The following is a 115,343-nucleotide window of genomic DNA, read 5'->3' as shown; positions in this document are numbered from 1 at the left end:
AAACACTGTGAAGAAACGAAAATACATATTCATGTATCCGGATATAGCCAGACCTACAATTGAAGAGATTTCAAAAGGTCGTGTGCCTAGAGAGCGACTAGCCGGCCTTTATCAATTGAAGGAGCAAGGTTGGGATGTTGATATTTCGGACTCTCGCTGGGAGGGAAAATTATCTCCTATGCGGCGCCGATTTAAGCGCTATTTCACAATACCCAGCGTAAGGATGTTTAAAGATTGGTGGCCCGCCGACGTGATTGTGATTAAGGATGACTTCTCTCTATTTTTAACTCTATCAGCAAGAATTCTCAGGAAGGAAATAGTATATCTGGATTCGATGTTTGCTCTTCCGAAAAGTAAAATTCGGAGGTTCTTGCTAAAAATCAATCTAATTTTTTCGAATAAAATTATTTGTTTCTCCGAAACACAAGCAAATTTATGGGCTAGGGAATTTGATGTTGCTCGTTCCAAGTTTTTAGTATCGCATTATTGTGTCGATGTAGAATTTTATATGAACAACCGATCGACTAAAAATATTAGAAAAGACCAAATTATCGCAATAGGCCGTGATATAGGTCGTGATTTTTATACCCTAATTTCCGCGGTAAATGAAAAAGACATTCCTTTAATTATAGTGACGTTACCCTACCTTTTATCTAAAATAGATGTGGTCCCAAAAAATGTTTCAATTAAGGAAAGATTATCGTATGACGAACTATTTGAAATTTATTCACAATCGTCAATATCTGTTGTTTCCCTTAAGGATTTTATGACCTATCCATCGGGCATCAGAGCGGTAATGGAAGCTATGCTGCAAGGCGTCCCAGTAATCGCAACTCGCACTCCTGTCCTTGAGGAATATTTTTCGCATGGAGAAGATATCTTGTTTGTCGAAGCCGGTTCGGCGAAAGATTTATCTGATAAAATTGACCTTTTGATTGAGAATAATAAATTTTCAATAATGTTATCAAAAAATGCGACAAAAAAAATTGAGAGTGATTTTTCATTGGAAAATTATGTTTTGGATCTGAGTAATTATTTGGCTAAAAAATAACGATGCAAAAATGAAGATTAGTGGTGTAAGTGGTGTTCTTTAGAATATTATCTATTTTATTGTAAATTTCTGGTCGTCTGTTGCTCCCTACTTAGTCGCGAATTCTAAAAAAGAGATAGTTTATTTAGGGGCAGTACATAAATTCTCAACGTGGGAAAAAATAATGTACAAGGATAATCAGTTGACGAATCTAAGGATTGGTGAACTTAAAAGTAATATCGATGAAATCTTGCTTCCGATATTAAAAGGTTATGATCGGGTCGCTATATTTGATTTTCCAAACTATGCGAATGTCGGTGATAGTGCGATTTGGTTAGGCCAAGAATCCTTCCTCGCTGAGCATGACATTTTTATCCTACATGTTGATGATTGCTATCATGGGGCTCGCGGGTATCCGAAGTTACCGTCAGATGTGGCAGTTTTAATCAATGGAGGCGGGAATTTTGGTGATATCTACCCGCGTCATCAGAAACTAAGAGAGTTGTTGATAAGCCAATATCCAAACCATAGAATAATTCAACTTCCCCAGTCAATTCACTTTCAACGTGAATCAGAAGAATTGCGTTGTGCTGACTCACTAAAATTACATTCTGATTTTCATTTAATTGTTAGGGATGAAGCTAGTTTTAATATAGCGAAGCGAATTCATAGTGGTCATTCCTATCTTTGTCCAGATATGGCGTTTTATTTAAAGAAAACGCCTCGCATGAGTCAACAAGATTTTCATATATTGGGCTTGCTCCGTACGGATTGTGAGCAGAAATATGAACATGATGAGGCAGATCAGGATTCGTTTTTTTGTGACTGGGTACAAGAAAATCGTAATATTTTTCGGGTAGTTAATTGGGCGTCTAGATTCGATCGAAGGCTCTTAGGTGGTACTAGCAGTAGGTTTAGAAAGCTTATATACAGTTGGGCGGCTAATCTTAGATTACGGCGTGGTTGCTTATTGTTGTCGTCTGGTCAGGTTGTGATTACTGACAGGCTCCATGCCCATGTGCTTTGTACCATTATGGGAATTCCCCACGTGGTACTAGATAACACATATGGAAAGATCGGAAACTTTCGAGCTGCTTGGAGTACGGGTAGTGATGGTTTTTGTATTGCGGCCCAATCGTTTTCTGAAGCGCGTGAGTTGGCTTTGAAATTTAAGTAAGCGGGAGCCTTGAAATTTATGTTTTTTAGACTTTGTGATCAATATATTTTTGCCACTAAGTCAATAAATTAAAATTTTACAAACGTAAAATTTCTACCACGGATAAATTTAATCTATAGGTTGTTTGGCTATGAAGATCTATGTGATCAATCTCCCTTGTTCAAGCAGGCGTCTCCGGAAAATGAAACAGCGCTTGAGTTCCTTTGATCTTAAATACGAGGTAATTCAGGCGATCTCTGCGGCCGATATAGAGCCGGGAATTGTAGAAAAAATTAATAATTCTGATCCGCGGGGGGGGGCTTTAAAGCCTGGCGAAGTTGCTTGTGCCCGTAGTCATTCAAAAGCGTTAAGAAAGATGTTAGACGACGAAGAAGAAGTTGGTATAATTATTGAAGATGATGTTGTTTTTGATAGTAAATTTTGTAAAATAGTAAAATCTATATCTGCGAGCAATTTAGAAAATGGTCCCTTACTTTTGTGTGCCCTCTTTTTCAGACCAACTAAAATAACAAAGAGTGATTATATATATGAGGGAAGCTACCATTACTTGGTAGATCAAATTGAAAACGTATGGGGGACGATGGCATACGCGATTAAAAGGATGGATGCGGAACGAATGTCTGTCGAAATGTTTAGCACTCGATGCCGTGCAGATGACTGGGAGCATTATATTAATGAAGGCATAATTGATAATATCACGCTATGTTTTCCGTTTCCTGTCCGTCATGAAGAGCTGAACAGCGACATTGCAAAATTTTCTAAATTTTCAAATATACTTTCGATTTCCGGATTCTCGAAGTTTATTCATAAGTACAGAATTTTTCCCTTTTTTCAAATATCGATTATTAAACGTCAGGCTAGAGCTGAAAAGCGCCACTCTAATAATCTGATCGTTAAAAATGGTGAGCAGAGGAAAATCTATCAGCTTAAGTAAAATTATATGATAAAAATTTACAAAGTGACATAAATAAAAATGACTGTTGAGTAATTTATTTCAGATTTTAGAGTAATTAAATTTACGTTTGATTATATATAGTTATAATTCTGAAAATCGATTTTTAATTGATTTGAATTCTATAAATTAGGTATTAATGATCGAGGTTTTCATGCTGCGATATATAGAGACTGCGAGGTAGGTCGAAAAAATCGTAAACGCCTATAAATCAGCACCTACACTTTAGCTCGCAGATAGCACATACTCGGCGGTTATCTTCTACTGACTAATATAGTATTCGCGGGTAAATACGTTCCATTTTGGGAGGAAGGTAAAAAGTTTGAACTCGACCTGGCGAATTATTTTGGTGACTTCAATTATGCCGACTGGGATATTATTTATAACTTGGGGACCCAAGGGTAATTGAAGACCACTGCGAGCTTCCGAATCCGAATTTAATTGAAACTCGTGAGTTTTTATTTTTATCAAAACGTGTAAGAGATGAATTATACAGGTTAGAGTTTTCCTAATGAAGTGAAAAAATATATTGACTTGTTATGCGAAATATCTTACAAAACTCAGAGTAATCCATAAATTTAGGGGTTTGTGCGAAGAAAGTGAATTTTCATTTTATCGATTATCATCATTGCGTATCGACTCCTTACATCTATATATTAAAGGATTGTTAGTCGCTTTATTTTAGGAGATTTCTGAATGTATTGGTTGTTACAGCAAGCCAAACGTTTCATTAAAAATTATTTGGGCAACGAAATATTTATTGCTAAGCATTTCAAAAAAACTTTTGGAAGACCGATCAATCTTCTTAGACCTCAAACGTTTAACGAGAAGATTCAGGTTCTGAAGCTCTATGACAAAAACCCTCTGATGACTGAGCTAGTTGATAAGTTTCGTGTGAGAGAGTACATAGAATGTATCGGTTATGGCGATATATTGAATGAACTATTCCAAGAATGTGAAAGCCCCGAGGATATTGATTTCGATGCATTGCCGGAAAAATTTGTAATTAAGTGTAACCATTCATGGAATACAAATATTATTTGTGAGGATAAGTTAGCGCTTGATCAGCATAGCGCTAAGAATAAACTCGGAAATTGGCTACGCTATAATCATTACTTAACGTTTCGAGAGTGGGCATATAGAGACATAAAGCCGAAGATTATAATAGAGCGTCATTTGGCCGGTGAGCTGCGAGATTTTAAGATTTTTTGTTTTAATGGCGCTCCGCAGTTTGTCCAGGTTGATTCTGAACGTTTCGGACACCACACATTGGATGTCTATGACATGGAGTGGAACAGGCTCGATATGGGGAAGGGCAATCAAAAGGTCAGCGCAACGTCAGTAAAACGTTCAGCTCATTTAGAGAAAATGGAGAAGATTGCCCGTGATATATCCGCGAACTTTATTTTTTGCCGTGTAGACTTTCTTGCGACAGCCGATAATTTTTATTTTGGTGAAGCGACATTCTATCCAGGTGGAGGTTTTTCTCCCTTTCAGCCAGAACGTTTTGACTATATTTTTGGTGAGCACTTGAATTTGACTAGTTTAAAAAAACCTGGTGATTTGGTTTTTAAACAGTTTTTTTTGACTATTCTCGGTCGAGCTGGCTTTATTTAATGATGAATTGCAAGTATGTTGTTAAGCGCTAAATTTAAGAGTCAAGAAGGTAGATTTAATAATCGTACAAGTTTGTTATCATTTCTTTCTCTTAGCCTAAAATATCAGATAAATTTTCATTGCCGTTTTTGTCAGAGCTAGCCCTGCTATACACTTCATTGATTAGCCTATTTGATGGCGGTTCGCGAATACACAAATAAAATATTGCTGCACACAGTTATATTGTGCTTACCGTCATGTTGTGCTCGATTTTTTATCTAATGTGCTAGTCATCATAGATAGAAATTTTTCGTTTTTGGCTAGCAAGTTAGTGTATGTATCAAGGTCTTTAATTTCTCCGCTCTCCATCAAAATTATTTTATCGGACATTTTGATAGCCGCAGGTCGGTGAGATATTATCAATATAATTAGATCGTTTTTCAGGGAGTTCAGGGTTTTCATTAATTTGAATTCAGATTCTATATCGAGGGCGCTGGTAGGTTCGTCTAGGACAAGCAGATCTGTTTGTTTATATAGCGCCCTCGCGATGCCAATTCGTTGCCGCTGTCCGCCGCTTAAGAGTTTTCCGTCTTGCCCGAGATTTGAATAGATGCCGTTTTGGAGACTGTTGACAAACTCATTAGCGTTGGCTAATGCAAGAGCGTGCTTGACTCGATCCAAATCAATTTCATCCGCTGGCACGCCGAAGGCGACGTTATTCAATACGTTGTCATCCAGAATAAAAATTGTCTGCGCTACGTATCCTACCTTCTTACGGAAAGACGCGAGATCCGCGTTGGTGATAACTTTACCGTTGACAATCAGCTGTCCGGAATGCAATTCAAGCAATCCCAGTATGACATCTGCCAACGTGGATTTCCCCGATCCTGAATGGCCGACAAGTGAATAGATTTGGCCTTTGTTTAAGATTAGGTTGGCGTTATGAACTGCGGGGGCGCTGTCTTTGGCATAAAAGAAATTGGCCTCATATAGTTGAACTTGGTTGATAACCATTGGCTTAGTTGGAGTGAGGACATCGGAGGGTTCAGTAGTTCTAGGTCCCAATCTGTTTTTGATTAGACTAGCAACAGAACCATGCCCGCTCAGGCTTGAAAGGGATTTGTAGATTTGTTGCATCGTGGGTAATAGTTTATAGCCTGCGAGTGCGTAAATACTCAGGATGGGAACAACTGAGCGAAAATCATTTTGTGTCATGAGTAGAACTAAAGCAAGAACCAGGATTGCCCCGAAAGAAAGTGATTCAATAACAAATTTGGGTAGATCGCCAGAAAGCGCAATAAACGCTTGGGACTTCAGGCCTCTGACATTTATAGTATTAAACCGATCAATATATCGGTTCTCGAGAGAGTCCAACTTTACGTCTTTAATACCAATAAAGGATTCTGACAAAATCCCCTGTACTTTATTGTTTCTCTCCGAGATGATCGCACCGTGGTGTGCTAGCTTCTTTCGTAATACAATATAGGTGATTAGATATGATCCTCCAATAATCCCACCGGCAATAAGAGCCAGTAGTGGATCGAGAACAAGTAATCCAATAAGAATAATAGCTACAATAAATAACTGACTTGTTAGAAGTAGAAATGGCTGAACAAGCATATAAACAAAACGAGGAACTTGCGTGGCAACTAGTGCAATTTTCTTATTGTAATTCTCGGTTTTGTGTAATAAGTAGTCTTTAAAAAGAGAATTTCTGTATACTCGTTGTTGAAGACTGCTGCCAAGTGACACAGAAAAGCGAAAGGTCAACCACAAAGTCATGGCTGCTACTGCATTTGACAAAAAAATTAATACCAGTGAGCCCAGTGCCGCTGCAATAACAAATTGGAGATCGGTGCCGAATCCAAATTTCAGATATACCCATGACAGCGCTGTATTGGTATGAATTATGTCTGGATTGGATAGAATAGATATAAATGGCCCGATGCTCGCTATGCCGATAACCTGAAAAAACGCAGAGAAGAGAAATGTAAATTGTAGAGCAATGTATTTCTTCCGAGCAGCGGAATCTAGAACAGAAAGAATGGTTTTTATAACGTCGAATATATACATGAATAAACTCTGATAAACCTGTTTTCGGCATCTCGACAAAATGATCAAGGAGTCGAGATGGTGCTTATATATTTTGGGTTAGGTGTTTCTTTTTCTGCGAGATAGTTTGGTAAAGTTCTTCATATGTTTGTACATTTTCACGTTTACCGAACGCTTTTATCACATGATTATGTCCGTTGGTAGCGAGCCTTTTTGCCATTTCTGGCTGACTTATGAGTTGTGTGAGCTTGTCGGTGTAGCCCTTTGAATCGTGGTTATCCACTAATAATCCGCAGTTTCCAAAGTCCAGCGCTTCCGGTATACCGCCTGCGTTGTGGGCAACCACGGGCACCTTTCGCAGTAACGCTTCCAGCAAGGTCATGGGTAAGCCTTCGTGATCAGAAGGCATTATCAAAGTGTCCATTGATGTCCATTCGGGTTCCATATTGTGAACAAAACCCTTGAAGTGAATGAATTGTGCCACGCCTTTGCTTTTAGCATATTGCTTCATGGTGTTAAGAAGCGGTCCATCCCCGCAGACGCTACCTTCAACGTCGAGATTGTGGTCGGTTCTGAGGCTAACTATAGTATCAACAAACAAGTCGACACGCTTTACCGGAACGCAACGGCCGACTAGAGCGATCCTGTAAAGGGCGTCAGGTTCGTTTCGCTCATCAGGTTGTTGGAGGGGAGTGGTGGGGATTCTATCGGTGTCTATGAAGTTCCGGATGACGACCGTTTTGTCCGGGTATCGGGGTTCCAACAGAGTTTTTAAGTGTTGTGACACAGCAACTACGGCGTCGTGACAAAACCGTGACAATGCACGATCCAGGACGTTAATTAGTTTTTTCTTCGGGGCTCGCCAGGTTGACTGCGACTCAGGGCTTCCATGTACCGTTAGAACAGAGTGTTTAACGCCGACCAGGTATTTCGATGCCGTGCCCAACATATTCTCTTTGAAGCCATGAGTATGAATAATGTCGGTGGGATGTTTCCGCAAGTGTTTGCAGATGGTTTTAATCTGGCCCAAAGGCGATAAAGCCGACTCATCCGCAAGGGTGACATCGATACCCAACGCGGTGAACTTGTCGAAAAGAACGCCAGTGTTGAAGACGACGACCGTCGGTTTGATCACGCCATTGGTTTGCAGCCCTGAAATAAGCTCAAATGCCTGTGCTTCGGCACCCGCCCAAATGTCCCCGGACACGATATGGGTCACCACAAGCTTTTTATCGGAATCGCTCGTTGCCACGTTATGGTTTCCCGAGCGTTGCTAAAAAGTTGAGAGGTGTGCTGCCATTGCCATCATGAAAGTTGAACCTGCGAAGGCCAAGCGGGTTTGAAAGGGCTTTGTTCCAGCCCCGCTCAGTGGTGCATGCGGCGGTGAAATGCTTCTGTACGAGCTGTTCACCGTTGCTGGTGATGTTGCCGTTCGGGTAACAAAAGATACTGACAGGCTTAAGCCCGAGCTCTTCCAGATCCTTGTGGCTGCCGGCAATTTCGTTTTCAAGATCTATCGGGTCCGCAAGGTGATTTAGCCGATAGTGGTGCCGAGTATGCGCTCCAAAAGTGACAAGCCCGCTTGTAAGCATGGTGTCCAGTTCGTGTTTATTCAGCAGGGGTCTGGCATTCGGGTTCGCTTGGATCAGGGCTGGAATAGAGTTGCGGCTTAGTTCCAGATGCACTTCGATAATGTGGTCGTCCAGTGCCTTTAGGCGGTTTATAACTGAGTCGGCCTGCAGGATTGTGTAGGGCGATGAAGAGCCCTTGTTTGCCGGCATATCGACGAGGTAAGGGCGTAGCCATTGCAGTGCCTCTTGATCAAGCTGATGGGCATGGTTGATCAGTAAATCCAGCACTTGTTCAGGCCAGAACTGCCAGGATGTGTTGATTCGCTTAGACACCAGGAATATTGTGGCGGGCACTCTGTGCTTTTTGAGCAACGGGAAAGCATATTCGTAATTGTCCTGCCAGCCATCGTCAAAAGTAACGGCGACCGCGAATCGGGGCAACATTTTGTTTTTGCGCTGGGAATCCAGCCACGTGTCCATTGAGACAAACTCGGCTCCTAGCCGTCGGAGCAGACCAAGATGCATGTCCAGAGATTCAGGAGTGGCTATCATGCCGGGTTGTTCAGTCTGCCGGAGGACGGATTGGCTAGGAAGGATGCGGTGGTAGGTCAGGATTACCAGTGCAGGTGAACGTTTAAGCTTTATTCTTAGTAAAGCGATTACAGCGAAAACGCCATTTCGAGCTCGTTTTAAAACCTGTTTCACCATCTGCACGATTACCAATCCTTCTTGATGCAAAAAATAATGATTTATGGGCCATTAGTGTCGGCGGTTTTCGACTCGGTTGTCCAATTAGCCCCATCTAAGCAGCTAATTTATTGAGCTAAAATTCTTGCCATTTTCAAGGTCCGAGCACCAAGTTGAACGGATTCTCTTGTTACAGTTATAAGGCTAATATATATAGAAAATTTTGATAGTTTTTTTAATTAATTTTTTAAAATAATATTTAAATTTGTATAGTATTTTAATTTTGTTTCTTATTCTACTTAAAATAGGCAACCTAAATCCAAGACCTTCCTTGATAACCGATTCGCAAGGGTTACATAAACCACATGGCTGATTTCTTATAGGGGTATGGCAGAACCACGTTTTTTCGATAGTATTTTCGAATCCTAATTTCTTATAAGCGCCCAACATATCAGTTTTGTACATGTCGAAAAGAGGGCTAGGATAATGAAATTTTCCGAAGACTCTATAAAGGTTTTGGTCTGAACCTTTTTTTTCTAATCTATAGTAAGATATTTCGCCATCAGTTTCCAAGTTCATTTTAGCATTGAATTTATCAAACAAATTGACTACTAAGCCTGAACCCGATATTGGCTTTTCAATGCTAAGTTCTAGATCCTCCATATTCTGTTCTTTGGCGAATCTTGATAGCCATTCATACTGCGAACCTATTGGTAATGATTTTTTTAGTTCTAAGTATGACTGTGTTATTTCATTATCAGGCTTTACTTCTGAAGTATTTTTTATGACAATCGGTAGTATCTTGCATTTAGTTTTCGGATTTTTTTCTATATCTGATGTTATCTCCTCTATAGCATTTAGTTCATTTTTTTCGCTATTTCGGTTGTCTGAAAGATAGTATGGCTGAATGATCACGTCTTTTTGGGATAGTTGAACCATTCGGAAACTAGAGTCATACCCGCCAGTCCACAATATGTTAACCATATGTTTCTTCTGCTCTAAGTCCATATGAATTCTCTAAATAACTTGTAGGTGCTGTTGAATGTGATGCAATTTCCGGTCGTTGCGAAAATAATGCGCTATTCGGATAATATATCGATTTGCTGTCAATGGCGCTCGGGTTTGTTTGCGCAATTGACCCTTTAACTGTTCTCACCGCTTTGAATTGTGGCGCGACGATGAGAACCCCTGAGTGTCAGTTATATCTTGGGCCAGACAGTGTCTGGGCCTTGCCACAAAGCGCCATCTGACGGGTTCAGGTAAAGACCACAAAATACAAAATTTTCTTAGCATGATTCGGATTATCGCGGATTTTAAGGTGTTCAGCCGATAACTTTTCATGCCCGTTGCGTTCCGGATCTGATACTCCTGCCATTATTTGCTAACGCTAATCGGGGCGATGCGTTGTTCTCGCGTTGAGCATCCAGCGAGGTATCCAGGGCAACAAATTCGGGTCCGAGCCGTTTGAGAAGGCTGATATGCATATCCAGCGCTTCCGGGGTGGCTATCATCCCGGGTTGTTCAGTGTGTCGGAGCGGTGACTGGCTTGGCAGTATGCGGTGGTAAGTCAGGATTACCAGAGATGGAGAGCTCTTGAACTTTATTCTGAGTAAAGCCAAGCACGCGAACAGGCTATTGCGAGCCTGTTTTAACATCTGTTTAACTAACTGCACGATTACCAATCCTCCCTGATGCAAATCACAGGCGGGCAAAGGGCCGCTGAGTTGCTCGCAGATTGTGCCATTTCAGGCATGCCCTGTCATTATACTTGGTTATAACGTTGGCCAAGTGCGAATGGCTAATCTATGGAATGTCTGTGTGTTATTATTTCGCCTCAAATTTGATCAGATGCAGGGATGATTCGGATGTTGGAAGCGGTGTTCTGGGTTGCGGTGTTCGGGTCTTTGTACAGCTATTTTATCTATCCGCTCATACTCATGGCGCTGCCAGCCAAAAGAGCGTTGCCAGCCCCCGGCGTCGGCCCGGTAGCGGCGGATATCGAAGCCGGTTCACCTTCGGTTTCGCTGATTATTACAGCGCACAATGAAGCTGGGCGCATCCGGCAAAAACTGGAAAACACCTTGGAGCTGGTTTATCCGAACCTGGAAATCATCGTGGCTTCTGACTGCTCGGCTGATGCAACCGATGATATTGTGCGGGAGTATCAGAACAAGGGCATTTTGTTGTCCCGAACCGACGAACGGCTGGGGAAGGAGAATGCCCAGAAGGATGCCATCGCTATGGCAACCGGAGACATCATTGTGTTCTCGGATGTGGCGACCAGTATTCCAGCGGACGCGATTGTTGCGTTGGTTAGATATTTTGAGAACCCCACGGTGGGTGCGATTTCCAGTGAGGATGTGTTTGTCAGCCGGGATGGTGGCGTAGTAGGCGAGGGCGCCTACGTGAAATATGAAATGTGGCTGCGCAAGCTGGAGTCGCTGCGGGGCGGCTTGGTAGGCCTTAGCGGGTCATTTTTTGCGGTGCGACACGAGTTGTGTGAGCGCTGGGATATTCACGCCCCCAGTGATTTCAATACCGCGCTGAATTGCGCGATGGAAGGTTATGTAGCCGTTTCCGCTCCAGACGTGCTGGGCCATTACCAGGACGTCGCAGACCCCGGCAAAGAGTACCAGCGCAAGCTGCGCACCGTTATTAGGGGCTGGACGGCGCTGGCCAGACACCCGGAAGTACTCAATCCTGCTAAATTCGGTTTGTTTGCCTGGCAAGTATTCAGCCATAAATTGATGCGCTGGGCCGTTCCCTGGTTTTTGCTCATCTTGTTCGTGGCTTCAATCATGCTGGCTGGCAGCGGCTGGGTATACAGCCTGGCGCTGTTGCTGCAGCTTGTTTTTTACGGGGTTGTTCTGGCGGCCCACTTTTCGCCCGATTTACGCGCCAAAGGCTATGTCAGGATTCCGTATTTTTTCGTGCAGGTGAACTACGCCATTGCCCATGCAACCTTGCAGTTTTTGGGAGGGCGCCGGATGACTGTCTGGTCGCCGTCCCAACGTTAGGGGTATAGGGTGAGCTTTTCCAAATTGCGGCCTGTGGGCAGCCGGGTGCCTTTGCCAACGGAAGGTTCCGCTGTTTTGCCTGCGCCCTGGGCCGAGCATTATGATTCGGTGTTTGTAAACAGCGGCACGGCTGCGCTTTCCCTGGCCGTAAAACTGTCCGTTAACCGCAAGCAAGCCCCGCACACTCCGGAAGTGATTCTTCCCGCTTACGGTTGCCCGGATCTTGTGGCCGCTGTGGTGGCTCAAGAGGCTCGGCCGGTGTTGGTTGATCTGGCAGAGGGCAGGCCCTGGATGAATTTGAAGGCCGTGGAAAACGCTGTAACTGAGAACACGGTAGGTATCATTGCAGCAGGGTTTTTGGGCATACCAGAACGCTTGTTTGCCCTTAGATGGATCGCAGATAAAAACGATGTGGCGTTGATCGAGGATTCGGCCCAGGTATTCCCGCCTTTTTCCTGCGGCAATGGGGTGGCCGACTATGTGATACTGAGTTTTGGTCGGGGCAAGCCAATAAACCTGATGGGTGGCGGTGCGCTTTTAATCCGTAAGGATCATGGGGAGCGGCTTGCTTTAGGGAGTGTGAGCGTTTTGGATGCGCCTCCTGAAGTTCGACTATCCGCGAGCGCAGCCTGGCGGGTCCGGCGTTGGCTGTTCAATTTACTGTTAACACCGCCTCTCTATGGGGCGATGGAGCGTATGCCGCTTCTTGGTATCGGGCAGACGGTGTTTCACCCGCTCGGCTCGATTGGACGCCAGTCACCTGTTGAGGGGCTGCTCGAGGCGGGTATTGAAGGGTTTAACAAGCGTCGGGACATTAGCGCAGCCTATTCGGAAGCCTTGGTGAACCTCACCGGGAAAGGTTGGGCCCCGTTGGCGGTGGAATGTTTCGCTGAGTCTGCTCGTGAAGGCCTGGTCGCCTCGTCACCGATATTGCTGCGTTATCCGCTGCTCGCGCCTTCTCGGCAGAGTCGAGACAAAGCGCTTCTTGAGCTTAATCGTGCCGGTATCGGCGCCAGCGCTTTCTACGGCCAGGCACTCCCAGCGATAGAGGGAGCTGGCGAATTTGTAACCGTTGCTGCTTCCTCATTTCCTTGCGCCTGTGATTTTGCGGATCGTCTTATCACCCTTCCAACTCACGAGGATGTTCGCAACGGAGACGTCGAGTCAGTTGCTGATATTTTGCTCGGGCGCTGCTATTGAAATCCACTGATTCACCCGGCAAATGGAATTACCTCACAAGCTGAGCGGATGTCATCGCCTGTTGAACCCGTTCTTTGGCCAGGTCGCAGCTTCTAAAATTGCACTTCATCTGGAACAGGATGAGCGCAAATTGTTTTTCTTGCGCCAGCAGCGCTGGAATTTGAAGCAATTTTGCTTCTTTGTAGCTCCAACTGCGCTGGGTTCCGGTCTGGAATCGTTGGCCAATGACTATTTCTTCACGGGTCATTATATTTCGATAGCGGCGAAGGCCAGGCTGAAATGTTTCCTGTAATTGCCACAGTGATGTGTCGAACATCAGAGGCAGGTAGGGCACCAGCTTTTCATCGGCCGTGATTTTCTGGCTTTGCGCCAGCAATACCCATAGATCGCCGGAGCGCCATGCTTGTTGGTTTAATGTATCCGGCAGCCCGAGTGCTATCGGCAGGTCGCCCGTGTTGGTTGGCTTGGCCCCGGATAATTCAAGTGCCCAGGGCGCGGCTGGGAGGCCAGGCCTTTGCATCATTGTGAGAGCGATCGGGCCGAGCGCAATTGCGATGACAACCGCGATGACACCGGTTTTGTTGAAGACAGACATCTTCGAAGGACGATTTTCGCCTGGCTTTCTTTTGTGAACCGGCGAGAAGTACAGTGCCGGTAAAATGAACACTGCGAACACGATCCATCCCATCATGTCGTGGTCGGAGATCATGTCGCTTTGCATATCGGTTTGATAGGCGACGGCCACCAGAATGGTTATGCGTACCCAGTTCGCAATAAGCCCAAGAACGGCCGCCACCAGCAAAGTAATCAGCCAGCCGCGCCAGCGATAGTCGTTAAGGATGGATGTCATCATCGCCAACATAATGGACATGGCCAAATAGCGATAGCCTGAGCACCCATCGGCGATGATAAGGCGGCCATAGGGCAGGGTGATGCTGTTGCCTTCAATGAAAGCGGTCATCCCGAACCAACCTACCAAGGTGCCTACAACGGCACTTGCGAGATCGACAAGGGCCGGCGCGATATCTGCCCAGATAGGCAGCGAAAGCGACAAAAGCAACGTGTAGGGCAGGAATGTCAGTGTTCGAGACAGGCCAAGCAACGCCCAGGCCGAGACGATTAGCCCGGTTGGTAGCATCAGATAGGTAAGGGTGTCGATTCGAACCAGTTCCAGCAGGCCCCAAATCAGCGTTGTGGCAATTAACAGCGCTGCGCCCGCAAGATGATAGGGCTTGAGCGGCGTTTGACGATTCTCATGAACAGGCGGGTGAACCAGCAACAGTCCTAAAAAGATAAAGGCAGTCGCAAGCGCGTGCGGCCCAGCCTGTTCGAAATCAAGTGATGCCTCAGCCAGCCTTATCCAGGTGGGATAAAAAATCAGCACTGAAATCGCTGTAACGACCAGATAAGGCCGGGATAGGGGCAGGTTGTCTAGTATCTTCCTTAACATTGTTTGTCCGCCGGACCGAGTATTGAGCGATAGGATACTGTGTATGTTGTTTACATAAAACTCAAATGCGAGGTAAAAAATCTGGCCTCACCTGCAGGGTGTCAGCATAATTTACATCCACTAGGTTCGGCACGGCTTTTTAAGTTCATTTTTAATAGTGAAGTGACCATAAACTTGGCTATTTCGATTTTTTTGTTCAGACCGGCCTCATAAAATAATCCGCTAACAAAGACATACCGCTTCAGGCGATGGGTTTGTGCCCGCGTAGTGTCGAAGATACTTACACCAAGGCTTTCCAATCATTTGGCATTCGATTACACATTTTTTTACATTGTTGAATAGTAACAATTTTGTATACCTGGCATGAAAGATGCTCCTAAACAAATACCGTTGGCTGACCGAACGAACTCTAGCCGCCAACGCCCATCGTCAAGGAGACACACAATGAACACGATACTTAAAAGAACGCTTCTGTCATCGCTTGTACTGCCGTTTGCACTGGGTGTGCAATCTGCAAGCGCGGCGCCGATTACCAATTGGGATTATTCGGTCGCCAGCTCGTTCTCCAGCTTTACTTCCAGCACTGGAGGCGGTTCTGTTGTAGCTTCTGAAGACGACCACCTTCTTTCATGGGGAACGAGACCTGCCCAATCGTCTATCAGAGTTGCTGATGCGTCCGGAACTAATCTCGTAACCGGTGGAGACTACGTAATGGGGGGGAGTTTCACCCACACCAACGCCGTTCTCGATGCCAATGATGCCACACTTACCAGCTTCGATCTGGAAACTGCGCTGACGCTGACACCGACCGCCCCGTCTGGTCCTACTTTTGGTCTGCCTTCTATAACGTTCGACGGCTTTTTTAAGGAAACGCTTAACCAAAGCGGAAACTGTGTTGCCGCGGCAACTGGCCCCGTCTGTGACGACATTTTCACAGTTGCAAACGCCGGCGATCTGGGTTCATCAAAAATGACAGATGAAGACGGCAAAGAATTCCTTGAGTTCAGTCAGACGTTCGCCCTTGCTGACGGCTACGACTACACCGTGTTCCTTAAGTTGGCTGGCCTGACTTTCCTGGACCCAGACGCGTGTACAGCAGCGAATGCTGGCATCGGCTGTGTTGGTCTTCTGACCGAAGAGAACAAGGTAAGCACGTTCGATACCGAGTTCCGTATCACGGCTGCTCCTACCGCGGTACCTGAGCCAGGCACCATGGCGCTGCTGGGCTTGGGCCTTGCCGGTCTTGGCCTGTCACGCAGGAAAAAAGCAGCAAAGTCATAACGGTTGAACGTTAATATCGTTGGTAGACTGTGTTGATAAAAAGTTGTTAAAAGAAAACCCCAGCCTAAATTGAGCTGGGGTTTTTTTATAGTCGGGTTTTGAAACGATCAGGAATTAGGCAACCCTTCTGTCGTTTGCCTCGTAGTTGGCCATCGGTTTTGCCGGAAGTTGTTGGCCATTGTTCGTCACAAGCGACCAGACATCCGGGCGAAGCTTCCTTGCACTTTCAAGCATTGACGCAGCTTCAGTGAAGGCCGGGCGTCGGCGCCCGTGATATTCGATCACCGGGCCCACGTGATCAAATTCCACACCAAATCGCTTCAACATGCGCAGCAGTGCTGGCTCCATAGCCGCTGTCCAGTGGGTTATGCCGTGTTTGACCGACATCTGTAGAATTGCAGCGAAAAGCCCCAAACTGATATAGGGCAGTGCGCGCTTGCCATTTTCTGAATCGCTATAGCACGCGAAATCGGTAACGCCAGAGGCTGTTTTATCCTCATTGAGGCGCCGTCGAAAATCACGGCTGACCGCCATCCGGGAAATTTCTGCCACCTGCCTGCGGCGTGTGCCCGCAAACGCGTCCCGTGCTTGCTGGTCCATTTGATGGATACAGTGACCTTCCATGGGAAAATAAGCGTCTTCCGGGGTATCTCCCGCCATAACGATACGAACGGCGGCTACGATGTCCCCTGTTGTTCGGTACCTGATCAGAGCGTGAGCAGATCGCTGGTCGTATTCATCGTGCTCGCGTTTATCGACAAAGCAATTGGGGTCTTCAAAAGGTCGGTCAATGCAGTAAACCTGATACCGAAGTTCGAAGACCTCGTTAATCTCCTCTGGCGAGGTCGCCAAATGGACATCGAATACGGAATTGAAAATGTTACTGACGTCTTCTTGAGTTTGTGCGCTTTGGTGCATTTTGAGTTCCTCATCTTCCCTGTCGGGGAGCTGTTGTGCCGATCGTTGTGGTGAAAAAACGCAGCCTGAACCCAAGTTTGGGGGCGTGCGCCGGTTGTATCGAGGTAACAGCACATCAGACCTCGGAAATCTTTTTGATTCTGGGCACGTAACGTCCGGGCGCCAGAATGGAATTTGGGTCGACTGCGGCTTTCAGCTTGCTGGTGAGGCGGCTGAAGGCAGAGCCACTGGTATTCAGGATGTCCATCGCATCGACGTTGAGACGGTAAGGCAGGAAGCCTTCTATTTGTCCCGCCTCGCACAGTGCGCGATAACAGGCGTTGGCCCGCGCTGCTGCATCCGGGTTACTGCGATCAAAGAGCAAAGGAACGGTTGAGTCAAAGCAGCGGTCGTTTACGGTGGTTAGTGTAATGAGCGGGTTGAGACCGTACTGTGGGCAAATTCTTTCAATCATTGTGATGTAGCGGCGAACGTCTTGGCCTCGGATTGGCACCAGTGGCGCGAACCAGATAAGCCCGCAGCCGTCCCGTGCCGGGTTTTTCGGTTGCCCAGGTTCGGGCAGGGCGCCTGAACGCCAATATGCCAATGCCAGCGCAACATCGTTGGGGGAGCCGTGCATGATTTCCAGGGCGCCGGCGAGCGTATCGGCCATGCCCTTAACCCGGGTACCCAGCCTGCCAGGCATTACACGGGCGATTTTTCGTGCCACCGTGATTTTCCGTCGGTTTATAAAAATGAGGCGATCGGTGACGGGGCCGAGAAGGCGCCGCAGCGTGCGTCTGGCTGCTCCCGCTACTTCCTTTGACGCATAAATCGCGCCTACGCCGCTCCACGCGGGCACACCATGGCTATTTGCGAGGCTAGCCACTTCGTGGGCAGGTAAAACACCGTCAACGGCTTTGTCTTCCGGAAAGGGCGCCATCATCGAGAGCACGCGCTGGCTGTTGAGCAAGTTTATGGCCACAACCGTTCCGCCCAGCGCTCGCAATACGGCCCTGATTGTGGGTACCAGGGCCTCGAGCTTGGCGTCGTCTTTTGTTGAAAAGAAAAAAGCCGTTACGGTTTCGGGAACTGGCGCAAGGGCGATGGTCATATTAACCACCACGCCAAAGTTCCCTTGGCTAAATAGTCCGTCAAGATAAGGACCAACGCCCCATTTGAAAAGCCCGTCTACTTCCGCGCAGCCAAGTTCGCTGAGCGGCGTTCGGTATAGGCTGCCGTCTGGCAGGATGGCTTCTATCTTTGTGACTGCCGCAAAGTGGTCAGTAATCGGCGTGATTCCGTAGCCGCGCTCAAGGGCGTTGCCAAGGATACTGCATGTGGGGCCCGCACCGGTTACCGGAACAAGGTAATTGCCATCATGCCGATCCAGAAACTCTCTTAGGGCACCTTGGGTTACGCCTGGCCCAACCGTGACTACACCCATTTCGGGATCAAAATCGGAAATACGGTCGAACTGGCCAAGATCAAGGATAGCGCAGTCGTTTTCAACCGGGTTGGCGCTACCGTAGCCCCAATTATTGCCTGTGCTCACGGGATAGACGGCGACCTGCCACCGTTGGGCAATTTGCAGAACCGCCGCAACCTGCTCCTGGTTTTCCGGGCGGAGCACCGCAGGAATAGAACGTTTCGTTCCTGTTGTGGAGGCGCCGAAGCCTGCCGTGCTAGCCGCGACGACTCCCGATTCACCCAAGATAGTAGTCCATTCTGCAATTGCAGATTCGATCGAAATATTAGTCACTCGCGCTTCCACGGTTCATCGATGACTTTAACGACTGCCTAGTTGAGGTGTGCTGTCAAGGTGTCCATTAATTACGCAAAAGTATAATCGAGATAGTATTGACAAAACATGTCGTATCGGTAAGGTTTTGAAGACGCTTTTCGGGAAAAAATAACTTTTAAACAAACAGTTAGCGATAATTCTTGCAAAATTAATAACTGGTATTTTTGTGAATAAATGTTAAATCAGTTAAGTTTGCTTTTCCAATCAAGTCAAGGCGTAAAGACATTACGTAAACGAGAAAAGCCAGCTTGCGCTGGCTTTTTTCTAACGTATCGTAATCAGGCTTTCTGACGACGGCGCGCTGCACCGAGGCCCGCAAGGCCAAGGCCCAAGAGTGCGAAGGTGCCGGGCTCAGGCACTGACATTGCACGAGCCACTTCGAAAGCTACGCCACCTGAGCTGCTCAGTACCACCTTGTCGAATATTCCCGAGAAAGAGAAGTAACCATCGGTGTTAAAGTTCGCTGCGGTTCCTGCTGCGCCAGTGGCTGCGAAAGCCTGATTTCCGTTATAGGAAACTTTGTCTGCTCCCAGGTAGAAGTCGACAATGTTGTAGCTATCAATGGAACCCCAGTAAAAATCGAAGGCGCCGTCCAATCCAGTAATGACGATGTCAGTTGCTGCGCCTACCGGGTTGTTATTCCGGCTGGTCACGTTGTAAGAAAGTACTTGAGCGCCATTGGACGTATCGTCACCCGGGCGCTTAGCCACACCTGATACGCTGGTTGCCGGAGCGATGACAGCGCCTCCGGAAACTCCGCTCATAGTGCTGCCAAGATCTGCGCAGGTTGCGCCCATCGTTGACACGCAATCGTTGCCAAGATAGGTCGCTGTGTACGTAGGCACCGCCATTGCTGCCGAACTTAAAGTCAGAGCGGCAACTGCCAAAATAGTGTTTTGAATTTTCATGAGTATTTCTCCGGTTGTACAACTCTACTGCCATAAGATGGTTCGGTGTGCTACCGGGACTGCCCGATATTGAATTAATTTAAAGCGATTAGTGTGCCATCTTTTCAAGCTTATGATTTAAAGCGTGTTTACTAATATTGCGCATTTAAAACGTAAAGAATTCCGGCACTGAAATAAAAAAAGACCTGAAAGCTTTACGCCTCAGGCCTCTATTTTTCCAACGCTTTACCGCCAACGCCGATTTTCTTTATAAGGCCTTTTTCACGGTTTCAAGATGTGCTGCTATTTCCTCATTGCCTGATGCAAGGGCAACCGCTTTTTCTATGGCTGCTTTGGCTTCTGCGTGCCGCCCGGTCAGGTGAAGAATCCAGCCATAGGTATCCAGAATCGCAGGGTTGTTGGATTCCAGTTCATTTGCCCGCTTGGCCAGTTTCAATGCGCGGTCGGGATCCTTCTCGCGAAGCATCCAGGCCAGGTTGTTCAGTGCCGCAACGTTATTCGGTTGCCGTGCAAGAATGGCCTCATAGTGTTTGGCTGCCTCGGCTTCCTGGTTGTCGCTCATTAACCATTCGGCTCTTGCCATGTGCGCGCCGGGATTTTGCGGGGCTTCGTTAAGCCAGCTTTCCGTTAGCCCTTCGAGTGAGTCTGGGGCTTGCGATTTTGCAAGTCCCATGAGGAGCGGCATCAGCTGGGTATTTTTTGTGGATTGCCATTGTTCAGCGAGGTATTCGTAAGCTGCACTTGGCCCTTTTTGTTGCTGGAGTAGTTTTGCCCGTGACAGCACGGTGGCGGTCACTTTGCCGTGGGTTTTCTCAACGGCATCAAGCGCTGCGAGGGCGTCATCCATGTTGCCTTCCATTTGCGCAATGCCCACTGGCAGCATCGCGAACCCGAGATTTTGGGGTTCCAGCGCAATGGCTTCGGCAGCTTTGGCCCGTGCTTCTTTCCATTCCTCATTACTGACCGCGGCCTTGGCTTCGGCAACGAGCAGTTGGCCGTAGGCACGCTTCACGGTTTCAGATTCGGAATTCTCCCATTGGGCGAGGGTAGATCGAGCCTGTTTGAGGTCGCCTTGGGTGATGTCTATCAGCGCAGTGAGGGTGTCGGTGTTGCGCTTGAGTTCCGGATGGGTTTTGGCAACCTCTGTCAGCCAGGTTCTGACTTCCGCTGCATTGTGATCCTGGCCGTAGATTTGTCCCGCCTGTTGTAGAGGGCGTATCGTATCCGGCGTGATTGCGGCGGCTTCTACCAGCAAGTTGACGGCGCTTTCGCGCTTGCCGGATTTGGCATAGAGGCTGGCAAGCGCAACCATGGGCGCCTGCAGTTTTGGGCTTTCTTTGACCAGTTTTTCAAGCCGTGTTGTGGCTTCGCCCAGGTTGCCGAGCTGAACATCTGCAAGGCTTGCCAGCAAAATGGCCCGGGGCTGATTTCCGTAACCGTTGAGCAGCGAGTCGCGAATTTCACCCGCTTCCTGTTTCTCTCCTTGCTGAATCAGCACGTTCAGATAGGTGCTGGTGGTAGCCCAATCCGAAGGATTGGAGGTGAACGCCATTCGCAGTTGCCCGAGCGCCTGCTCGGGTTCGTTGTTCTGCAGGTAGTGCCTTGCCAGTGCAAGCCTGAGTCGCACGCGTTCAGGCTCATTGCTGATGGCTTTGCTAAGGTTCGCAATGCCGCTTTCCTCATGGTCTGGAAGGCTGAGGGCCAGAATGCCCTGCATGGCCAGCAGTTCGTTGTCGTTAGGGCGAGCTTCCACGGCCCGATCCAGGGTTTTCAGGGCGGCTTCCCGATCTCCAACGTCAATCTGGGCCATTGTGGCGGCTCTGATGAACTGGGTAGGGGTTGTTTCGGGGTCGAGGTTTTCTGTAAGCAACTGAGCGCCTTCTTCCAGCTCGCCGGTACCTGCAGAAATGGCTCCCAGTAGCATGGCGACCTGTTCGTTTTCCGGATCCATCTTGAGGGTGTCGCGCAGAATCGTTTTCGCTTCTTCAAGCTTGCCCTCTTTGATGGCGGCCATGGCTGCTTCGCCTTGCGCCTGTGCGCCAGCGTTCTGATTTTCTACCAGAATGCGATTGTAGATCTGCGCATCGCTCATCTGCCCTTGCTCGGTGAGTACCCGGGAGAGCGTGGTCAGCACATTGCGACGTACCGGCAGGAAAATATCGGATGTCGGCAGCACACCAACGGCATCCGTTAATGTGTCTGATGCTTGTTCAAGCTGATTCAGACGGTATTGGGCCAGGCCTTTCCAGAATAAAACATCGGAGGTTTTTCCGTTCTTCGCGATCCACGCATCCGCGATTTCTATAGCTCGTGTGTCTTTGTTCAGATTGACTTGGGTTTGAAGAAGACCGGTGATCGCTTCGGTGTTGGATGGGTTGCTGGTGGCCAGGTCATCGAAAAGTGCCAGCGCCTTGGCCAGTTCTCCGGATCGACGCAGGGCTTCTGCACGGATCAGTGACGCTTCCAGTTCGTCTTCCGGGGAGCTCGGCGTTTGCAGCGCAAGGGTTTCCGTTGCTGAGAGCTGCTTGCCTTGGTCTACGTAGGCGCGCGCCAAGGTAAGGGCAACAGCTTCCGGATTTTCTTGCAGCCAGGGTTTGAGCAGTTCTGAAGCTTCTTTCGCAGCGCCCACCTGCAGATACAAATCTGCCAGGCGCAGAATGTGTTCCACATTGTTCGGGTCTTTCTGGATGGCATTCTTGATTTCAAGCAGGGCGGAGCGAAATTGGCCTTGTTCGGAGTAGGTCTCAGCCCGGGAAATGTGTGAAAGCGCTTCTGAAGAACCGGTATTATTATTGCACCCCGAGAGCAGCGGGAATGCAACCAGCAGGCTGCCGGCAAGTATCAGGCCTGGAAGTGATTTTTGTATCGATTTCTTTGTCATCATATAAGCCTGCTCCTAGACTTCCGACGTTTCTGCCGATGTGTCAATTTTGTATTTATCGGTAAGGTTGTAGAGAGTCGGGCGGGTTACACCCAAAAGCTTCGAGGCCTGTGTCATGTTGAAGCCGCTGGTCTGAAGTGCTTGCAGGATGGCTTTTCGTTCCGCCTGCTCTCGCACCTGGCGAAGGTTCAGATGGCTTGTGCCTGGCTCCTCGTTCGCTGTCAACTCCAGATCCTCGCTGGTGATCCGCTTGCTATCGGCCATAATAATGGCCCGCTTCACCTTGTTGATCATTTCTCGCACGTTGCCCGGCCAGGGGTAATGGCTAATGGCGTTGATGGCGTCTTCGGAGAAGGTGAGGTTTTGGCGATCCATTTCCTTGCCGAGGGATTTGAGCAAGGAGCGTGCGATGACCAGCGCGTCGCCGTCTCGTTCTCTGACGGCCGGTATATCAAGCGTTATTTCGCTTATTCGGTAGTAAAGATCCTCTCGGAAATCACCACTTTCGATCAATTGGTTTACGTTCCGGTGGGTTGCGCACACCACACGGACGTCAACCGGTATCGGCTTTACTGAGCCCACTCGGTCGACAACACGCTCCTGCAAAAACCGCAACAGCTTCGCTTGCAGTGGTATCGGCATGTCGCCAATTTCATCGAGGAAGAGGGTGCCACCGTTAGCGCTTTCAATTTTGCCTTTTTTGGCTTGGGTTGCGCCGGTAAAGGCACCTTTCTCGAAGCCGAACAGTTCGCTTTCCAGAAGATTTTCGGGAATGGCCGCGCAGTTGATGGCGGCAAATACCTTGCCGGCCCGGGGGCTGAGGTTGTGCAACGCGCGCGCGAGCACTTCTTTACCCGTGCCGGTTTCACCGATGATGAGGGTGGTTACATCGGTGGGCGCGACCTTTTCCAGGGTGCGGCATACGGCCATCATTTGCGGGCTTGCGGCGATAATGCCTTTGATGTTTGTGCCGTTGCTTTGCCGCGATAAATCCTGGTTTTCGCGCTCTAATTCAGCAAGCCGGAAGGCTCTGTTCACCACAAAGTTGAGAATATCGGCATCCAGGGGCTTCTGATAGAAATCGGAGGCACCCATGCCGATGGCCCTCACGGCGTTTTCCTTGTCTTCGCGGCCGGTGACCACAATCACCTTGGTCAAAGGTGCAAGTCGAAGAATGTCCTCCAGTAACGCGAAGCCTTCTGTCGCCCCGCCCGGGTCTGGCGGAAGGCCCAGGTCCAGTGTCACAACATCAGGCTCCTCACGCCGAAGCGCTGCAAGAGCAGCTTCACGGTCCGAGGCGACAAACACGTCCAGATCTTCGCTAAAGCACCAGCGCATCTGGCTTTGCAGCCCGGGGTCATCCTCTACGATAAGCAGTCGTCTAGTCACAACAGCAACAATTCCCTTGTTTAAGGTGGTCCACAGCCTTTGATTCTTAACTGAACATTGGCACTTTGCAATGGCCGATTGGTCAATTGAAGTTAATCGCCATTTAATCGGCAAGCTCCTGAGAACTCGGAGCGTCAGAAATTGATCGTTCATTCACTTTTGCAGCGCCGTCGAGTGGTCTTTCAGCCAGGGGGATACGAATGGAGAAGCAGGAGCCCACGCCTGGCTCGCTTGTTGCGTCGAGTGTGCCGCCGATTTTGTGGATGTATTCCCGCGCCTGGTAGGCGCCAATGCCCATGCCGGTGAGGCCTTTTGTGCTTTCGAAGGGTTTGAACAGCCGGTCATTGATAAAATCGTCTGTCATGCCGCAACCACTGTCCTGAATAAACAGCACAACGTTCCCCCGCGCAATTTTGAGAGACAGTGTAACCTCTCCATCGGGCGGCGTCGCATCCTGGGCGTTCTGGATCAGGTGGCCCAGAACGCTCCTCAATTGCAGGGAATCTGCTTTGATCAGGATTTTTGGCGGTGTTCCGTCGAGGCTGGGGAACGGGTTCTGTCGCTTGTAGTGCTCTAAAAGGCTGGTTACCAGTTGGGTGAGGTCCAGCGCTTTATCATCCTGATCGGTGTTTGCAGAGGGTTTACGGATGTGGTCCACAAGGTTGGTCATTTTGTTGACCGCGTGATCCGTGGTGTTAATCATGTCATCGATAAATGCAGGGTTGTTTCTGTGTTTTTGTGCGTTGTTCACCAGCAGTGACAGCTGTGCGATCACGGTTTTCAGATCGTGAACCATAAACGCCGAGGCTTTGCTGACCGCTTCAAACTGCATCGCCCGGGATAATCGATTCTGTGAGTCCGCTTGCGCCAGCAGGTTACACGTTTGGCGGGCGACCACTTTGATGAGATCGAAGTTCTCCCAATTAAGGTCTACCCGAGCGTAGGGGCTGCCTATCATGGCAATGCCGTACAGTCTATTGCCAAGGTAAAGCGGTATGACCAGCCAGGCGTCTGGCGTTCTGGAGATGGCGTCCGGAATCTCAAGCAGGTCATAACTTACGGGATCTGCCCGGTATTCATCCAGATTTACAATCCATTCTTTTTTGGAGAAAAAACGCACCAGATCCGAGTCTTCATCAATGACGGTGTATCTGGGCGTGGCAAGATTGGCTGACTCTTTGAGGGTGTATGAGCCCTGTTCGCTTTTTAGCCAGATTGCACCCGCGTTACTTTCAACCAGCCCCGCCAGAATGCGGATTGCGCGCAGAGGAAGGGGAGGCTCGTCGCTGAGATCCGACAGATCTTTGGTCATTTTCAACCATTCTTCACGATAGTCGTATTTGTAGTCGAAAAAGTTCTGGCTGATCAGCACCATCAGCTTTGCTCGCAAGCGCCGGGACAGTACCAGAGTGGTCAAAAATACCAGCGCAACGGCTGACAAAAGTACCTGTAAGGCCTCGCCCCAATGACCGCCGAGAATACGCACGTAATAGCCGCTAACAGACAGCAGAAGCAGGTAGGCACCCGCCAATACCAGAGTGCCGGCGTGAAAGACGGCGGACCGGGAAAGCTGAAAGTCGATGGGTTGCTTGCGGGTGTTGATGACGTTAATGGCAAACAGCGGCACCAGCGCGGCGTTGACAAAGCCGCGGGCGTTCCAGAAGGAGTCGGCGATCTTGCCAAACAGCAGGGCGTCGGCGTACATCAAAAAATCAAAAATAAAGATCGTGGCGGTACCGATGCACAGATATTTCATGCTGGACCGGCCAAAAGCAGGTGCGTTGCGCCATATCTGTTCGACCAGCGAAAGGCCGAGAAGCGACAGGGCAATCTGCCCAATGAGTTTGGTTTTCCCGTCTAATAAGGCCATGCCAAACAAAAATTCCAGGCTGCCGAGCACGATCAGGGTGATGAGCAGAATGGCCGTTGCGATGCCCAGAAATTTTTTGATGGGCCCACTCAAGCGCCCGTGTCTGAAGGTGTCTCGAAGCATGGCGAACAGAAGCAGGATCCATGCGGTATCACGGAGCAGTTCGAGCAGGTAGCGAATAAAAAAGCTGGGCTGCCCCCAAAGGCTTTGAGTGACCAGCGTGGATGCCCAAAGTGTCGTGACAAGGGCAGCCAGAAATAACGCCCGATCTATGTCGCGCCTCAGATAGCGGGTGCCGACAAGTACCGCAAGTATTGCGTACACCGCGGCTGCCGCGCCGTGGCTTATCACGCTCAGATCTGGAAGCATGTAAACGGCCTGTTACCTGAATGAAGTTAGTGTGAGGTGGGTAGCAATTCTGTGCAACTTCCGGATTGGACCGCAATGGACGGATTCTGAACGGAAGAGCTACATAAGAGCTACATAAGAGCTACAAAGGCGTCTTATTATCCCGATAAAACCGGAATATTTCCTTTAGCGGCCGTTTCGGTTTGAATCCGAACTCCTCTGAAAACCCTCGCCCATCAATGACCACGGGATACTTGAAAAAATCCATAAGGTGGGCCGGAAAGCTGCGTAAGCGCAGTGCGCGAGATATTAGTTTTGGTAAAACCGGCGGAATAGAGGGCACCGGAATGCGCTTGCAGCCGCAGATTTTCAGTGCTCGCTGATAAGCGACCCAGTCATCCGGCGCTACGTTGAATATGCCCCGGACCGGCTTTTGGGAGGCCAGCACGATGGCATCGGCCATGTCGTCGATATGGATGAACTGCATCATGGGTGAGAACCCTGCCAGTACCGGGGCGCGATGACTGGAAAGCACGCTGCTCATCGTGTTGCGAACACCTGGGCCCACGATGTTGCAGGGGCGCAGGATGCTGATATTCAGTTCCGGAAAGCGCCAAAGGTAGAGGTTTGCCAGGTTCTCCAGTTCCACGGAATCAATCAGATCGGCACTCAGGCCGGCGCTTTTCATGGGCGCCGCCTCGTCGATGAGGCCGGGGTTGTAGGCCATGGCTCCGTATACGTGGTAGGTGGACAGCACCAGTATGCGGCTAATGCCGTATTTGTGGCTCAGATCCAACAGCTTTTGGGTGCCCAGTACGTTGGCGTTGTAGCGCCGCATCCGGGTGAGTTGGCTTGAGCTAATGCGCCCGAGATGAATAACGCTGTCAAACGGGTAGCGGCGAAAAAGATCTTCGAAAATGCGCTGGTTGAAATCGATACAGTAACTGGGAATATCGTCGCCGAGATATACCTGCTCCCGGGCATCAACGGCCACGATGCTGCAGGTTGCCCTCAGCCGTTTGATGACCTGTTGTGCCAGTGCGCCCGCCGCGCCGGTTACCAGGATATGAGGTTTGCGTTGCTTGGTTGTCGCATCCGTCATCAAAACACCCCTTTTCGTTCTGCCAGTCCTTTGTCGATCAGCCGTTTTATTTCCGTTTTTACCTGCTCAACGCGCTCTTTTATCTGCTCTTCGGAAATATCTTCCCCATCAAAATACATAGGCGCCCCGAAATTCAAGTGAACTTTGGCGGGCAGAATGACGGGCATGGCGACGGGAAGATAAGGAAGGCCCAGTGCTTTGGCCAAGGGCTTGATGTTGGCGATGGCAGGAATGCTTTCTTCGCAGCCCACCACACCGACGGGCACGATGGCAGCCTTATATTTAATGGCCAGGTGCATGAACCCACAGCCGAAGCGCTGCAGTTTGTAGCGGTCGCGATAGAGTTTTCCAGAGCCGCGTATGCCTTCGGGGAACACAATAATGGCTTCGTTATTGGCAAGCATTCTGGCGCAGTTTACCGGGTCGCCCAATGCGGCGCCTACTTCGTTCAACAGATTGCCAAGCCAGGGCACAGTGGGAAAGAAGCGTTCAATCATGGCTCTGGGAATGCGTGGGTTTTTTTCGCGGGAGGCCAGTGCGTACCCAACGAGCAGGCCATCAATCGGCAGTTGCCCACTGTGATTTCCTACAATCAGTACAGGCCCTTCAGCGGGCATGTGATCAACGCCGTGGGCCTCTGTGCGGAAGTATTTTTCGTAAATCGGTTTTGTCAGTGAAAAGCCGTATTTGAACGTCTCGTTATTGTAGCCCCAAGGGTCGTATCCCAGTGTTCCCATGGGTTTACCGATGTGATTAATCTGTTTGTGCAGTGCTTCCGGAACCAGCCGGGATTTCAGAAACGATGTCAGGCCCATGTGAACTCCCTCGATATCAACATTCAGCCGCGTCTGATCAACAGCCCAAGTGTGTGGTTTTGGCCCTCATTAAGCACGCGATAATCGCTGGCGGCATTGGCCGTTTCTACGCAGAGCATTGTCTGCCAGGCATCGTTCGAGAAATCGCTGAGCGTTTTGGCTTTGTCAGGGCCCGGGTTCCAGACCACGGTAGAGTCGCTCCCAACCGCGTTGAGTTTTCGGCTGGCGCCCGGCGTTACAACGGTCAGTGGCTCGCCGCTTTCGTATATTCGATCGGTCTCGCCCTCAAAATACACGGGGCCATCTTGAGTGCAGTATTCCCAGTTTTTGAGAGTATCAATATAGTGGCTGTAGCCAAGGCCCAATACTCTTGACCGTGTGATGTCGGTTGTTGGCAAGTAGGTGTGCAATGCCTGGCTAAGCGCCAGTGGACCATCGCTGAGATTGGTTGTGGTCAGGGCAAGCTGGCAGCCGCGCACTGAAAAGTTGTACGTTAACAGGGCCAGGGCGTGGCCGGTCCACAGGTCGGCAAAGTCGTCGTTGGCGTTCAGAGACAGGCTTATTTCTACCTCGTGGGCGGTTTCTCTTACGTCCTCCAGTTTCCAGAGGCTGGTGCGGGCAAATCCGTGAGGATTGGGCGTTTTTATCCGCTTTCTCACCTCGGGCGCATTGCGCTCGGGGTCACCGAACCAGGGCCAGCACACCGGAATGCCTCCCCGAATAGCTCGGCCGGGTTCAAAGCGTGCATCAGGGCTAAGCCATAGCCAGTCGGGTTCGTTCTCCGGGATAAACCGGGTGAGATGCGCACCCTGCAAAAACACGGTGGCTTCAAAGAGAGGGTGATGAACCTCCAGCGCCTCCAGTTGTCCGATTGTGTTCCAGCGGGTAAAGGACCATTGGCCGGGAGAAAGCGATAAAGGTGGCGTGTTGCTACTCTCGGACATAAGGTGCGGTTCCGCGCTTAAGTGTTGCTGCCTGATCAGAGGGTAAATCAAAACGGGGTCAGGGGCGACAGTCGCGGCGGGTTTCTCCACGAAAGACTATGTTAAAGGAATGTCATTGGATGTAGCGCGATGGTTAGACGATCTTGCCGATGGCCTGAGCGAGCATGGCTGGATGAGCTTCGATATGACGCCATGGCTTGGCTCACAACTGTTGCAGTCGCTGCAGCAGGAAATCATTGTTCTTGATCAGAGCGATGCGCTTAAGGCAGCCGGTATCGGGCGTGGTAGCGCGCCTGTTCGGGATCGATCGGTGCGACGGGACAAAATTGCCTGGCTTCAGGGCGCAACGCCCGCTCAACTGGCCTTGTTCGAATGTCTCGAAGACCTGCGGGTGGGCTTGAACCAGCGGTTGTTTCTGGGTCTGAAGCGCGTCGAGGCCCACTATGCGACTTACCACAGCGGTGATTTCTACACGGCCCACGTGGACAGCTTTCAGGGGCGGGCCTCGCGCATCGTCAGCTTTGTATTGTATCTGAATGATGACTGGCAGCCCGGGGATGGCGGTGCGTTGCAGATTTATGGCCGGACAAACAACAATGCAAGTGATGCGGTGATATTGCCTGAAATGGGCAGGGTTGTGCTGTTCATGAGTGAGGAAATTCGTCATGGGGTTCTGGAAGCTCACCGCACGCGTTACAGCTTGGCATGCTGGTTTCGGCAGGATGAGATTCCGTTCCTGTTGTAGTCCGTAAACCCTTTTGTTAACATTCGCGCCGCTTTCGGGGAGTTTGTCCTGAAACGCCGTTATGGTGGCTCCATTGGTGCCTCCGCAACATGAAACCGCGAACCCGGTCAGGCCCGGAAGGGAGCAGCCGCAGCGGTGGAATTGTGTGCCGGAGTGTCGCTGATGGAGCCACCCCCAGATTTTCCCTTCTGATTTTTAGTAACCGCTTAAAGTTCCTAACAGCTTCTTACCCACTCTTGTCCATGCTAAAGTTGCAGGCGTTTTTCTCAGCATTTGGCGGAACATGAGCTATCAGGTACTTGCCCGTAAATGGCGCCCCCGCACCTTTGAAGACATGGTGGGCCAGGAACACGTTCTTCAAGCGTTAATTCACGCTCTGGACAACCAGCGCCTGCACCATGCCTATTTGTTCACCGGCACCCGGGGAGTGGGTAAAACCACCATCGGACGCCTTTTGGCCCGTTGTCTTAACTGCGATACCGGCGTTACCTCGCGGCCATGTGGCACGTGTTCCAGCTGCGTGGAGATTCAGGAAGGTCGTTTCGTGGACCTGATTGAGATCGACGCCGCGTCGCGCACCGGTGTGGACGATATGCGGGAGCTGACTGACAACGTTCAGTACGCGCCCAGCCGGGGCCGTTATAAGGTGTACCTCATTGATGAGGTGCACATGCTTACCAATCAGTCGTTCAACGCGTTTCTCAAAACGCTTGAAGAGCCGCCGGAACATGTGAAGTTCCTGCTGGCAACCACCGACCCCCAAAAACTGCCCGTAACCGTTCTCTCCCGCTGCCTGCAATTCAACCTGAAGCGCATGACGCCGGAGCACATTGCGGGCCATTTGACCAAGGTTCTGACCGCCGAACAGATTCCGTTTGAAGAGCCGGCGCTCTGGCTGCTGGCCCGCGCCGCTGACGGCAGCATGCGCGATGCCCTGAGCCTGACGGATCAAGCCATTGCCTTCGGCAACCAGACGCTTTCTGCCCGTGACGTCAGCAGTATGCTGGGTACCATTGACCAGCAAGATATCGAGCGGATTGTCAGTGCACTGGTCGATCGTGACGGGCCGGGCTTACTGACAGAGATTAGCCGGATTTCGGATTTTGCACCGGACTACAGCATCATACTCGCGGATCTTCTGTCGCTGTTCCACCGCGTGACCATGGAGCAGGTTGTGCCAGGCAGCGCCGATAATGTACTCGGCGACGCAGCCCAGGTGCAGTCGCTGGCGCGCAGGCTGAGCGCGGAAGACACCCAGCTGTTTTATCAGGCAGCGCTGGTGGGCCGGAAGGATTTGGCGATTACCCCTGACGCCCGCATGGGCTTCGAGATGACGCTGCTGCGCATGCTGGCATTTCGCCCTGGCTCTGACCGGCGTGCGCCACCTGCGGTGAGCAATGCAGGCTCAGGCGTTGAGGGTGAAGCCCGGGAAGAACCTGAGCCCGCACCGGCTCCTGCGGCCATTGAGCCAGTTGCAGACGATGACTGGCTTGCAAGCCTTGATGCTCAAGCAGAAGCCGGCCCTGATTATCCAGAGCCAGAGCCAGAGCCAGAGCCAGAGCCAGAGCCAGAGCCAGAGCCAGAGCCAGAGCCAGAGCCTGCGCCTGCGCCGGAAATTGAAGCTGCACCGGCGCCCACAGCAAGCGGGGAATTTGTCTGGGAACGGGATTTTCGTAATCTGGGCATTGTCGGCATGCCCGGCAACCTGGCCGGTCACGGGGCCATGTCTCGGTCCGGTGACATCATCACGCTGTTGATCGACGATGGCCACGCCCGGCTGCTTAACGCACGGCATGAAGAAAAGATTCTGGCAGCCTTGAGAAATCATTTCGGCGACGCCATTCAATTACAGATAGAGAAGGGCGATCCGGGGCCTGATACGCCGGCGGCTTTTGAGGAGCGCTTACGCGTAACGCGTCAGGCAGCTGCTGAGGAATCTATCCGTAACGATCCGCTGGTAAGGTCCATTGTGGAGCGATTTGAGGCTACGGTCGTGGAAGACAGTATTAGGCCGACAGATACAAACAGGAGATAAAGGCATGATGAACGATATGGGTGGCCTGATGAAAAAGGCCCAAAAAATGCAAGAAGACATGCAAAAGGCCCAGGAAGAAGCTGCAAAAGTCGAAATAATCGGTGAAGCCGGCGCAGGCTTGGTAAAAGTTACCATGAATGGCCGCCACGATGTTCGCAAGGTGGAAGTTGATCCCTCTTTGATGTCTGAGGAGAAAGACATCCTGGAAGATTTGCTGGCGGCCGCCATTAACGATGCCGTGCGTCGGGTGGAGGCCAATCAGAAAGATAAAATGTCGGGCATGATGTCTGGTATGGGATTGCCACCCGGCTTCAAGATGCCGTTTTAAGGCATTTTACTGAACCGCAGTTTGAGGGTGTTTCATGGCGTTCAGCCCACTGGTTGATGAACTTGTCGAATCGCTTCGGTGTTTACCGGGTGTTGGTCAGAAAACCGCTCAGCGCATGGCTTTCCATCTGCTTGAGCGGGCGCGCTCTGGCGGAACCCGGCTTTCTGAGGCTTTGAGCACAGCCATGACGGGTGTGCGTCGATGCGAAAGCTGTCAGAACTTTTCCGATACTGAAATGTGTGGCATTTGCAAAAACCCGGTGCGCACGAACGGCACGCTGTGCGTCGTGGAGAGCCCCTCAGATTTGCTGGCGATTGAGCAGGCGGGAGATTATAAAGGCAGCTATTTTGTTTTGATGGGTCACCTGTCACCCATTGATGGCGTGGGGCCTGACGACATTGGTATTGAACGGCTTTTGCGCAGAGTTCGTTCCGAAGGTGTTACCGAGCTTATTCTTGCAACCAACCCGACGGTTGAGGGTGAAGCAACGGCCCACTATATTTCCGACCGGCTCGACGGCTCAAATATCCTCATCACGCGCCTTGCCCACGGCATACCGGTGGGTGGCGAGCTTGGCTACGTTGATGGCTTTACGCTCACCCATGCGTTTCGCGGCAGAAAACCTCTGCTGGACTGATTCCGCGTCAGGCATTTCACGGCGCCTTTAACTGGCTTTTTCTATGACTTTTTCTGCACCGGCTATTGCTGTTCCCCCGGCACCTGACACGATTGACTGGATTCCATCGCCGGAAGAACTGGATGCCTGGCTGGACAGTGCTCCGGGCCTGCCCCTGGTTCTGGACACCGAATTTGAGCGGGTGAACACCTTTTACCCGATTCCCGGGTTGGTTCAGTTAGGCCTTGGTGATCGATTTTGCCTGGTAGACCCGGAAGTGGCAGAACAGTCTGCCCGTTTTCGGGCGACGATCGCAGACCCTGGCGTGACCAAGCTGCTCTATGCCATGAGTGAGGATCTCGAGCTTTTTCGGGATTGGCTGGGAATACGCCCAAAAGGCGTTGTGGACCTTCAGATAGGCGCGGCGATGGCGGGTGCCGGTTTCTCTCTGGGGTATGCGCGGTTGGTTGAGCAGCTTTTTAGTGAGGCGCTGGATAAATCCGTCACTCGCTCTGACTGGATCTCTCGCCCTCTGAGTGACGCCCAACAGCGTTACGCCGTCGACGACATTCGCTTTCTTTCGCCCATGCATCAATGGGTAACGGCGCATCTGCGGGAGCGCGGGCTGGAAGCGGCACTGGTGGAAGAATCCACGCGTTTTGCCGACGAACTTGCAGATCAGGACGACCCGAACAATCATTATCTCCGCCTTCGTGGTGGTTGGGCATTAACGGCCCAGCAGCAGGTGGTGCTCAGGAAGCTGGTGGTGTGGCGGGAGCTGGAAAGCAGAGAGCGTGATCGCCCACGGGGCAGGGTGGTGGCGGATCCTCTTCTTATTGCGATTGCAGACCGTTTGCCAAAATCGCTCAGCGAGATGTCAACAATTCAGGGTGTTCCAGCGGGTGTGGTTCGCCGGTATGGCGACGCGTTGCTTGAGCTTGTTGACGAGGGGCGCAAGGCCGATAACTCCGGGATTGAACCCATTGCGCCGCCTTTGAATCGGGATCAGCAGGTGAGGTTTAAGCAATTAAAGCAAATTTTTAGAAAGGCCTCGGAAGCGTCTGATATTCCTATTGAATTGCTTGCTCCCAGAAAGCGTCTTGAAAAAGTATTTCAGGATCGGAGCATGGCAGAGAGTCCGTTTTTTCAGGGCTGGCGCGCTGAAATTCTGAAGCCGGTAATGAGCGATATCGAGGGTTTTCTGACATCATGAAAGATCGGGAATTTGTGTCTGTTTTTCGAAGCAGCAAAAAAAGCGATACCTATATTTATGTGCGTCGGGGCCAGGTTTGGGACGAGTTGCCCGAAAGCCTGAGGGACATTTTTGGCAAGCCGATACACTCGATGGACCTGATTCTGACCCCGGAGCGCAAGCTCGCCAGAACAACGGGTGAACAGGTGCTGAACACCATCGCTGATAAGGATTTCTTTCTGCAGATGCCGGAAGAGCGCGATGGCTATGTTGTCGATTTTCGCACCAAACCGGGGCTGAGAAATTCGTGATTGCCCAAATCCCGTTCTGGCAGCGCAAACGCCTGAGTGAGATGACGCCACAAGAATGGGAATCCCTGTGCGACGGGTGTGGCAAATGCTGTCTGAACAAGCTCGAAGATGAAGACACCGGCGAGGTGTATCACACCGATCTGGTGTGCCGCTATATGAATGAAGACACCTGCCGGTGCACGGTATACCCGGATCGCCTGGAAAAGGTACCCGGCTGTACGGTACTGACACCGGACACGGTGAACGATTATCATTGGCTGCCCTATACCTGTGCCTATCGCACACTGGCGGAAGGCAGGCCCCTTGCCGACTGGCACCCGCTGCGAAGCGGAAGCCCGGATTCGGTTCACGAAGCTGGTATTTCAATACGCCACAAAGTGATCCTTGAGGATCAGGTGGCGGAGGAAGACTGGGAAGAACACATCATTCACTGGGTTCTGTAATGATCAATACTGACGCACATCTTGCTTACGGCATTTTTTGGGCCGCTTACGTTATCGCTTTCGTTGTGTTTTATTTCATGATGAAAAAGCTGTTCCGGTTTTTGCCGGTGTACGGTCTTCGCACGCTGCTACTGGCTGCGCTGGTTGCGTTGCTGTTGACGCCGGTAGAGTCTCCCGAAGTGGTTGGTTGGTGGATACCCGCATGGCTGTTCGGTGGTTACGAACTGGTTCTTGGTGATGCAGATGCTGCCGGGCGTGCGTTGTTCAATCTGGGCCTTGGCGGTCTTGTCATGCTGCTTGTCTGGATTCTGGATATGGTGCGCTATCGGTTGTCCCGGCGCTGAGATCGCTGCCGACCATAATAATAAAATTCCAAACATGTTCCCGAGAGTCACAATGCCAAGATTCCTGACGCTGGTTTTTTTAGCTGCGCTGCTGTTGCCCACAACACTCTGGGCTGAGGAGACCACGAAGCTCACGCTGCCGGAAAGCCCCGATATCCGGATTATTGTGGACATCTCGGGTTCCATGAAAGAAACCGATCCGAATAATTTGCGGCAACCGGCGGTAAGGCTTTTGGCCCGGGTGCTACCCGAAGGGAGCACAGCAGGGGTCTGGACTTTTGGCCAATACGTAAACATGCTGGTGCCCCACGGCGAGGTGAACGAGGGCTGGCGTGAAACGGCGATTAATCGCTCCGGGAAAATAAATTCTGTAGCGCTGCGCACCAATCTTGGCAAGGCTATTGAGACGGCCAGCGACGACTATGTAACGGGCGGCACGCTTGAGAATACGCATTTTATTCTGCTGACCGATGGCAAGGTCGACATCTCGGACAGCGACGATGTAAACCGGGCTGAAGAAAAAAGAATTGTGAGCAAGGTGCTTGAGCCCTTGGTGGCCAGAGGCGCTACTTTTCACACGGTGGCGCTTTCTGATCAGGCCGATGCCGGATTTTTAAAGACACTGGCGGATAAATCGAAGGGCAGCTTCCGGACTGCAGACACAGCCGAAGCCCTCAATCTGGCCTTTCTGGGCGCCCTGAATACCGCAGCGCCGCAGGAGCAGATTCCTATTGAAGGCAATGCCTTCACGGTGGACGCAGGCGTAAAGGAATTTACGGCGTTAATCTTCCGCGGATCGGCTAAAACCGGTGAAGCGGCTGAATCTGCCGGCCTCGAAATGATCGGGCCGGATGGCAAAGCACTTGCGCAATCCTCTGCGCCTGACAACGTTCGCTGGGCCCGGGAAGCGGCGTATGATCTGGTTACCATTACCGAGCCCCAGTCCGGTGAGTGGCGCGTTAAGGGCGCATTAGGGGAGGGCAGCCAGGTAACGGTGGTCAGCGACCTGAGAATGGTGGTCAGCCAGATTCCCCCAACGTTTACCCCGGAATCCCCCATCAACGTTCGCGTTGGGTTTTTTGAAAAAGCGGACAGGATAACCAGCCCGGAGTTTCTCGACGTGCTGAGTGTAAAGCTCAGCCTGATGTCCGAGGACGGGAGCAGCGGCAGCAAAACGCTCTCAGTCGACTCGTCGCCTGAAGAGGGTGAATACTCAGATACTATCAGCAAGCTGCCTGCCGAGGGTGTGTACAGGATAGATATAGTGGCGGATGGCAAAACGTTTGCACGCAAATTTACCGCTACAACCGAATTCATTTTGCCCGTGGGCATGATTGAACCAGCGATTGGAGCGCCGATTGATATCAGCCTCGCTGAGCAGTCCGGGCAAGCGTTGCCGCCAGAACCAGAGCCGGAAATACAGCCCGAGCCACAATCGGAGCCAGAGCCGCAACCTCAGCCTGAACCGAAAACCCAGCCGGCGCCGGTCAAACCTGCTGATCCTGCGCCCGCCGTTGAAGCCGAACCGGTCGATGAGCCGAGCGTTGAATCCGCACTGCCTTTCCCTCTGTGGATGATCGGAGCCGGAGCAGGCGCGCTTGTCGTTCTGGCGCTCATCCTTATTTTGCTGATGCGTAATCGCCGTGCCTCGCCTGATGCTGCCGATGCAGCGGGCGAAGACCCGGAGAGCCTCGAAGATTTGCAGCAGGAAATGGCAGACATCGAAGCGGAGGTGCCGGTGGTGATGGCAGAAGAAGAGCCGGCAGAGGAAGATATACCTACGGCCACCGCGGTGGTGGAACCCGAAGAAGAGATTCCCGAACTGGTTGAGCCGGTGAACGAAGACGATGATGAAGAATTCGGACTGGACGAATTCGAACTGTCTGAATTTGACGATTTACCCAGTGAGCATGAGCCGGAAAACGAACCGGACGATAAGCCGAAAAAGTAGCCTCAGGCAATTTATAGTAATGGATAGCAACTGCTAACGACTGACAGGAATGACACAGATGAAGTTTACCGGTACCGACAACTACGTAGCCACCGATGACCTGCAAATGGCCGTGAATGCGGCCATCACGCTGCAACGTCCGCTGCTGATCAAAGGCGAGCCCGGCACCGGCAAAACCTTGCTGGCAGAAGAGATGGCAAGCGCTTTGGGTATGCGTTTGATTCCCTGGCATATTAAATCAACGACCAAAGCTCAGCAGGGCCTGTATGAGTATGATGCGGTGTCCCGCCTGCGGGATTCCCAGTTGGGTGATGCGAAGGTCAACGACATCAGCAACTACATTATCAAAGGCAAACTCTGGGAAGCGTTCGAAGCACAAGAGCAGGTGGTGTTGCTGATTGACGAGATTGATAAGGCCGACATCGAATTTCCCAACGATCTGTTGTTGGAACTGGATCGCATGGAGTTCTACGTTTACGAAACCCAGACGTTCGTAAAAGCAACCAAGCGCCCGATCATCGTCATCACCAGTAACAATGAAAAAGAGCTGCCCGATGCGTTTCTGCGCCGCTGCTTTTTCCACTACATCAGCTTTCCGGATCATGCCACCATGCAAAGCATTGTGGATGTTCACTTCCCCGGCCTTCAGCAGCAGGTTGTTAAGGACGCGCTGGAAGTATTTTTTGACGTGCGCAAGGTGCCAGGCCTGAAGAAAAAGCCCTCCACCTCAGAGCTGATTGACTGGCTTAAGCTGTTGATGGCCGACGAGCTGACCGCCAAGATGCTGCAGGATAAAGACAGCAGTTCCGCGTTGCCACCTCTTTACGGTGCTCTGGTTAAAAACGAGCAAGATGTGCACCTGCTGCAGAAGCTGGCGTTTATGGCCCGCCGTCGCGGCTGAAATTCGTTTAGAGTGCCGTTTTATGTTGATTGATTTTTTTCTCGAAGTGCGGCGGGCCAAAGTGCCTGCCAGCTTGCGTGAATTCCTCGATCTGCTGGAGGCTCTGCAACAGCAGCTCGCCTTTGCGGATATGGAAGAGTTCTATTACCTGGCACGGTTGTGCCTGGTGAAGGATGAGCGCCACTTCGACAAGTTTGATCGTGCGTTCAAAGTCTATTTTGACGGTATCGAGCACTTGGATGAGTTGCTCGAAGCGCTCATTCCGGATGAGTGGCTCAGGGGCGAATTTGAAAAAAATCTGACCGAGGAAGAGAAGGCCAAGATTGATTCGCTGGGCGGCCTGGAGGAGCTGATCGAAACCTTCAAAAAACGCATGGAGGAGCAGAAAGAGCGCCACGCGGGCGGTAACAAGTGGATCGGAACAGGCGGCACGTCGCCGTTTGGCGCGGATGGTTACAATCCGGAAGGCTACCGTATCGGCCAGAAAAAAGGGCGTCACGGGCGCGCTGTTAAAGTGTGGGAAAAGCGTGAATTCAAGGATCTGGACGACAGCGTTACCCTGGGTATTCGCAACATCAAGGTAGCGCTTCGCCGGTTACGGAAGTTCGCTCGCCAGGGCGCGGCCGACAAACTGGATCTGGATGATACTATCCGGTCGACGGCCCGCAACGCCGGTTATCTGGACCTGAAAATGGTTCCGGAACGGCATAACGCAGTTAAAGTGCTGATCTTTTTTGATGTGGGCGGTTCCATGGACCCCCATGTGCGGGTGTGTGAAGAGCTGTTTTCCGCCTCGCGACTGGAGTTCAAGCACATGGAGTATTTCTACTTTCATAACTTCGTGTATGAGAGTGTGTGGAAGAACAACATTCGGCGGATGAATGAGACCACCGACACTTGGGATGTCTTGCACAAATACTCGTCAGATTACAAAGTGATTTTCGTAGGCGATGCCACCATGGCCTCCTATGAAATTTCCCACGCCGGTGGCTCTATTGAACACTGGAACAAAGAATCCGGGGCGGCCTGGTTCCAGCGCATCAGTGAGCATTTTCGAAAGGTGGTCTGGATCAACCCGCTACCCGAAAGTTATTGGGGAACGGGCGGTTCTCTGGGAATGACCCGGCAGCTCGTGAACAATCACATGTACCCGCTCACGGTAGAAGGGCTGGAGTCAGCCATGAAATATCTGAGCAAATAGATCAGTTGCGGTCTTCAATCGAGATGTTGGGCAGCGTTGGCTTGTACAGGGAAACCTTTTCAGTGGGCGCTATGACTCTCGCTTCTCCGGTGACCACTTTTTGATTGTTCTGGTTCGTGACGTCGCAACGGAAGACAACCCGGTTTTTAGCAGCCTTGCGCAGCACCTTGAGATTTACGGTCAGCGTGTCGTCGAGCTTCACGGGGCGTTTGAACGAGAGAGTTTGTTCCAGATAAACCGTGCCAGGACCGGGCATAACGGTTGCGAGCGCCGCTGAAATCAGCGCTCCGCTCCACATGCCGTGGGCAACTCGCTCTCCGAACAAGGAGTTGGCGGCAAACTCAGGATCAAGATGCACCGGGTTAACGTCGCCTGAAACGGCGGCGAACAGCACCAGATCATCTTCTGAGAGAGTTCGAACAAACGTCGCGGTGTCGCCTTCATTAAGTTCGTCGTACGTAATGTTTTCAAGGGTATCAAGGGTGTCGCTCATCAAGGGCTCCGGGCGCGAGGCGTGTAGGCACAGCTGTTTCAGGTTATGCGCTGAAACTACCTCATCGGTAACAAAACTGCTATTCTCTGCCCACTTTTTCGAGGCTGATACTTATGTCGAGTTGATTTTTTAGTCTACACGGCATTTGAAAACCATTATAAAGAAAAGCGTCAGACAGGAGATGGTGATGGATTTCGAGGCGTTCTACCAAGACAAATACCCCGCCAGTATTCCCCGTGAAATCGATCTTGAACGATACACCAGCATGGTGGATGTGTTTGATCAGGCGGTTAAGAAGTACGCAGATCGCCCTGCCTTCAGCGCTGTCGGTGCAACTCTGAGCTATCGTGATCTGGACACCCAAAGCCGAAACTTCGCGGCCTGGCTGCAAACCAAAACAGATCTGAAACCTGGCGATCGTATCGCCGTGCAAATGCCAAACCTGTGTCAGTACCCGGTTGTGGCCTTTGGCGCCATGCGTGCGGGCCTGATTGTGGTGAATACCAACCCGCTGTATACCACCCGGGAAATGGAGCATCAATTCAACGACTCGGGCGCCAAAGCCCTTGTTGTGCTGGCGAACATGGCGGCGAACGCCGAAAAAGTGCTGCCCCAAACCAGCATTGAGCACGTTATCGTGACCGAAATTGCGGACATGCATTCGCCTCTCAAACGCACGGTGATGAACGCCGTGGTGAAGCATGTGAAAAAGATGGTGCCGCCGTTCAGCATTCCCCAGGCCCACAAGTTGCCTGCCGTGCTCAGCGCAGGCGCCCGCGAAAAGTTCACCCCGGTTGAGTGCAAGCGGGATGATATCGCGGTGCTTCAGTACACGGGTGGTACAACCGGCGTTGCCAAAGGTGCGATGTTGACCCACGGCAATCTGGTCGCGAATCTGCTGCAGGTTCGTCCGATGATGGAAGACACCATAGTAGAAGGCCAGGAAGTGGTGATTGCGCCCCTGCCGCTTTATCACATTTATTCGTTTACGCTGAACTGCGGCATTATGTTCGAAGCCGGCGCCCACAACGTTCTGATCCCTAATCCACGGGATATTCCAGGTTTTGTGAAAGAGCTGAAAAATCACAAGTTCAGCGCATTTTTGGGCCTGAACACGCTGTTTGTTGCACTGTGCAACAACGAGGAGTTCAAGGGGCTCGATTTCAGCCATCTGAAACTCACCTCCTCTGGAGGCATGGCCTTGACGACCGATACCGCAAAGATGTGGGAGCGTGTGACCGGTTGTGCCATCTCGGAAGGCTTTGGCATGACCGAAACCTCTCCGGTGGTTACGCTGAACCCGCGGAGCGCTATCCAGCTTGGCACTATTGGTTTGCCGGTTCCCTCCACGCAGGTCAAGACCCTTGACGATGATGGCAATGAACCGCCGCTGGGATCGCCGGGCGAACTGTGTGTCAAAGGCCCTCAGGTTATGCGGGGCTACTGGCAGCGCCCTGAGGATACGCAGAAATCCTTCACCGATGACGGCTACATCCGGACCGGCGATATTGCGGTGATTCAGGAGGACGGCTATATCCGCATTGTTGACCGTAAGAAAGACATGATTATTGTGTCTGGATTTAACGTCTATCCAAACGAAATTGAAGACGTGGTCAGCAGCCATCCAAAAGTGGTCGAGTGCGCAGCTGTGGGTGTTGAGGATGCCAAGAGTGGAGAAGCCGTAAAGATCTATCTGGTCGCAACGGCTGAAGGCGTCACTGAAAATGAACTCAAAGAATTTTGCCGCGAGCGCCTGACCGCCTACAAGGTGCCGCGTTTCTTCGAATTTCGCGATGAGCTGCCGAAAACCAACGTGGGTAAGATCCTGCGCCGCGAGCTGCGCGACGAACCAGGTAACAAGCAATCCCGGTGACTTTGCAATCGAATGCCAATCCCTCAGTAGCGCCCGCTGTCAAAGCAATGATGGAGCAGCTCAGCGCCTGTAATCAGCTGGAAGCGGCTCGCATCGTTAAACAGATGGCCAGAACCAAAGGCAGGCCCGGCCAGAAGGATCTGGAAAAAATGGCCACCTGGCTTGATCGTGGCCTGGGCAAGGTGCAGCAACGCCAGGCCCTGCACAAGCCGGCGAGCTTTCCGGCGGGGCTGCCGGTTTCTGAGCGCGTTGATGATATCCGGGATGCGATCGAAAACCATCAGGTTGTCATTATTGCGGGCGAAACCGGCTCCGGTAAAACCACCCAGATACCCAAGATCTGCATGAACAGCGGCCGCGGCATTCGCGGCCTTATCGGTCATACCCAACCCAGACGTATCGCGGCGCGCAGCGTTGCAGCCCGTATTGCCGATGAGCTGGGTGAACAGATCGGAGAGCAAATCGGCTATCAGGTGCGGTTTTCTGACAACACCTCCGAGCAAACCCGGGTCAAGGTAATGACCGACGGGATTCTTTTGGCGGAAGTTCAGAACGACCGCTTTCTTGATCGGTACGACACACTGATTATTGACGAAGCCCACGAGCGCAGTCTGAACATCGATTTTCTGCTGGGTTATCTGAAACAGCTCCTGCCCAAACGCCCAGACCTCAAAGTTATTATCACATCGGCCACCATTGAAGTGGGTCGCTTCAGTGAGTTTTTTGATAAAGCGCCGGTGTTGGAAGTCAGTGGCCGCACCTTCCCGGTAGACATCCGTTACAGGCCGCTGACCGGCGACGAAGACGATCGTGATCAGGGTTGGAATGAGGGGGTTCTGGCCGCGCTCGACGAGATTGAGCAGCATGAACGCAGCGAGAAGTTGCCACCGGGCGACGTGCTGATTTTTCTGCCGGGTGAACGCGAGATCCGCAATCTCAGCAATGTGTTGCGCCATGCGGAACTGCGCCACACGGAAATACTGCCGCTTTACTCCCGGCTGAGCAATCAGGAACAGAACCGGGTGTTTCAAGGCCATCGGGGACGCAGGATTGTGCTGTCCACCAACGTGGCCGAGACATCGCTTACGGTGCCGGGCATTCGCTATGTGATTGATACCGGTGTGGCGCGAATCAGCCGTTACAGCGTTCGTTCCAAAATACAGCGCCTGCCTGTTGAAGCTGTGTCGCAAGCCAGTGCCAACCAGCGCGCAGGCCGGTGTGGCCGGGTTGCGCCGGGAATCTGTTTTCGACTGTACGATGAAACAGACTTTGTTAGCCGCCCGGAATACACCGATCCGGAAATACTGCGGACCAATCTGGCCTCCGTCATCTTGCAGATGGCCACTTCGGGTCTTGGCGAGATTCGTCATTTCCCGTTCCTTGAGGCGCCAGACAAACGCCTGATCAACGATGGCTACAAGCTGCTCGAAGAGCTGAGCGCGGTGGACGATGGGCGCCGGGTTACGAACCTCGGGCGTACCATGGCGAAATTGCCGCTCGATCCGCGCCTTGCCCGGATGCTGGTTACCGCCGCAGATCAGGGTAGCCTGGCAGAAACGCTGATCATTATTGCGGGGCTGAGCGTTCAGGACCCCCGAGAGCGGCCGCAGGACAAACAGCAGGCCGCCGACCAGGCCCACGCGCCGTTCAATGATAAAGAATCCGATTTTGTCACTCTGCTCAATATATGGACTTTTTACGAGGAGCAGCGCCAGGAGTTGTCCCAGGGCCAACTCAAAAAGGTGTGTCAGAAAAGCTTTCTGAGCTGGATGCGCATGCGTGAATGGCGCGATATTCACCGGCAGCTCACGCTGATCTGCCGCGACCAGAAAATGTCTTTTAACCGCGACGCGGCTACCTACGACACAATACACAAAGCGATTCTGGCCGGGTTATTAGGGCAGGTGGCAACCAAGGTCGAGAAAAAGGAATACCTGGCGACTCGCAACCGTAAGGTTATGATTTTCCCCGGTTCGAAAGTATCGAAATCCGGGCCGAAATGGATTGTCGCCACGGAGATCGTGGAAACCAGCCGGGTGTTCGCCCGAATGGTGGCCGCCATTCAGCCGGAATGGATAGAGCCCTTGGCCGGGCACGTGGTGAAACATCATTATTTCGAACCGCACTGGGAGCAGAAGAGAGCCCAGGTGATGGGGTATGAAAAAATCACCCTTTACGGCCTCGACGTGGTGGCCAGGCGAAGCATCGCGTTCAGCAAAATAGACCCGGTTGAGTGTCGCAATCTTTTCATCCGTCATGCTTTGGTGGAAGGCGACTATCGCTCGAAGGCGCCCTTTATAAGCCGCAACCGCGACATGCTCGCAAGCGTAGAGGATCTTGAGAACAAGACCCGGCGCCGGGATCTTCTGGTAGACGATGAAGTGCTTGTCAGTTTTTACGATGAACGCGTACCGGCCGAGATCGTCAGTGGTCGTCATTTTGAAAGCTGGTGGAAAAGCCTGACGGCCGCCGCGCTTCGCAATCTTGAGCTGACTGAGGAAGATGTTCTGCAGCGACCGGTTGATGCCTTGGCGGCAAACCTGTATCCGGATTTTCTGGAATGGGAGGGCGTTCGTTACCCGCTCAGCTATGAGTTTGAGCCCACCAGCGAGCGTGATGGCGTGACGCTTCAGGTACCGCTTATGGCGCTGCGGCAGATTCCGTCCCGGCGCCTGGAGTGGTTGGTGCCGGGCTTGCTGCGCGAGAAGTGTATTGCGTTGGTCAAAGGCTTGCCAAAATCCCTGCGTCGTAATTTTGTGCCAGTGCCGGATTTCGTAGACGCCGCGGTTGCCAACCTCCAGCCCTCTAACGAGCCATTGGCTTTTCAGCTCGGTGAGCAGTTGCGCCGGATGACCGGTGTGCGCATTGATCCCGAGGCCTGGCCCCGGGATGAACTGCCTCGTCACCTGCGGATGAATCTGAGGGTTCTCGGGGATGGCGGGAAGGTTATCGCGGAAAGCCGGGAAACGAGAGAACTTCAGGATCAGCTTGAAGGGCGCGCCGAGGAAGCGCTGGCGTCAGCCACCAGTGACAGCCGAAATCAGGAGCCCGCCGGCGAATTCACGGATTGGGAGTTTGGAGAGCTACCCGCAAACGTGCAAACCGAAAAGGGCGGCATGCACATTACGGTGTATCCCGCTCTTGAGGACTTAGGCAAGCGCGTACGGGAAATTCGCTGCCTGGACCGACTGACCGCCGAGGACACCAATCGCAAAGGCATCGCCCGCCTGATCGTCAATCGGTTTGGCAGCACGCTGGACGATCTTGAGCGCAAGCTTCCGCGCTTCAAACAGTCTGCGCTGATGTTTGCGCCTATCGGCCAGGCAAAAGTTCTGCTGGACGATCTGGTGGTGGCCGCTGCCATGGAGCACTTTTTACACGATCGGATACCTGATACCCGCGAGGCGTTTGATGCGCTGTTCGACAAACACCGGGGTGATTTCATTCCCGCTCTGGAACAGGCTGACGAGCGCCTTTACCAAGCCATGATGGGTTATCAGAAAGTGGCGAAGAAGCTAAAGGGCAAGATCAATCTGGCCCTGGCGAACAGTATGGCGGATTTGAAGTTTCAGATGCAAAACCTTGTTTATCCGGGTTTTTTGGTGGCAACTCCGTCCCAATGGCTCGCAGAGTTTGGCCGGTACTTTGAAGCTGCCCTGGCGCGGTTGGAGAAAATGTCCCGGGAAATGGGGCGAGAGCGGGAGTTTCTGCACACCGTGGGAGCGCTTTGGAGTCGTTACGAAAGCAAGCGGGATGAGCAGCAAAAGCAGGGTGTTCGTGATCCGGAACTGGTGCTCTATCGGTGGATGTTGGAGGAATACCGCGTGTCGTTTTTTGCCCAGCAACTGGGCACCGCCATGACGGTATCCGTGAAGCGTCTGGATAAGCAATGGGAACTCACCCGGGTCTGATTGTTGGAGCGGGCAAAGACCCGGGACTGTGTTAGTATTTCCGAAACAACGATATTCCTTTTATATTCACGACGTGGGGTTAGCGTGATCAAAGCCGTCATTAGCGGAACCGGCCTGTACACACCGCCGGCAACCATTGATAACGATGAACTGGTTGAGGCTTTTAATCAGTTTGTCGAGATGCACAATACCGAACAGGCAGACGCTATTGCGCGAGGCGACGTTGAAGCACTGCAGCCGTCATCCTCCGGTTTTATAGAGAAAGCCTCTGGCATCAAACGTCGGCACGTTATCGACAAAACAGGCATTGTTGATCCGAAGCGCATGGCCCCCCATATTCCGGAGCGCGGCAACGATGAACCCTCCGTTCAGTGCGATATGGCGGTTGTGGCCTGCAATGAGGCACTGGCGCAAGCCGGAAAAAAAGCGGCGGATGTGGATGCGGTTATTGTGGCGTGCTCCAACATGCAGCGCGCCTACCCGGCGGTTTCGATTGAGGTTCAGGCCGCTTTGGGTATTGAGGGGTTTGCCTATGATATGAACGTGGCCTGCAGCTCCGCAACCTTTGGCCTGCAGGCTGCCGTCAACTCCGTTGAGAACGGCGCGGCGCGGGCGGTGTTGGTTGTCAGCCCCGAGATTTGTTCCGGCCATCTGAATTTCCGCGATCGCGACAGTCACTTTATTTTTGGCGATGCCTGTACCGCTATTCTTGTAGAGCGCGAAGAAGACACTGAGGCAGGGCAGGGATTCGAGATCCTTGGTACGCGCCTGAAAACCACCTTTTCGAACAACATCCGGAATAATTTCGGCTTCCTGAACCGAGCGGACGAAGCCGGTGTTGGCAAATCGGATAAGCTGTTCATCCAGCAGGGTCGTAAGGTATTCAAGGAAGTTTCACCGCTGGTTGCGGAGACAATCCTCAACCATCTCCAGAGCTTGTCACTTGCGCCGGAAAATCTGCGCAGAATGTGGCTGCATCAGGCCAATCTGAACATGAATCAACTTATCGCCCGAAGAGTGCTGGGCCGGGACGCGACCGAAGACGAAGCACCTGTCATTCTGGACGAGTACGCCAACACCAGTTCTGCGGGTTCTGTTATTGCGTTTCACAAACACAAAGACGACCTGAAAACCGGCGATATGGGCGTGATCTGCTCCTTTGGTGCCGGTTACTCCATTGGCAGTGTCGTGGTGCGCCGTCGATGATGACACATTATTTACCCAGGGGGCGGCGACTCGCCATCTCATTTGCGGCCGCGTTTATTGTGGCTATGTCGGCCGGGCCAACGATCGCCCAAACCAAGCAGGAGCCAGTTCCCCCAGTTCCCGAGAGCGCCGCACCGACTAACTCCCAGGACCCCTACGAGAACTGGAACCGCAAGGTTTACCGTTTTAATGACACTATTGACCGCTGGGCGCTTCGGCCGGTTGCAAAAACCTATCGTACGTTCGTGCCGGATTTAATCGATCGTGCCATCACCAATTTTTTCAACAATCTGACCGAAGTGCGAAACTTCACCAACAGCGTTCTGCAGCTGAAGGGTGAATCGGCCATTGTGGCGGTCGGTCGGTTCACCTACAACACGGTGCTTGGTCTTGGCGGCTTGATTGACGTCGCCACGGCGCTCGGTCTGCCTGAAAGGCCGGAAGATTTTGGGCAGACTCTGGGGTATTGGGGCGCCGGTTCCGGCCCGTATCTGATGCTCCCGTTACTGGGCCCGTCAAGCCCCCGTCATCTCAGTGGGTTGGGTGCAGATGTTTTTGTATTCCCGTCGCCCTGGAACGAGGTGGAAAGCCCTGATAATTACTATGCTCGCGGGGTTCAGGTTGTCGACAAACGCGCAGATCTGATTCCGGCGGAGGGTTTTATTTCTGGTGATACTTATACCTTCGTTCGTAACGCTTTCCTGCAGCGCCGGGAATTTCTGATCAACGACGGCAAGGTAACCCGGGATCCGTTCGCCAGTGGTGACAACGAAGACCTGATGCTGGACGATTTTTGATCCTGACTGTCGATTGAAGTCGGCTAAGGCCTGTTGAGTTCAGTTTGGAGAGGTGCACGGTGCTGAAAGACCCGAGGATTCACAAGTTCCGCAAGATGCTGGCTGAAGCACCAAACTACGAAGTGTGGAAGGCTGCCGCGCTCGAGCTGGATTTCCTTGAAGGCAATACCGAGTGGAAAGAAGACTTTGCCTCCGAGCACTACCACTATGAGCTAATCTACGATCGCCTGAGCAACATCAAGCAGTATCGCCAGCAGAACGATTTTGAACGCCTGAAACGTGCTCTGCGTGAGGGCCTTCATCACGATCTTGGCAATATGGGCAATCCGTTGCTTTACACCCATTCCCGGGTTGGCACCAAACACCTGATTGAAGAATACATTGCCCAGGCCTGCGAAGCCCTGGACTTTTTGTGCGACCACCCGGTGCCTGGCTTCCCGGTTGCAGACAAACTTCAGTTCTTCCGCGATACCCTGACCAGTTACGGGCGGCCGACCCTGCTTTTGAGCGGTGGCGCCAGCCTGGGCATGTTTCACTTCGGGGTTATCAAGGCGCTTTGGGAAAAGGGGCTTCTGCCCCAGGTGATTACCGGTTCAAGCATTGGTGCGATCATCGCCGGGATGCTGGGTGTGCACACAGACGCAGAAATCCCCGACATGCTGGTGCCTGAAAATCACAACCTCAAAGCCTGGAAGTGGCGTGGCCTGCTCAGCGCCATGCGAGGCGACGGGTTGATGGACCAGGAACAGCTTCGCGCCTGCCTGCGAACCAACATCGGCGAATACACGTTTGAAGAAGCTTACGAGCGCACGGGCCGCTCTATTAACATGAGTGTGTCGCCGGTTCAGACGCACCAGAAAGCCCGTTTGTTGTCTGGTTACACGTCACCTTACCTGCTGGTATGGAGCGGCGCTCTGGCAAGTGCCGCCGTGCCGGGTATATTTCCGCCGGTAACGCTGATGAAAAAGGATATCCACGGCCAGGTACTGCCTTATATGTCGAGGCTTAAATTTGTTGATGGTTCGGTGGTCAGCGACTTGCCCATTGATCGGTTGCGGCATCTTTACGATGTGAATTTCACGATTGTCAGCCAGACCAACCCTCATGTGGTGCCTTTTTTGAACGAGCGCGGCCTGGACGAAAAGCTTTCGATTGCCAATCTGCCGTTGCACCTGCTCAAAACAGAGATGCAGTTTCACGGGCAGGGGGTGTTTGATTACCTCCGCAAGCGGGTTCGGCCCGAGCTGCTTCGTCAAATTTCGGGGCAGATGTACACCATCATGGCTCAGCGGTATTCCGGAGACGTCACCATTGCGCCTACCTACTCGTTCAAACATTACCGGCGAATGCTCGCCAATCCGGAGCCCGAGTTTGTACGTGAAATGATTCTGGCTGGCGAGCGCGCAACCTGGCCTAAAATTTCGATGATTCGGTCCCACGCGCGCATCTCCAAGACTCTGGAGCGCTGCGTACGCCGACTGAAGCAGCAAAATCGCCGGAGTGCAGCGGATCTTCGAATGATTAACACGGCCGTTTCGCCCGGCCCCTGAGTATTTGACTGGACGCCCATGTACTACGATTTCTTCGGCTTCACAGAACCGCCGTTCTCCATCGCGCCTGATCCCCGTTATCTGTATCTGAGCGAACGCCACAAAGAGGCGCTTGCGCACCTCATGTACGGCGTACAGGGGCAGGGCGGTTTCATCGTGATTACCGGAGAAGTCGGTACCGGTAAAACCACGGTGAGTCGGTGTTTTATCGAAAACGCGCCGCTCCACGTGGACATAGCCCTGGTACTGAATCCCCGGCTGTCTGCCCGGGAACTGCTTTCCGCTATTTGTGACGAGCTGGAAATTGTTCATCCGGCCGGTGCCAGCATTAAACAGCTGGTTGATCTGATTAACAGGGACTTGCTGAAGGCGCACGCGGCAGGGCGTCACAAGGTTCTGATCATTGACGAAGCGCAGAATCTCTCCGCCGATGTACTCGAACAATTGCGCCTGTTAACCAATCTTGAAACGGCTGAGAAAAAACTGCTGCAAATTGTATTGCTGGGCCAGCCAGAGTTACAGCAGATGCTAGCCCTTCCGAAACTTCGGCAATTAAACCAGCGAGTAACCGCCCGCTACCATTTGCACGCTATCGGCGGTAACGAACTGCCGGCCTATCTGAGCTATCGGCTAGGTGTGGCAGGTATGCGGGGAGAGGTGTTCTCGCCAGCCGCTATTCGGAAGCTTTATCGCTTGAGCAACGGCATACCCCGGCTGATCAACCTGATCAGCGATCGCGCGCTGCTGGGTGCCTACGCCGAAAACGAACACGAAGTGAGACCTGCCCACATACGCCAGGCGGCGAAGGAAGTTGGCGGCAGCAGCAATTCAGGGCCAAAAACAGCAAGGGTTGGACGCCGGCGGAATCTTCCCGGTGTTCTGTTGCTCGGCGCCTCGCTGTTGTTGGCCATGGTTAGCGCATTGTGGCTGTATCAGCAGTGGTCAGGGTCCGAAGCGATCGCCCGAACGACAACGGGCGCCGGTTCTGAAGACCTGGCATCACTCCAAACACAGGCAGGAGACGCACCTGTGGAGCAGAGCGGCACCATTCAGCGTGAACGTGAGAGTGACATTGAAAGCCCCGCGAATACCGCACTCAAAAGCCCACCTTTCAGTTTCGCCAAGCAGGCGCTGAACGTATCGGATGCATTCCGCGAACTGTTTGGTATCTGGGGCGTGGAATACAATCCTCAGGCTTTCCCGATTGCCTGCGACTTTGCTCGCGCATCCGGTTTCGGCTGCCTTGAACGCGAGGGCAGCCGTCGAAGCCTGACGTTTCTGGACAGGCCAGCCATGCTGATGCTTCAGGATGATGCGGGCAATCAGGGCTATGTTGTGCTGCGAGAGCTTGATGGGGATAGTGCGCAGATTATTCTGCCTGAAGGGCCGGTTCAGGTGTCTTTTTCCAGCCTGGAGCCTTTCTGGTTTGGTGGGTATCGGCTGCTGTGGCAACTTCCTGATTACGTTCTTAGCCAGGCAGGGACCGGCGATGCTGCCGGTGAAGAGATCTGGATTGGAGCGCGCATGATGGAGCTTGCAGACAGCCACGGCGAGTCGACCGCCGAAAGCGCGAGAATCAAGCGCCTGTCTGCCAAAGAGCAAGTGCGTTGGTATCAGGCGTTACGGGGCTTGACGGTGGACGGCATTGCAGGGGCCATGACGGTCATCCAGATCAATAACGATCTGAAGGCAAATGTTCCGAGACTGGCAGGCGCAAAGTCCGGGGAGAAGGGATAGATTATGTCCTACATTCTTGATGCCCTCAGAAAGTCGGAAACAGAACGGCGCCAGGGCAAGGTTCCGGATCTCGGTCAGCAGGTTCAGCTGATTCATCGCGCGAAAAAACGGCGGATTTCTCCGGTGGTTTGGGTCGCGCTGGCGTTATTAGTGAACGCCGGAGTACTGGCGGTTGTATTCTGGCCGCAGCGCTCGCCCATGGTGCCTGTTGAGCAAACGGTTCAAAGCGTTGCGCCTGAAATTGCGCTCCCGGGCCCGGCAGTGACCCCCGAAACGGAGGCGACGGTTGTTTCTCAGCCCAAGGCCGAACGGCAGCCAGAACCCGAACCCGAACCAGAACTGATGGAAGAGCAGATTGCAGAGCCCGTGCGCGAACGCCCCACTATTATTACGCCATCGTTACGCCAGGAGCGGCGAGTACCCGCCTTGCGTCAGGATGAGCCAAGAGCCAGAGTGCCGCACCTGGTTGAGTTACCCCTTTCATTTCAGAAGAGTATTCCGGACCTGATGTTTAACAGCCATATCTACTCCACCGATCCGTATGCCAGTCGGGTGATGATTAACGGTCACTACCTTCGCCTTGGGGATTCCTTCTCCGGCATTACGGTTGAAGAGGTGACCAAAGACGGCGTTGTGCTCAGCAAACAGGGCAGAACCTTCCGTGTGGGTATTGTCCGGGACTGGATGAGCCCGCGCTGATGGCATTGACCGAAGACATCAAACAGCAGATTCAGCAGGGTTACCGCGACGTATTGGCCGGTAAAGACGTGCGTGCCCGTTATGGCCAGCGCCTTATGATTGCCGAAATTGCGAAGTACATGGGCGAAATCACCGAAAACGACGGCCAGCGCACCTCGCCGCCGGCTGCCTGCGTGGTGGAAGCCGGAACGGGCACGGGTAAAACCCTGGCCTACCTGATTGCCGCCATTCCGGTCGCTCGGGCTCTGGGTAAAACCCTGGTGATTTCAACGGCCACCGTAGCACTGCAAGATCAGATTGTTCTGAAAGACCTGCCAGATCTGAAAAAGCACAGCAAAATGAACTTTACCTGGACGCTCGCCAAAGGCCGTGGGCGTTACCTGTGCATGTCTCGCCTTGAATCACGGCTGCATGATGAAGGCAACGGCGACAGCGACACCATGCCGCTGTTCCTTCTGGACAATCACGGCACCGAAGAACCAGGCACCCGGGCGTTTTTTGAGGAGATGCTGGCAAGCTACGGCTCCCGCAAATGGGACGGAGACCGGGATCACTGGCCAGAGCAAATACCCGACGACGTATGGCGGCAAGTAACCACCGATCATCGCCAGTGCACCAATCGCCACTGTAGCTATTTTGACAGCTGTGCTTTTTTTGACGCTCGCAAGGATCTGGACGAAGTGGATATCGTGGTCGCGAATCACGATCTGGTTCTCGCAGACCTTGCCTTGGGCGGTGGCGCGATTTTGCCGGAACCGGAAAACGCCCTGTTCATATTTGATGAAGCCCATCACTTGCCAGACAAGGCACTGAATCATTTTGCCGCGTCTGTGCCGCTGAATTCGACCCGGCAGTGGCTTAAGCAGTTGTCCCAGGCGCTGGCCAAAATGCAGCCCTACTTGCCACCCGCTACTCAGGCCGCAAAAACCCTGGATCGCATCAGCACGGCCTCCCGCGATGTCGATCTTGTGTTGGCCCGGGTTTATGAAGAAGCCGAGCACAATACCGGCTGGGAGTTCAATGAGGAGCGCCGTTCCGCCCAGTGGCGATACCCCGAAGGCGAGCTGCCAGAAGGCTTGGCAGAGCTTGCCGCTGAAAGCCGCATTGCCACCGCGAATCTGGCGCGGCATCTCGGGGCGCTGGCAGACGAACTGCAGGGCGCCTTTGACGAGCGCAAACAGCATGAGATTGATCGTGATACCGCAGAAGCCTGGTATCCGGTTATCGGTGCGTTCCACAGCCGGGCCGAAGATCAGTTGCGGTTGTGGACAGCCTGGACAGAGAAAGTTGAACCGAGCGGCGCCAACAAAAGCCCACCTCCTGCCCGTTGGAGTGTGCGCCAACGCTGGGATCATGCGGAAGATATTACCTTGTTCAGCTCGCCGGTACTGGCAGACAACCTCCTGTATTCGCGGCTTTGGTCCCGTGCTTACGGTGCGGTGCTTACCAGTGCCACATTGACAGCGCTTGGCCGTTTTGACCGGCTTCAGGAACGCGCCGGGCTGCCGCAAGCGAGCCGCCTGCTGGTTGTTCCCAGTTCCTTTCGGTATGCAGAGATGGCCACTGTTGAAGTGCCGGCCATGGCGTGCATGCCCACCGATGACGGTTTTGCGGATGAACTGATCAAGCGCCTGCCTGGCGTCTGGGCCGGTGAAACCGCCACACTTGTGCTGTTCACCTCCCGCCGGCAGATGCACCAGGTACGCGACGCGTTGGCACCCGATCATCCGGATCTGATCATCACCCAGGATGACATGTCCAGGGGCGAGGTGTTGCGCCAGCATCGAAACCGGGTGGATGAGGGCAGGGCCAGCGTATTATTCGGAGTTGCCAGCTTCGCAGAAGGCATTGATCTGCCCGGTAAGTATTTACATCACGTGGTGATTACACGGCTGCCGTTTTCAGTGCCGGACGATCCGATCGAGGCCAGCCTCGCGGAATGGGTGAGCCAGCGCGGTGGCAATCCGTTTATGGAGATCACCGTGCCAGATGCCTCTATCAAACTGGTTCAGGCGGTTGGACGACTGCTGCGAACGGAAGAAGATACCGGAAGGGTTACCATTCTTGATCGCCGAATTGTCGCCAGGCGTTATGGCCAACTGTTGCTGGATGCGCTGCCGCCGTTTCGTCGAATTATTGAGCGCTAGGGCGACATTTTGGTCTAAACTGAGTCAAAGTGCTGGGCTATACCTTTAAAGAATGAAAAACAGGCGTAATATGCGTATTCTTGATGTTTCTTTGCAAGATCGTATGGGTATGCACCCCGCTGCAGGCCGGACATTCAGGGAGCGACAGAGCCAATGAAGTTACAACAGTTGCGTTATATCTGGGAAGTTGCGCACCACGATCTCAACGTATCGGCAACCGCCCAGAGCCTTTTTACGTCCCAGCCGGGTATTTCCAAACAGATACGCCTTCTTGAAGATGAGCTTGGGCTGGAAATTTTTGCCCGGAGTGGCAAGCACCTGACTCGCATTACCCCTGGCGGGGAGATTATTGTTCGCGAGGCCGGAGAGATTCTGCGCCGCACGGAAGGCATAAAAAAAATTGCCCAGGAGTTCAGTAACCAGCGCAAGGGCGACCTGAGTATTGCCACTACCCACACCCAGGCCCGCTACGCACTGCCGCCCATTATCAGCGGCTTTATCGAATCCTATCCGGACGTGTCGCTGCACATGCACCAAGGCACCCCGATGCAAATCTCCGAGATGGCGGCAAACGGCGCCGTTGATTTCGCCATTGCCACCGAAGCCATGGAGCTTTTCAGCGATCTGATCATGATGCCCTGTTACCGCTGGAACCGCGCGGTGATTGTGCCCAAGGATCACCCACTCGCGCAGCTGACCGAGTTAACGCTGGAAAAGCTGGCGGAGTATCCGTTGGTTACTTACGTGTTTGGTTTTACCGGTCGCTCACAGCTTGATGATGCGTTCAAGGCAAAAGGCCTGACGCCAAAAGTGGTGTTTACAGCAGCAGATGCGGACGTCATCAAAACGTACGTGCGGCTCGGGCTTGGCGTGGGGATCATTGCCAGCATGGCGTTTGATCCCAAAGCCGACACGGATCTTGTGGCGCTGGACGCCAGAAAACTGTTCCGCGCGAGCATTACGCGTATAGGCTTTCGTAAAGGCACCTTCCTGCGGGGGTACATGTACGAGTTTATCCAGCGTTTCGCGCCCCACCTGACGAAAGCGGCGGTTGACGAAGCCGTTGCTCACCAGAGCAATCGCAGCGAATTGGAAGCCTTGTTCAAAGACGTGGAGTTACCCACTTACTAAGCCCGGCTACCGAGCCGTCGCCAGGGGAATAGCCCACTTCCCGGCCCGTTTACTTATTGACGGGCAATCAGGTTGTCTGCGTGCAGGCCGCACTCTTTTTGCGTGGCCTCTTCCCACCACCAACGGCCCTCGCGTTCATGCTGCCCGGGCAAGATTGCGCGGGTGCAGGGCTGGCAACCAATGCTGACAAAGCCTTTTTCGTGGAGTGTGTTGTAGGGTGCTTCTGTCATTCGGATATAGTCCCAAACTTCTTTGGACGTCCAGTTGGCCAGTGGGTTGAATTTAACCAGCGTTTTACCGGGGCCAGAGAAGGTCGCATCTTCCTGCACAACGGGAACCTCGTTGCGGGTGCCCGGGCTTTGATCCTTGCGCTGTCCGGTAATCCAGGCGTCTACGTTTGCCAACTTGCGTTTGAGCGGGCTTACCTTGCGAACGCCACAACATTCGCTGTGGCCATCCTCATAAAAACTGAACAACCCCTTCCGGTTTACCAGATCCTGTACCTCATTCGAATCTGGAAACAGCACCTCAATGTCAATGCCATAGTGCTTACGGACGCGTTCAATAAATTCGTAGGTTTCCGGGTGCAGGCGGCCAGTGTCCAGCGTGAAAACCTTCAGATTGTCCGTAAGCTTGTGGGCCATTTCGATAAGCACCACGTCTTCGGCGCCACTGAAAGAAATGGCAATGTTGTCGTAGCGTTTGAGAGCCGCCTTAAGAATTGACCTCGGACTCTCGCCGCCTAGCTCATCCTGTAAATCACTAATATTAATCATAAAATCCCAATACCTGATGCGGGTTTTGACCAAGGTTAGCATTAAATGCTTAATTCCATGAAGGAATGACCGTCTATATGGTTATGCCTTAAAGCGAACGCGTGCGTTGAGAACCTTGTGGTTTTGTTGCTATTCTCTTTCACCCTGAAACACTGAATCTGGAGATTACTGTGGAACTGGCATGTCTTGACCTTGAAGGAGTATTGATCCCGGAAATCTGGATCGCGTTTGCGGAAAAAACCGGTATTGAAGAGCTCAAGGCCACTACCCGCGATATTCCGGATTACAACGTTCTGATGACGCAGCGCCTGAAACTGCTGGATCAGCACGGTTACGGTTTGCCGCAGATACAGGAAGTGATTGGTGAGCTCGATCCGCTCCCGGGCGCACGTGAGTTTCTTGACTGGCTGCGCGAACGCTTTCAGGTGGTGATTCTCTCCGACACCTTCTATGAATTTGCGATGCCTCTGATGAAGAAGCTGGGTTATCCGGCGCTGCTTTGTCATAAACTGGACGTCGCGCCTGACGGCCAGATCACGGATTATCTGCTGCGCCAGAGAGATCCCAAACGCCAGTCAGTGCGTGCGTTTCAGCTGCTGAACTATCGGGTTATTGCGGCGGGTGATTCGTACAACGACACCACCATGTTGGGGCAGGCAGAAGCCGGTATTTTGTTCCACGCGCCTCAGAATGTGATCGCCGAGTTCCCCCAGTATCCGGCAGTACAAGAGTTCGAGGATCTGAAACAGGAATTCCTGAAAGCGAGTTCTGTGCACAGCGTCTGAAATCAAGATGACAGCTCCGGGGCGACTGCCGGGGCGACTGTTAGTGGCCCCGGTTCAGATTGTCCAGAAAGTCCATCAGCGGTTTCACTTTGGTGAGCGTTTCCTGAAATTCGCTTTGTGGAACCGAGTCCGCAACAATCCCGCCGCCGCCCCAACAGCGAATCGTGCCGTTTTCGTCGCAGAGCAGGGTTCTGATGGCAATGTTGCTATCGAGAGTGTTATCCAGCCCTCTATAGAACACCGAGCCGCAATATGGGCCGCGCCAGTGGGGTTCAAGTTCCCGGATAATCTCCATGGCCCGGATTTTCGGCGCGCCTGTAATCGAGCCGCCTGGAAACGCATCAAACAACACCTGCATGGGGGACGCATCGGTCGCCAGCTCTGCGCGAATGTGGCTCACCAGGTGGTGCACATTCCGGTAGGACTCAAGCGCAAAAAGCGTTTCTACGGTAACCGAGCCTGCCGCGGCGTGAACGCTCAGGTCGTTGCGCAGCAAATCGACTATCATCAGATTTTCGGCCCGATCCTTCTCCGACGCTTCCAGTTCGGCGGCATACTGTGTGTCTTCCGATGGTGTAGTGCCTCTCGGGCGAGTGCCTTTAATCGGGCTGGTCTTTATGGTGCGATCACGAATTTCGAGAAAACGCTCCGGAGAAATGCACAACACGGTTGCGTTGCCGGTTTTCAGAAACGCGCTGTAAGGCGTGGGGTTCGCTTCCGTCAGCGCCTGAAACGCTACCCAGGGGTTTCCGGCATACCGGCCATGGAATTCCTGGGAAAGATTGGCCTGGTAACAATCGCCGGCGTTGATGTAGCGCTGAACGGCGCCTACGCCGGCGATAAATTCATTGGGGGGTTGTCGCGCCTTGAACGGTGTAACCATACGCCAATCGGTTGCCTTGCCGCCTGATTCAGCATCAAGCCAGCACCTAAGGCTTCGCCGCGTCTGTTCCGGGCACTCCGGGTGAATCCAGAGATAGTAGGTGTCCGTTGTGCGATTGTGGCTGGCGGTCCACAGGTAAAAGCCTGCGTTCATCAAAGCGGTTGCCGGTTCAGGACAGAGCCCACAAAGGCGCTTTTCTTTGACGTATCCAAATTCGTAACTCAGAAAGCCGATCCAGCCGCCTGTCAGAAAGTGTTGTTGGGGCTGCATCGGCACTTCGTAGCGGTGAACCAGGCTTTCCATGGTCGCGGCCAGAGCGCGCGTGTCCAGAACACTGCCATCTCCCTGGTTCACACATTCCGTGGCCATGGCACACGCTGAAAACCCGCTGAAAAAGCCACGACCATCGCCCGTTCCGACACTGCCGAGATAGGCAAAGTCTGGTTGGCTGGCCGCGTGGGCAAGCAAACGCTCATACTGGTGCCGGTTCAGGGGAGATGAAACAGGAAGTAGCAAATTAACTCCAGCAATTCGGGTAGTATGGTTGGATGAATATACGGGCCTCAGGGGCAAAATGAGCAGACTAATCCGAAGCCGTTTGCAACGTTGGATCAACCGTCGAATTCCGCGGTCTGACGTTCAGTTACTCACCCAGAGAAACCTGTTCATTTTGCCAACGACAGCCGGCGTGATGTTCGGGATGCTTTTGCTGATCATGCTGATTACCGGTATCAACTACCAGAACAGTCTGATTTATCTGGTCACATTTCTGCTTGGCGCTGTGTTCGTGGGCGCTATGCACCAGACTCACCGGAACCTTTCCGGTCTTGAGCTTACGCTGGTTCTGGCAGGTGAGGGGTTTGCCGGCGATGACATTCTTTTTCGGCTGCGAGCCACTGCCGGCAAAGACGAAGCCATAGCCCTCATACTCAGCGCCGACGATTTTTCGGTGCGGTTAGGCCATGTGCCGTCTGGCCAGTCAATGGATGTTAATGTGCCGGTGCCGTCCGCGTTCAGAGGTTATCTGCAGCCGGATCGTATCAGGATTGAAACCCGTTTTCCCTTCGGTTTGCTGAAAGCCTGGTCTTGGATGAGACCGGTTTCTGCCGGTGTGGTGTTTCCCCGACCCATTGTAGCGCCCGACGTAATCAGCACGCTGGTGAACGGCGAAGAAGCGGCCAGCTCTTGCTCTGTACAAGGCAACGATCACGCAGAGCTAAGGCCGTGGCGCGACGGTGATATGAGCCAGCGGGTGATGTGGAAGCGTTATGCCCGCAGTGGTCAGATGGTGGTCGCGCAATGGGAAGCCGATAAGGGAAGCCCGCAGTGGTTGGACTTTAACGCCTTTCCCGGAACTGACCATGAGTTACGGTTCAGTTATCTGTCGTGGCTCGTTATTGAGCGCGGCAAGAGTGGCGCAAGGTTTGGCCTGAATTTGCCCGGGCAAGTCATAGAACCCGATAGCGGCCAGGCTCACGCAACTCGCTGTTTGAGGTCTTTGGCAATGTGGGGTGAGGAAAAGCCGAGGGGCGCGTTGGCAGAGCCTCACGGCACACGCCGTAATGTGGATTCCACAAAGGCAGCAGCAAAAGCCGGAGCCGGATTGTGACGTTTTGGCGCCGTACTGCGAGTGAGCCCGACAAACAAGCCGACAGCCTGCCGTCGCTGGCGTTGCTTTGGTTGATCGCAAGCTTTGCGTTGCTTCTCACGCCTCAGCTTGATCGCCTTCCCATATGGCTGATCGTTGTGTGTATTTCGCTGGCAAGCTGGCGATGGCTGGCTCAGCAGGGCCATGTTCGTTTGCCGGGTCGCTGGCTGCGCACCGGCATTATGCTCGGTTTGGTTGCCGTTTATCTTATTCGGGTGCAAGGGAGCTTTACCGTTGATACGGCTGCCTCGTTCTTTGTGCTGGCGGTTGGCCTGAAGTGGCTTGAAACTCGCACGGTGCGCGACTTTTACGTGCTGTTTTATATTTTGGTGTATTTGGCCACCGTGAACTTTCTGTTTCATCAGGAGATTCACTGGGCATTGATGAACATCGGGGCGATCGCTTTACTGTTCATCGGGCTGCAGGTGCTCAATGCACCGGAATTGCCCGGGGGAATGAAGGCGGGTTGGCGCAGGTTGGGCATCATGTTGCTGAAAGTGTTGCCCATGGTAGTGCTGCTCTTTGTATTTTTCCCGCGCATGGCGCCGTTATGGAGTGTGCCGCTGGTATCCGGTGAGGCGCGTACCGGGATCAGCGAAACCATGCGGCCCGGGGATATATCCAGCTTGGCGCAAAGCAGTGAGAGGGCCTTCCGCGTGACGTTTGGCGGTGCGATGCCGGACTATCGGGACAGGTATTGGCGCGGCCTGATTCTGGACACCCTCGATGATGGAACCTGGCGCCAGAGTGGCTACGAAAGTGGCTACGAAAGAGGCTATGAGCCCGATCGAGCGCCTGGGCGCGTTGACGTGGATGGAGGCGTTGGCGAGTTGGCACCCCGCGAATACGACGTGCTGATGGAACCCACCGATCAGCGTTGGGCCTTTGCGCTCAAAGGTTCGGAGGCGGCATCGAGCAACGTTATCGAAGAATCGGACGATGTGTTTCGCTTCCGCCGACCGGCCGATAGCGCCGTGCGTTACCGACTTGCCCGTGAAGATACGGCTCAGCGCATTCCACCTGCAGCACTCAAGGCAGAGGATGCCAGGCGTTATCTGCAACTTCCGGCGGCGGGAAACCCCAGAGCCAGAGACCTCGCGGAGGAGCTTCGGCGCAAGTCGGATGATATGGGCGTGGTCCGCGCTTTGCTGACTCGGTTTCGGGAACAACCCTACTATTACACATTGCGCCCACCAAAAATGCCGGATAACGGTATCGACAGCTTGCTTTTCGACGAAAAACGCGGATTTTGTGCTCATTACGCCGGGGCGACGACCTTTGTGTTGCGCTCGGCGGGCATCCCCGCGCGGATTGTGGTTGGGTATCAGGGCGGCGAAAGTGGCGCAGGCGGCGAATACCTTATTGTCCGTCAGTACGACGCTCACGCGTGGGTTGAGGCCTGGATAGAAGGGCAGGGCTGGATTCGTATTGATCCCACAGCGGCCATTGCCCCCGACAGGATTGAATCGGGTTTGCGGGACGCCGTGGCCGACGAAGGTTCATTTCTTGAAAATAACTGGATGTCTGCCCAGCGATACGGTGATGTTGCCATCATTCAATGGGCAAGCCTCCAGCTTGATCGCGTTAACTATCAATGGCAGCGTTGGATTGTTGGCTACCAGGGCCAAAGCCAGCTGAATTTGATGTCCCGCCTATCCGGCGGATTTGGCATGCGGGAACTGGGCTATCTCACGGCGGGTATTATTGGCGTGGGCCTTCTGATCGCCGGTCTGATATCCGCGCTGCAGGCACGCGGGGGCGTGCGGCGAGATGGCCATGGGAAGGTGTTAGAGGCGTGGCACAACGTATGTGGCCGGGCCGGTGTGCCGGTCAGAAGCGGCGAAACCCCAGCCGCACTCGCGGCACGGCTAGCCGTTGCAGAGCCTGTTACCGCCGATTGTGCCAGGCTTTTTGCCCAGATGATCAACAGCCATTACTATAGGCCGCAATCCGCCCGTGACGATAACGACGATCTGAAGCGATTGCGTCGGTTGCTGGCCACCATGAAGCGGCAGCTCCGCAGAGCCGGTAAAATCCGGACCATCATGTTCTGGCCGGCAATGCTCCGGCCTGCAATGCTCCGGCCAAAGCCTCACTCAGGAAAACACCGTGACTGATATTGCCCTTGAAATGCCTTGGCTCAAGAACGCCTGGCAGATTGCCCAGAAGCGTTTTTCCGAAGGCCGGCTTCCCCATGCGTTGTTGTTGACCGGGGAATGTGGCGTTGGCAAAAGGGCCTGGGCGGATGCCGTTGCCGGTCTGCTGCTGTGCGCCAATCCCAATGGCAAGAGCGCTGATGAACCCGTTGCCTGTGGCCAGTGTCGCCAGTGTCAGTTGTTTGCTGCAGCGAGCCATCCGGATGTGCGGGTGGTTGCGCCCGAAAAGTCCCGAATGATAAAGATTGATCAGATACGATCGCTTTCGGCTTTTGCGGTGTCGTCGCCCCAGGTCGCTGCGCGCAAGATTGCCATCATCGACCGGGCCGACCAGCTCAACATCAACTCAGCCAATGCGCTTCTCAAAACCCTTGAAGAACCGGTATCGGACTTTGTGCTTCTGCTGTTACAGGAAAGTGGTCGCCCGGTATTACCGACCATTCGGTCGCGATGTCAGGTGTTGTCCTTATCTGTGCCTTCTGCGGATCAGGCAGGGCGATGGCTTGCGGCCAAAGTAGCCGAGCAGGAGAGTGAAAAGCGCCCCTCTGCAGAGCAGATGGCCAAGTCGCTGATGTTGGCAGGTAATTTTCCACGGCTGGCGCTTGAGTATGCGATGGGGGATTTCCCGGCGCTGCGGGACGAGGCCTTCGAGAAGTTTCGCCAATTCATGAAGGGCCAGGTTGCGGTGGCGGAGGCTGCCAAGGCGTTCAAGGCGCTTGGATTGGACGATATGCTCTGGTTGTTTGAAGGCTGGGCAGCCGATTTGGCGAGGCTGTGTGCCGGAGGTAACGCGAACGATCAGGAAGCGGGCGAAATGCTCGGTTTTCTGGCCGGTATAAATCCGGCGTGGCGCGCCCATGAGTTGCTCGACAGGGTTCGAGAGGCCCGGGCTGCAGGTGTTTACAACGTTAACCCCGAACTGGAAGCCAGCCGACTGCTGATTGCCTGGCGCGATTTGATGCCGGTGAAGCGCCGTGCATCCTAAGTGCGCTTTTGTTCAGAACAACTGCTATGATTTCGAATTATCAGGGATTTTTCTCCCTTTATTGACTAACACTCATCATTTTTAAAAAGGTGTCAGATATGGGGCCCGGATTTGGTGCACGCAGCGGCATTCTTACCCTGACGATCAAAGACAAAGCGGTTTTGTACGCCGCTTACATGCCGTACATCCGCCAGGGTGGTCTGTTCATACCCACCCAGAAGCAGTACCGGCTTGGCGATGAGGTTTTTCTGCTGCTGAACCTTATGGACGAACCAGAGAAAATACCCGTAGCGGGTAAGGTTATCTGGATCACGCCCAAGGGTGCTCAGGGCAACCGCGCGGCCGGTATAGGCGTACAATTCAACGGTGAAGATGAAAGTGCCAGAACCAAAATCGAGTCTTATCTTGCCGGTTCTCTGAGCTCTGATCGCCCAACGCATACGATGTGAGGTGCGTTCACTCATGACTGACACTGTCGCACCCTCAAACATTGCAGCATCCTCAAACGTCCGCGAATCACACGCCGACGCTTGCGAAGCCGAGTGGCCTCTTCAGCATATCACTCTGGCTGGTCTTGACTGGCCCGCTGAAAATGCCTCACGGGCAACGGGCCCTGCCATCATAATGCTGCATGGCTGGCTGGATAACAGTCTTACATTCACCAAGCTTGCGCCGGAACTGGCAACGTTGTCGTCTGTGCACGCAGTAGATATGGCCGGCCACGGGCATTCAGGGCACCGTCCGCCCGGGCAGAGTTATCAGTTGATGGATTACGTGGCGGATGTTGCCGAGCTGATAGAAAAACACCTATGTGGACCGGAACAGGACGGGCACGACGGCAAGATTGATATTGTGGGCCATTCTTTGGGGGGCATTATTGGTTCACTTTACGCCGCTGCGTTCCCTGAAAGGGTGCGAAAACTCGTGATGATCGACAGCCTCGGCGCGCTTAGTCGCCCGGTTAGCGAAACCATTGTGCAGTTGCGCAAGTCTGTTAAAAAGCGCCTCGCCGGTTCTGGCCGCTCTGCCATCTATCCCGATGTGGTCTCGGCGGCCAAAGTTCGCGAGGGCGGAATCAGCCCGCTCAGCCATGAAGCGGCGTTGATGCTGATCCCGCGCAATCTGAGGCCAGAGGGTAACGGCTACAGCTGGCGCACAGATTCCCGTTTGCGGCACCCGTCTCCGTTAATGATGACCGAAGAGCAAGTTGTTGCTTCTCTGGAGGCAATTGAGGCTCCGACTCTATTCCTGCGGGCCAAAGAAGGGCTGCTTGCCAGTCGCAAAGGGCTCGATAACCGTGCCGATGCGTTGCCAAATGTGCAGATAATTGACGTGCCCGGTGGACACCACTGTCATCTGGATGGCGATACCCGCCCGGTCACAGACGCGATCAAACATTTCCTTGAGAATGAGTAATATCTTGCCAAAGTTTGTTGTTTTTCGTTTTTTATGTGCGGCGTTATTATCGGCAGGTTCCGGCTACGCCAGTGCGGCGCTTCCCGGAGAGTTTCCGGAAGCCTTTGCGCAGTCAACGCTGGAAGTGACGGCCCCGATTAAATCTTTGGGGCATCTCGTGCTTTTCAGCCCGGTTCGTGAGGTTAACAACGAAATTCGTTCGGAAACCATGTCCCGTCTGCCGGTGAGCGGAGAAGGGCGGCTTTACCAGATATCCCAGGATGCCAATCGCCGGGAAGCTCGAGAACACTATCTGGGATTACTGCGGGATCGTGGCGCCAAAATTTTATTCGAGTGCTCAGGCATTCGCTGCGGGCGCAGCAACGTCTGGGCCAACCAGATTTTCAATCAGCAGGTTCTGTACGGGCGTGATGGTACCCAGGATTATCTGGTGGCCGGCCTGGTTGCAGACGACGGTAGCCGCTGGTTGACCTCGATATACACCGTAACCCGCGGAAACCTGAGAGAGTATGTCTGGATTGAGCATTTGCAGGTAGCGGCAGGTGCAACGATTCCAGGCTTGGGTACGCTGAACAACAGGATTTTCGGGCCCGTTGTGGTGCCCTGGCAGGGCGGCGTAACCTACCGTTTTGATTGGCAGGCCTCGGATCGGCGGAAGATTAATGATCTGGCCCGGGCTGAGGGCGCCACGGTTGTTCTTGTGGGTTACTCAGGGCTGGGTGCGGATGAGTCACTCAGCGATGCGATGGGTCGCGCCGGGCAGGCGGTTGAGTCGCTTTCCGAGGTGTTGGTCAAAACCGGTGTTTCCAAACAGCAGCAGGAATTGTTGATCGTGGGGCCATCTGTGGTTGTTCCCGATCCGGCCCGACAAGGCGACCGGGTTGAAGTAATGGTTATAACGAGGTAGCCGAGTGTCGCAAAATAATGTGCCGCAAAATAATGTGTCCAAAGTTCTGGACAGCTCCGATGTATCCAGCCCGAAGGCTAACGCCAGCGCTGACGATCAGGGTCTCAAGCGCAGGCGGCCAACCGTTGCTCTCACTCTGGGCAGCGGTGGCGCCCGCGGTTACGCCCACATCGGTGCCATCGAGATCCTGGCCGAGCGCGGTTACGACATTATCGCCATTTCCGGCTGCTCGATGGGCGCGCTGGTGGGGGGCATGTACGCGGCCGGTAAAATGCAGGATTACAAAGACTGGGTAACCGGCCTGGGTCAGTTTGATGTGCTCAAGTTGCTGGACCTGACCTTCAATTCAGTCGGTGCAATCCGGGGTGAAAAGATCTTTTCTGTGGTTCGCGAAATGCTGGGTGATACTCGTATCGAGAATCTGCCGTTGTCCTACACGGCTGTTGCCACGGACTTGCTGGCACACAAGGAAATCTGGTTTCAGGAAGGCCCGCTCGACCGGGCCATCCGCGCCTCCGTTGCTATTCCGAGTGTTGTAACGCCGCTGGTGTTAAACGGCCGTGTTCTGGTAGACGGCGCCTTGCTGAACCCACTGCCCATCGTTCCGACCATTTCAGCCCACGCGGATATCGTGGTCGCCGTGAACCTCAGCGGCGAGGACGACCGGCGCCAGAGAATACCGGATGCCGCGTTCCGCCACGATCAGGATGAGGTCAACAGCGGTGAGACCGATGAGTGGATGGATACGTTCCGCGATAAAGCCTCCCGTTGGTTTGACTGGGACACGCTAAAATCCCTGGGGGCCGGAAAACCAGACACGGAAAACACACCCGAAGACAAGATTTCGAAAGAAGTGCAGAAAAAAGAGCGTTACAAGCACAGCGATAAAAACCATCAGGAAGATCACGAAACGATTAATTGGGACAAGCTGGGTATCGGTAAATTCGATGTGATGAACCTGACCATCGAAACCATGCAGAGTGCTCTGGTTCAGTACAAGATTGCCGGCTACCCCCCGGATCTGCTGGTGAATATTCCCAAGAACGCCTCTCGGAGCTACGACTACCACAAGGCCCCTGAGCTTATTCAGCTAGGGCGTGAACGTATGGCCGCCGCTCTGGATCGTTTTGAAGAAAACCGGAACAGTTCCGGTCCTCTGGCAATTTGAGCTGACATAGCCCCAGGTTCGCCACGTGGCTGCAGAAATACCCTGAAACAGCGTATAATTAACCGCTTACCCCGACATGACAGGAAGCCGCGTTTGTGACCAGCCCGATTGATGATCTTCTAACCATTCGCGATTACCTTCGCTATGCGGCGTCGCAGTTCGCGGCCTCCGAGATATTCTTTGGTCATGGCACGGACAACGTATGGGATGAGGCCGTTCACCTGGTGATGCGAAGCCTGCATCTCCCGCTGGAAAATAATACTCAGTTTCTGGATGCGCGGCTTACTCGCGACGAGCGTGTGCTTATACTTGAACGTGTGGGGCGCCGTATTAATGAGCGTGTGCCTCTGGCCTACCTTCTTGGGGAAGCCTGGTTTATGGGCATGCCGTTTCACATTGACGAGCGTGTGCTGGTGCCGCGCTCACCGATAGGCGAGCTTATCGAAAACGGATTTCAACCCTGGCTCGGAGACAAGCCGGTTGAGAGGATTCTTGATCTGTGCACGGGCAGCGGCTGTATTGGCATAGGTGCCGCGTCTGTTTTTGAAGACGCCCGCGTGGATCTTTCCGATATATCACCGGAGGCGCTGGCGGTTGCTGAATCGAATATCGAGCTCCACGAGCTCCGCGACCGAGTTCGCACGGTACAATCGGATGTGTTCGAAAACATCATCGGGCGGTACGATATTATCGTCAGTAATCCGCCCTACGTTGATGCGGAAGATCTGTCAGATATGCCCCGGGAATTCCACCATGAACCAGCGCTTGGCCTGGCGGCCGGTAATGACGGTCTTGATATTGCGCATCGGATAATTGCCGGCGCCGCAGAGCATCTTTCGCCGAAGGGTTTGCTTGTGGTTGAAGTGGGCAATAGCTGGGTGGCTCTGGATGAGGCTTACCCGGACTTGCCCATGACCTGGCTGGAATTCAGCAACGGCGGCGACGGTGTCTTTGCAATTTCCGAGCAGGATCTTCGTCAGTGGCAGAGCAGACATTAAACCACTTTCTAATAATACCTTAACAAGATATTGAATTATGTCAGGAAACACATTTGGAAAATTGTTCACCGTTACCACCTTCGGTGAGAGCCATGGAGCAGCGTTAGGCTGCATTATTGATGGGTGCCCGCCGGGTCTTGAGCTTTGTGAAGCGGACATGCAAGCGGATCTGGATCGCCGCAAGCCGGGCACGTCGCGGTATACCACGCAGCGTCGTGAGGCCGATGAAGTTCGCATTCTCTCAGGCGTGTTCGAAGGCAAAACCACCGGCACGCCCATTGGGCTGATGATCGAAAATACCGATCAGCGCTCCAAGGACTACTCCAAAATTTCCGAGCAGTTCCGCCCGGCGCACGCCGATTACACCTACATGCACAAATACGGCGTGCGGGATTATCGGGGCGGCGGCCGTTCCTCGGCTCGCGAGACCGCAATGCGGGTAGCGGCTGGCGCCGTCGCCCGGAAGTTTCTGCAGCAGCGTCTGGGCATTCGTATTCGTGGGTATTTGTCTGAGCTTGGACCGATTCGTGCGGAGACGTTGGACTGGGATCAGGTGCATCAGAATCCGTTTTTCTGTCCCGACGCCGCCAAGGTGCCAGAAATGGAGGCTTACATGGAGGCCCTTCGTAAAGAAGGCGACTCGATTGGCGCCAGAATCAACGTGGTGGCAGAAGGCGTTCCGCCGGGGCTGGGTGAGCCGGTTTTTGATCGTCTGGATGCGGATCTGGCCCACGGGTTGATGAGTATCAACGCGGTTAAGGGGGTGGAGATTGGTGCCGGCTTCGGTTGCATCGCCCAAAAGGGTACGGCGCATCGGGATGAGATGACACCGGAAGGTTTTCTGTCTAACCACGCAGGTGGCGTTCTGGGGGGCATTTCGTCGGGCCAGCCGATTTTGGCGAGCATTGCATTGAAGCCCACTTCCAGCCTGCGCTTGCCGGGCCGCAGCATTGATGTAAAGGGCAATCCGGTGGAGGTTATCACCACGGGTCGGCATGATCCCTGTGTGGGTATCCGGGCAACGCCGATTGCGGAGGCTATGATGGCGATTGTGTTGATGGACCATTATTTGCGCCATCGTGGCCAGAACGGCGATGTTACGGTTTCAACGCCGGATATCGGGCAGCTTTAATCCAGCCAGAACTCACTCTGAACCTCCTTCTTCTTCCTGAACAATCGCCAGGAGCGCCTTTGCGGCGTTGCCTGGCTGCCTGCCGGCCAGCCCTATAGCACCAAGTGCCCGGGTAACCCGGTTCCCGACAGGCATACCTTGCGCCAAAACACCGTCGAGTACTTTCAAGCTTCCGTCAACCATGCGCAGCGGTAGCACGCTCCAACCCAGGCCAACGCCGGTCATGACTTTCAAGGTCTCCAGATAATTGGTTGGCATTTGCGGGTGCAGAATCAGGTTTTCTTCCAGAAACAGGCGACTGACCATGCGATACGTGGAAGTTGAGGTGTCGGGCAGCAAGGCCGGGTGGTTTGCCAGGTCAGACAGATTCGGCTTCTCGAGGCGGGCCAGCGGATGATCTGCCCCCGCAACAAAAACCATCGGGTCTGACCAATGGGCGAATACGCTAAAGCTCGGAGCCATGCTGTCGCTCAGGGTGACAAAGGCCAGTTCGGCGTTGCGTTTGTGCATCTGCTCATAAGCCGCATCGGATTCCATAAATTGCAGGTTGATGGCTACCTGCGGGTATTCCCGCTTGAACCGGCGCAGCCAGTTGGGCAGGTGATGAAGGCCTATGTGGTGGCTGGCAATAATCTGTAATTCGCCTTCGATCAAGGCCGAGTCCGGCGACAGCGCAACGCGGGCGTTGTGGATTTCATCGAGTATCTTGCGGGCGTGGGGAAGTAGCCTGGCGCCCGAGTCGGTTACGCGCATTTGCCGGTGGCTGCGATCAACCAACGTTGTGCCGAGCTGGTTCTCAAGGGCAGCGAGGCGTTTACTGATCGCCGGCTGGGACAGGTGCAGTTGCTCTGCGGCCTCCGAAAATGAACCTTGATCAACGATACTAAGAAAAGCTTTAAGGGCGTTCGAGTCCACGATCTGTCTACCTGATTGGCTTGGGCGCGAAAAGATTATCGCATAACCGAATGGAATGCGATGAATGAAAAACATGAATTGCAGTTATCTTCAGGCGAGCGGTATCATGGATAAATAGCTTAAAAAACGGCACCTCCACAGAGGGAGAGAGAAACATGGCGGGTAAGACTTTATACGACAAGTTGTGGAACGACCATCTGGTCAAACAGCGGGACGACGGTTCTGCACTGATTTACATTGATCGCCATTTACTGCACGAAGTAACGTCTCCCCAGGCTTTTGAGGGACTGCGCCTTGCAAAGCGTAAGCCTTGGCGCATCGATGCCAATCTGGCCACGCCAGACCACAACGTACCGACGACGGATCGCGCAAAAGGCATTGACGGTATCGTAGATCCGGTTTCCCGCATTCAGGTAGAAACGCTCGACAAAAATTGTGATGAGTTCGGAATACTTGAATTCAAGATCAAGGATCTGCGCCAGGGCATAGTGCATGTTATCGGGCCTGAACAGGGCGCCACACTGCCGGGTATGACCATTGTCTGCGGTGATTCCCACACATCAACCCACGGCGCGTTCGGATGCCTCGCCCACGGTATAGGCACATCGGAGGTTGAACATGTGCTGGCCACCCAGTGTCTGGTGCAGCAAAAAATGAAGAACATGCTGGTCAAAGTAAACGGCGAACTTGGCAAGGGCGTCACCGGCAAAGACGTTGTGCTGGCGATTATCGGCAAGATCGGTACGGCCGGTGGAACCGGTCATGCGATTGAGTTTGGCGGTCCGGTTATTCAGAACCTGAGCATGGAAGGCCGAATGACCATCTGTAACATGGCGATCGAAGCAGGTGCGCGGGTTGGCATGGTGGCCGTCGACGGTACCACTATCGATTATGTGAAAGATCGGCCGTTTTCGCCCAAGGGTGGAACCTGGGACGCCGCCGTTAAACACTGGCGCACGCTGCACAGCGATTTGGATGCAACGTTTGACAAGGTGGTTGAGCTCGACGGGGCCAATATTATGCCTCAGGTAAGCTGGGGAACGTCGCCGGAAATGGTGGCCGATGTGACCGGCAACGTGCCGGATCCGGCGAAAGAAGAAGATCCGATCAAGCGCGAAGGCATTGAGCGGGCACTGAAATACATGGGGTTGCAAGCCAACCAGGCGATCACCGATATCAAGCTGGACAGGGTGTTTATCGGCTCTTGCACCAACAGCCGTATTGAAGATTTGAGGGAAGCGGCGATTGTCGTCAAGGGTCGCAAAGTAGCTGGTAGCCTTAAACAGGCAATGGTAGTGCCGGGTTCCGGTCTGGTGAAAGCGCAGGCTGAGGCAGAGGGCCTGGATCGGATCTTTATTGAAGCTGGCCTTGAGTGGCGCGATCCCGGCTGTTCCATGTGTCTGGCCATGAACGCGGACAAGCTCGGGCAGGGCGAACACTGCGCTTCTACGTCCAATCGCAACTTTGAAGGGCGGCAGGGTTTCGGTGGGCGTACCCACCTGGTGAGCCCCACTATGGCGGCCGCTGCGGCTATCGCCGGTCATTTCGTTGACGTTCGCGAACTGCTGAACTGAGCCACAGGAGAGAACTGAACCATGCGCGCACTTACACAACACCAGGGCCTTGTAGCCCCCATGGACCGTGCCAATGTGGATACGGACATGATTATCCCCAAGCAGTTTCTGAAATCCATCAAGCGCACGGGTTTTGGCCCGAACCTGTTTGATGAACTGCGCTATCTGGATGAAGGCAAACCGGATGAAGACAGCTCGCAGCGCCCGCTGAATCCGGATTTTGTACTTAATCAGCCCCGTTATAAAAACGCCAGTGTGCTGTTGGCCCGCCGCAATTTCGGATGTGGCTCCAGCCGTGAACATGCACCCTGGGCACTTGATGATTACGGTTTCCGGGTTATTATCGCTCCGAGCTTTGCAGATATATTTTACAATAACTGCTTTAAAAATGGCCTGTTACCGATTGTTCTGGAAGAGAAAATTGTTGACCAATTATTTCAGGATGCCGAAGCGTCGGAAGCTTATGAGCTAACGGTAGATCTGGATGCACAAACCGTGGTGACGCCGTCTGGTGACTCTTTCGGGTTCGAAGTGGATGACTTCCGTCGCCACTGCCTGCTCAACGGTCTCGATGATATTGGTGTCACTCTGGAAGATGCCGGAGTCATCAAAATCTACGAAGACCAGCGGCGGCAGACCGCACCCTGGTTGTTTGACGCAGGCCAATAGAACGGCGCGCTCATGCGCCATCTTATTGAAAATCAAAGTTTTGGAAACTCATCATGTCAAGAACTGTACTTCTTCTGCCGGGTGACGGCATTGGCCCGGAAATTGTCGCAGAGGCCGAGAAAGTCCTGCACGCCATCAATGAAAAGTTTGATCTGAAGCTCAGCTTCGAAACCGGTCTTGTCGGTGGGGCTGCACTGGATGAAACAGACAGCCCGCTGCCCGACGATACTCTGGAGAAAGCCGGTAAGGCCGACGCCATCTTGCTCGGCGCGGTCGGTGGCCCCAAATGGGACGGCTTGCCTATGGCGCGCCGCCCCGAAAAGGGTTTGCTGGGCCTGCGCTCGAAGCTGGAACTGTTCGCAAACCTGCGCCCGGCTATTCTTTATCCGCAACTGGCATCGGCATCGTCCCTCAAGCCTGAGGTGGTGTCGGGCCTGGATATTCTGATCGTCCGTGAATTGACCGGCGGCATTTATTTTGGCCAGCCACGGGGTGTGCGTGAACTGGAAAATGGCGAACGCCAGGGCTACAACACTTACGCTTACACCGAATCTGAAATCCGCCGCATTGGCCGGGTTGCGTTCGAAGCCGCGCAGCAGCGCGGCAAAAAACTGTGCTCGGTAGACAAGGCCAATGTGCTTGAAGTTACCGTGCTGTGGCGTGAAATCATGACCGATTTGCAGCGGGAATATCCCGACGTAGAGCTCTCTCACATGTACGTCGATAATGCCGCGATGCAACTGGTTCGCGCACCCAAGCAGTTTGACGTGATTGTGACTGGTAACATGTTTGGTGATATTCTGTCCGACGAAGCAGCCATGCTTACCGGCTCCATTGGCATGCTGCCATCCGCGTCTATGAACTCTGACAAGCAGGGCATGTATGAGCCTTGCCACGGGTCAGCGCCGGATATTGCTGGTAAGGGCATCGCCAATCCGCTTGCGACCATCATCAGCGCGGCAATGATGTTGCGATACAGTCTTGACGAAGAACAGGCTGCTGCTGCCATTGAAGCGGCGGTGAATAAGGTGCTGGATCAAGGGTTGCGCACGGCTGACATTATGTCAGAAGGCGGCACCCGGGTTTCCACCCGTGAAATGGGTGATGCGGTACTGGCTGCTCTGTAATTTTATCCTCCCCCGACAGCAACACGATGCGGTTGCTGCGGGATCATTCTTCCTGTCCCTGCCAGCGATAAAGGTTGAGGGTGGGCATAAATTGAGGTTCAAAGGTCGCATATGAAGCGAGTTGGACTTATAGGTTGGCGCGGTATGGTGGGCTCTGTCCTCATGCAACGCATGCGCGAAGAAAACGATTTTGCTGATATCGATCCGGTATTTTTCTCCACTTCCCAAACGGGTCAGCCAGCACCGGATGTCGGTAAGGACAATGTGCCGCCGCTGCAAGACGCGTTCGATATCGAAACCCTCAAATCTTTGGACGTTGTGCTGACGTGTCAGGGCGGCGACTACACGGGTGCGGTTTATCAAAAACTGCGCGATGCCGGCTGGAAAGGCTACTGGATTGATGCGGCATCGACGCTGCGAATGGTCGATCACTCCGTGATTGTGCTTGATCCGGTGAATCGCAACGTGATTGACGCTGCGCTGAACGACGGTGTGAAGGATTACATTGGTGGTAACTGCACAGTCAGCCTCATGATGCTCGCGCTTGGCGGGTTGCTGGAACGGGATCTGATTGAGTGGGTGTCGCCCATGACGTATCAGGCCGCTTCCGGCTCCGGTGCCCAGAATATGCGTGAGCTGCTCAACCAGATGGGTGGGCTATATCGCAGCGTTGGCGAAGAGCTTGCAAACCCGTCGTCGGCCATTCTGGATATCGACCGAAAGGTCACAGAAACCATGCGTTCTGACGGCTTTCCTACCGAGCATTTTGAGGTGCCTCTGGCAGGAAGCCTTATTCCGTTTATCGACAAACAGCTCGATAACGGAATGAGCAAGGAAGAATGGAAAGCGGGTGTTGAGACCAACAAGATTCTGGGTCGTTCAGAGAACCCGATTCCGATTGATGGTTTGTGCGTAAGGATTGGCGCCATGCGCTCTCACAGCCAGGCACTTACCATCAAGCTGAAAAAAGATCTTCCAGTGGCGGAAATTGAATCCATTCTGGCGAACGCCAACGACTGGGTGAAAGTTATTCCCAATGAGCGTAATGCGAGCATTGATGAGCTTACCCCTGCGAAGGTCACAGGTACCCTGAGCGTGCCGATCGGACGCATTCGCAAACTGGCCATGGGGCCAGAGTATATTTCTGCGTTTACCGTTGGTGATCAATTGCTGTGGGGGGCTGCTGAGCCCTTGCGCCGCATGTTACGGATTCTGCAGGAACGTTAAAAAATGTTACACAGAGGCAATTAATGCCAACTGTGTCCGGTTTCGACAAGCCGGTTGGGGGGCGGAGGCTGATTTCAAGCTCCGCCCCTGTTATTTTCAGGGACACTAGCTGTTATTTTCAGGAACACTAAAGAGTTCCGCGCAACTGATACATAAATGCTACAAGGTTTGCGGCTGATCGATTGATAAAAGAGGTTTTATCAACAATACTTGCCGAGTTGAAAATTGTAGACGCGACATACTAAACCGGAATTATCCAGACAGAAGTCAACTTACCTCGTCAGATTCTGTTTGAAAAAAACAGTCACGAATAACGGGGACTGGAAAGGAAAAAGCATGAAGGTACGCAAGCTTGCCGTTGCATTGGCGTTGGCTGGAGGTCTCGGATCCGGGGTTGCTCACTCCCTTGGTTTGGGCGAAATCGAGCTTCAGTCCTATCTGAACGAGCCGATTGATGCAGATATTGTTCTGCCACAAAGCCAGGGAATAGATCCCGGTGATGTGTTCGTGAACATAGCGCCCGAACGCGCCTATCAGCGGCTTGGTCTGCAGCGGAATCCGTTTCTTGGCAAACTTCGTTTCGACGTAGTAACGCGCCCCGACGGCAGTCTGATGGTGAATGTCTCCTCAAAGGAGGCGTTAAAGGAGCCGTACCTTAACTTTTTGCTCGAACTGACCTGGCCCAACGGTCGACTAATGCGTGAATACGCTGTGTTGGTTGACCCCCCGGTGTATGCCGAAGAATCCGGTGTTGCGTCGCAGGTACGCGCGCCCTCAAGCGCACCTTCCGCCCGGTCCCAGCCCGCAACGTCGGCCCGCAGCGCTGAATCAGCCCGCCGCCAGTCGAGAGTGCAATCATCAAGAGCACAATCATCAAGAAATGCAGGCTACGGGGCAGATACGTTTGGGCCTACGGGCTCCTCAGATACGCTGTGGACTATTGCGGCGACCGTTCGCCCGGATAGCGACCTGACTACTCAGCAAGTGATGCTGGCACTGCAGGATTTGAACCCGGACGCCTTCATTGGCAATAACATCAACAGGCTGAAACGCGGTGAAGTACTGCGTGTCCCTTCCGCCGATCAGGTTCGCAAACGTACACGCGCCGAGGCAACTCGCGCTGTTGCTCAACAGAACCAGGAATTCAAAAAGCCTAAACGTACGGTCGATGCCACCAACGCCCAGCAACCGAAGTCTAACGGTGCCGGCGATTCGGTGGCCGGTGGTGATGAGCTCAAACTTCTGGTTGCGGATGATAAAGGCGATCGAAGCAAGACGGAGGGCGGTTCTGCCGGCGGAGATGGCCAGTTAGCGGGTGGTGCAGACGCCGGTGCTGCCGTTGCGATGGAAGAACTGGAAAGCGCTCGCCGCGAAAACGACGAGCTGAGTACCCGCGTTGATGATCTTCAGGATCAGGTACAAACGTTGCAGCGTTTGATTGAACTGAAAAACAGCCAGCTTGCGGACATTCAGCAAGGCGCTGCGGACAGTGCCGGTGACCAAGCACCTGCCGTTGCCAACGAGGACAGCATGTCGTCCGAGAACACGGCAGCAGTCGACGGTGAACCCGATACCGATGTTGAACCAGGCCAGGAACAGGCCACAGGTTCAGCGATGGTCGGAGGGCAAATGGAAGCCACAGGGGCCGACGGCGAGCCCGAAACGGCTACTGCGCCGGAAGCTGGCGCTACTGAAGCGGATTCCATGGCACCGGATACTGCCGAAAGCGACACAGCCGCAGCAGAGCCCATGGTTGCAGCGGGTTCAGACGCGGCAATGAACAAACCGGAGGCAGAAGCTCAGAGCCAGACTCCGGAGAAGGTTTCGCCGAGTGAACCGGCAGAACCCGAACCAATGGCCGATAAGGGCTTCCCGGGCAATGTAATTGATACGATTACCAATAACGTGGTTTACCAAGCTGCCCTGGGGATCGGCTTGATTTTGTTGCTGCTGGTGCTTTTGCTTCTTGCACGGCGCAATGCCAGCAAAGAGAAAGCCTTTTATGAACAGCTCAATAATGAGACTGCCGGGCCTGAAGACACCTTTGATCTGAGCCTTGACGAAGAAGATGCGGAACAAAGCGATACCAGCGATGTTCTTGAAGAGGCGGACGCCTATGTTGCTTATGGTCGTTATGATCAGGCCGCTCAGGCGTTGGAAACCGCTATTTCGCGAGAGCCGAGCCGCACCGATTTACGACTCAAATTGCTTGGAGTTTATGCGGACAACCAGGATCGTGAGTCGTTCGAGAAGCAGTTTGGTGAGATTCAGGCGCTGGACGACGACGCGGCGGTTGCCGACGCAAACGACCTTCGTTCCCGTTTAGAGGAAGCGGAGTCAATGCCCAGCATTGACGATCTTGAATCGCAGCTTCGCTCTGGATCAATCGCCGAAGAACCGAACACGGTGGAAGATTCCGGAAATGAATTTAGCAATTTCGATTCTGACCTATCTGATTTTGATCTCGATGATCTGAATGACTCAGAATCCGCGGGCGCAGAGCCCGAGGACGCTGAACTCGAATCGATAGAGCCGGAAAGCGAAGACTTGATTGAGTATGACCTGTCCGGACTTGCACTTGCGGGCGATGAAGACGAAAGCGACGACGATGGCGATACCGATACCGATACCGATACCGATACCGATGCAGACGAGCCTGACGACGAAAATGACTTTTCGTCTCTGGATCTGGATTTCGATGATTCTGAGGATTCATCGGAGGGTTCATCAGCGCATCCCAAAGAGCCAGCTAGCCCGGTTTCCGGCGGTGCGTCAGAACCGGAGCCGTTAACTGAAGGCACGGACGTGGACTCACTGGACGAATCTTTCCTTGATGAGTTGGATGCGGAACTGGATAAGGTTGCCGACGAGGAAGACGAGATTGACGGCCTTGAGATGGAAGAGTCCACGCTTGATGATCTTGAGCTGGATGTTTCCGATGAAGACCTTGCCCTGATGGAAGAGTTTTCGGATTCTGCTGACTCTACCAATGCCGGGCATGACGACGACGAGCTGCCCCTTGATGACGAGCTGGATCTTGAGGACGCGCTTTCCGACAACGATCTTGACGATCTTTCTGACGACGACCTGACGGATGATGAACTGCCTATTGCCTCTGACGAAGTTCGGGATGACGCGCCTAAATCACCCATCGCCGATATCGATGAAAACGACCTTGGCGACGACGACGATGATTTTGATTTCCTCGCGGGCACAGACGAAGCGGCAACGAAGCTGGATTTGGCAAGAGCCTATATCGAAATGGGTGACAGCGATGGCGCTCGGGATATTCTTGAAGAGGTAGCGCTTGAAGGGGATGACGAGCAGAAAACGGAAGCTCAGGATTTGCTTAAAAATCTGTCCTGATTCGTTATAATCAGGTTGCAGAGGCAACAAGCGCCAGCCGTCGGGAGTTATCCCGGCACAAAGCTGGCGCTTTGTTTTTTTAAGCAGCACACTTTTCGGGTTTTCATTTGTTTCTCTATCCCCAAAAGCTCACAACAGATAATGCCATTGGTGGCGGGCGAGTGGCTCTGGCTTTTGAGTACGACGGCCGCGGCTATCACGGCTGGCAGCTACAAAAGTCTGGCGTGTCCTCGGTCGAGGCCGAACTTGCCAGGGCCGTGGCGAAAGTGGCTAATCATCCAGTAGATCTTGTTTGTGCCGGCCGCACGGATTCACGTGTGCATGCAAGCTACCAGGTTGCGCATTTTGAAACGCCTTCTATCCGCAATCTCCGCTCCTGGGTTATGGGCATTAATACGGCGTTGCCGTTCGATATTTCCGTGCACTGGGCCGGTAACGGTCGCGATGATTTCCACGCGCGTTTTTCCGCCATTTACAGGCGCTATCGATACGTTATCTACAACAACCCGGTAAGGCCCGGGATCCAGCGGGGCCAGGTAAGCTGGACATTCCGTGAACTGGATGCAGAACGTATGAATCACGCGGCGCAGGCGCTTGTCGGCGAGCATGATTTTTCCTCGTTTCGCGCGGCCGGTTGCCAGTCTCGAACCCCGGTTCGTTTTCTTGAGCATTTAAAGGTAACCCGTAAAGGGAATTTCGTCGTAATTGATGTGCAGGCCAACGCGTTTTTGCATCATATGGTGCGGAATATTGCGGGGGCGCTCATGTCGGTTGGAGCCGGAACGCAGCCAGTATCCTGGATTCGTGACATACTGCTTGCAAGAGATCGCACGCTTGCTGGAGTAACCGCGCCGCCCCACGGCTTGTATCTGGTCGATGTCGGGTATCCGGAAGGCTTTGCTATCCCTGCGGCGGAATGCGGGCCCGGGTTTTTAAGGCCCTGGTTCAGCCGTGAGGAGAATAGACCGGTATACCCGACGCACATTCACCTGAAACACAAACCGGTACCGGTACCATGAAAGCCCGTGTCAAAATTTGTGGTCTCACTCGCGTTGAGGATGTGAACGCTGCGGTCGCATGCGGTGCGGATGCGTTGGGGTTCGTGTTTTACGAGCCCAGTCCTCGGTCCGTTACGGTTGAGCAAGCTGAACGGCTGGTTCGGCATGTACCTGCGTTTGTGTCGGTTGTGGGGCTGTTTGTGAACCCGACCGAGGAGCAGGTCAGAGGCGTTCTCGAGCGCATCCCGCTCGACCTGCTTCAATTCCACGGTGACGAACCGGCAGACTTCTGCAGCCAGTTTGGTCGCCGCTGGATAAAAGCTGTCCGGGTTCAGAGCGCAGAGCAGGTTGAACGAGCGTTCAGCGACTATCACGCGGCGGCCGGGTTGTTGTTAGATGCCTGGGATCCCCAGCGATATGGCGGAACCGGGCATTCGTTCAACTGGGACCTGATACCACAGGAGCGCTCCTTGCCACTGATATTGGCCGGTGGGTTGTCATCTGATAACGTATTCCGCGCTGTGGAACAGGTGAAGCCTTGGGCTGTTGATGTCAGCGGTGGCGTTGAACAAAGCAAAGGCATCAAAGACATCGAAAAAATTTCTGACTTTATCAAAGAGGTTCACCGTGTCTGTAAAACTGACTGAAGAAATGCTGACGGCACTGCCGGATGCGAGAGGGCATTTTGGTGCCTTTGGCGGACGATTTGTTTCCGAAACGTTGATGGATTCCCTGGTGACACTGGAACGGGAATACCTTCGGCTTAAAAAGGATCCCGAGTTTCAGGCGACCTTTGACAAGGATCTCGCCGATTACGTTGGTCGACCCAGCCCTTTGTACTTTGCTGAACGCCTGACCCGTGAAACAGGCGGCGCGCAAATCTGGCTAAAGCGCGAAGACCTCAACCACACCGGCGCCCATAAGATAAACAACACCATCGGCCAGGCGTTGCTTGCCAGTTTTCTTGGCAAAAAACGGATTATTGCTGAAACAGGCGCCGGGCAGCATGGTGTTGCGACAGCGACCGTGTGTGCCCGTTTGGGCCTTGAATGCCACGTTTTCATGGGCGCTGAAGACGTTCAACGCCAATCGTTGAACGTGTATCGTATGAAGCTTCTTGGCGCCCAGGTACACGCGGTCACAAGCGGAAGCCGCACCCTTAAAGACGCAATGAACGACGCCATGCGTGACTGGGTCACCTACGTTGATGAAACGTTCTACATTATCGGTACCGTTGCGGGCCCGCATCCTTATCCGCTTCTGGTTCGGGATTTCCAATCGGTGATCGGGCGTGAGACCCGACGTCAGGCATTGGAAAAAGCCGGCAAACTGCCGGATGCTCTGGTAGCGTGTGTGGGAGGCGGTTCTAATGCCATTGGCATGTTCTATCCCTTCCTCACAGACGAATCCGTGCAACTGTATGGCGTGGAGGCCGGTGGCCTTGGTATTGAGACAGGACAGCATGCCGCCCCTCTGTGTGCGGGGCGCCCAGGTGTGCTGCACGGTAATCGCACCTACCTGATGGAAGATGATAACGGTCAGATTGCGAGCACGCACTCGATCAGTGCCGGCCTGGATTATCCGGGAGTAGGGCCCGAACACAGCTGGTTGAAGGATATCGGACGAGCGAATTATGTATCGGTAACCGACGATGAGGCGCTGGAAGCTTTCCGCATGCTGACGTTGGTTGAGGGCATTATGCCCGCATTGGAAACGGCCCATGCCGTGGCATACGCCGTGAAGCTCGCCGCCACGATGGAAAAAGACCAAATGGTCGTCATCAACATTTCAGGCCGCGGCGACAAAGACATCCATACCGTTGCGCAGCTGGACGGTATTGAACTTTGAACAATCGACAGGAGCAGGCATGAGCCGAATTGAAGGGGTTCTTCAAACCCTCAAAGGACAGGGCCGCAAGGCACTTATTCCGTTTATTACAGCCGGTGATCCGCATCCTGATGTGACGGTGAGCCTGATGCACACTATGGTTAACGCCGGTGTGGATATTATCGAGCTGGGCGTGCCGTTTTCCGATCCGATGGCCGATGGCCCGGTGATTCAGTTGGCCTGCGAACGAGCGCTCAAGCATGGCACATCGCTGCGCCGCGTCCTGGCGATGGTGAAAGAGTTCAGAGCAACTGATAACGCAACTCCGGTGGTGTTGATGGGGTACCTGAATCCTATTGAGGCCATGGGCTATGAAGTCTTTGCAGACGCCGCCGCAGACGCTGGCCTGGACGGGGTTCTTACCGTGGATCTGCCACCTGAGGAAGCCGACGACGTTGCCCCTTTGTTCGCCGCGCGAGGGCTGGATCCGATTTTCCTGATAGCGCCAACAACAACGGATGAAAGAATTCGCGCAATTGCCGATCACTCTTCCGGATATGTGTACTATGTTTCATTCAACGGCGTGACCGGCGCTGCCAGAATAAACGTGGAAGAAGTTGCCAAGAAGGTGACACATATCCATGAGTTGACGGCACTGCCAGTGGGTGTTGGTTTTGGCATACGCGACGCAGAAACAGCCGCCGCCGTAGGACGGGTATCCGATGGTGTAATTGTTGGCAGTGTGCTGGTCGATACAATAGCCAGAAATCAGACAGACATCGAAAAGCTGAAACGGGAGCTGACGGATCTGCTCAACCCGATGCGTGAAGCACTCGACAGCTTGGCTTCCTGACCGCAAGGTGAGGGTGGACCGGAATCAAAGGACAGGATAAAACCATGAGTAACTGGCTGGACAAGATAATGCCGGGCAAGATTCGCTCGGAATCCAATCGCAGAACCGGTGTTCCCGAGGGGCTTTGGAAAAAATGCCCGAAATGCGGGGCCTTTCTTTATAAGCCGGAGCTGGAAAAAAACCTGGATGTTTGCCCGAAATGCAATCATCACCTGAGGGTCGACGCCCGACGCCGCCTGGACATTTTCCTTGATGAAGAAGGTCGTGAGGAAATTGGCGCCAACCTTGAGCCTTGGGATCGATTGAAGTTCAAGGATACCAAGCGCTATAAGGAACGTCTTGCCCAGGCTCAGAAGGCCACGGGGGAGAAAGACGCTCTTATCGCCATGAAGGGTAAAACACTGAATGTCCCCCTGGTGGCGTGCTCGTTTGAATTCGGTTTCATGGGCGGGTCAATGGGGCAGGTTGTGGGTGAAAAGTTTGTCCAGGCTGCAAACGTTGCGCTGGCTGAACGCATCCCGCTGGTCTGTTTTTCCGCCAGCGGCGGTGCCCGTATGCAAGAGGCCATACTCTCGCTGATGCAGATGGCCAAAACGGCGGCGGTGCTTGAGCGTATGAAGCAAGAGGGCATTCCTTACATCTCAGTGATGACGGATCCTGTTTTTGGCGGAGTCTCTGCGAGTCTGGCCATGTTGGGCGATCTTAATATTGCCGAGCCGAACGCGCTGATCGGGTTCGCGGGCCCTCGCGTTATTGAGCAGACGGTTCGCGAAAAGCTGCCAGAAGGTTTCCAGCGCAGTGAATTTCTGCTGGATCACGGTGCCATCGACATGATTTTGCATCGTCACCAGATGCGCGAACGCATTGCTCACGTGCTGGCAAAATTTGCCGGCGAGGAGCGCCCCGCCACAGAAGATCCCATCGAATTTGAAATATCGGAAAAGCCGGACATTGAACCCCCCGCAGAGTAAACACAAACCTCAGCCCCCGGCACCCCCGGGGGCAGGTGCCACGCTTGATCAGTGGTTATCCTGGCTTGAGTCCATACACCCCGCCGAGATAGATCTCGGGCTTGACCGGGTTCTGGTGGTTTTGCGCCGGTTGTTCCGCAAAAAGCCCACCGCACGAATCATCACGGTTGCCGGCACCAACGGCAAGGGCAGCACCGTTGCGACTCTCGAAACGCTCTTGCAGTCTGCAGGCAGGCGCACGGGTGCCTACACGTCACCTCACCTTCAGACATACAACGAACGAATCCGTATTGATGGGCAGGATATTGACGATACGCTCCTGATTTCGGCGTTCGAAAAGGTAGAAGCTGCTCGAGGCACTGTCACACTGACGTATTTCGAGTTCGGCACCTTGGCGGCGCTGGTCGCGTTGGAAGGTTCCGGTGTGCAGGACTGGATTCTCGAAGTTGGGCTCGGCGGTCGTCTGGACGCGGTGAACGTTATGGATGCCGATGTTGCAATCATAACGTCCATCGACATTGATCACGTGGCCTTTCTGGGGGATAACCGCGAGGTTATCGGGTTTGAAAAAGCCGGTATTCTTCGCCCAGGGATAGCGGCCGTGATTGCGGATATGGATCCGCCGCGTTCGGTACTCCAACAGGCCACGGCCCAGAAGGTCGCCCTGGTTCGCGCCGGGCACGATTATACAATCTGCGAAGCCATTACCGGCACGGGTGAGAGAACAACAAGGCTCCACGTTCAGGACAGCGTTCTCAGATTGCCCTCGGGGCCTCTTCCCGTCCAAAGTGTAGCTGCTGCTGTTATGGCGCTGCGCACGCTGGAGCCTCACATGGACCAGGCGGCGATCGAGGCGGCACTGCTTTGTGTCAAAGCGCCGGGGCGGTTTGAGCGACTGGAAAGCGCGCCAGACCTTTATGTGGATGTAGGGCACAATCCCCATGCTGCGCGGTGGCTTTCAGCAAGACTTAAAGATCTGCCGGGGGCGCATCGGAAAATCCATGCCGTTTATGCCGCGCTTGCAGACAAGGATGTGAAAGGTGTGGCTCACGCGATGGCTTCGGTTGTCGACCAATGGTACCTGGCGGGGCTGGATAGGCCGCGTGGTCTGAGTTCAGATGCACTGCTGGCCAGGCTTGAATTGCCGGCACCGGATACTGTGAGCCAATACGATACGGTGGTTGAGGCCATTGCGGCTGCCAAGGCTGGCGCAGCCCCGAATGACGTCGTTATTGTATTTGGTTCGTTTTTTACGGTTGCAGAAGCGCGCAGGTTCCTCATTTGAATCAACCTGCTCTGGTGCCTTAAACTTTGTCCATGGCGCGGTGCAGCGCTTTGAGTTATGACAAGCGGGCGGTTAGTATGTGCGTGGTCAACCAGAGGGGGAGTCAAGCAACGTGGATGGACTTAAACAAAGAATAATCGGTGCGCTGGTTCTGATTTCGCTGGCCGTTATCTTTGTACCCATGGTATTTGATGAGCCGCACCTGGACCGCACGTCTACTTCAATCAATATTCCCGAAGAACCCCCTTTCCCGGAAGTTCAAGCACCAGCCTCTGAAGCACCGCCACCGCCCCAATATGAGCAGGTTGAGCCCGAGAAGAGCGGATCGACCACGAAGGACTATCGCATTCTGGAAAGCGAAAAAATGGCCGGTAATACTGCTGACAATCGCAGTGAGCCAAAGCCTGATCGCAAGGTTTCTGAACCTGTCCGCAAGGATTCAAAGCCGGAAGCAGCCGCACCGGTGAAAACCGAAGCCACAGCTTCAGAAAACACCGCACAGGCAAGCGCAGAATTTACGCGCTCCCTCGAAGGCGCCTGGGTTGTTCAGCTTGGCAGCTTTGGCAACAGCGATAACGCCCGACGCCTTCGTGACAAAGTCCGTGAGAAGGGTTTCAATTCTCATCTTCAGGAAGTTGTTCGGGGCGACAGCACACTGACTCGGGTTTTTAGCGGGCCTTTCGCGGAAAAAACCGAAGCCGAATCAGCAAAAGGCGCACTGGACAAAGCGTTCAGTTTGAACAGCCTGGTCACTTCCGGCGATAAATAACGCTTTCAGCCTGCATTATATCGTTTCGACGGTTTGGCGAGCCCGCGTTTCCTGATAGAATCCGCGCTTCCTTTTCTTCACATGGATTTTCATGGAAGCGCTGATCTGGATTGACTGGGTCATCATCGCCCTGATTACAGTTTCCACGCTCATCAGCCTGAAACGGGGCTTCGTTAAAGAAGCTCTGTCTCTGGTAACATGGGTTGGTGCATTCATTCTGGCTCGAACCTTTCACCCCCAGATGCAAGCCTTGCTCGAGGGCACAGTTGAAACACCGCTTGTGCGCCTCATAGCCGCGTTTGCCATTCTCTTTTTTGGAACGCTGATTGTCGGCGCTATCATCAATAACATGATCGGACATCTTGTCCGCGCGACCGGCCTCTCTGCCACGGACCGAGTTCTGGGTATGGGTTTTGGCCTGCTACGGGGGATCGTTGTTGTTATCGTCGCAATCGCATTTATCCGTTATACCCCTCTGGCTCAGGACACCTGGTGGAGGACATCCGTTATGATAAATCGCCTTGCGGTGGTTGAAGACTGGTCCAGGAGAACGTTTGGTGATGAGTTCGCCCGTTTTCTGGGACCGGATATCCAGAAGGCCGTGGAACCCACGTCTGCGTCTCGCTAACACTCAGAATTAACACTCGGAGATCACCTTATCCATGTGTGGCATTGTCGGCATCGTCAGTACTTCCAACGTCAATCAGTCGCTCTATGATGCGCTGACTGTTCTTCAGCACCGGGGCCAGGATGCGGCGGGCATAGTAACCTTTCAGGATGAACGCTTTTATCTGCGCAAGGATAACGGTCTGGTTCGAGACGTCTTTCACACCCGCCACATGCATCGCCTGGCGGGTAATGTGGGAATAGGCCACGTGCGCTATCCCACTGCAGGCAGCGCAAGCTCTGCAGAGTCGCAGCCATTCTACGTGAATAGCCCGTACGGTATTACCCTGGCTCACAACGGTAATCTGACCAACGCGGACGAACTCAGTCGCGATTTGTTCCGCACAGATCTTCGGCACATCAACACCAATTCAGATTCCGAAGTATTGCTGAACGTGTTTGCACACGAGCTGCAAAAGCTCGGCAAACTTGATCCTAAAAAAGAAGACGTGTTCTCAGCGGTCAGTGCCGTTCACCAGCGCTGTCGTGGCGCTTATGCCGTTATTGCCATGATTACCGGCCACGGCATTATCGGCTTTCGTGATCCGAACGGCATTCGCCCGGTCTGTTACGGTGAGCGAACCTCTGAAAGCGGTCGCAAGGAATACATGATCGCGTCCGAGAGTGTTGCTCTGAGCGCCGCCGGGTATACCCTGGTCAGGGACATTGCCCCTGGGGAAGCCGTTTATATAGAAACCGACGGCACTCTTTACACCCAGCAGTGCGCAGAGCAACCCCGGTTGTACCCCTGCATTTTCGAACACGTTTATTTTGCGCGGCCGGATTCTATTATTGATGGCGTCTCCGTATACAAAGCGCGATTGCGAATGGGTGAGACCCTGGCCGACAAGATTCTGCGCGAGCATCCGGATCACGATATTGACGTGGTGATGCCTATCCCGGACACCAGCCGGACATCGGCCATGCAAATGGCGCATCGGCTGGGCGTCAAATTCCGGGAAGGTTTCATCAAAAACCGGTACATAGGCCGAACGTTCATCATGCCCGGCCAGACAATGCGCAAAAAGTCCGTGCGCCAGAAACTGAACCCGATTGATCTGGAGTTCCGGGGCAAGAACGTCATGCTGGTGGACGACTCCATCGTGCGGGGCACCACCTGTAAAGAAATTGTGCAGATGGCTCGGGACGCAGGCGCCCGAAAAGTCTACTTTGCATCGGCGGCACCCCCGGTTCGCTATCCGAACGTGTATGGGATCGATATGCCCTCGGCTAACGAGCTGATCGCGCACGACAAAACCGTTGAGGAAATCCGCGTTCTGATCGGAGCGGATTGGCTGTTGTACCAGGATCTGAACGATCTGGTGACGTGCGTCAGCGATGTAAATGACAACATCGATGGTTGGGAATGTTCGGTGTTCACCGGGGAGTATATTACCGGGGATATTGACGCCGCCTATCTCAATCGCCTCGACGAAGCTCGCAATGACATCACGCGGTCCGGGGTTGTTGATACCGGATCCACAGACAACGGCATCATCGATCTTTATAACGACGAAGACTGAACACCGAGCCTAGCCAGGAGACGCTCATGACTTTTTACCGTGAAGAAACTGTCCTCATTCCGGAATCGGATCTCGACGGTATGTCTGTGGACACTTTGGCGGTGAGGGCAGGGCAGCTGCGAACCGGGCAGCTTGAGCACAGCGATGCGATTTTTCCCACCTCGAGTTTCGTCTACACCAGTGCGGCGCAGGCCGCGGCTCGCTTCGGGGGCGAGGAGCCGGGCAATATATACTCCCGTTTTACCAATCCAACGGTTCAGGCATTCGAAGGTCGTATCGCTGCAATGGAAGGCGGAGAGTGCGCTGTAGCGACTTCATCGGGTATGGCCGCAATTCTCAGTACCTGCATGGCGTTGCTCAAGAGTGGGGATCATGTCATTTGCTCCCGCGGTGTCTTTGGAACCACCAACGTGTTGTTCCAGAAATACCTGGCGAAGTTCGGTGTTGAAACAAGCTTTGTGGGCCTGACGGATCTTGACGAGTGGCGCGACGCGGTGCGTTCAGACACACGCATGCTGTTCATTGAGACACCGTCCAACCCGCTTTGCGAGATTGCGGACATGGAGGCGCTGGCAATGATTGCCCACGACAACAATGCCCTGTTTGTCGTGGACAACTGTTTTTGCACACCTGTGTTGCAGCGTCCGCTGGAACACGGAGCGGACATCGTGATTCATTCCGCAACCAAGTATCTTGACGGCCAGGGCCGCTGTATAGGCGGTGTTGTGGTGGGCCCGTCAAAATACATGGACGAGGTTTACGGGTTTTTGAGATCGGCAGGGCCCACGATGAGCCCGTTTAACGCCTGGGTTTTTCATAAAGGGCTGGAAACCTTACCAATCCGTATGCGTGCCCACTGTGACAATGCGTTAGAGTTGGCCACATGGTTGGAGCTGCAACCGGAAGTGGAGCGAGTCTATTACGCAGGGCTTGAAAGCCATCCTCAGCACGCACTTGCAAAGAAGCAACAGACAGGGTTTGGTGGTGTGCTGACGTTCTGCCTCAAAGGCGGTCGAGAGGAAGCCTGGAAATTCGTCGACGCCACACGGATGATTTCAATTACGGCAAACCTCGGCGACGTTAAAACCACCATTACCCATCCGGCGACCACAACGCACGGGCGATTGTCGCCGGACGACAAGGTTAGCGCAGGCATTACCGAGAATCTGTTACGTGTCTCGGTAGGAATAGAAGCAGTCGAAGACCTGAAAACAGATTTATACCGAGGTTTTCAGGCGCTTCAGAACGCAAGCAACAATTAACGTTTGAGCATTCATGGCCGAATCTGCAAAAGCGAAGAAATCGCCACAGGAACCAACGAAGAAACAGCTTCGTTTCCGACGCCAGGCAGCGCAGGGCGCGCGTGAGGGCGCCGTCATTGGCCTCATAGCGCTGTGCATCTATCTTGTTATGGCGCTGGTGACGTTCAATCCGTCGGATCCTGGCTGGGCCAGCATCGGCCATGATACAAACGTGCTCAATTCCGCTGGTCGTTCCGGTGCGTGGCTTGCAAGCCTGTTGATGGACTTCTTTGGGCATGTTGCGTATCTGTTCCCGGTAATGGTCGCGGGCTACGCTATCATGCTTATCCGCCGCAGAAACGACGCCATGGATCTGCACTGGCCTCTATTCATGATGCGGTTTGGCGGGTTTCTGCTGATATTGCTGTCAGCGACCAGCCTTCTCTCTCTGTACTCAGTTTTCGGATTGGGCGCCACGTCGGGCGGCGTGCTGGGAACCAACGTGGCCGACGCCATGGTTCGTTTCTTCAATCTGCCGGCTACCACGCTGTTGCTCATCGCGATTTTTCTCTTTGCACTGACCGTTACTGCAGGCCTTTCATGGTTCTGGTTAATGGACCAACTGGGCGGATTTACGCTGCGTTTTGGCCAGGCACTGAAAAACCTCGCTGCCTCAGACAAGCCCGGCAAAAATCCTGAAACGACCAATAAAACACCCCCGGCAAACAGCCCTGAAAAGAACCGTGAAAAACGCCCCGAAATGAGCCCGCCTGCTGAAAATGTGGCTTCTCATAGACGCTGGTGGCACTGGCTTCCGGGCTTTGGGCCGAGTAAGAAAGCCGCGCCGAAGAAGCCGGGGAGCGAACGGGTGGAACCGGCTTTCGAAGGTTTCTCCGCAAATCAGGAGCCGGAACCCGCCCGTCTGGAAAGCTTCAGTTCCCGGGACGAGGCCTCTGCAAAGAGTGCGCCCCGGCCGTCTGCTCCGGATAAAGCGAAACCCTCTTCGGCGAGCAGCCGTTCGCTAAAGATATCGCCGTTCAAAAAAGACGAGCAGCCGCCGCAAGCGACTAGTGGAAAAAACGCCCAATCTTCATTGCTTGAGGATATTGAAAGCCCGATTCCGCCGATCTCCCTGCTTGATCCCCCTGAAGAACACAAGGAAAGCGGTTACTCGGAGGAGGCGCTGGAGCACATGTCACGTCTGCTTGAGGAAAAGCTGGCTGATTTTGGCGTTTCCGTTGAAGTGGTTGAGGTTAACCCCGGGCCGGTCATCACCCGGTTTGAGATAAAACCGGCGGCAGGTGTAAAGGTCAGTAAGATTTCCAACCTTGCAAAGGATCTGGCCCGTTCGTTGGCCGTATTGAGTGTGAGGGTTGTTGAAGTTATCCCGGGCAAGTCCGTGGTGGGCATCGAAATTCCCAATGAGCAGCGGGAAATTGTCCGCCTCAGCGAAGTGTTGAGTTCAAGGGTCTTCACTGAATCCAGTTCCGCGTTAACGATGGCGTTAGGCAACGACATCGGCGGCAACCCGATGGTTGCAAACCTCGCCAAAATGCCGCACCTGCTGGTGGCCGGCACAACGGGCTCGGGTAAGTCTGTGGGCGTAAATGCCATGTTGCTGAGCATGTTGCTGAAGGCCGGGCCGGAGGAAGTTCGCTTCATTATGGTTGACCCAAAGATGCTGGAACTCAGCATTTACGACGGTATTCCCCACCTGTTAACGCCGGTTGTGACCGACATGAAGGATGCCGCCAACGCATTGCGTTGGTGTGTGGCCGAAATGGAGCGTAGATACCGCTTGATGGCCACCATGGGCGTCCGTAACGTTGCGGGCTACAACCGCAAGGTGAAAGACGCAGTTGCTGCGGGTGAGCCACTTCGCGACCCGTTCTGGAAACCGGATGACTATCTGGCCAACGACGAACAGGAGCGCCCGGAACTTGAGACGCTGCCGTTTATTGTGGTGGTGATTGATGAGTTCGCCGACATGATGATGATTGTCGGCAAAAAAGTGGAAGAGCTGATTGCGCGGATCGCGCAGAAAGCGAGGGCTGCGGGTATTCACCTGATTCTTGCGACTCAGCGGCCGTCTGTTGATGTCATAACTGGCCTGATCAAGGCCAATATACCTACGCGGATGTCGTTTCAGGTGTCGTCCAAAATCGATTCGCGTACGGTGCTCGATCAGGGCGGTGCTGAGCAGCTGCTAGGCCACGGGGACATGCTCTACCTGCCACCTGGCTCGGGGCTCCCTGTCAGAGTACACGGCGCGTTTGTGGATGACGATGAGGTTCACCGCGTTGTGAGTGCCTGGAAGGCAAGGGGCGAACCTGTTTACGTTGACGGTGTGCTCGACGGCGCGGAGGGAGAAAACCTGCCGGGTGTGCCGTCTTTATCAGACGGCGGAGACAACGAGAGTGACGCGTTGTTTGATGAAGCTGTGGCGTTTGTGACCGAAGGGCGCCGGGTATCGATTTCGTCCGTACAGCGAAAGTTCAGGATAGGTTATAACCGGGCGGCCAATCTGGTCGAGGCCATGGAAGCATCGGGAGTGGTCAGTTCAGCCGGCCACAACGGTGCCCGTGAAGTCCTGGCACCGCCCCCACCGAGAGACTAGGAGTCGTATCGTATGCGAAAATTTTCATTGCAGCCCCTGTTGGTACTGATTGTGGCACTGGTGCTCAGCAATCCACTGTTGGCCGCTGATAAAATGGCCGCCAATAAAGAGAACCCTGCCGTTGAGTTGGCTTCTCTGTTGAGCAGCTATGAAACCTATCAGGCCGACTTCATCCAGATTGTGGTGAACGAAAGCGGCAACAAAGTACAGGAAACCCGCGGGTCCCTGAAGGCCAAAAGACCTGGCCTGTTCTACTGGGAAACCCATGGCGCCTTGTCGCAGTTTATTGTGAGTAACGGCGATACGGTCGAAGTTTACGACCCGGATCTTGAACAGGTCACGATCCACAGTCTGGACGGCCGCGTTCAGACGACACCTGCGTTGCTGCTTAGTGGTGAAGTGGCGAATCTGGAAGAAACCTATCGGGTTTCCGAGCGTCAAATTAACGACGACACCCGGGAATTCACGCTCGAACCTAAAAGCGAAGACTCGCTGTTTGTGTCTTTGCAGCTGCGGTTCCTGAACAAGGAACTGCAGGAAATGCGTATGCGGGACTCGTTGTCGCAGCTCAGCGTGCTCAGCTTCGACCACATCCAGCTTAACGAAAACGTCGATAAGAGCGTATTCAAGCTTGAATACCCGGAGGACGTTGACGTAATCGGGGACGCAGACTGATATGCAAAACAACCTGTTCACAGAGCAGGTCGGGTTTCGACCTCTGGCCGCGCGCATGCGCCCGGAAACCCTTGACGATTACGTGGGGCAGGAACACCTCGTGGGGCCCGGGAAGCCCCTCAAGCGAGCGGTAGAGCAGGGGCAGCTTCACTCGATGATTCTCTGGGGGCCGCCAGGGGTTGGTAAAACAACGTTTGCCCGGCTGTTGGCCAATGTAGGTGGCTTAAGCTTCGAGACGGTTTCAGCCGTGCTCAGCGGCGTAAAAGATATACGGGCTATTGTTGAACGTGCCCGTAACCGAAAGCTTTCGCAGGGCCAGGACACGCTGCTGTTTGTGGACGAAGTGCATCGCTTCAACAAAAGCCAGCAGGACGCATTTCTTCCGCATATCGAAGATGGCACGTTCATTTTCGTCGGCGCTACCACAGAAAATCCTTCTTTTGAGCTGAACAGTGCTCTGCTCTCCCGCACGCGGGTCTACGTACTCAAAAACCTCGAAGAAGCGGATATTCTCCGACTGCTCACCCGTGCGCTTAATTCCGAGGAAGGTTTTGACGGCCAGCTTGCGGTGGCTGATGACGTGCTCGACGTAATGGCATCGGCCTCCGGCGGTGATGCGAGAAGGGCGCTGAATATCCTCGAAATTTCCGCCGATTTGGCCGAACCCGACAGCGAAGGCAAAAACCGGATTAATGCCGGGCACCTTGAACAAGTCATGCAAACCAGTTTGCGCCGTTTCGACAAGGGCGGAGACGTTTTCTACGACCAGATATCCGCGTTACACAAGTCTGTAAGAGGGTCCGATCCTGATGGCTCGCTTTACTGGCTTTGCCGGATGCTTGATGGCGGCTGTGATCCACTCTATGTGGCTCGCCGTCTTGTGCGTATTGCAAGCGAAGACATCGGTAACGCCGATCCCCGTGCGTTGCAACTGAGCATGGAGGCCTGGAACGCCCAGGAACGGCTTGGCAGCCCGGAAGGTGAGTTGGCCTTGGCGCAAGCGGTCACCTATCTCGCGCTTGCACCCAAAAGCGACGCGGTTTACAAGGCGTTTAACCAGTGCCTGTCAGACATACGTCAGGATCCGGATTACGAAGTGCCGGTGCATTTACGCAATGCGCCTACAAAGCTGCTGAAAAGCATGGGGCATGGCGACTCCTACCGTTACGCTCACCATGAACCGGATGCCTTCGCGGCAGGGGAGTCGTACCTGCCAGAAGCGATTCATCAGCGCAGGTATTACGAGCCCGTTAACCGTGGCCTGGAAATCAAGCTCTCAGAGAAGCGTCAGCGGCTTGACGCTCTGAATGAGCAGAGCCCCAAAAAACGCCACAGCTGATCGTTCCTGTCAGATTCGTCCAACAGCCGCCCTCCAGCCGGCTCTGCACAAGGTTACCCCAGCGGTAGCCAGCAGCGTCGGCACAGGTATAATGGCCCGTTATTCACCATACATCGCAAACCGGAAAATCCAGGATAACCATGCTCGATCCCAAGCTCGTCCGCAACCAGACTGAAGACATTGCCCGTCGACTGGCCATCAAGAACTTTGTTTTTGACGTCGCAGCGTTTGAGAAACTTGAAGAGCGCCGCCGGGCCCTTCAGGTGCGCACGGAAACGTTGCAGGGTGAGCAAAACAAAAAGTCGAAGTTGATTGGTAAGGCCAAGGCGGCCGGAGAGGACATTCAGCCGCTGCGGGAAGAAGTTGAGAGCCTGAAGTCCCGCAAGTCAGAAGCTGAAGAAGAGTTGCGTACGTTGCAAGAAGAGCTCTATGGCTTCCTGGCCGGTATTCCAAACCTTCCGGACGATGGCGTACCGACCGGCAAGAGCGAAGAAGACAACGTTGAAGTGCGCACCTGGGGTACGCCGAAAACGTTTGATTTTGAACCCAAAGACCACGTCACGTTGGGCGAAGCCCTTCACGGGCTGGATTTTGAAGGCGCGACACGCCTCGCACACTCACGGTTTGCAGTGATGCGCGGGCCGGTGGCACGACTCCACCGCGCGCTGGCGCAGTTCATGTTGAACCTGCACACTGGGGAGCACGGTTATTCCGAGACCTATGTGCCTTATCTGGTCAACGCGGACGCGTTGTATGGCACAGGTCAGTTACCAAAATTCGAAGAAGATCTATTTAAAATCCAGGGCGAGCACCCGCTTTATCTGATTCCCACAGCAGAGGTGCCTGTCACCAATCTGGTTGCAGACACGATTCTTGATGTGGCGGAGCTGCCCCTGAAAATGGTTTGTCACACCCCGTGTTTTCGCAGTGAAGCCGGCTCTTACGGCCGCGACACCCGCGGCATGATACGCCAGCATCAATTCGACAAGGTTGAACTGGTGCAAGTTGTTCGCCCCGAAGACTCGGACGCCGCGTTGGAAGCCTTGACCGGCCATGCTGAAAAAGTACTCCAGTTGCTGGAGCTGCCTTATCGCCTGGTCGCCCTGTGCGGCGGCGATATGGGCTTTTCCGCCGCGAAAACCTACGATCTTGAGGTCTGGTTGCCAGGTCAGAACACATACAGGGAGATTTCATCCTGCTCCAATGCCAGAGACTTTCAGGCCCGGCGTATGCAGGCCCGCTGGCGCAACCCTAAAACTGGCAAGCCCGAGCCGGTGCACACGTTGAACGGTTCTGGCCTGGCCGTTGGTCGCGCCCTTGTGGCGGTTATGGAGAACTACCAGCAAGCCGACGGCAGCATTGTTGTTCCCGAGGCCCTAAAGCCCTATATGGGCGGGGTTGAGCGTATTCAATGACAGATAAGTCCCAAAACGAACCGGGAGCGAGCGTTCGAGCGACGCCCGCTCCGGTTCGATACAGAGTAAACCCGGTCACGTCGAACCCAAACAGTTCTGCAGGGGAAGTGGCGCTGGTGGGCGCCGGTCCCGGGGATCCGGAACTGCTTACACTCAAAGCCTGGCGTTTAATCACGTCAGCGGAAGTCGTGCTCTACGACCGCCTGGTATCGCCTGAAATTCTCGCACTAATCCCGCCAACCGCCGAAAAAATTCATGTGGGGAAACAGCGTGCCAACCATGCGCTGCCGCAGGATCAGATCAATCAACGGTTGGTGGATCTGGCAAAAGAAGGCTACCGGGTGGTTCGTCTGAAGGGCGGGGATCCGTTTATATTCGGCCGTGGCGGAGAGGAAATTGAAACTCTGGCGAGCGCGGGTATCCGGTTTCAGGTTGTGCCTGGCATTACCGCTGCCTCTGGTTGTGCGGCCTACGCGGGTATTCCGCTGACCCACCGTGATTACGCTCAGTCGGTGCGTTTTGTGACTGGCCACTTAAAAAACAACACCTGCGATTTGCCCTGGAAGGACTTTGTTCAGAACAGTCAGACGCTGGTGTTTTATATGGGGCTGGTAGGCCTGCCCATTATCTGCGAACAACTGGTGCTGCACGGTATGGCGGCGGATATGCCGGTCGCGCTTATTTCCAAAGGCACCACTCGGGACCAGCAGGTGGTGACTGGCAACCTGAAAACCATCGTGCAGCGGGTAAACGAGGAAAAAGTACAGGCACCGACCCTCATTATTATTGGCCACGTGGTCGGGTTGCGGGATCGACTGGACTGGGTAGGAGGTTTGCCAACGCTGTCTGTCTGACAGTCAGCGTTGGGTGCCAGGGAGTATCATTCAGCCTGGGTTACCGCGCCCCGGCAATGCGTCCTTGAGCTTGTTGCGCATTTCGTGAATAGCTTTTTCCGTGGTTTCCCAATCGATGCAGGCATCTGTCACTGATACACCGTATTTCAGATCGGCCAGATTATCGGTCAGAGGTTGGCTTCCCCAGTTGATATTACTTTCGATCATCAAACTCTGAATAGAGGTGTTGCCGTCCAGAATCTGATGGCTTACGTCCTGCATGACCAGCGGCTGTATTGCCGGGTCTTTGCTGGAGTTAGCGTGGCTGCAATCCACCATGATGGATTTGCGCAACCCGGTTTTATCAAGAGCCTGCTCACAAAGCGCTACGCTGACCGAATCGTAATTGGGTTTTCCACCGCCGCCGCGCAGTACCACGTGGCCATACCGGTTGCCTTTGGTGCGGATAATCGCCACCTGTCCTTGCTGATCAATACCCAGAAAGCTGTGGGGATACGAAACCGACTTCATGGCGTTTACAGCAACGTCCAGACTGCCATCTGTGCCATTTTTGAAGCCGATAGCCATGGATAAACCGCTGCTCATCTCGCGGTGAGTCTGGGATTCGGTTGTGCGTGCGCCAATGGCAGACCAGGCAATGGTGTCCTGAAGATACTGCGGCGAGATCGGGTCCAGAGCTTCTGTGGCCACCGGCAACCCGAGTTCATTGATATCAAGCAACAGCTTGCGGCCCAATTGTAAACCGTGTTCGATGTCAAAGGTGTCGTTCAGGTGCGGATCGTTGATCAGACCCTTCCAGCCCACCGTTGTTCGCGGCTTTTCAAAATACACGCGCATCACGATCAGCAGTGTGTCACTGACGTCATCGGCAAGCTTCTTGAGGCGGTTAGCGTAATCAAGCGCCGCGTCAACGTCGTGAATAGAGCAGGGGCCCACAACCAGGAACAAACGGTGATCCTTTCCATCGATGATGTCATAGATCGCCTGGCGACCGTTGGTCACGGTTTGCGCGGCCTTTTCGGAGAGTGGCATCTCCTGTTTGAGCGTTTCAGGGGTGATCAGTGCTTCCTGACTCGCCACGTTCAGATTCTCAAGTTTGTTGCCGGACATGTTCTGCGGTTTCCCCGATACGTATCGTTGCAATAGCGCCGTGGTCAACCCCGGCGAGTTCGTTATACTGCTTTATTTACTGGGCCTTTTCAACGCTTCATGAGCACGGGGAATGGATGTTACATAACAGGCCGAAGTCGCAGCAGGTGGCCTCGCGAAAGGCGGTTGCGGAAAAAATTGACAATGTACTCGCCGGTATTCGCGTCCCCGACCTGCCGTATCCCGCCAGTAATCTAGCCCCGGAAACCATAAGCGACTGGCAGCCTTTGCTGTTTTCATGCTGGACGGAGCAACAAAACGAGCGTGTAACCCACGTTCTTCGTTCGGAACACCGTAACTGGTCAGTGCGGCAAATCAATGCGGCCTATGTCGCTGATCGCATTATGGATGTGTTCCTGAAAACCAGCGGGCTCAATTCCCAGATCGCCCAACGTATCGCGCGTTTACGCTTCTACCTTGCCTGGCGCATGAACCGGGATGGCAACAAAGCGTTCAGTGATACGTTGCTGGGCTGGCTGGACAGTTTGCAGGAGTGGCGAGGCTGGAGTGATTCGGGTGGGCGCTCCTCCAAAGCCCTACCAGAACAACTTGACGCTTTGATTGTCGCTGTGTCTGCCGGGTTCGACGCTGGCAAAACCGATGTGGTTGATGCCTTTTGCCGACAGTGGCAAGAAGATTCAGTCAGGCGCAACGCGCAGGTTGGAAAGCTGCGTCAGCGGTTGCTGGATACGGAGCAGGGAGCCGCCCGCCAGAGGCGAGCCGAACAGACGTCAAGAGCGCTCATCGGCCGCGCACTTCAGGGGCGAAAGCTTCCGCAGCACGTGCTCAATTTTATTTTTGATCATTGGCAGAAGTTGCTGAAGCAAGCCGTATGGGAAAGCGGCGTTAACGGGGAAACCTGCCGGCATGGCAACAAGCTGCTTGAATGGCTGGTTTGGGTTGGTGACCCTTCGCTTTCTGACAAAGACCGGGATCGTCTTTATCACGTGGGTGAGCAGATAGGGGATCGACTCGCGGATGTCTGGAGCCGCGTTTTTGAGCACCCACTGACACCCAACGCGCTTGCAGGTATTGGCACCGTCATGATGTCAAGATTGCGCGGAGAAACGCCTGAGTTGGTGGACGCGTTACCGGCGACGGGAAGCTTTCTCTGGAATCCGGCCTGGCTCGGTTTCGAAGCGCCCCTGCGTGCCGATTTCCAACCCTTCGAGGAACGGTGGTTTGTTGAAGGCGAAGGCGCTGAAGAACAACGCCGTTACTTTTTCGCCCTGCTTGAAGACTCCGCAGAAATTCTCTGGACAAACGGTGCAGGCGTAAAGCTTGGCCTGCAGCCCTGGCAGGCATTTTGTGAGGCGCAAAGCACTCATAGTCTTCGCCCTCTGGTCGCTCAGAGAACCTTTGGCGAGGTACTTGAAGAAACGGTCGACCTGCTCGCAGTGGCCGTTGAAAAACAGCGAAAACAGCGCGAGCAAGCCGCTGCGGCTGCAAAGGCCCGTGCCGATGCACTGCGACAGGAGCGGGAATCGATAGAATTGTTGCGTCGGGAACAGGAAGCTGCCCGCCAGGCGACGTTGGAGCGCCAACGACAAGAGGCCGAAAGCACACGGGTTGCCAATGAAAAAGCCGAGCTGGAGCGACTCTATGAAGAGGCAACACAGCTGGCCCAAAAGCAGGTGAACGATATAAATCTTGGTGGCTGGATTGTTGTGGAGGCGCAGACACAGGAAGTGGAAGCCAGCCGGCTAAAACTGGCGGTTCGCACCAATGCCTCTCGCAAATTGATCTTTGTCGACCGGTTAGGCCTTAACCGCCGCGAATTTCAGGAACACGAACTGGTTCTGGGCATTGTCGAGAAACGTGTGCGAGTGCTGGGTGGTGCTGCTGAATTTGACGAGACGCTCAGCCGCGTGGTGGGCCGTATTCGTGTCGGACGCAACTCCTAGCGTGCGGGATAATTGTTTACTGAATAATAGCTTGCTGAATAAAAGCCAGGACTGATGATGAAAGATACTGATTACACGTTTGGAACAGAGGATGATTCGGCTGGAGGGCAAGACAAGCGCCTGCAGTATCGTCTGGTTGCCCGCGCACAGGTAACACTGGAGCTGGAAGCCCGCTATCCGGAATCTACAGACGCACCAACGACGTCGGTCCGCGAGCGGGTGTGTCGCATTCGCGACATCTCGACCAACGGCTTTTGCTTGCTCTCAGAGGAACCGCTATCGCCCGGTGCGTTATACCCGGCCGGCGTTTCACTGGGCAATCACCCAGAACCGTTTACGCTGATGGTAGAGGTCGTTTGGTGCCGTCCGGACGGGGCTGGTTATCTGACTGGCGTAAAGATCATTGAATCCGATCAGACCGCCTATGTGGAATGGACAGACGCTGTTGCCAGCGCAATGGAAATGCTCTAGTAATCTATCGGGCTTCAGAAGAGCAGGGAAGCCGGGTCAACCGGCCTCCCGCCTGATTTACTTGACCTGCAAGCGCTCAGTCTTCCAGTTCGCCCATGCCGGTGATGTTAAACCCGGCGTCCACGTACATGATCTCGCCGGTAATACCGCTGGCCATGTCTGAGGTCAGGAAGGCCGCTGCGTTGCCAACTTCATCGGTGGTCACATTCCGGCGCAGCGGAGCGCGCCTGGCGTTCTCGGCCAGCATTTTGCGGAAGCTCTTGATGCCAGATGCCGCTAATGTCCGGATAGGGCCGGCAGAAATACCGTTCACCCGGATTCCGTCCCGGCCAAGGCTCGCCGCCATGTAGCGTACGTTTGCCTCCAGTGACGCTTTGGCAAGGCCCATCACGTTGTAGTTCTGCAGAACCTTTTCGGCGCCCAGATAGCTCAGGGTCAACAGTGAGCTGCCTTCATGCATCATGGAGCGCGCGCCCTTGGCCAGAGCAACAAAGCTGTAAGAGCTGATGTCGTGGGCAATTTTGAAGCCTTCACGAGTGGTTACATCAACGTAGTTACCATCAAGCTCGTGCCCGGGCGCGAAGCCAACGGCGTGAACAATAATGTCGATGTTGTCCCAGTGTTTGCCCAGTTCTTTGAAAACGTTCTCGATTTCTTCGTCGCTGGCAACGTCGCAAGGAAAGATGAGCTTGCTGCCCCATCCCTCTGCAAATTTCTCAACCCTTGGCTGAAGCTTTTCGTTCTGATAGGTGAAGGCCAGTTCTGCGCCTTCGCGGGCAAAGGCGTCTGCAATGCCGTATGCGATAGACAGTTTGCTGGCTACACCAACAATCAGCGCTTTTTTGCCACTGAGTATACCCATGAGTTGTTCTCCCTGTGTTCCTGATTTGGGTGCATTATCCCCGAAGTGTCCTTGCGGGAGTAACGCTCAAATAGTCGTAGTGATAGTGGCATTTTTTTACTGATAGAAAAACGCCGCGTTCAGCAACTCTTGTGTGTATTGCTCTTTTGGCGCGCGGAAGATCTCATCGGCGCTCCCGTATTCGACTATGGCTCCGTTCCGCAGAACCAGCAATTGATGGCTCAGTGCTCGGACAACCGCCAGATCGTGACTGATGAAGATATAGCTTAGACCATAGCGTGCCTGAATATCCCGTAGCAGTTCGATAACCTGCTTTTGAACCGTTCGGTCCAGCGCGGAGGTGGGCTCATCCAGAATGATAAGGTCAGGCTGAAGCACCAGCGCCCGGGCAATGGCAATTCGTTGACGTTGCCCACCCGAGAACTCATGGGGGTAGCGATCCCGGGCCTCGGGGTCAAGTCCCACATCGTTCAGGGCTGCGATCACTTTCTGATCGTGGGTGTGTTCATTCTCGGGGTCGTGTATCTGAAGTCCTTCACGAACAATTTCGGCAACGGACATTCGTGGACTCAGGCTGCCAAAAGGATCCTGGAATACGATTTGAACACGTCGTCGCCAGGGCCGGAAGGCGCGCTGATCGAATCCCGCCAGTTCCTGTCCATCGAGGGCAATCCCGCCTGTGCTGGCCGTCAGCTTGAGAAGGGCGTGGCCAATGGTCGTTTTCCCGCTGCCGCTTTCACCCACGATGCCGAGCGTCTGACCGCGTTCCAGCGCGAAGCTGACACGCTTCACTGCGTGAAAATCTTCCTTTACCTTGCCGAACAATCCCCTTCGGGTAGGGAATCGCACATCGAGGTTGCTGACATTCAACAAGGGCTGGTGCCCCCTGGGCTGGGCCAAAGGTGCGTCCGGTGGCGAGGCATCGAGCAGCTTGCGCGTGTAGGGGTGCTTGGGCGCCGCAAACAAGGCGACGGTTTCTCCCTGCTCAACCAGTTTGCCGTGCTCCATTACCGCAACGCGATTGGCGTAATGACGCACGATGGTCAGGTCGTGGGTAATCAGCAGAATCGCCATGCCGAACTTTTTTTGCAATGTTTGCAGCAGTTCCAACACTTGTTTCTGAACCGTTACGTCCAACGCCGTGGTTGGCTCGTCGGCAATCAGCAGATCCGGTTCATTGGCCAGCGCCATGGCAATCATTACGCGCTGTTTCTGACCACCGGAAAGCTGATGCGGGTAGGCGCCAAGCCGAGTTTCCGGGTTGTCGATACCCACCAGTTGCAGCAGCTCTAGACAGCGTATTCTGGCCTGAGGGCCGCGCATGCCCTTGTGAAGCGCCAGCGTTTCGCTGATCTGCTTTTCCACGCTGTGCAGGGGGTTCAGGGACGTCATCGGTTCCTGAAAAATCATACTGATTTGCTGCCCGCGAACTTGCCGAAGTCGCTTTTCCGAGGCCTGCAACAGGTTCTCGCCGCGATAGCGAATTTCACCACTCGGATAGCGAACATGCCGTTCATCAAGCAGCCGCAGCACAGATAACGCGGTGATGGATTTACCGGAGCCACTTTCGCCAACCAGAGCCAGAGTTTCACCCTGTTGCAGGCTGAGCGACAGGTCATCCACGGCTTTTTCATCGTGATTAAAGCAGATCGAGAGATTGATGATCTCTAACAACTCACTCATATCATCTCGCTCTTATCCGGTTTTGCGGGGATCAAAGGCATCACGCACGGCTTCACCCACAAACACCAGCAGGGTCAGCATCAATGAGAGAGAGACGAATGCCGAGATACCGAGCCACGGAGCATGGAGGTTTGCCTTTCCTTGTGCGATCAGTTCACCCAGTGACGGCGAACCAGACGGTAACCCGAAACCAAGGAAGTCCAGGGACGTAAGCCCGGTAATGGCGCCGGTCAGAATAAACGGCAAAAACGTCAGCGTAGCCACCATGGCATTCGGAAGAATGTGGCGGAACATGATTTTCCGGTTATCCAGCCCAAGTGCCCGCGCCGCTTTTACGTATTCAAAATTTCGCGCCCTGAGAAACTCGGCACGGACCACATCAACCAGGCCCATCCAACTGAACATTAACATGATACCAAGCAGCCACCAGAAGCTGGGCTGCACGATGCCCGACAGGATAATCAGAAGGTACAGCACCGGCAGCCCCGACCAGATTTCGATAACGCGCTGACCAACGAGGTCTATCTTGCCGCCGTAAAAACCCTGAATGGCGCCCACGGCGACGCCAACAATGCAGCTGGCGATGGTAAGGGTAAGCCCGAACAGCACGGAAATGCGAAAACCATAGATAACGCGCGCTGCTACATCGCGGCCCTGATCGTCTGTGCCCAGCCAGTTTTCGGCGCTGGGCGGCGCAGGTGAGGGCACATCAAGGTCGTAATTGATGGTGTCGTAACTGAAACGGATCGGTGGCCACACTATCCAGCCATTAGCGCGGATTTCATCAGCAATGAACGAGTCGCGATAGTCTGCGTCTGTGGGTAGAAAGCCTCCAAACGTCTCGGCGGTTACGGTTTCCACCACCGGAAAATACAGCGTGTCCTGGTAGGACACCACAAGTGGCTTGTCGTTTGCGATCAACTCGGCCATGAGCGTCAGCCCAAAGATGGCCAGAAACACCCACAAAGACCAGAAGCCCCGGCGGTTTTTGCGAAAGTTTCGCAGGCGCCGCTGTTGAATCGGAGTCAGCGCCTTCACTTACGCGCCCTCCCGGCTTTCAAAATCGATGCGAGGATCTACCAACACGTAGGTGATGTCGCTGATCAGCTTCAGCGCCAGGCCCATCAGGGTAAAGATAAACAACGTGCCAAATATGACCGGGTAATCCCGGTTAAGCGCGGCTTCAAAGCCCAGCAGGCCCAGCCCGTCCAAAGAGAAAATAACCTCAATCAGCAACGACCCGGTAAAAAACAGGGAAACCAGAACGCCAGGCAAACTGGCAATCACAATAAGCATGGCGTTACGGAATACGTGGCCGTAAAGCACCTGATTCGCGTCCAGGCCTTTGGCTCTGGCGGTTACAACATAATGCTTACCGATCTCATCGAGAAAAGAGTTTTTGGTCAGCAGAGTCAGTGTTGCGAAGCCGCCGATAACATTGGCGGTTACAGGCAACACAAGGTGCCATAAATAATCCCCGGCTTTCTGATACCAGTTGAGCTGATCGAAACCGGAGGATGTAAGCCCTCGCAGCGGAAACCAATCGAAATAGCTACCCCCTGCAAACAGCACAATCAGCAAGATGGCGAACAGAAACCCCGGGATGGCGTAGCCAATTACAATGGCGGAACTGCTCCAGACATCAAAACGGGACCCGTCTGATACCGCCTTGCGTATTCCCAGAGGTATGGATATGAAATAGATAATCAGCGTAGACCAAAGCCCCAGGGATATAGAGACCGGCATTTTGTCCAGAATCAGTTCCGTAACGCTTTTGTCCCGAAAGAAGGAATCGCCGAAATTAAACGTGGCGTAGTCTTTGAGCATTTTGAAGAAACGCTCGTATGCGGGTTTGTCGAAGCCGTACATCACCTCGATTTCTTTCAGCATTTCATCGGGGATGCCACGGGAACCACGTCTGTCTCCCGAGGCACTGGAAACCTCCGCGCCTGTGTCGCCGCCGGAGGCCCGCGCAAGGGCGCTACCGCCGTGCCCTTCCATCTCCGCGATCATTTGCTCTATAGGTCCGCCAGGCGCTGCCTGCACGATCACAAAGTTGAGCAACATGATGCCAATCAGGGTTGGAATAATCAGCGCCAGGCGCCGGAGTATATAAATGCCCATGTGGCGGCAGCTTCCTCAGGGCTCAGCCCACCAGTTGTCGAGGTCGGTACCGTTTTTGGGCGTGGTTGCAGGGTGTTTGAGGAAACTCCAGTAAGCAACGCGATCCTTCGCCAGGTACCAGTGGGGAACCACGTAATAACCGTGCAGCAAAACCCGGTCGAGGGCGCGTGTGCGCTGTACCAGCTCTTCGCGATCGGGTGCCTGTATAACCAGGCTCACCAGCTCATCGACCACAGGGTTGCTCACTCCGGCATAGTTACGAGAGCCGTTGACATCCACGTTCGAGGAGTGCCAGTACTCTCGCTGCTCGTTGCCAGGGGAGTCTGACTCGCCGATGCTTTGGGTGATCATGTCAAAATCGAATTCACGCACACGCTGTACGTATTGATTGCTGTCTACCAGGCGCACGGACACGTCTATTCCAAGCCGAGCCAGGTTATTTTTAAACGGCATGACCACTCTTTCGAACGTCTTTTGGAACAACAGAATCTCGAATTTTAGTGGCTTGCCTGTTTCCTTGTGGACCATCTTGCCGTTACGAACCTCGTAGCCCGCCGAGCGCAGGAGCTCCAACGCTGTTTTGAGGTTCTTTCTGAGGCCTTGCTTACCCTCAGTAGAAGGCACTGTGAACGGTTTGGTAAAGATGTCGTCATCTAATTGATCCCGGAAGCCGTTCAGAATTTCCAGTTCGCGACCTGTAGGCAAGCCCGTGGAAGCAAGTTCACTGTTCTCGAAATAGCTGTCGGTGCGGGTATATTGACCAAAAAACAGGTTCTTGTTCGTCCATTCGAAATCAAAAGCGTAGGCGAGTGCTTCGCGAACTCGAGGGTCGCTGAACACTTCTTTGCGGGTGTTGAACACAAAGCCCTGCATGCCGGTGGGGCGATGGTGCTCAATCGCTTCTTTGACAATGGTGCCGTTATCAAACTTATCGCCGGTGTAGGACGTGGCCCAGTTTTTTGCGGAAGACTCTAGCCTGAAGTCAAAATTTCCGGCTTTGAACGACTCCAGGGCAACCGTATCGTCGGTGTAGTAATCGTAGCGAATATGGTCGAAGTTGAAACGGCCCTTGCGGACGCCAAGGTCTTTGGCCCAGTAATCCTTCACCCGGTCGTAAACGATAGAGCGGCCGGCTTCAAAGGAGCCAATCCGGTAAGCACCGCTGCCCACAGGCGGCGTAAGTCCGTTCTTGCCGAACTCGTGTTCTTTCCAATAGTGGGCGGGCAAGATTGGCATCTGGCCGAGAATCAGCGGAAGCTCGCGGTTGCTGGTTTTCTGGAAGTCAAAACGAATTCTCAGGCGGCTCTCTACGGTTACCTTGCTCACATCCGCATAATAGTTGCGATAAAACGGGTGGCCCTTTTTGATAAGCGTGTCAAAGGAAAACTTTACATCCTCGGCCGTAATGGGTTCACCGTCCTGAAAACGTGCTGCATCGCGCAGGTTGAACACCACGTAGCTTCTGTCGTTCGGCGTTTCTATGGACTCTGCAATTAACCCGTACATTGAAAACGGTTCGTCTGCTGAAGATTCAAGCAGCGTGTCGTAGAGGTAGTTGCTGATTCCTGCTGCGGCCACACCGCGTATGTCGAAGGGGTTGAACGAATCAAAACCGTTCGCCACCACCGCCATTTTCAGAGTGCCACCTTTGGGAGCGTCAGCGTTCACATAGTCAAAGTGGCTGAAGCCTTCCGGATATTTGGGGTTCCCGTGCATGGCTATGCCGTGAGCAGGCTGTATTAAAGCTGCCTGTTGCGAATCCGATGAATCAGACGTTGCGCTGCCGGCAAGAACAAAGCCGGGGGCGGCCAGCAGAGCCAGGAATGAACAAAACGATATAAGGCGTGAGGCATTAAGAATTCTGGTCATGAGTCTCGCACGTTCTGGGTTTCAGGCCGGCACACCGGGCACCCTGCCCAGTGAACGAAGGATCTTTACGGGCTGTTTCTGATATCAACGTAGAGTACCAGACTTTGGCCTGGTTGCAGATAACGTGAGGTTTTCAGGTCGTTCCAGCTTGCGATGTCACGCACGTTCACTGAAAAACGGTTTGCTATGCGCGCAAGGGAGTCGCCCTTTCGAACGCGGTATCCCACTTTTCGCACCATGGCTTTACTGCGGGCTTGATCGCGGGTTCCGGTGGCTGACGCGAGCGTAGATTGTCCCGCCTTCGACCAAATAACCAGTTCTTTGCCGGGAATAAGAGGATCGCCGGGCGCCATGCCATTCCAGGCGGCGAGCTCACGTACCGAAACCCGATGTTCCCGGGCGATGTCCCAAAACGTGTCGCCGCGGCGAACCGTGCGTCGCAGCTTCTTGCCATCGCGTTTTTTGGCCTGCTTGCGTTCAAGCCTCTCAGACGCACTCAGGGCATAAGCGTTGGCGTTTTTGGAGGCCGAGGGGATCATCAGCCGTTGGCCAATTCGGATAAGGTCGCTGTTGAGATTATTGACCTGTTGCAATACCGCCGGCGTTGTCGAAAATTTCCGCGAGATAGTGTTCAGGCTGTCGCCGGATTTGACAACATAGTTGCGCCAGGAAACGCGCTGGCCTGCTGGTATTTTTGCAAGCGCCGAACGGAAGGTTTCGGCGTTCTGATGGGGTACAAGCAGCCGATGGGGACCTTTCGGCGAGGTTGCCCATCGGTTGTAGGACGGGTTCAACAGGTAGATTTCGTCAATATCAACGCCTGCAAGTTCAGCGGCTTGAGCGAGATCGAGCTGGCCGCCCGTGTCCACAACGTCAAAATACGGTTCATCCAGAAGCGGCGAGAGTTCAATGCCGTAAGCTTCCGGATCATCGAATATTTTTGCCAAAGCGATAAGTTTGGGTACGTAATAACGGGTTTCCCGTGGTAACTGCAGTGACCAGAAGTCCTCCGGTTTGTTGCTGTTACGGTTGCGTCGCATGGCGCTGGAAACCGTACCTCCGCCGCTATTGTAGGCGGCTAGAGCCAGAGTGTAATCACCATCAAACCGGTTCGTCAGCCGTTCCAGATAGGTGAGGGCGGCATCGGTAGCCGCAATAACATCGCGGCGGTCATCGTGCCACCAGCTTTGAGTAAGGCCGAAGTACTTTCCGGTAGACGGTATAAATTGCCAAAGCCCGGCGGCGCGGCCATGGGAATAGGCGAAGGGGTCAAACGCACTTTCCACAATGGGCAGGAGTGCAAACTCAGCGGGCAGTCCGCGCTTCTCCGTCTCATTGAGAATGTGATAAAGATAGCGACTCCCCCGCTCCACCACCCGGTTGAGATAGCCCGGATGACTCGCGTACCAGCGAAGCTGATCCTCGACGCTTTCGTGGTCGATATCATGATCAAGCTCAAACCCGGCGCGCAATCGAACCCACATATCGTTCTGGTCGGGCTCTTCGGCTACGGGCTTGCGCTTTGGATTGTCGAGCTTTTCCCGAGCTTCACGTGCGGCCGCTTTGAGCGCCGGAGCCATGGCATCATCAAGCGGTTCATCGCGCACAGCGTCTGCGTCTTCGCCAGACACTACCGATTCTTTGAGGCCTTCGTCGCCTGCGGCGAGGGTTATTTCCTCTGAGTCAAGAGGGTTATCCGAGGCCGCGTCTGCTGACACGTGAAAAGAACTGCAGCCGCCTGCCAAGGCACTGATCAAGAACAGCAGGGGCAATCGTTTGACCGACATAAGCGATTTCCGGCTCTGGGTTGGCGCCGGGATCATGTCTGAAAATCCGGCATATTTAATAAGTTACGAACAAAAAGTTGATCGATTCTATGAAGGTGATTTCCAACGGTCAAGAAACCTCTCGTTACGGCAATGAGAGAAACCGTAACGTCTTTGGGTAACGAGAGTCCGTTGAATGCTCAGAAATTATCTTTGCCGTGCCTTATGGCCGCAAAAATAGCACTGTCTGAATCTGCCGGCAGGCCTTGGGAGGCGCAGTACTGCTTCGCCACCTTCACGACAACAGGGTCATCCCAACGCAAGAACGGATTCAGCCGTTTTTCATCGCCCAGAATTGCCGGTACGGTTGGCTCACCGGCTTCTCTACGCGCCTTGCATTGGCGTTCGAAAGCTTCAAGTTCACGGTCGTCGGGCAGCCAGCTTCGGGCAAACTGCAGATTTGCCAGGGTGTACTCGTGTGCGCAATATACCCCGGTGCTTTCGGGGAGCTCACGAAGGGATTTGAGAGATTCGTGCATTTGCGCGGCTGTGCCTTCGAACAGGCGGCCGCAACCACACACGAAAAGGGTGTCACCGCAGAAAAGGGCCGGGCGACCGGCAATATCGTTATCCGTATAAAATGCTATGTGATCGAGCGTGTGCCCTGGGACACTCATAACCTGAAACGTGACGTGCTCCCACATCACTTCGTCACCAGGATGCACACTGTTGGTGTTGCCTTTGAACGGTGATTCGGCTGGCCCGGTAACGCGACAGTCGGGATGGCTCTTTACCAGCGCCTTGATGCCGCCCACATGATCAGGGTGGTGATGAGTCACCAGAATGGTGTCCAGTGTAAGTCGATGGTCCTCAAGGAAATTGTCCACTGGTTCGGCCTGGCCTGGATCAACTATTAATGCTTTACCTGTATCCGTGTCTGCAAGACACCAAATATAGTTGTCACTGAACGCCGGAATGGCAGAGATGGTGAGCATCGGATATCCCCGTGTATGCTTGGCAAGTGTGCCTGATATGATAGTGCATTAAGCCCATAGCCCCAACAGTCGCCCTAATAATCTCAAAGCCAATGACTCATAACAGATTTTTTAAAGCGGGAGTGCAAGCGGTGTGAGGAAAAACCAGGTCATAGATTATCAGGCTCGGAACGAGAGCTTTGAAAATTGGTTTCAAACACCTCTTGGGCACGCAATGCTGGCCGATCAGCGCCATTTTCTGGATCGGAAGCTCGTAGGACTTACTGGGGCAAGACAGCTTCATATAAGCGTAAGTCATCGGATCCCCCTGGCCCATGGCACAGATTTTTCCCAGAAAATCATGACCACACCAAGGTGGTTCACAAGTATTCCGGATGGGGTTGTTGTTTGCGACGCGGACGAACTCCCGTTCCCTGGCGATTCCATGGATCTGGTTGTGCTTCATCACACGGCTGACTTCTCACCTTATCCCCATGAGGCGCTCCGGGAGGCCACCCGGGTTTTGAGGGGTGAAGGCACGATCGCGCTTATTGGTTTTAATCCTGTAAGTGTCTGGGGGTTGCGAAGGCTGATATCCCGACATCACACTGGCCCTTGGGGCGGCCGTTTCCTTTTGCGCCGGCGCATGGAAGACTGGTTAAATTTGCTGGGCTTTCAAGTGTCCGTTTCAGCCACTCGTTTTTTTCGTTTGCCCTTTCAGCGCAGCGGCCGAAAAACGTCAGGTCGGTTTGGCGAACGCCTCACCGGTAATGGCTTCCTGCCAGTCGGAGGGTATTACTGTATCCTTGCAAAAAAACGGGTGATCGCCCGCATTCCCAGACGGGCCGCATGGCGGCAGAGCAACGTTATCGGGATGCCCGGCAACGCAGCCGTGAGCGCATCCAGAGGCTGTTCACCGCAAAAACTGAGCCATTACGAAGACTGAACTGGTCACTACTGATCAATACCAGAGCCGTTCATACTGATACAAATGCAGGAGTTTTAATGTCCGACAAGGTGATTGTGTATACCGATGGCGCGTGTAAAGGCAATCCGGGCCCGGGCGGATGGGGTGTCGTTCTCCGGTATGGCGAAGTGCTCAAAACGATGCACGGAGGGGAGCCGCACACCACCAATAACCGAATGGAGCTGATGGCGGCCATTCAGGGTTTGAAGGCGCTAAAGCGTGATTGCAGCGTTGAGTTGTACACGGATTCCCAGTACGTACGCAAAGGCATAACCGAGTGGCTATCAGGCTGGAAACGTAACGGCTGGAAAACATCGGCTAAAAAGCCGGTGAAAAACGATGACCTTTGGCGGGAGCTTGATGCGGAGACTACAAAGCACACGGTTAACTGGCACTGGGTCAAAGGCCACGCAGGCGTACCCGATAACGAACTTGCAGACGAACTTGCAAACAAGGGCGTTGCTGAGTTGGCCGGCAGCTAGCGGTTGCTCTACCTCGAAACGGTGTGAACTTTATGCGACAAATTGTACTGGATACAGAAACAACGGGCATTGATCCTACTGACGGGCACAGGATCATAGAGATCGGCTGCGTTGAGATGATGGAGCGTCAGCCCACGGGCCGTAACTATCACGTTTATGTTAATCCAGAGCGGGAAATAGAAGCCGAAGCCATCGCCATCCACGGGATCACCAACGATTTTCTGGTGGATAAACCGAAATTTGCAGAAATCGCGGATGAGTTCTTTGACTTCATTAAAGGCGCGGAACTTGTGATTCACAATGCGGCGTTTGACATTGGTTTCATGGATTCGGAGTTTGGCCGAATGAAGCCGGTACGCAAAACGGCTGATCATTGTGGTGTTGTGGATTCCCTTGCGATTGCCCGTGCAAAACACCCGGGCCAGAAGAACAATCTGAATGCTTTATGCAAGCGTTACGGTGTTGACAACAGCAATCGGGAGCTACACGGAGCACTGCTGGATGCGGAAATCCTGGCGGACGTGTATTTACTTCTCACCGGCGGGCAAACCGATTTGTCTCTTGATGCCGAATCGGGGAGCGGCGGTGATGCGCGCGGTATCCGAAGGCTGAGTTCAGAGCGGCCCGCGTTGGCCGTGGTCAAGCCTACTTCAATTGAGGAAGCGGCCCACCAGGCGTTCTTGTCTGCCCTTGAAAAGAAGGCTGGCGAAACCGTTTGGAGCAAACTGGAAGGCGCAGAATGAGAACTGGGTCTGCCTGTACCAATTGTTACATTCAAGCCTTGTTTAGCGACTTGAGTTGTATGCTATAAGTAATGATAAGTACGCCAGTTTTTTGGATTGCGCACTTTAGTCGATGGGTTTTGATTCACTTGAGCGGCGCGAAACGTTCTGCGCGGATTAACAGGAAGTTTTTATGGTTCAATCGTCTCTGGCGACGAAATCTCAGTCGTTTGATCTGGTCAAAAGCGAGATAGAGCAGACCATAAAGCAGGCTGAATCCAGTCTTGAGCGTTTTCAGGAAAATCGCGAGAGCGGCGACGATCTGCAGAACTGCCTGGATTTCCTGAATCAACTTCGTGGTATTTTTATACTGGTAGAGCTTCGTGGCGGCACATTGCTGTGCCAGGAAGCTGTCTCCATGGCCAACGACGTTCCCGTTGGCGCAAACGATGACACAAATATCCTGCTGACAACGTTGAACAACGCCTTGTTCATTCTTCGCCGTTACGTTGAATATTATCATCAGCAGCGAGAAGACCATCCGGAACTTTTGCTGCCCGTGATTAACGAATTGCGTGAGGCACGTCGCGAAACACCTTACCCCGAATCCCGCTTTTTCGAAGTTGACGTTAAGGACCGGCCTGATTTTTGTGTCGGTCTGACAACCCCGGCTTTTGAAGGTAACGACGCCGAATATGAGATTGTTGCCCGACGCATGCGCCTGACGTTTCAGGTAGCCTTGCTCGGTTTGCTCCGGGATCGAAACCCTGTGGTTAGCCAAAAGCTCATAGGCCGCTCAGCACGAGGTTTTGTGCGCTTGTGCCAGGGAACCCCGATGGGGCAAATGTGGTGCCTTGTGGCGATAGCAGCGGACACCATGCTGGACCGTGCCATGACCTTCACCAAAGCCCGCAAACGCATGTTTATGCGTATCGAAAAATACGCGCGCGACCTGGTTTATGTGGGCAAGGGGACAACCGCTGAAAATGCACCGGACACCCTCATCCGTGATCTCGTTTATCTGCTTTATCGCAGCGGGTCCGGGAACCCGGAAGTGACCGGCGTGCTTTCCGTCTTCCAACTGACGCCTGCAGAATTTCCGGATTCTATTCTGGAGGCGCATTCTCGTCGCCTCTATGGCCCCGGAACAGACGTTCTGGAATCGCTCTCCAAAGCGCTGCAGGATGAGTTGAATCAGCTCAAAGACAAGCTAGACATTATAGAGCGTGGTATTGAACCGGATCTGGCAGAGCTGTCGTCCATTGCCGACACCCTTGAAAGGCTAGGCAATACGTTGGTTATGCTTGACCTCAGTCGTCTGGCCAAGGTTGCCCGTGAAGAAGCGGCAAAGCTGAGAGCGTGGGAAGCGGAATCACGACTGCCCGGTGAAGAGGAGTTGTTCCTCCTTGCAGACTCTGTGTTGGGCATTGAAGACGCTGTTATGCAGATCGTCAGCCGCGGCATTACATCGGAAACCGATGCCCTGGCAGGCAACGAACGACGCGGTGAAGAATCCATGTATCTGCAAGAAGCAGTTTACGTGGTTGCTGACGAAGCCCGCAGCGCGTTGACCCTGGCCAAGCGTGCCATTACGGCGTTTGTGGAATCAGATTATGACAAGATGCACCTCGCCAATCTCCCCGCCACTTTGCACAGTATTTGGGGTGGGCTGAAAATGGTAAATGATCCAGATGCAGCCCACGTGTTAGAGCGTGTTTCGGGATCAATTCAGGAGCGTTTACTGGACGCCCATGACGTGCCGGAAACCCAGATTCTTGAAGCGCTGGCCGATGCGTTAACCTCTCTTGAATATTACATAGAAAGTATCGGGAAGCGGGAAGAAAGTAATGCGGACTTGTTGCGACTGGCAACAACATCCATGGACGATGTAGGTCTTTGAAATCGGGTTGATCAGTTTCTGAGGCAATAACGGAAAAAACCCGCGTTGACGCGGGTTTTTTGTGAGCTCGAAGTGTATGAGCTCAGAAGCGGGCAATCAGCCCATATTAAACAGCTCGCCCAGCTTGGTAGCCAGCATCATGTCGCCTTCGGCGCGAAGTTGGCCAGCCATGAAAGCCTGCATACCGTCGGTTTCACCGGAAACGATACCCTGCAGGGTTTCTGAATTCATAATCAACGTCACCGACGGATCGTCGTGCGGACCTTCGTGGTGAGCGCAGGTTCCGTCTTTGATAACCAGGTGATGGGTTTTGTCATCTTCGATATCAAATTGGAACACCAGATCCAGGCCTTGGGCTGCGTCTGCGTTAAAATTCTGCTCAAGTTTTTCAAAGATATGATCTACAGACATTGTTTTACCCTTTTTGATGGTTGTCTTGTCATGGTAATGGCTTTGAGTGCTTGGCTTGCAAGCCAAGGCGGCAGTTGGGAAAGCCGATTTTGCCATCCGACTTTATGGTGAGTCTCAATCACTGTCAAGCTCGATCGAACGCTTGTTTTAATTATTTTGTTCTGCTTATCACCAGAGTTTCGGTAAGTTACACTCACGTCCTTGCTTAACTGGCTGGAGAAGCGATTTGGAGTTTCTGACTGAATACGGTTTGTTTTTGGCTAAGATGATCACCTTTGTCGTTGCGGCTGTGATCATTGTGTCCCTTATTGTCTCCGCTACCCATAAAGAACGTGGTGAAGACGAAGACGATGGAGAGCTGCATATTCGCAAGCTCAATGAAAAGTACAGCAATCTGCGCGAAACGATTCAGGCGCGGCTGATGTCTGAGCAAGAGCGGAAAACCTGGAACAAAGCAAAAAAGAAAAAAGATAAAGCTGAAAAAAAGTCCGCCAAAGCCAAAAAGTCTGATGCGAAAGATCCTGCAGAGAGTCCCAAGCGCATTTATGTACTGGATTTCGATGGCGACATTAAAGCCAGTGATACAGACCCGCTTCGTCGCGCTATTTCCGCCGTGCTGAGCGTTGCCGAACCCGGTAAAGACGAAGTGATTATTCGCCTTGAAAGTGGAGGCGGGCTGGTGCACTCCTACGGTTTGGCCTCGGCCCAACTCGACCGAATTCGCAGCAAAGGCATTCACCTGACGGCTTGTGTTGATAAAGTGGCGGCTAGCGGTGGTTATATGATGGCGTGTGTAGCAGACCGGATAATTGCGTCTCCGTTTGCGGTGCTCGGCTCCATTGGCGTGGTTGCGCAACTGCCGAATTTTCACCGTCTGCTCAAGAAAAATAACGTGGATTTTGAAGTGCTGACAGCCGGCGAGCACAAGCGCACCATGACCATCTTCGGTGAAAATACCGATAAGGGCCGTCAGAAATTCCTTGAGGATCTCGACGATACCCACGGCCTGTTCAAGGATTACGTCAGTGAGCGACGGCCTGAGCTGGATATAGCAGCGGTGGCCAACGGTGACATCTGGTTTGGACGTCGGGCTTTGGACGTAAAATTGATTGATGAGATCAAAACCTCCGACGAATTTCTCATTGAGGCCTGTGACAGGGGCGATGTAATCTCTGTGTCATTTAAGCGCAAACGGACCCTGCCAGAAAAGCTCGGGTTGGCAACCAGTACGGCACTGGAGCACACCGTGTGGAAGGTTTTGAGCGCGTTTCGCAACCAGAAAATCCAATAAGCGACAGCAAAAGGGGACAGTCATGATGAACGATACCCAATACAAAGCCTGGCGTGTTGAAGAACAGGATGGCGATTATAACGGCACCGAACAGACTCTGAACGTTGCAGATCTGCCTGCGGGCGAGGTGTTGATAAGAGTCAGCCATTCTTCACTGAACTATAAAGATGCACTTTCAGCCTCTGGCAATAAGGGCGTAACCCGCTCGTTTCCGCATACACCCGGCATCGACGCTGGGGGAGAGGTGGTGGAATCCGCCACTGGAACACCTGCCGTTGGCAATTCTGTTATCGTGACCGGTTATGATCTGGGCATGGGAACAGACGGGGGGTTTGGTGAATACATCCGTGTTCCTTCTGCCTGGTGCGTGCCTATGCCGGCCGGCTGGCAGGCTGAAACCGCAATGATCTACGGCACAGCCGGCCTCACAGCCGGCCTGTGTGTGCAAAAGCTCCTGACCATGGGTGCCAAGCCTGAGCAGGGGGGGGTTGCCGTTTCCGGTGCCTCAGGCGCCGTGGGGAGCATAGCAGTGGAGCTGCTGGCCAAACTCGGCTTTGAAGTTGTGGCGATCAGCGGCAAAACCGATCAGGTTGAGAGCCTCAAAGCGCTTGGGGCTGCTGAAGTGGTTGGCCGTGAGGCACTTATTGAAGACAAGAAGCCGATGCTGAAGCCGACATTCGCGAACGCTGTGGATACCGTGGGGGGATCACCCCTGGCGGAGTTGTTGAAGCAGATTCAACCGGGTGGTTCCGTTTCCTGCTGTGGCCTGGTCGCCGGGCCACAACTGCAGACCACTGTTCTTCCGTTCATCCTTCGCGGTGTCAACCTGCTGGGTGTGGATTCAGTGGAAATTCCGCTGGTTGAGAAAGAAGCCATTTGGAAAAAATTTGCAGGTGACTGGAAATGTGCGAAGGCGGAAGCGTCTGCGAAGAGGATTGGCCGCGCTGATCTTGACGCGGCGCTGAAGGCATTCCTGAAAGGCGAATCAGCAGGAAAGATCGTTCTGGATCACGGGATCTGAAACGTCGAAGCCTGCTCACCGCTAAGTACTCCGCAGCAGATCGCCTAAGACGCCCTACGCCGGAATAGAGGCAGATCTGTGTCTGTAGCAGCCTGATACCCCTGACTGAAAAAGTTCAGGGATCGGGCTGCCTTTCGAATATCCTTGTCCGGGCGCAGCTCATAGGCATCGAAGCCGCAGCGCTTCATGAACTGCAGCTGGTCCAATAGCACGTCGCCGATGGCCCGCAATTCATTTTTATAGCCAAAACGCTCCCTCAACAAACGGGCAATGCTGTAGCCCCGGCCGTCGCTGAACTTCGGAAAGTTTATCGCGATCAAGGGCAGCTGGTTGACGTGTTCGGCCAGAATCTCGGGCTCATCATGGCTGTCAAACCAAACGCCGATATCGTCCCTGTCAGCAAGCTGTTCACGGTGTTCAATCCACAGATCAACCGGAATCAACGCGCGCTGCTGCTTGGGAATATCAAGAATCGTAAGAGGCTCGCCGTCTTCAGAACAAGCAACGACAACCCAGGGGCATTGGCGAATACTGCCGTCCTCAAAAATAATATCAGGCATAAACCCGCTCCTTGAAAGGATCGATTCCAACGCGACGATAGGTATCCAGAAACGATTCCTCTTCTGTGCGCTTATTTACGTAAACATCAATAATTTTTGCGATTACATCCGGCATGTCCGCCTGAGCAAAAGATGGGCCCAGAATCTTGCCAATAGAGGCGTCGTGTTGCGATGAGCCACCAAGGCTGACCTGGTAGAACTCCTGGCCTTTTTTATCAACGCCCAAAATTCCGATACTGCCAACATGATGATGGCCACACGCATTCATGCAGCCGGATATGTTCAGGTTGATGTTGCCGAGATCATAAAGAAAGTCGAGGTCGTCAAAGCGCCGCTGGATGGCGTCAGCTATCGGTATCGACTTGGCGTTGGCCAGCGAACAAAAATCGCCACCAGGGCAGCAAATAATATCGGTCAGCGTGTTCAGGTTGGCGGTGCCAAACCCCATTGGGCCAAGCTCTTGCCAGAGCGCAAACAGGCGATCCTGTCGCACATCGGCCAGTACCACGTTCTGATGGTGGGTTACCCGGACTTCGCCAAAACTGAACTCATCTGCCAAATCAGCGATCTGTTCAAGCTGAACCTCAGTGACGTCACCCGGCGGCGTGCCGGTTTTCTTCATCGTCAGCGATACGATGGCGTATCCGGGCTTTTTATGGACGTCCACATTGTGTTGCAACCACTGATCGAAACCGCGATTTTCAAATCTCTGTTGCGCAAGCAGCTCGGTGGCGTTATCCAGCGCCGCGTAAGCAGGCTCGGTGAAATGGCCCCGAATGCGCTCAATGGCTTCAGGCGTAAGCCGGCTGGGTGAGTCTTTGATGTGCGCCCATTCGGCTTCGACTTTCTCCGCAAAACCTTCTGGCGTTTGGGCTTTAACGAGAATCTTGATGCGCGCCTTGAACTTGTTGTCGCGGCGCCCAAAGCGGTTGTAAACCCTGAGAATGGCTTCCAGGTAGGTGAGCAGGTCGAGCTCTGGCAGAAATTCACGGATAACGGGAGCCACCATCGGCGTGCGCCCAAGCCCACCTCCCACGTGTACACGAAAACCGAGTTCGCCCGCGTTGTTGCGCACAATCTGAAGACCTATGTCGTGTACCTGGATGGCCGCTCTGTCTGTGTGTTCGGATGCGTTCACCGCTACCTTGAATTTTCGGGGCAGATAGGCAAATTCAGGGTGAAACGTAGACCACTGACGAATAATCTCGCAGTAGGGGCGGGGGTCTGTCACCTCATCCGACTGCACGTATGCAAACTGATCGGTGGTGGTATTTCTTATGCAGTTTCCACTGGTTTGATTGGCGTGCATTTCCACTTCTGCCAGTTCCGCCAGGATATCCGGCACGTTTTCAACCGCCGGCCAGTTGAGTTGCACATTCTGGCGGGTGGTAAAGTGTGCGTAGCCTTTGTCGTAATCCCGTGTGATCCGTGCCAGGCGACGCAACTGAACCGAGCGCAGCATGCCGTAGGGCACGCAGATGCGCAGCATGGGCGCGAGCCGCTGAATGTAGAGTCCATTTTGCAGGCGTAAAGGGAGAAATTCGTCTTCGGCCAGCTCACCGGCAAGCGCTCGCTCCGTCTGATCCCGGAATTGTGCAACCCGTTCGATTGCCATTTGACGGTCGTGCTTGTCGTATACGTACATAGGGAAAATCCTGGCCAGTAGCATCGTGCCGGCATGCACTCGAACATTTTTTTGAGTGAGCCCGGGATTGGGCCTTATACCTTTAACTAAGGATAACAGTCATCTGTTATTCTAGAAATGAATATTTCGAGATAAGTTTATCGATTCAAGTGATAAGGCGAGGGGGCTGCAAGAGATTGTGAGAGAGTGCGAGAG

At 53.6% G+C, this 115,343-nt stretch carries 92 protein-coding genes, 1 other RNA gene and 2 pseudogenes (1 of these 95 running past the window's edge); 66 read left to right on the top strand and 29 right to left on the bottom strand.

Features of this window, described 5'->3' with window-relative positions; translation table 11 throughout:
* The 4 genes from ENI00_RS10100 to ENI00_RS10085 form a co-directional block, all read left to right on the top strand.
* Positions 1 to 1,051, top strand: partial view of a glycosyltransferase family 4 protein gene (locus ENI00_RS10100; RefSeq protein WP_304101684.1) — the 3' portion only. It extends 8 nt beyond the left edge of the window; the window shows 1,051 of its 1,059 coding nt (coding positions 9-1,059); the start codon falls outside the window, past its left edge; it ends in the stop codon at positions 1,049 to 1,051.
* Positions 1,052 to 1,214: 163 nt separating this feature from the next.
* On the top strand, positions 1,215 to 2,207 hold the full coding sequence (locus ENI00_RS10095; RefSeq protein WP_304101683.1) for a polysaccharide pyruvyl transferase family protein: 993 nt from the start codon (positions 1,215 to 1,217) through the stop codon (positions 2,205 to 2,207).
* 130 nt (positions 2,208 to 2,337) lie between these two features.
* The gene (locus tag ENI00_RS10090; protein ID WP_304101682.1) at positions 2,338 to 3,141 is read left to right on the top strand and encodes a glycosyltransferase family 25 protein; all 804 of its coding nucleotides are present in this window, start codon (positions 2,338 to 2,340) and stop codon (positions 3,139 to 3,141) included.
* 714 nt (positions 3,142 to 3,855) lie between these two features.
* Positions 3,856 to 4,776, top strand: coding sequence for an ATP-grasp fold amidoligase family protein (locus ENI00_RS10085; RefSeq protein WP_304101681.1), 921 nt, complete (start codon positions 3,856 to 3,858; stop codon positions 4,774 to 4,776).
* A 234-nt stretch (positions 4,777 to 5,010) separates the two neighbouring features.
* On the opposite strand, the gene ENI00_RS10080 is transcribed toward ENI00_RS10085, so the two are convergent.
* The 4 genes from ENI00_RS10080 to ENI00_RS10065 all read right to left on the bottom strand — a co-directional run bounded on the left by ENI00_RS10080 (position 5,011) and on the right by ENI00_RS10065 (position 10,073).
* Positions 5,011 to 6,828: an ATP-binding cassette domain-containing protein gene (locus tag ENI00_RS10080; RefSeq protein WP_304101680.1), complete on the bottom strand. Its 1,818-nt coding sequence runs from the start codon at positions 6,826 to 6,828 to the stop codon at positions 5,011 to 5,013.
* A 64-nt stretch (positions 6,829 to 6,892) separates the two neighbouring features.
* Complete coding sequence (locus ENI00_RS10075) at positions 6,893 to 8,059, bottom strand: glycosyltransferase family 4 protein (RefSeq protein WP_304101679.1); 1,167 nt, start codon at positions 8,057 to 8,059, stop codon at positions 6,893 to 6,895.
* Between the two features lies 1 nt (position 8,060).
* Positions 8,061 to 8,930 carry a polysaccharide deacetylase family protein gene (locus ENI00_RS10070; protein ID WP_304101678.1) on the bottom strand — a complete coding sequence of 290 codons (870 nt, stop codon included), beginning with the start codon at positions 8,928 to 8,930 and terminating at the stop codon, positions 8,061 to 8,063.
* A 339-nt stretch (positions 8,931 to 9,269) separates the two neighbouring features.
* A complete protein-coding gene (locus ENI00_RS10065; protein ID WP_304101677.1) occupies positions 9,270 to 10,073 on the bottom strand; it encodes a 7-cyano-7-deazaguanine synthase in 804 nt (267 codons plus the stop codon).
* Between the two features lie 857 nt (positions 10,074 to 10,930).
* On the opposite strand from ENI00_RS10065, the gene ENI00_RS10060 reads away from it, so the two are divergent.
* Both ENI00_RS10060 and ENI00_RS10055 read left to right on the top strand, forming a co-directional pair.
* On the top strand, positions 10,931 to 12,082 hold the full coding sequence (locus ENI00_RS10060; protein WP_304101676.1) for a glycosyltransferase family 2 protein: 1,152 nt from the start codon (positions 10,931 to 10,933) through the stop codon (positions 12,080 to 12,082).
* 9 nt (positions 12,083 to 12,091) lie between these two features.
* Positions 12,092 to 13,282, top strand: coding sequence for a DegT/DnrJ/EryC1/StrS family aminotransferase (locus ENI00_RS10055; RefSeq protein ID WP_304101675.1), 1,191 nt, complete (start codon positions 12,092 to 12,094; stop codon positions 13,280 to 13,282).
* A 28-nt stretch (positions 13,283 to 13,310) separates the two neighbouring features.
* Here ENI00_RS10055 and ENI00_RS10050 read toward each other — a convergent pair whose 3' ends face one another.
* Positions 13,311 to 14,732 (bottom strand): exosortase/archaeosortase family protein, encoded by a 1,422-nt coding sequence (locus ENI00_RS10050; protein ID WP_304101674.1) that lies wholly within the window; start codon positions 14,730 to 14,732, stop codon positions 13,311 to 13,313.
* A gap of 444 nt (positions 14,733 to 15,176) precedes the next feature.
* On the opposite strand from ENI00_RS10050, the gene ENI00_RS10045 reads away from it, so the two are divergent.
* Positions 15,177 to 16,013 carry a THxN family PEP-CTERM protein gene (locus ENI00_RS10045; protein ID WP_304101673.1) on the top strand — a complete coding sequence of 279 codons (837 nt, stop codon included), beginning with the start codon at positions 15,177 to 15,179 and terminating at the stop codon, positions 16,011 to 16,013.
* Between the two features lie 114 nt (positions 16,014 to 16,127).
* Here the strand turns inward: ENI00_RS10045 and ENI00_RS10040 are convergent, their stop codons facing one another.
* The 9 genes and pseudogenes from ENI00_RS10040 to ENI00_RS10000 all read right to left on the bottom strand — a co-directional run bounded on the left by ENI00_RS10040 (position 16,128) and on the right by ENI00_RS10000 (position 28,971).
* Positions 16,128 to 16,931 carry a PEP-CTERM/exosortase system-associated acyltransferase gene (locus ENI00_RS10040; protein WP_304101672.1) on the bottom strand — a complete coding sequence of 268 codons (804 nt, stop codon included), beginning with the start codon at positions 16,929 to 16,931 and terminating at the stop codon, positions 16,128 to 16,130.
* Between the two features lie 115 nt (positions 16,932 to 17,046).
* The gene (locus ENI00_RS10035; RefSeq protein WP_304101671.1) at positions 17,047 to 18,672 is read right to left on the bottom strand and encodes an FAD-binding oxidoreductase; all 1,626 of its coding nucleotides are present in this window, start codon (positions 18,670 to 18,672) and stop codon (positions 17,047 to 17,049) included.
* Between the two features lie 320 nt (positions 18,673 to 18,992).
* Positions 18,993 to 19,079: pseudogene (locus ENI00_RS18750) on the bottom strand (PEP-CTERM sorting domain-containing protein); the annotation flags it as partial.
* 790 nt (positions 19,080 to 19,869) lie between these two features.
* Positions 19,870 to 22,506: a tetratricopeptide repeat protein gene (locus tag ENI00_RS10025; protein WP_304101669.1), complete on the bottom strand. Its 2,637-nt coding sequence runs from the start codon at positions 22,504 to 22,506 to the stop codon at positions 19,870 to 19,872.
* A 12-nt stretch (positions 22,507 to 22,518) separates the two neighbouring features.
* Positions 22,519 to 23,892 (bottom strand): PEP-CTERM-box response regulator transcription factor, encoded by a 1,374-nt coding sequence (gene prsR, locus ENI00_RS10020; RefSeq protein ID WP_304101668.1) that lies wholly within the window; start codon positions 23,890 to 23,892, stop codon positions 22,519 to 22,521.
* A gap of 103 nt (positions 23,893 to 23,995) precedes the next feature.
* On the bottom strand, positions 23,996 to 26,131 hold the full coding sequence (gene prsK / locus ENI00_RS10015; protein WP_304101667.1) for an XrtA/PEP-CTERM system histidine kinase PrsK: 2,136 nt from the start codon (positions 26,129 to 26,131) through the stop codon (positions 23,996 to 23,998).
* A 121-nt stretch (positions 26,132 to 26,252) separates the two neighbouring features.
* Positions 26,253 to 27,212, bottom strand: coding sequence for an SDR family oxidoreductase (locus tag ENI00_RS10010; protein ID WP_304101666.1), 960 nt, complete (start codon positions 27,210 to 27,212; stop codon positions 26,253 to 26,255).
* Positions 27,212 to 28,027: a lysophospholipid acyltransferase family protein gene (locus ENI00_RS10005; protein WP_304101665.1), complete on the bottom strand. Its 816-nt coding sequence runs from the start codon at positions 28,025 to 28,027 to the stop codon at positions 27,212 to 27,214. Before ENI00_RS10005 ends, ENI00_RS10010 begins: the two co-directional genes overlap by 1 nt.
* 23 nt (positions 28,028 to 28,050) lie before the next feature.
* Positions 28,051 to 28,971: a D-hexose-6-phosphate mutarotase gene (locus ENI00_RS10000; RefSeq protein ID WP_304101664.1), complete on the bottom strand. Its 921-nt coding sequence runs from the start codon at positions 28,969 to 28,971 to the stop codon at positions 28,051 to 28,053.
* Between the two features lie 115 nt (positions 28,972 to 29,086).
* Between ENI00_RS10000 and ENI00_RS09995 the strand changes: the two genes are divergently transcribed.
* The 12 genes from ENI00_RS09995 (at position 29,087) to ENI00_RS09940 (ending at position 39,038) form a co-directional block, all read left to right on the top strand.
* Positions 29,087 to 29,716 (top strand): 2OG-Fe(II) oxygenase, encoded by a 630-nt coding sequence (locus tag ENI00_RS09995; RefSeq protein ID WP_414674241.1) that lies wholly within the window; start codon positions 29,087 to 29,089, stop codon positions 29,714 to 29,716.
* Between the two features lie 71 nt (positions 29,717 to 29,787).
* An RNA gene (gene ffs, locus ENI00_RS09990) (signal recognition particle sRNA small type) lies at positions 29,788 to 29,884 on the top strand.
* A gap of 115 nt (positions 29,885 to 29,999) precedes the next feature.
* A complete protein-coding gene (dnaX, locus tag ENI00_RS09985) occupies positions 30,000 to 31,751 on the top strand; it encodes a DNA polymerase III subunit gamma/tau (RefSeq protein ID WP_304101662.1) in 1,752 nt (583 codons plus the stop codon).
* 4 nt (positions 31,752 to 31,755) lie between these two features.
* A complete protein-coding gene (locus ENI00_RS09980; protein ID WP_304101661.1) occupies positions 31,756 to 32,079 on the top strand; it encodes a YbaB/EbfC family nucleoid-associated protein in 324 nt (107 codons plus the stop codon).
* Between the two features lie 34 nt (positions 32,080 to 32,113).
* Positions 32,114 to 32,716, top strand: a complete 603-nt coding sequence (gene recR, locus ENI00_RS09975) for a recombination mediator RecR (protein ID WP_304101660.1) — start codon at positions 32,114 to 32,116, stop codon at positions 32,714 to 32,716.
* Positions 32,717 to 32,759: 43 nt separating this feature from the next.
* Positions 32,760 to 33,908: a ribonuclease D gene (locus ENI00_RS09970; protein ID WP_304101659.1), complete on the top strand. Its 1,149-nt coding sequence runs from the start codon at positions 32,760 to 32,762 to the stop codon at positions 33,906 to 33,908.
* Entirely contained in the window at positions 33,905 to 34,198 is a 294-nt protein-coding gene (locus ENI00_RS09965) for a YcgL domain-containing protein (protein WP_304101658.1), read from the top strand. The genes ENI00_RS09970 and ENI00_RS09965 overlap by 4 nt, the downstream gene beginning before the upstream one ends.
* Positions 34,195 to 34,641 carry a YcgN family cysteine cluster protein gene (locus tag ENI00_RS09960; RefSeq protein WP_304101657.1) on the top strand — a complete coding sequence of 149 codons (447 nt, stop codon included), beginning with the start codon at positions 34,195 to 34,197 and terminating at the stop codon, positions 34,639 to 34,641. The genes ENI00_RS09965 and ENI00_RS09960 overlap by 4 nt, the downstream gene beginning before the upstream one ends.
* A complete protein-coding gene (locus ENI00_RS09955; RefSeq protein ID WP_304101656.1) occupies positions 34,641 to 34,985 on the top strand; it encodes a hypothetical protein in 345 nt (114 codons plus the stop codon). Before ENI00_RS09960 ends, ENI00_RS09955 begins: the two co-directional genes overlap by 1 nt.
* A gap of 52 nt (positions 34,986 to 35,037) precedes the next feature.
* Positions 35,038 to 36,936 (top strand): vWA domain-containing protein, encoded by a 1,899-nt coding sequence (locus ENI00_RS09950; protein WP_304101655.1) that lies wholly within the window; start codon positions 35,038 to 35,040, stop codon positions 36,934 to 36,936.
* Between the two features lie 58 nt (positions 36,937 to 36,994).
* Positions 36,995 to 37,837 carry an AAA family ATPase gene (locus tag ENI00_RS09945; protein WP_304101654.1) on the top strand — a complete coding sequence of 281 codons (843 nt, stop codon included), beginning with the start codon at positions 36,995 to 36,997 and terminating at the stop codon, positions 37,835 to 37,837.
* Positions 37,838 to 37,859: 22 nt separating this feature from the next.
* Positions 37,860 to 39,038, top strand: a complete 1,179-nt coding sequence (locus ENI00_RS09940; RefSeq protein ID WP_304101653.1) for a vWA domain-containing protein — start codon at positions 37,860 to 37,862, stop codon at positions 39,036 to 39,038.
* 1 nt (position 39,039) lies between these two features.
* Here the strand turns inward: ENI00_RS09940 and ENI00_RS09935 are convergent, their stop codons facing one another.
* Entirely contained in the window at positions 39,040 to 39,531 is a 492-nt protein-coding gene (locus tag ENI00_RS09935; RefSeq protein ID WP_304101652.1) for a MaoC/PaaZ C-terminal domain-containing protein, read from the bottom strand.
* Between the two features lie 187 nt (positions 39,532 to 39,718).
* Here ENI00_RS09935 and ENI00_RS09930 point away from each other — a divergent pair, with 187 nt between their 5' ends.
* The 9 genes from ENI00_RS09930 (at position 39,719) to cysB (ending at position 54,582) form a co-directional block, all read left to right on the top strand.
* Positions 39,719 to 41,404 (top strand): AMP-binding protein, encoded by a 1,686-nt coding sequence (locus ENI00_RS09930; RefSeq protein ID WP_304101651.1) that lies wholly within the window; start codon positions 39,719 to 39,721, stop codon positions 41,402 to 41,404.
* A gap of 47 nt (positions 41,405 to 41,451) precedes the next feature.
* Positions 41,452 to 45,315, top strand: a complete 3,864-nt coding sequence (gene hrpA, locus ENI00_RS09925) for an ATP-dependent RNA helicase HrpA (RefSeq protein WP_304101697.1) — start codon at positions 41,452 to 41,454, stop codon at positions 45,313 to 45,315.
* Positions 45,316 to 45,399: 84 nt separating this feature from the next.
* Positions 45,400 to 46,521 carry a beta-ketoacyl-ACP synthase III gene (locus tag ENI00_RS09920; protein WP_304101650.1) on the top strand — a complete coding sequence of 374 codons (1,122 nt, stop codon included), beginning with the start codon at positions 45,400 to 45,402 and terminating at the stop codon, positions 46,519 to 46,521.
* Positions 46,521 to 47,318 carry an MlaA family lipoprotein gene (locus tag ENI00_RS09915; protein WP_414674243.1) on the top strand — a complete coding sequence of 266 codons (798 nt, stop codon included), beginning with the start codon at positions 46,521 to 46,523 and terminating at the stop codon, positions 47,316 to 47,318. Before ENI00_RS09920 ends, ENI00_RS09915 begins: the two co-directional genes overlap by 1 nt.
* Positions 47,319 to 47,377: 59 nt before the next feature.
* Positions 47,378 to 48,868: a DUF3336 domain-containing protein gene (locus ENI00_RS09910; RefSeq protein ID WP_304101648.1), complete on the top strand. Its 1,491-nt coding sequence runs from the start codon at positions 47,378 to 47,380 to the stop codon at positions 48,866 to 48,868.
* An 18-nt stretch (positions 48,869 to 48,886) separates the two neighbouring features.
* Positions 48,887 to 50,605, top strand: a complete 1,719-nt coding sequence (locus ENI00_RS09905) for an ExeA family protein (protein ID WP_304101647.1) — start codon at positions 48,887 to 48,889, stop codon at positions 50,603 to 50,605.
* Between the two features lie 3 nt (positions 50,606 to 50,608).
* Positions 50,609 to 51,304 carry a general secretion pathway protein GspB gene (locus ENI00_RS09900; protein ID WP_304101646.1) on the top strand — a complete coding sequence of 232 codons (696 nt, stop codon included), beginning with the start codon at positions 50,609 to 50,611 and terminating at the stop codon, positions 51,302 to 51,304.
* Positions 51,304 to 53,451 carry an ATP-dependent DNA helicase DinG gene (gene dinG, locus ENI00_RS09895; RefSeq protein WP_304101645.1) on the top strand — a complete coding sequence of 716 codons (2,148 nt, stop codon included), beginning with the start codon at positions 51,304 to 51,306 and terminating at the stop codon, positions 53,449 to 53,451. The genes ENI00_RS09900 and dinG overlap by 1 nt, the downstream gene beginning before the upstream one ends.
* A gap of 153 nt (positions 53,452 to 53,604) precedes the next feature.
* Positions 53,605 to 54,582: an HTH-type transcriptional regulator CysB gene (gene cysB / locus ENI00_RS09890; RefSeq protein WP_304101644.1), complete on the top strand. Its 978-nt coding sequence runs from the start codon at positions 53,605 to 53,607 to the stop codon at positions 54,580 to 54,582.
* A gap of 53 nt (positions 54,583 to 54,635) precedes the next feature.
* Here cysB and ENI00_RS09885 read toward each other — a convergent pair whose 3' ends face one another.
* Positions 54,636 to 55,358, bottom strand: a complete 723-nt coding sequence (locus ENI00_RS09885; RefSeq protein WP_304101643.1) for a phosphoadenylyl-sulfate reductase — start codon at positions 55,356 to 55,358, stop codon at positions 54,636 to 54,638.
* Positions 55,359 to 55,528: 170 nt separating this feature from the next.
* Here ENI00_RS09885 and thrH point away from each other — a divergent pair, with 170 nt between their 5' ends.
* Positions 55,529 to 56,143, top strand: a complete 615-nt coding sequence (thrH, locus tag ENI00_RS09880; RefSeq protein WP_304101642.1) for a bifunctional phosphoserine phosphatase/homoserine phosphotransferase ThrH — start codon at positions 55,529 to 55,531, stop codon at positions 56,141 to 56,143.
* Between the two features lie 40 nt (positions 56,144 to 56,183).
* Here thrH and pabB read toward each other — a convergent pair whose 3' ends face one another.
* On the bottom strand, positions 56,184 to 57,542 hold the full coding sequence (gene pabB / locus ENI00_RS09875) for an aminodeoxychorismate synthase component I (RefSeq protein WP_304101641.1): 1,359 nt from the start codon (positions 57,540 to 57,542) through the stop codon (positions 56,184 to 56,186).
* A 58-nt stretch (positions 57,543 to 57,600) separates the two neighbouring features.
* Here pabB and ENI00_RS09870 point away from each other — a divergent pair, with 58 nt between their 5' ends.
* The 9 genes from ENI00_RS09870 to aroC all read left to right on the top strand — a co-directional run bounded on the left by ENI00_RS09870 (position 57,601) and on the right by aroC (position 67,436).
* Complete coding sequence (locus tag ENI00_RS09870; RefSeq protein WP_304101640.1) at positions 57,601 to 58,635, top strand: DUF58 domain-containing protein; 1,035 nt, start codon at positions 57,601 to 57,603, stop codon at positions 58,633 to 58,635.
* Positions 58,632 to 60,791, top strand: coding sequence for a DUF3488 and transglutaminase-like domain-containing protein (locus ENI00_RS09865; protein ID WP_304101639.1), 2,160 nt, complete (start codon positions 58,632 to 58,634; stop codon positions 60,789 to 60,791). Before ENI00_RS09870 ends, ENI00_RS09865 begins: the two co-directional genes overlap by 4 nt.
* Complete coding sequence (gene holB / locus ENI00_RS09860; RefSeq protein ID WP_304101638.1) at positions 60,784 to 61,815, top strand: DNA polymerase III subunit delta'; 1,032 nt, start codon at positions 60,784 to 60,786, stop codon at positions 61,813 to 61,815. Before ENI00_RS09865 ends, holB begins: the two co-directional genes overlap by 8 nt.
* Before the next feature lie 98 nt (positions 61,816 to 61,913).
* Positions 61,914 to 62,264: a PilZ domain-containing protein gene (locus tag ENI00_RS09855; protein ID WP_304101637.1), complete on the top strand. Its 351-nt coding sequence runs from the start codon at positions 61,914 to 61,916 to the stop codon at positions 62,262 to 62,264.
* Between the two features lie 13 nt (positions 62,265 to 62,277).
* Positions 62,278 to 63,231: an alpha/beta fold hydrolase gene (locus ENI00_RS09850; RefSeq protein ID WP_304101636.1), complete on the top strand. Its 954-nt coding sequence runs from the start codon at positions 62,278 to 62,280 to the stop codon at positions 63,229 to 63,231.
* A 4-nt stretch (positions 63,232 to 63,235) separates the two neighbouring features.
* The gene (locus ENI00_RS09845) at positions 63,236 to 64,138 is read left to right on the top strand and encodes a DUF4892 domain-containing protein (RefSeq protein ID WP_304101635.1); all 903 of its coding nucleotides are present in this window, start codon (positions 63,236 to 63,238) and stop codon (positions 64,136 to 64,138) included.
* Positions 64,139 to 64,142: 4 nt separating this feature from the next.
* Positions 64,143 to 65,306, top strand: coding sequence for a patatin-like phospholipase family protein (locus tag ENI00_RS09840; RefSeq protein WP_304101634.1), 1,164 nt, complete (start codon positions 64,143 to 64,145; stop codon positions 65,304 to 65,306).
* 95 nt (positions 65,307 to 65,401) lie between these two features.
* Positions 65,402 to 66,304: a 50S ribosomal protein L3 N(5)-glutamine methyltransferase gene (prmB, locus tag ENI00_RS09835; RefSeq protein WP_304101633.1), complete on the top strand. Its 903-nt coding sequence runs from the start codon at positions 65,402 to 65,404 to the stop codon at positions 66,302 to 66,304.
* A 37-nt stretch (positions 66,305 to 66,341) separates the two neighbouring features.
* Positions 66,342 to 67,436, top strand: coding sequence for a chorismate synthase (gene aroC / locus ENI00_RS09830; protein WP_304101632.1), 1,095 nt, complete (start codon positions 66,342 to 66,344; stop codon positions 67,434 to 67,436).
* A 12-nt stretch (positions 67,437 to 67,448) separates the two neighbouring features.
* Here aroC and ENI00_RS09825 read toward each other — a convergent pair whose 3' ends face one another.
* On the bottom strand, positions 67,449 to 68,351 hold the full coding sequence (locus ENI00_RS09825; RefSeq protein WP_304101631.1) for a LysR family transcriptional regulator: 903 nt from the start codon (positions 68,349 to 68,351) through the stop codon (positions 67,449 to 67,451).
* 155 nt (positions 68,352 to 68,506) lie between these two features.
* Between ENI00_RS09825 and leuC the strand changes: the two genes are divergently transcribed.
* The 20 genes and pseudogenes from leuC to cobA form a co-directional block, all read left to right on the top strand.
* Positions 68,507 to 69,925 carry a 3-isopropylmalate dehydratase large subunit gene (gene leuC, locus ENI00_RS09820; RefSeq protein WP_304101630.1) on the top strand — a complete coding sequence of 473 codons (1,419 nt, stop codon included), beginning with the start codon at positions 68,507 to 68,509 and terminating at the stop codon, positions 69,923 to 69,925.
* A gap of 21 nt (positions 69,926 to 69,946) precedes the next feature.
* On the top strand, positions 69,947 to 70,594 hold the full coding sequence (gene leuD, locus ENI00_RS09815; protein WP_304101629.1) for a 3-isopropylmalate dehydratase small subunit: 648 nt from the start codon (positions 69,947 to 69,949) through the stop codon (positions 70,592 to 70,594).
* Positions 70,595 to 70,647: 53 nt separating this feature from the next.
* Complete coding sequence (gene leuB, locus ENI00_RS09810; protein ID WP_304101628.1) at positions 70,648 to 71,721, top strand: 3-isopropylmalate dehydrogenase; 1,074 nt, start codon at positions 70,648 to 70,650, stop codon at positions 71,719 to 71,721.
* Positions 71,722 to 71,832: 111 nt separating this feature from the next.
* Complete coding sequence (asd, locus tag ENI00_RS09805; RefSeq protein ID WP_304101627.1) at positions 71,833 to 72,948, top strand: aspartate-semialdehyde dehydrogenase; 1,116 nt, start codon at positions 71,833 to 71,835, stop codon at positions 72,946 to 72,948.
* A 336-nt stretch (positions 72,949 to 73,284) separates the two neighbouring features.
* Positions 73,285 to 76,314 carry a FimV/HubP family polar landmark protein gene (locus tag ENI00_RS09800; RefSeq protein WP_304101626.1) on the top strand — a complete coding sequence of 1,010 codons (3,030 nt, stop codon included), beginning with the start codon at positions 73,285 to 73,287 and terminating at the stop codon, positions 76,312 to 76,314.
* Positions 76,315 to 76,421: 107 nt separating this feature from the next.
* Positions 76,422 to 77,333, top strand: a complete 912-nt coding sequence (gene truA / locus ENI00_RS09795) for a tRNA pseudouridine(38-40) synthase TruA (RefSeq protein WP_304101625.1) — start codon at positions 76,422 to 76,424, stop codon at positions 77,331 to 77,333.
* Entirely contained in the window at positions 77,330 to 77,959 is a 630-nt protein-coding gene (locus ENI00_RS09790) for a phosphoribosylanthranilate isomerase (protein ID WP_304101624.1), read from the top strand. The genes truA and ENI00_RS09790 overlap by 4 nt, the downstream gene beginning before the upstream one ends.
* Positions 77,952 to 79,160: a tryptophan synthase subunit beta gene (gene trpB / locus ENI00_RS09785; protein WP_414674242.1), complete on the top strand. Its 1,209-nt coding sequence runs from the start codon at positions 77,952 to 77,954 to the stop codon at positions 79,158 to 79,160. The genes ENI00_RS09790 and trpB overlap by 8 nt, the downstream gene beginning before the upstream one ends.
* Positions 79,161 to 79,179: 19 nt before the next feature.
* Complete coding sequence (trpA, locus tag ENI00_RS09780; protein WP_304101623.1) at positions 79,180 to 79,992, top strand: tryptophan synthase subunit alpha; 813 nt, start codon at positions 79,180 to 79,182, stop codon at positions 79,990 to 79,992.
* Between the two features lie 44 nt (positions 79,993 to 80,036).
* Complete coding sequence (accD, locus tag ENI00_RS09775) at positions 80,037 to 80,963, top strand: acetyl-CoA carboxylase, carboxyltransferase subunit beta (RefSeq protein ID WP_304101622.1); 927 nt, start codon at positions 80,037 to 80,039, stop codon at positions 80,961 to 80,963.
* Positions 80,944 to 82,248, top strand: coding sequence for a bifunctional tetrahydrofolate synthase/dihydrofolate synthase (folC, locus tag ENI00_RS09770; RefSeq protein WP_304101621.1), 1,305 nt, complete (start codon positions 80,944 to 80,946; stop codon positions 82,246 to 82,248). The genes accD and folC overlap by 20 nt, the downstream gene beginning before the upstream one ends.
* 112 nt (positions 82,249 to 82,360) lie before the next feature.
* Positions 82,361 to 83,017: an SPOR domain-containing protein gene (locus ENI00_RS09765; protein WP_304101620.1), complete on the top strand. Its 657-nt coding sequence runs from the start codon at positions 82,361 to 82,363 to the stop codon at positions 83,015 to 83,017.
* Between the two features lie 91 nt (positions 83,018 to 83,108).
* Complete coding sequence (locus tag ENI00_RS09760; RefSeq protein WP_304101619.1) at positions 83,109 to 83,645, top strand: CvpA family protein; 537 nt, start codon at positions 83,109 to 83,111, stop codon at positions 83,643 to 83,645.
* Positions 83,646 to 83,679: 34 nt separating this feature from the next.
* A complete protein-coding gene (gene purF, locus ENI00_RS09755) occupies positions 83,680 to 85,206 on the top strand; it encodes an amidophosphoribosyltransferase (protein ID WP_304101618.1) in 1,527 nt (508 codons plus the stop codon).
* A gap of 26 nt (positions 85,207 to 85,232) precedes the next feature.
* Positions 85,233 to 86,468 carry an O-succinylhomoserine sulfhydrylase gene (locus ENI00_RS09750; RefSeq protein WP_304101617.1) on the top strand — a complete coding sequence of 412 codons (1,236 nt, stop codon included), beginning with the start codon at positions 85,233 to 85,235 and terminating at the stop codon, positions 86,466 to 86,468.
* 13 nt (positions 86,469 to 86,481) lie between these two features.
* Entirely contained in the window at positions 86,482 to 89,064 is a 2,583-nt protein-coding gene (locus ENI00_RS09745; protein WP_304101616.1) for a DNA translocase FtsK, read from the top strand.
* Between the two features lie 12 nt (positions 89,065 to 89,076).
* A complete protein-coding gene (gene lolA, locus ENI00_RS09740) occupies positions 89,077 to 89,739 on the top strand; it encodes an outer membrane lipoprotein chaperone LolA (RefSeq protein ID WP_304101615.1) in 663 nt (220 codons plus the stop codon).
* A 1-nt stretch (position 89,740) separates the two neighbouring features.
* Positions 89,741 to 91,078, top strand: a complete 1,338-nt coding sequence (locus tag ENI00_RS09735) for a replication-associated recombination protein A (RefSeq protein ID WP_304101614.1) — start codon at positions 89,741 to 89,743, stop codon at positions 91,076 to 91,078.
* Positions 91,079 to 91,218: 140 nt separating this feature from the next.
* Positions 91,219 to 92,493, top strand: coding sequence for a serine--tRNA ligase (gene serS, locus ENI00_RS09730; RefSeq protein WP_304101613.1), 1,275 nt, complete (start codon positions 91,219 to 91,221; stop codon positions 92,491 to 92,493).
* Positions 92,494 to 92,588: 95 nt separating this feature from the next.
* Positions 92,589 to 93,347: pseudogene (gene cobA, locus ENI00_RS09725) on the top strand (uroporphyrinogen-III C-methyltransferase); the annotation flags it as partial.
* A 30-nt stretch (positions 93,348 to 93,377) separates the two neighbouring features.
* Here cobA and ENI00_RS09720 read toward each other — a convergent pair.
* The gene (locus ENI00_RS09720; protein WP_304101612.1) at positions 93,378 to 94,457 is read right to left on the bottom strand and encodes a 3-deoxy-7-phosphoheptulonate synthase; all 1,080 of its coding nucleotides are present in this window, start codon (positions 94,455 to 94,457) and stop codon (positions 93,378 to 93,380) included.
* A 116-nt stretch (positions 94,458 to 94,573) separates the two neighbouring features.
* Between ENI00_RS09720 and ENI00_RS09715 the strand changes: the two genes are divergently transcribed.
* Both ENI00_RS09715 and ENI00_RS09710 read left to right on the top strand, forming a co-directional pair.
* Positions 94,574 to 96,400 carry a DUF1631 family protein gene (locus tag ENI00_RS09715; protein ID WP_304101611.1) on the top strand — a complete coding sequence of 609 codons (1,827 nt, stop codon included), beginning with the start codon at positions 94,574 to 94,576 and terminating at the stop codon, positions 96,398 to 96,400.
* A gap of 57 nt (positions 96,401 to 96,457) precedes the next feature.
* Positions 96,458 to 96,871, top strand: coding sequence for a PilZ domain-containing protein (locus ENI00_RS09710; RefSeq protein WP_304101610.1), 414 nt, complete (start codon positions 96,458 to 96,460; stop codon positions 96,869 to 96,871).
* Between the two features lie 76 nt (positions 96,872 to 96,947).
* Here the strand turns inward: ENI00_RS09710 and ENI00_RS09705 are convergent, their stop codons facing one another.
* The 7 genes from ENI00_RS09705 to gloB form a co-directional block, all read right to left on the bottom strand.
* Positions 96,948 to 97,733: an enoyl-ACP reductase FabI gene (locus tag ENI00_RS09705; RefSeq protein WP_304101609.1), complete on the bottom strand. Its 786-nt coding sequence runs from the start codon at positions 97,731 to 97,733 to the stop codon at positions 96,948 to 96,950.
* 96 nt (positions 97,734 to 97,829) lie between these two features.
* Positions 97,830 to 99,416 carry an ABC transporter ATP-binding protein gene (locus tag ENI00_RS09700; RefSeq protein WP_304101608.1) on the bottom strand — a complete coding sequence of 529 codons (1,587 nt, stop codon included), beginning with the start codon at positions 99,414 to 99,416 and terminating at the stop codon, positions 97,830 to 97,832.
* 12 nt (positions 99,417 to 99,428) lie between these two features.
* Positions 99,429 to 100,454, bottom strand: a complete 1,026-nt coding sequence (locus ENI00_RS09695) for an ABC transporter permease (RefSeq protein WP_304101607.1) — start codon at positions 100,452 to 100,454, stop codon at positions 99,429 to 99,431.
* On the bottom strand, positions 100,455 to 101,540 hold the full coding sequence (locus ENI00_RS09690) for a microcin C ABC transporter permease YejB (RefSeq protein WP_304101606.1): 1,086 nt from the start codon (positions 101,538 to 101,540) through the stop codon (positions 100,455 to 100,457).
* Positions 101,541 to 101,555: 15 nt separating this feature from the next.
* Entirely contained in the window at positions 101,556 to 103,409 is a 1,854-nt protein-coding gene (locus tag ENI00_RS09685; RefSeq protein WP_304101605.1) for an extracellular solute-binding protein, read from the bottom strand.
* A 65-nt stretch (positions 103,410 to 103,474) separates the two neighbouring features.
* Positions 103,475 to 105,196: a LysM peptidoglycan-binding domain-containing protein gene (locus tag ENI00_RS09680; RefSeq protein ID WP_304101604.1), complete on the bottom strand. Its 1,722-nt coding sequence runs from the start codon at positions 105,194 to 105,196 to the stop codon at positions 103,475 to 103,477.
* 179 nt (positions 105,197 to 105,375) lie between these two features.
* Positions 105,376 to 106,170, bottom strand: a complete 795-nt coding sequence (gloB, locus tag ENI00_RS09675) for a hydroxyacylglutathione hydrolase (RefSeq protein ID WP_304101603.1) — start codon at positions 106,168 to 106,170, stop codon at positions 105,376 to 105,378.
* A gap of 133 nt (positions 106,171 to 106,303) precedes the next feature.
* On the opposite strand from gloB, the gene ENI00_RS09670 reads away from it, so the two are divergent.
* The 4 genes from ENI00_RS09670 (at position 106,304) to ENI00_RS09655 (ending at position 110,220) form a co-directional block, all read left to right on the top strand.
* Entirely contained in the window at positions 106,304 to 107,095 is a 792-nt protein-coding gene (locus ENI00_RS09670) for a class I SAM-dependent methyltransferase (protein WP_304101602.1), read from the top strand.
* Between the two features lie 59 nt (positions 107,096 to 107,154).
* The gene (gene rnhA, locus ENI00_RS09665) at positions 107,155 to 107,598 is read left to right on the top strand and encodes a ribonuclease HI (RefSeq protein WP_304101601.1); all 444 of its coding nucleotides are present in this window, start codon (positions 107,155 to 107,157) and stop codon (positions 107,596 to 107,598) included.
* A gap of 32 nt (positions 107,599 to 107,630) precedes the next feature.
* Positions 107,631 to 108,341: a DNA polymerase III subunit epsilon gene (gene dnaQ, locus ENI00_RS09660; RefSeq protein ID WP_304101600.1), complete on the top strand. Its 711-nt coding sequence runs from the start codon at positions 107,631 to 107,633 to the stop codon at positions 108,339 to 108,341.
* A gap of 172 nt (positions 108,342 to 108,513) precedes the next feature.
* Positions 108,514 to 110,220: a chemotaxis protein gene (locus tag ENI00_RS09655; RefSeq protein WP_304101599.1), complete on the top strand. Its 1,707-nt coding sequence runs from the start codon at positions 108,514 to 108,516 to the stop codon at positions 110,218 to 110,220.
* Positions 110,221 to 110,316: 96 nt separating this feature from the next.
* Here the strand turns inward: ENI00_RS09655 and ENI00_RS09650 are convergent, their stop codons facing one another.
* The gene (locus ENI00_RS09650) at positions 110,317 to 110,631 is read right to left on the bottom strand and encodes an SCP2 sterol-binding domain-containing protein (protein ID WP_304101598.1); all 315 of its coding nucleotides are present in this window, start codon (positions 110,629 to 110,631) and stop codon (positions 110,317 to 110,319) included.
* Between the two features lie 226 nt (positions 110,632 to 110,857).
* Here ENI00_RS09650 and sohB point away from each other — a divergent pair, with 226 nt between their 5' ends.
* Positions 110,858 to 111,922 carry a protease SohB gene (sohB, locus tag ENI00_RS09645; protein WP_304101597.1) on the top strand — a complete coding sequence of 355 codons (1,065 nt, stop codon included), beginning with the start codon at positions 110,858 to 110,860 and terminating at the stop codon, positions 111,920 to 111,922.
* A 22-nt stretch (positions 111,923 to 111,944) separates the two neighbouring features.
* On the top strand, positions 111,945 to 112,943 hold the full coding sequence (locus ENI00_RS09640) for a YhdH/YhfP family quinone oxidoreductase (RefSeq protein WP_304101596.1): 999 nt from the start codon (positions 111,945 to 111,947) through the stop codon (positions 112,941 to 112,943).
* 44 nt (positions 112,944 to 112,987) lie between these two features.
* On the opposite strand, the gene ENI00_RS09635 is transcribed toward ENI00_RS09640, so the two are convergent.
* Positions 112,988 to 113,503 (bottom strand): DUF934 domain-containing protein, encoded by a 516-nt coding sequence (locus ENI00_RS09635; protein ID WP_304101595.1) that lies wholly within the window; start codon positions 113,501 to 113,503, stop codon positions 112,988 to 112,990.
* The gene (locus tag ENI00_RS09630) at positions 113,496 to 115,148 is read right to left on the bottom strand and encodes a nitrite/sulfite reductase (RefSeq protein ID WP_304101594.1); all 1,653 of its coding nucleotides are present in this window, start codon (positions 115,146 to 115,148) and stop codon (positions 113,496 to 113,498) included. Before ENI00_RS09630 ends, ENI00_RS09635 begins: the two co-directional genes overlap by 8 nt.
* Positions 115,149 to 115,343: the final 195 nt, after the last annotated feature.

Source organism: Marinobacter antarcticus (assembly GCF_011049865.1).
Lineage (GTDB): Bacteria > Pseudomonadota > Gammaproteobacteria > Pseudomonadales > Oleiphilaceae > Marinobacter > Marinobacter antarcticus_A.
The sequence above is the reverse complement of the archived record's forward strand: the minus strand, read 5'-3'. Positions and strand labels throughout refer to the sequence as shown.

Excerpts from the sequence above, each read along its gene's own strand:
- ENI00_RS09790 (WP_304101624.1), top strand. The coding sequence starts at position 77,330 with ATGAAAGCCCGTGTCAAAATTTGTGGTCTCACTCGCGTTGAGGATGTG.
- ENI00_RS10065 (WP_304101677.1), bottom strand. The coding sequence starts at position 10,073 with ATGGACTTAGAGCAGAAGAAACATATGGTTAACATATTGTGGACTGGC.
- ENI00_RS09885 (WP_304101643.1), bottom strand. The coding sequence starts at position 55,358 with ATGATTAATATTAGTGATTTACAGGATGAGCTAGGCGGCGAGAGTCCG.
- lolA (WP_304101615.1), top strand. The coding sequence starts at position 89,077 with ATGCGAAAATTTTCATTGCAGCCCCTGTTGGTACTGATTGTGGCACTG.
- ENI00_RS09710 (WP_304101610.1), top strand. The coding sequence starts at position 96,458 with ATGAAAGATACTGATTACACGTTTGGAACAGAGGATGATTCGGCTGGA.
- ENI00_RS09930 (WP_304101651.1), top strand. The coding sequence starts at position 39,719 with ATGGATTTCGAGGCGTTCTACCAAGACAAATACCCCGCCAGTATTCCC.
- leuC (WP_304101630.1), top strand. The coding sequence starts at position 68,507 with ATGGCGGGTAAGACTTTATACGACAAGTTGTGGAACGACCATCTGGTC.
- gloB (WP_304101603.1), bottom strand. The coding sequence starts at position 106,170 with ATGCTCACCATCTCTGCCATTCCGGCGTTCAGTGACAACTATATTTGG.
- ENI00_RS09965 (WP_304101658.1), top strand. The coding sequence starts at position 33,905 with ATGAAAGATCGGGAATTTGTGTCTGTTTTTCGAAGCAGCAAAAAAAGC.
- ENI00_RS09750 (WP_304101617.1), top strand. The coding sequence starts at position 85,233 with ATGACTTTTTACCGTGAAGAAACTGTCCTCATTCCGGAATCGGATCTC.
- aroC (WP_304101632.1), top strand. The coding sequence starts at position 66,342 with ATGTCAGGAAACACATTTGGAAAATTGTTCACCGTTACCACCTTCGGT.
- recR (WP_304101660.1), top strand. The coding sequence starts at position 32,114 with ATGGCGTTCAGCCCACTGGTTGATGAACTTGTCGAATCGCTTCGGTGT.
- leuB (WP_304101628.1), top strand. The coding sequence starts at position 70,648 with ATGTCAAGAACTGTACTTCTTCTGCCGGGTGACGGCATTGGCCCGGAA.
- ENI00_RS09630 (WP_304101594.1), bottom strand. The coding sequence starts at position 115,148 with ATGTACGTATACGACAAGCACGACCGTCAAATGGCAATCGAACGGGTT.
- accD (WP_304101622.1), top strand. The coding sequence starts at position 80,037 with ATGAGTAACTGGCTGGACAAGATAATGCCGGGCAAGATTCGCTCGGAA.
- ENI00_RS09760 (WP_304101619.1), top strand. The coding sequence starts at position 83,109 with ATGGAAGCGCTGATCTGGATTGACTGGGTCATCATCGCCCTGATTACA.
- ENI00_RS09745 (WP_304101616.1), top strand. The coding sequence starts at position 86,482 with ATGGCCGAATCTGCAAAAGCGAAGAAATCGCCACAGGAACCAACGAAG.
- ENI00_RS10090 (WP_304101682.1), top strand. The coding sequence starts at position 2,338 with ATGAAGATCTATGTGATCAATCTCCCTTGTTCAAGCAGGCGTCTCCGG.
- ENI00_RS09635 (WP_304101595.1), bottom strand. The coding sequence starts at position 113,503 with ATGCCTGATATTATTTTTGAGGACGGCAGTATTCGCCAATGCCCCTGG.
- ENI00_RS10045 (WP_304101673.1), top strand. The coding sequence starts at position 15,177 with ATGAACACGATACTTAAAAGAACGCTTCTGTCATCGCTTGTACTGCCG.
- ENI00_RS09945 (WP_304101654.1), top strand. The coding sequence starts at position 36,995 with ATGAAGTTTACCGGTACCGACAACTACGTAGCCACCGATGACCTGCAA.
- ENI00_RS09640 (WP_304101596.1), top strand. The coding sequence starts at position 111,945 with ATGATGAACGATACCCAATACAAAGCCTGGCGTGTTGAAGAACAGGAT.
- rnhA (WP_304101601.1), top strand. The coding sequence starts at position 107,155 with ATGTCCGACAAGGTGATTGTGTATACCGATGGCGCGTGTAAAGGCAAT.
- ENI00_RS09855 (WP_304101637.1), top strand. The coding sequence starts at position 61,914 with ATGGGGCCCGGATTTGGTGCACGCAGCGGCATTCTTACCCTGACGATC.
- serS (WP_304101613.1), top strand. The coding sequence starts at position 91,219 with ATGCTCGATCCCAAGCTCGTCCGCAACCAGACTGAAGACATTGCCCGT.
- ENI00_RS09715 (WP_304101611.1), top strand. The coding sequence starts at position 94,574 with ATGTTACATAACAGGCCGAAGTCGCAGCAGGTGGCCTCGCGAAAGGCG.
- ENI00_RS09955 (WP_304101656.1), top strand. The coding sequence starts at position 34,641 with ATGATCAATACTGACGCACATCTTGCTTACGGCATTTTTTGGGCCGCT.
- ENI00_RS10095 (WP_304101683.1), top strand. The coding sequence starts at position 1,215 with ATGTACAAGGATAATCAGTTGACGAATCTAAGGATTGGTGAACTTAAA.
- ENI00_RS09900 (WP_304101646.1), top strand. The coding sequence starts at position 50,609 with ATGTCCTACATTCTTGATGCCCTCAGAAAGTCGGAAACAGAACGGCGC.
- ENI00_RS10000 (WP_304101664.1), bottom strand. The coding sequence starts at position 28,971 with ATGTCCGAGAGTAGCAACACGCCACCTTTATCGCTTTCTCCCGGCCAA.
- ENI00_RS10010 (WP_304101666.1), bottom strand. The coding sequence starts at position 27,212 with ATGACGGATGCGACAACCAAGCAACGCAAACCTCATATCCTGGTAACC.
- prsK (WP_304101667.1), bottom strand. The coding sequence starts at position 26,131 with ATGCTTCCAGATCTGAGCGTGATAAGCCACGGCGCGGCAGCCGCGGTG.
- ENI00_RS10080 (WP_304101680.1), bottom strand. The coding sequence starts at position 6,828 with ATGTATATATTCGACGTTATAAAAACCATTCTTTCTGTTCTAGATTCC.
- trpA (WP_304101623.1), top strand. The coding sequence starts at position 79,180 with ATGAGCCGAATTGAAGGGGTTCTTCAAACCCTCAAAGGACAGGGCCGC.
- ENI00_RS10040 (WP_304101672.1), bottom strand. The coding sequence starts at position 16,931 with ATGCACCAAAGCGCACAAACTCAAGAAGACGTCAGTAACATTTTCAAT.
- ENI00_RS10085 (WP_304101681.1), top strand. The coding sequence starts at position 3,856 with ATGTATTGGTTGTTACAGCAAGCCAAACGTTTCATTAAAAATTATTTG.
- ENI00_RS10025 (WP_304101669.1), bottom strand. The coding sequence starts at position 22,506 with ATGATGACAAAGAAATCGATACAAAAATCACTTCCAGGCCTGATACTT.
- ENI00_RS09850 (WP_304101636.1), top strand. The coding sequence starts at position 62,278 with ATGACTGACACTGTCGCACCCTCAAACATTGCAGCATCCTCAAACGTC.
- ENI00_RS10070 (WP_304101678.1), bottom strand. The coding sequence starts at position 8,930 with ATGATAGCCACTCCTGAATCTCTGGACATGCATCTTGGTCTGCTCCGA.
- ENI00_RS09735 (WP_304101614.1), top strand. The coding sequence starts at position 89,741 with ATGCAAAACAACCTGTTCACAGAGCAGGTCGGGTTTCGACCTCTGGCC.
- ENI00_RS09970 (WP_304101659.1), top strand. The coding sequence starts at position 32,760 with ATGACTTTTTCTGCACCGGCTATTGCTGTTCCCCCGGCACCTGACACG.
- ENI00_RS10050 (WP_304101674.1), bottom strand. The coding sequence starts at position 14,732 with ATGTTAAGGAAGATACTAGACAACCTGCCCCTATCCCGGCCTTATCTG.
- ENI00_RS10060 (WP_304101676.1), top strand. The coding sequence starts at position 10,931 with ATGTTGGAAGCGGTGTTCTGGGTTGCGGTGTTCGGGTCTTTGTACAGC.
- ENI00_RS09980 (WP_304101661.1), top strand. The coding sequence starts at position 31,756 with ATGATGAACGATATGGGTGGCCTGATGAAAAAGGCCCAAAAAATGCAA.
- ENI00_RS09700 (WP_304101608.1), bottom strand. The coding sequence starts at position 99,416 with ATGAGTGAGTTGTTAGAGATCATCAATCTCTCGATCTGCTTTAATCAC.
- ENI00_RS09685 (WP_304101605.1), bottom strand. The coding sequence starts at position 103,409 with ATGACCAGAATTCTTAATGCCTCACGCCTTATATCGTTTTGTTCATTC.
- ENI00_RS09720 (WP_304101612.1), bottom strand. The coding sequence starts at position 94,457 with ATGTCCGGCAACAAACTTGAGAATCTGAACGTGGCGAGTCAGGAAGCA.
- ENI00_RS09935 (WP_304101652.1), bottom strand. The coding sequence starts at position 39,531 with ATGAGCGACACCCTTGATACCCTTGAAAACATTACGTACGACGAACTT.
- ENI00_RS09680 (WP_304101604.1), bottom strand. The coding sequence starts at position 105,196 with ATGTCGGTCAAACGATTGCCCCTGCTGTTCTTGATCAGTGCCTTGGCA.
- asd (WP_304101627.1), top strand. The coding sequence starts at position 71,833 with ATGAAGCGAGTTGGACTTATAGGTTGGCGCGGTATGGTGGGCTCTGTC.
- dnaQ (WP_304101600.1), top strand. The coding sequence starts at position 107,631 with ATGCGACAAATTGTACTGGATACAGAAACAACGGGCATTGATCCTACT.
- ENI00_RS09870 (WP_304101640.1), top strand. The coding sequence starts at position 57,601 with ATGAGCAGACTAATCCGAAGCCGTTTGCAACGTTGGATCAACCGTCGA.
- leuD (WP_304101629.1), top strand. The coding sequence starts at position 69,947 with ATGCGCGCACTTACACAACACCAGGGCCTTGTAGCCCCCATGGACCGT.
- ENI00_RS09650 (WP_304101598.1), bottom strand. The coding sequence starts at position 110,631 with ATGTCTGTAGATCATATCTTTGAAAAACTTGAGCAGAATTTTAACGCA.
- purF (WP_304101618.1), top strand. The coding sequence starts at position 83,680 with ATGTGTGGCATTGTCGGCATCGTCAGTACTTCCAACGTCAATCAGTCG.
- cysB (WP_304101644.1), top strand. The coding sequence starts at position 53,605 with ATGAAGTTACAACAGTTGCGTTATATCTGGGAAGTTGCGCACCACGAT.
- dinG (WP_304101645.1), top strand. The coding sequence starts at position 51,304 with ATGGCATTGACCGAAGACATCAAACAGCAGATTCAGCAGGGTTACCGC.
- ENI00_RS09950 (WP_304101655.1), top strand. The coding sequence starts at position 35,038 with ATGCCAAGATTCCTGACGCTGGTTTTTTTAGCTGCGCTGCTGTTGCCC.
- ENI00_RS09800 (WP_304101626.1), top strand. The coding sequence starts at position 73,285 with ATGAAGGTACGCAAGCTTGCCGTTGCATTGGCGTTGGCTGGAGGTCTC.
- ENI00_RS09940 (WP_304101653.1), top strand. The coding sequence starts at position 37,860 with ATGTTGATTGATTTTTTTCTCGAAGTGCGGCGGGCCAAAGTGCCTGCC.
- ENI00_RS09915 (WP_414674243.1), top strand. The coding sequence starts at position 46,521 with ATGACACATTATTTACCCAGGGGGCGGCGACTCGCCATCTCATTTGCG.
- ENI00_RS09705 (WP_304101609.1), bottom strand. The coding sequence starts at position 97,733 with ATGGGTATACTCAGTGGCAAAAAAGCGCTGATTGTTGGTGTAGCCAGC.
- ENI00_RS09690 (WP_304101606.1), bottom strand. The coding sequence starts at position 101,540 with ATGGGCATTTATATACTCCGGCGCCTGGCGCTGATTATTCCAACCCTG.
- ENI00_RS10005 (WP_304101665.1), bottom strand. The coding sequence starts at position 28,027 with ATGGGCCTGACATCGTTTCTGAAATCCCGGCTGGTTCCGGAAGCACTG.
- ENI00_RS09655 (WP_304101599.1), top strand. The coding sequence starts at position 108,514 with ATGGTTCAATCGTCTCTGGCGACGAAATCTCAGTCGTTTGATCTGGTC.
- ENI00_RS09905 (WP_304101647.1), top strand. The coding sequence starts at position 48,887 with ATGTACTACGATTTCTTCGGCTTCACAGAACCGCCGTTCTCCATCGCG.
- dnaX (WP_304101662.1), top strand. The coding sequence starts at position 30,000 with ATGAGCTATCAGGTACTTGCCCGTAAATGGCGCCCCCGCACCTTTGAA.
- hrpA (WP_304101697.1), top strand. The coding sequence starts at position 41,452 with ATGATGGAGCAGCTCAGCGCCTGTAATCAGCTGGAAGCGGCTCGCATC.